Annotated in this window: 73 protein-coding genes, 1 tRNA gene and 1 CRISPR repeat array; of the genes, 42 read left to right on the top strand and 32 right to left on the bottom strand. The window is 40.5% G+C overall.

The window, feature by feature from the left end:
• Window positions 1–917: 917 nt before the first annotated feature.
• From Q8M41_RS04275 to Q8M41_RS04295, 5 genes are all read left to right on the top strand, one after another.
• On the top strand, window positions 918–1,487 hold the full coding sequence (locus tag Q8M41_RS04275; protein ID WP_305364009.1) for an RNA polymerase sigma factor: 570 nt from the start codon (window positions 918–920) through the stop codon (window positions 1,485–1,487).
• Window positions 1,468–2,253: a hypothetical protein gene (locus Q8M41_RS04280; protein WP_305364010.1), complete on the top strand. Its 786-nt coding sequence runs from the start codon at window positions 1,468–1,470 to the stop codon at window positions 2,251–2,253. The genes Q8M41_RS04275 and Q8M41_RS04280 overlap by 20 nt, the downstream gene beginning before the upstream one ends.
• Window positions 2,254–2,277: 24 nt before the next feature.
• The gene (locus tag Q8M41_RS04285; RefSeq protein ID WP_305364011.1) at window positions 2,278–3,084 is read left to right on the top strand and encodes an outer membrane beta-barrel protein; all 807 of its coding nucleotides are present in this window, start codon (window positions 2,278–2,280) and stop codon (window positions 3,082–3,084) included.
• 72 nt (window positions 3,085–3,156) lie between these two features.
• Complete coding sequence (locus tag Q8M41_RS04290; protein ID WP_305364012.1) at window positions 3,157–4,152, top strand: ABC transporter ATP-binding protein; 996 nt, start codon at window positions 3,157–3,159, stop codon at window positions 4,150–4,152.
• Between the two features lie 124 nt (window positions 4,153–4,276).
• Window positions 4,277–4,675, top strand: a complete 399-nt coding sequence (locus Q8M41_RS04295) for a GxxExxY protein (RefSeq protein ID WP_305364013.1) — start codon at window positions 4,277–4,279, stop codon at window positions 4,673–4,675.
• A 140-nt stretch (window positions 4,676–4,815) separates the two neighbouring features.
• On the opposite strand, the gene leuB is transcribed toward Q8M41_RS04295, so the two are convergent.
• The 12 genes from leuB to atpD form a co-directional block, all read right to left on the bottom strand.
• A complete protein-coding gene (leuB, locus tag Q8M41_RS04300) occupies window positions 4,816–5,874 on the bottom strand; it encodes a 3-isopropylmalate dehydrogenase (protein WP_305364014.1) in 1,059 nt (352 codons plus the stop codon).
• A gap of 123 nt (window positions 5,875–5,997) precedes the next feature.
• A complete protein-coding gene (locus tag Q8M41_RS04305; RefSeq protein WP_305364015.1) occupies window positions 5,998–7,515 on the bottom strand; it encodes an alpha-isopropylmalate synthase regulatory domain-containing protein in 1,518 nt (505 codons plus the stop codon).
• A 14-nt stretch (window positions 7,516–7,529) separates the two neighbouring features.
• Window positions 7,530–8,126 (bottom strand): 3-isopropylmalate dehydratase small subunit, encoded by a 597-nt coding sequence (leuD, locus tag Q8M41_RS04310; RefSeq protein ID WP_305364016.1) that lies wholly within the window; start codon window positions 8,124–8,126, stop codon window positions 7,530–7,532.
• A 29-nt stretch (window positions 8,127–8,155) separates the two neighbouring features.
• Window positions 8,156–9,553, bottom strand: a complete 1,398-nt coding sequence (gene leuC / locus Q8M41_RS04315; RefSeq protein WP_305364017.1) for a 3-isopropylmalate dehydratase large subunit — start codon at window positions 9,551–9,553, stop codon at window positions 8,156–8,158.
• 135 nt (window positions 9,554–9,688) lie between these two features.
• Window positions 9,689–11,230, bottom strand: coding sequence for a 2-isopropylmalate synthase (locus tag Q8M41_RS04320; protein ID WP_305364018.1), 1,542 nt, complete (start codon window positions 11,228–11,230; stop codon window positions 9,689–9,691).
• Window positions 11,231–11,271: 41 nt separating this feature from the next.
• Window positions 11,272–12,285: an aconitase family protein gene (locus Q8M41_RS04325; RefSeq protein ID WP_305364019.1), complete on the bottom strand. Its 1,014-nt coding sequence runs from the start codon at window positions 12,283–12,285 to the stop codon at window positions 11,272–11,274.
• An 84-nt stretch (window positions 12,286–12,369) separates the two neighbouring features.
• On the bottom strand, window positions 12,370–13,425 hold the full coding sequence (ilvC, locus tag Q8M41_RS04330) for a ketol-acid reductoisomerase (protein WP_305364020.1): 1,056 nt from the start codon (window positions 13,423–13,425) through the stop codon (window positions 12,370–12,372).
• Between the two features lie 67 nt (window positions 13,426–13,492).
• The gene (ilvN, locus tag Q8M41_RS04335) at window positions 13,493–14,167 is read right to left on the bottom strand and encodes an acetolactate synthase small subunit (RefSeq protein WP_305364021.1); all 675 of its coding nucleotides are present in this window, start codon (window positions 14,165–14,167) and stop codon (window positions 13,493–13,495) included.
• A gap of 44 nt (window positions 14,168–14,211) precedes the next feature.
• The gene (gene ilvB, locus Q8M41_RS04340; protein WP_305364022.1) at window positions 14,212–15,948 is read right to left on the bottom strand and encodes a biosynthetic-type acetolactate synthase large subunit; all 1,737 of its coding nucleotides are present in this window, start codon (window positions 15,946–15,948) and stop codon (window positions 14,212–14,214) included.
• 60 nt (window positions 15,949–16,008) lie between these two features.
• Entirely contained in the window at window positions 16,009–17,688 is a 1,680-nt protein-coding gene (gene ilvD / locus Q8M41_RS04345) for a dihydroxy-acid dehydratase (protein WP_305364023.1), read from the bottom strand.
• Between the two features lie 542 nt (window positions 17,689–18,230).
• On the bottom strand, window positions 18,231–18,479 hold the full coding sequence (gene atpC, locus Q8M41_RS04350; RefSeq protein ID WP_305364024.1) for an ATP synthase F1 subunit epsilon: 249 nt from the start codon (window positions 18,477–18,479) through the stop codon (window positions 18,231–18,233).
• 76 nt (window positions 18,480–18,555) lie between these two features.
• Complete coding sequence (atpD, locus tag Q8M41_RS04355) at window positions 18,556–20,061, bottom strand: F0F1 ATP synthase subunit beta (RefSeq protein WP_305364025.1); 1,506 nt, start codon at window positions 20,059–20,061, stop codon at window positions 18,556–18,558.
• A 302-nt stretch (window positions 20,062–20,363) separates the two neighbouring features.
• Here atpD and Q8M41_RS04360 point away from each other — a divergent pair, with 302 nt between their 5' ends.
• From Q8M41_RS04360 to pgk, 8 genes are all read left to right on the top strand, one after another.
• Window positions 20,364–21,281 (top strand): SDR family oxidoreductase, encoded by a 918-nt coding sequence (locus Q8M41_RS04360; RefSeq protein ID WP_305364026.1) that lies wholly within the window; start codon window positions 20,364–20,366, stop codon window positions 21,279–21,281.
• Between the two features lie 75 nt (window positions 21,282–21,356).
• Window positions 21,357–21,818, top strand: a complete 462-nt coding sequence (locus Q8M41_RS04365; RefSeq protein ID WP_305364027.1) for a redoxin domain-containing protein — start codon at window positions 21,357–21,359, stop codon at window positions 21,816–21,818.
• Between the two features lie 116 nt (window positions 21,819–21,934).
• Window positions 21,935–22,008, top strand: a tRNA-Arg gene (locus Q8M41_RS04370).
• A gap of 114 nt (window positions 22,009–22,122) precedes the next feature.
• On the top strand, window positions 22,123–22,695 hold the full coding sequence (locus tag Q8M41_RS04375) for an adenylate kinase (RefSeq protein ID WP_305364028.1): 573 nt from the start codon (window positions 22,123–22,125) through the stop codon (window positions 22,693–22,695).
• Between the two features lie 78 nt (window positions 22,696–22,773).
• Window positions 22,774–23,790 (top strand): GTPase ObgE, encoded by a 1,017-nt coding sequence (obgE, locus tag Q8M41_RS04380; RefSeq protein WP_305364029.1) that lies wholly within the window; start codon window positions 22,774–22,776, stop codon window positions 23,788–23,790.
• Window positions 23,791–24,240: 450 nt separating this feature from the next.
• The gene (gene gap, locus Q8M41_RS04385; RefSeq protein WP_305364030.1) at window positions 24,241–25,239 is read left to right on the top strand and encodes a type I glyceraldehyde-3-phosphate dehydrogenase; all 999 of its coding nucleotides are present in this window, start codon (window positions 24,241–24,243) and stop codon (window positions 25,237–25,239) included.
• Window positions 25,240–25,249: 10 nt separating this feature from the next.
• Window positions 25,250–25,681 carry a GNAT family N-acetyltransferase gene (locus Q8M41_RS04390; protein ID WP_305364031.1) on the top strand — a complete coding sequence of 144 codons (432 nt, stop codon included), beginning with the start codon at window positions 25,250–25,252 and terminating at the stop codon, window positions 25,679–25,681.
• 24 nt (window positions 25,682–25,705) lie between these two features.
• The gene (gene pgk, locus Q8M41_RS04395; RefSeq protein WP_305364032.1) at window positions 25,706–26,911 is read left to right on the top strand and encodes a phosphoglycerate kinase; all 1,206 of its coding nucleotides are present in this window, start codon (window positions 25,706–25,708) and stop codon (window positions 26,909–26,911) included.
• Window positions 26,912–27,056: 145 nt separating this feature from the next.
• Here the strand turns inward: pgk and Q8M41_RS04400 are convergent, their stop codons facing one another.
• The 5 genes from Q8M41_RS04400 to Q8M41_RS04420 form a co-directional block, all read right to left on the bottom strand.
• Window positions 27,057–27,533: a nuclear transport factor 2 family protein gene (locus Q8M41_RS04400; RefSeq protein ID WP_305364033.1), complete on the bottom strand. Its 477-nt coding sequence runs from the start codon at window positions 27,531–27,533 to the stop codon at window positions 27,057–27,059.
• A 9-nt stretch (window positions 27,534–27,542) separates the two neighbouring features.
• Window positions 27,543–28,262 carry a hypothetical protein gene (locus tag Q8M41_RS04405; RefSeq protein WP_305364034.1) on the bottom strand — a complete coding sequence of 240 codons (720 nt, stop codon included), beginning with the start codon at window positions 28,260–28,262 and terminating at the stop codon, window positions 27,543–27,545.
• A gap of 64 nt (window positions 28,263–28,326) precedes the next feature.
• Window positions 28,327–29,925 carry an aminopeptidase P family protein gene (locus Q8M41_RS04410; RefSeq protein ID WP_305364035.1) on the bottom strand — a complete coding sequence of 533 codons (1,599 nt, stop codon included), beginning with the start codon at window positions 29,923–29,925 and terminating at the stop codon, window positions 28,327–28,329.
• A 120-nt stretch (window positions 29,926–30,045) separates the two neighbouring features.
• Entirely contained in the window at window positions 30,046–30,906 is an 861-nt protein-coding gene (locus tag Q8M41_RS04415; RefSeq protein WP_305364036.1) for an alpha/beta hydrolase, read from the bottom strand.
• 112 nt (window positions 30,907–31,018) lie between these two features.
• A complete protein-coding gene (locus tag Q8M41_RS04420) occupies window positions 31,019–31,426 on the bottom strand; it encodes a GNAT family N-acetyltransferase (protein ID WP_305364037.1) in 408 nt (135 codons plus the stop codon).
• A 348-nt stretch (window positions 31,427–31,774) separates the two neighbouring features.
• On the opposite strand from Q8M41_RS04420, the gene Q8M41_RS04425 reads away from it, so the two are divergent.
• Together Q8M41_RS04425 and Q8M41_RS04430 are read left to right on the top strand one after the other, a co-directional pair.
• Window positions 31,775–32,590, top strand: coding sequence for an alpha/beta fold hydrolase (locus Q8M41_RS04425; RefSeq protein ID WP_305364038.1), 816 nt, complete (start codon window positions 31,775–31,777; stop codon window positions 32,588–32,590).
• A 176-nt stretch (window positions 32,591–32,766) separates the two neighbouring features.
• Window positions 32,767–35,319 carry a phosphoenolpyruvate carboxylase gene (locus tag Q8M41_RS04430; RefSeq protein ID WP_305364039.1) on the top strand — a complete coding sequence of 851 codons (2,553 nt, stop codon included), beginning with the start codon at window positions 32,767–32,769 and terminating at the stop codon, window positions 35,317–35,319.
• A 3-nt stretch (window positions 35,320–35,322) separates the two neighbouring features.
• On the opposite strand, the gene Q8M41_RS04435 is transcribed toward Q8M41_RS04430, so the two are convergent.
• The 5 genes from Q8M41_RS04435 to Q8M41_RS04455 form a co-directional block, all read right to left on the bottom strand.
• On the bottom strand, window positions 35,323–35,949 hold the full coding sequence (locus tag Q8M41_RS04435; protein WP_305364040.1) for a DUF3267 domain-containing protein: 627 nt from the start codon (window positions 35,947–35,949) through the stop codon (window positions 35,323–35,325).
• Window positions 35,950–35,996: 47 nt separating this feature from the next.
• The gene (locus Q8M41_RS04440) at window positions 35,997–36,566 is read right to left on the bottom strand and encodes a DUF4256 domain-containing protein (protein ID WP_305364041.1); all 570 of its coding nucleotides are present in this window, start codon (window positions 36,564–36,566) and stop codon (window positions 35,997–35,999) included.
• A 151-nt stretch (window positions 36,567–36,717) separates the two neighbouring features.
• Window positions 36,718–37,401, bottom strand: a complete 684-nt coding sequence (locus tag Q8M41_RS04445) for a hypothetical protein (protein ID WP_305364042.1) — start codon at window positions 37,399–37,401, stop codon at window positions 36,718–36,720.
• A 50-nt stretch (window positions 37,402–37,451) separates the two neighbouring features.
• On the bottom strand, window positions 37,452–37,940 hold the full coding sequence (locus tag Q8M41_RS04450) for a YdeI/OmpD-associated family protein (RefSeq protein ID WP_305364043.1): 489 nt from the start codon (window positions 37,938–37,940) through the stop codon (window positions 37,452–37,454).
• Between the two features lie 18 nt (window positions 37,941–37,958).
• Complete coding sequence (locus Q8M41_RS04455) at window positions 37,959–38,921, bottom strand: NAD(P)-dependent alcohol dehydrogenase (RefSeq protein WP_305364044.1); 963 nt, start codon at window positions 38,919–38,921, stop codon at window positions 37,959–37,961.
• A gap of 362 nt (window positions 38,922–39,283) precedes the next feature.
• On the opposite strand from Q8M41_RS04455, the gene mraZ reads away from it, so the two are divergent.
• The 15 genes from mraZ to Q8M41_RS04530 all read left to right on the top strand — a co-directional run bounded on the left by mraZ (window position 39,284) and on the right by Q8M41_RS04530 (window position 57,181).
• Window positions 39,284–39,748, top strand: a complete 465-nt coding sequence (gene mraZ, locus Q8M41_RS04460; protein ID WP_305364045.1) for a division/cell wall cluster transcriptional repressor MraZ — start codon at window positions 39,284–39,286, stop codon at window positions 39,746–39,748.
• Window positions 39,741–40,643, top strand: coding sequence for a 16S rRNA (cytosine(1402)-N(4))-methyltransferase RsmH (rsmH, locus tag Q8M41_RS04465; RefSeq protein WP_305364046.1), 903 nt, complete (start codon window positions 39,741–39,743; stop codon window positions 40,641–40,643). The genes mraZ and rsmH overlap by 8 nt, the downstream gene beginning before the upstream one ends.
• Before the next feature lie 19 nt (window positions 40,644–40,662).
• On the top strand, window positions 40,663–41,076 hold the full coding sequence (locus Q8M41_RS04470) for an FtsL-like putative cell division protein (protein ID WP_305364047.1): 414 nt from the start codon (window positions 40,663–40,665) through the stop codon (window positions 41,074–41,076).
• Between the two features lie 125 nt (window positions 41,077–41,201).
• Complete coding sequence (locus tag Q8M41_RS04475; RefSeq protein WP_305364048.1) at window positions 41,202–43,304, top strand: penicillin-binding protein; 2,103 nt, start codon at window positions 41,202–41,204, stop codon at window positions 43,302–43,304.
• The gene (locus Q8M41_RS04480; protein WP_305364080.1) at window positions 43,304–44,764 is read left to right on the top strand and encodes a UDP-N-acetylmuramoyl-L-alanyl-D-glutamate--2,6-diaminopimelate ligase; all 1,461 of its coding nucleotides are present in this window, start codon (window positions 43,304–43,306) and stop codon (window positions 44,762–44,764) included. The genes Q8M41_RS04475 and Q8M41_RS04480 overlap by 1 nt, the downstream gene beginning before the upstream one ends.
• Entirely contained in the window at window positions 44,764–46,005 is a 1,242-nt protein-coding gene (gene mraY, locus Q8M41_RS04485; protein WP_305364049.1) for a phospho-N-acetylmuramoyl-pentapeptide-transferase, read from the top strand. Before Q8M41_RS04480 ends, mraY begins: the two co-directional genes overlap by 1 nt.
• Window positions 46,005–47,357, top strand: a complete 1,353-nt coding sequence (gene murD, locus Q8M41_RS04490; protein ID WP_305364050.1) for a UDP-N-acetylmuramoyl-L-alanine--D-glutamate ligase — start codon at window positions 46,005–46,007, stop codon at window positions 47,355–47,357. The genes mraY and murD overlap by 1 nt, the downstream gene beginning before the upstream one ends.
• A 135-nt stretch (window positions 47,358–47,492) precedes the next feature.
• On the top strand, window positions 47,493–48,656 hold the full coding sequence (locus tag Q8M41_RS04495) for an FtsW/RodA/SpoVE family cell cycle protein (RefSeq protein WP_305364051.1): 1,164 nt from the start codon (window positions 47,493–47,495) through the stop codon (window positions 48,654–48,656).
• A 47-nt stretch (window positions 48,657–48,703) separates the two neighbouring features.
• On the top strand, window positions 48,704–49,804 hold the full coding sequence (gene murG / locus Q8M41_RS04500) for an undecaprenyldiphospho-muramoylpentapeptide beta-N-acetylglucosaminyltransferase (protein ID WP_305364052.1): 1,101 nt from the start codon (window positions 48,704–48,706) through the stop codon (window positions 49,802–49,804).
• Between the two features lie 23 nt (window positions 49,805–49,827).
• The gene (murC, locus tag Q8M41_RS04505) at window positions 49,828–51,183 is read left to right on the top strand and encodes a UDP-N-acetylmuramate--L-alanine ligase (RefSeq protein ID WP_305364053.1); all 1,356 of its coding nucleotides are present in this window, start codon (window positions 49,828–49,830) and stop codon (window positions 51,181–51,183) included.
• On the top strand, window positions 51,176–52,024 hold the full coding sequence (locus Q8M41_RS04510; protein ID WP_305364054.1) for a cell division protein FtsQ/DivIB: 849 nt from the start codon (window positions 51,176–51,178) through the stop codon (window positions 52,022–52,024). The genes murC and Q8M41_RS04510 overlap by 8 nt, the downstream gene beginning before the upstream one ends.
• Window positions 52,025–52,045: 21 nt before the next feature.
• Window positions 52,046–53,398 carry a cell division protein FtsA gene (ftsA, locus tag Q8M41_RS04515; protein WP_305364055.1) on the top strand — a complete coding sequence of 451 codons (1,353 nt, stop codon included), beginning with the start codon at window positions 52,046–52,048 and terminating at the stop codon, window positions 53,396–53,398.
• A gap of 125 nt (window positions 53,399–53,523) precedes the next feature.
• Entirely contained in the window at window positions 53,524–55,137 is a 1,614-nt protein-coding gene (gene ftsZ, locus Q8M41_RS04520; protein WP_305364056.1) for a cell division protein FtsZ, read from the top strand.
• Between the two features lie 323 nt (window positions 55,138–55,460).
• Complete coding sequence (locus Q8M41_RS04525; RefSeq protein WP_305364057.1) at window positions 55,461–56,702, top strand: pyridoxal phosphate-dependent aminotransferase family protein; 1,242 nt, start codon at window positions 55,461–55,463, stop codon at window positions 56,700–56,702.
• A gap of 278 nt (window positions 56,703–56,980) precedes the next feature.
• A complete protein-coding gene (locus Q8M41_RS04530; protein WP_305364058.1) occupies window positions 56,981–57,181 on the top strand; it encodes a histone H1 in 201 nt (66 codons plus the stop codon).
• A 68-nt stretch (window positions 57,182–57,249) separates the two neighbouring features.
• Here the strand turns inward: Q8M41_RS04530 and dapA are convergent, their stop codons facing one another.
• Entirely contained in the window at window positions 57,250–58,134 is an 885-nt protein-coding gene (gene dapA, locus Q8M41_RS04535) for a 4-hydroxy-tetrahydrodipicolinate synthase (RefSeq protein WP_305364059.1), read from the bottom strand.
• Window positions 58,135–58,227: 93 nt separating this feature from the next.
• The gene (ligA, locus tag Q8M41_RS04540) at window positions 58,228–60,240 is read right to left on the bottom strand and encodes an NAD-dependent DNA ligase LigA (RefSeq protein ID WP_305364060.1); all 2,013 of its coding nucleotides are present in this window, start codon (window positions 60,238–60,240) and stop codon (window positions 58,228–58,230) included.
• A gap of 200 nt (window positions 60,241–60,440) precedes the next feature.
• On the opposite strand from ligA, the gene dnaK reads away from it, so the two are divergent.
• The 3 genes from dnaK to Q8M41_RS04555 all read left to right on the top strand — a co-directional run bounded on the left by dnaK (window position 60,441) and on the right by Q8M41_RS04555 (window position 64,346).
• Complete coding sequence (gene dnaK, locus Q8M41_RS04545; protein WP_305364061.1) at window positions 60,441–62,354, top strand: molecular chaperone DnaK; 1,914 nt, start codon at window positions 60,441–60,443, stop codon at window positions 62,352–62,354.
• Between the two features lie 175 nt (window positions 62,355–62,529).
• The gene (locus tag Q8M41_RS04550; protein ID WP_305364062.1) at window positions 62,530–63,699 is read left to right on the top strand and encodes a hypothetical protein; all 1,170 of its coding nucleotides are present in this window, start codon (window positions 62,530–62,532) and stop codon (window positions 63,697–63,699) included.
• Window positions 63,700–63,992: 293 nt separating this feature from the next.
• A complete protein-coding gene (locus tag Q8M41_RS04555; protein WP_305364063.1) occupies window positions 63,993–64,346 on the top strand; it encodes a rhodanese-like domain-containing protein in 354 nt (117 codons plus the stop codon).
• A gap of 41 nt (window positions 64,347–64,387) precedes the next feature.
• Here Q8M41_RS04555 and Q8M41_RS04560 read toward each other — a convergent pair whose 3' ends face one another.
• From Q8M41_RS04560 to Q8M41_RS04590, 7 genes are all read right to left on the bottom strand, one after another.
• Window positions 64,388–65,302: a sugar phosphate nucleotidyltransferase gene (locus Q8M41_RS04560; RefSeq protein WP_305364064.1), complete on the bottom strand. Its 915-nt coding sequence runs from the start codon at window positions 65,300–65,302 to the stop codon at window positions 64,388–64,390.
• Window positions 65,303–65,377: 75 nt separating this feature from the next.
• On the bottom strand, window positions 65,378–66,910 hold the full coding sequence (locus Q8M41_RS04565; protein WP_305364065.1) for a helicase HerA-like domain-containing protein: 1,533 nt from the start codon (window positions 66,908–66,910) through the stop codon (window positions 65,378–65,380).
• Window positions 66,911–67,000: 90 nt separating this feature from the next.
• A complete protein-coding gene (locus tag Q8M41_RS04570; RefSeq protein WP_305364066.1) occupies window positions 67,001–69,430 on the bottom strand; it encodes a prolyl oligopeptidase family serine peptidase in 2,430 nt (809 codons plus the stop codon).
• A gap of 430 nt (window positions 69,431–69,860) precedes the next feature.
• Window positions 69,861–70,967: a M42 family metallopeptidase gene (locus Q8M41_RS04575; RefSeq protein ID WP_305364067.1), complete on the bottom strand. Its 1,107-nt coding sequence runs from the start codon at window positions 70,965–70,967 to the stop codon at window positions 69,861–69,863.
• Complete coding sequence (locus Q8M41_RS04580; RefSeq protein WP_305364068.1) at window positions 70,967–71,479, bottom strand: ORF6N domain-containing protein; 513 nt, start codon at window positions 71,477–71,479, stop codon at window positions 70,967–70,969. The genes Q8M41_RS04575 and Q8M41_RS04580 overlap by 1 nt, the downstream gene beginning before the upstream one ends.
• The gene (locus Q8M41_RS04585; RefSeq protein WP_305364069.1) at window positions 71,476–71,901 is read right to left on the bottom strand and encodes a GNAT family N-acetyltransferase; all 426 of its coding nucleotides are present in this window, start codon (window positions 71,899–71,901) and stop codon (window positions 71,476–71,478) included. The genes Q8M41_RS04580 and Q8M41_RS04585 overlap by 4 nt, the downstream gene beginning before the upstream one ends.
• An 11-nt stretch (window positions 71,902–71,912) precedes the next feature.
• Window positions 71,913–73,454 carry an acyl-CoA carboxylase subunit beta gene (locus Q8M41_RS04590; protein ID WP_305364070.1) on the bottom strand — a complete coding sequence of 514 codons (1,542 nt, stop codon included), beginning with the start codon at window positions 73,452–73,454 and terminating at the stop codon, window positions 71,913–71,915.
• 198 nt (window positions 73,455–73,652) lie between these two features.
• Between Q8M41_RS04590 and Q8M41_RS04595 the strand changes: the two genes are divergently transcribed.
• The 5 genes from Q8M41_RS04595 to can all read left to right on the top strand — a co-directional run bounded on the left by Q8M41_RS04595 (window position 73,653) and on the right by can (window position 78,630).
• Window positions 73,653–74,849, top strand: a complete 1,197-nt coding sequence (locus Q8M41_RS04595; protein WP_305364071.1) for a porin — start codon at window positions 73,653–73,655, stop codon at window positions 74,847–74,849.
• Between the two features lie 128 nt (window positions 74,850–74,977).
• Window positions 74,978–75,313 (top strand): hypothetical protein, encoded by a 336-nt coding sequence (locus tag Q8M41_RS04600; protein WP_305364072.1) that lies wholly within the window; start codon window positions 74,978–74,980, stop codon window positions 75,311–75,313.
• A 219-nt stretch (window positions 75,314–75,532) separates the two neighbouring features.
• The gene (locus Q8M41_RS04605; RefSeq protein ID WP_305364073.1) at window positions 75,533–76,207 is read left to right on the top strand and encodes a carbonic anhydrase; all 675 of its coding nucleotides are present in this window, start codon (window positions 75,533–75,535) and stop codon (window positions 76,205–76,207) included.
• A gap of 112 nt (window positions 76,208–76,319) precedes the next feature.
• Complete coding sequence (locus tag Q8M41_RS04610) at window positions 76,320–77,906, top strand: SulP family inorganic anion transporter (protein ID WP_305364074.1); 1,587 nt, start codon at window positions 76,320–76,322, stop codon at window positions 77,904–77,906.
• A 52-nt stretch (window positions 77,907–77,958) separates the two neighbouring features.
• A complete protein-coding gene (gene can / locus Q8M41_RS04615; RefSeq protein WP_305364081.1) occupies window positions 77,959–78,630 on the top strand; it encodes a carbonate dehydratase in 672 nt (223 codons plus the stop codon).
• Between the two features lie 526 nt (window positions 78,631–79,156).
• On the opposite strand, the gene pruA is transcribed toward can, so the two are convergent.
• Window positions 79,157–80,791 carry an L-glutamate gamma-semialdehyde dehydrogenase gene (gene pruA, locus Q8M41_RS04620; RefSeq protein ID WP_305364075.1) on the bottom strand — a complete coding sequence of 545 codons (1,635 nt, stop codon included), beginning with the start codon at window positions 80,789–80,791 and terminating at the stop codon, window positions 79,157–79,159.
• 329 nt (window positions 80,792–81,120) lie between these two features.
• On the opposite strand from pruA, the gene Q8M41_RS04625 reads away from it, so the two are divergent.
• The 4 genes from Q8M41_RS04625 (at window position 81,121) to Q8M41_RS04640 (ending at window position 82,775) form a co-directional block, all read left to right on the top strand.
• Window positions 81,121–81,660: an alcohol dehydrogenase catalytic domain-containing protein gene (locus Q8M41_RS04625; protein WP_305364076.1), complete on the top strand. Its 540-nt coding sequence runs from the start codon at window positions 81,121–81,123 to the stop codon at window positions 81,658–81,660.
• A gap of 142 nt (window positions 81,661–81,802) precedes the next feature.
• Window positions 81,803–81,955, top strand: a complete 153-nt coding sequence (locus Q8M41_RS04630; RefSeq protein WP_305364077.1) for a hypothetical protein — start codon at window positions 81,803–81,805, stop codon at window positions 81,953–81,955.
• Window positions 81,956–82,172: 217 nt separating this feature from the next.
• Window positions 82,173–82,352 (top strand): type II toxin-antitoxin system HicA family toxin, encoded by a 180-nt coding sequence (locus Q8M41_RS04635; protein WP_305364078.1) that lies wholly within the window; start codon window positions 82,173–82,175, stop codon window positions 82,350–82,352.
• A gap of 33 nt (window positions 82,353–82,385) precedes the next feature.
• The gene (locus tag Q8M41_RS04640) at window positions 82,386–82,775 is read left to right on the top strand and encodes a type II toxin-antitoxin system HicB family antitoxin (RefSeq protein WP_305364079.1); all 390 of its coding nucleotides are present in this window, start codon (window positions 82,386–82,388) and stop codon (window positions 82,773–82,775) included.
• 81 nt (window positions 82,776–82,856) lie between these two features.
• Window positions 82,857–83,204: a CRISPR direct-repeat array (repeat unit 46 nt; unit sequence GTTGTGATTTGCTTTCATTCTTTGATTTACTGATATTTACCACAAC).
• The last annotated feature ends 214 nt before the right edge of the window (window positions 83,205–83,418 follow it).

Consider the following 83,418-nt stretch of genomic DNA (forward strand, 5'->3'; position numbering starts at 1 on the left):
TAGGAATGACAATAGTTCACCCTGCCTTTTATTAAAACGTTATCCACAATGCTTTTAGTTTTTTAACACCCCCCGGACCCCCCATTTCAACAATAACAATAGCTAATAAATATTCTTTCATTGACCAAAGGGAATGACAAATCAAGAGTAGATGAGGGAGATTCCGGCTCGGTGGCCGGAATCGTATTCTCACTACAAGAGGCATATCCGATGAGAAAGGAGTATGGCTTTTCAACAAACAATAATAGTAGCATTACTTTACCCATCTAAACCGGATCGAAGCGATAGCTTTTTGCCAATACCTTGCGCTTTTTTACATTAATTGTCCCGGCAAAAACTAAAGCGAAGAGCCGGACTGAACTAGCCGACGTGTATAGGCCAGGCTTTCCAATAAATCAGTAGAAATTTAACACGACCAAAGAATCTTTTTTAAAAGTTAAATCACTAATCAGTAGTGTCGGGTGAAAATTGAAAATGTAGGAGTAATGACCTTATTTTTAACTCATAATTATTCTCTTTTTCTTTTCCTTCAGCAGAAAAGAAACAAAATGCCGCCGCTGCACCTGATGCTATTGAAGTTAGTGCTATGGCTTGGCCTTTGCGTACCGCACCATCCGCCCCGGGCGGAGGGAAAAAACGTTAACGGAGATTTTGTGCTTAGGCCAAAGCTTATGAACAATCCTGTCATTATAGGTACAAATACTGCAGGTTTGAAGTCAGTGAAAATATAAAAATTTCCCTCTGGTCGGTGTTATCACCGTACCATTTACCCCAATTCCTCTCACATCTTCACATTTTACCTCAAAGACCCATTAGCTCTTCACCCATAGGCACTTTCCTTAAAAGTAAAATTTTTGCATTTTTTTTCTTTCGGATGCAACTAATTGGTACTTCCAATCATCTTACCTTTAAAGCATATGAATTTGGACCGGACATTTACAATAGATAGTTTGCTGGATGGGTGCAAAAAGGGTGATCGAAAAGCACAGGAGAACCTTTACAAAGCACTCGCTTCCAAAATGATGGGCGTATGTATGCGATATGCGAAAGACACTTTTGAGGCTGAGGACATTCTTCAAATGGGTTTTGTTAAAGTATTTCAAAAAGTTACTGAGTTCAGAAGTGATGGCTCATTTGAAGGATGGATCAGAAGAATTATGGTTAATACGGCTATCGAAACGTATCGTAAGAATCTGAGAAGTTTAAATGTGGTAGATATCGATGAAGTGTACGATCAGCCGCAATCAACATTTGATATGGGTAAGCTGGAATTGAATGATTTGATGAAGCTGGTTCAGCAACTTTCAAATGGTTATCGGATTGTCTTCAATATGTATGCAATTGAAGGCTACTCGCATAAAGAAATTGCAAAGGAATTAGGAATATCTGAAGGCGCTTCGAAATCACAATTGTCGAGAGCCAGAGCAATATTAAAAGATAAAATAATTAAAATGGAGGGCTTAAATTATGCATCCCATATCGGATAAAGAACTGGATAAATTATTCCAACAGCGTTTTGGAGATCTTGAGATCGAGCCTTCGGCTGCAGTTTGGGAAAAAATTACCGGTACTATGGATCAGAAAAGGAGGAAAGCAGCTTTTCCTTCATTCTGGATGGCTGCTGCCAGTATTGTAGTATTGATATCTGCCGGCTTGTTGTATTTCCGACCGCAGGAAGTGATCAAACTACAGGGGAGTACTGAAATGGCTCAGAATATTGAGGAGAATTCCTCCCGTCCTGAGTTAAATGAAGCACCCCTTACAATTGAAGCACCGCTTAATGGTCCTCAAACAGAAAAAACGAATCTTCCCGATTTTAACATGGTAAATGCTTCCGAAGTAAAATCGAGCGAGTACTCCCTGGTTCAGAAGGTTCCTGTTGCCGGGCCGGAAGTTAAAGTACCCGCAGCCGAGCCTATTGTAATTGCATCTGAACCGGTTAAAAAGGTCAACCAGGTACAGCCAAAGAAATCAGTTAAGGTTCCGAACAGATATTCCGGAGATCAGTCGGCATTGGATGTAACACAACCGGATATGATGGCTAAAGCTGATTTTTCTGAAGATGAGATCAACCCGGAAGAATCAGAGGTCAGAGGTCAGAGGAAGATCAGAAGTATTGGTAGCCTCGTCAACTTTGTCATCGCAAAGGTTGATAAACGTGAAGATAAACTCATCGAATTCAAGGATAGCGATGAAGGATCTGAGGTTTCAGGTATCAATTTAGGATTAGTAAAAATTAAAGGCAAAAAATAGATTAACCCGTTTACAATTACAAAAATGAAAAGATTATTAGTTTACTCCCTCTTGTCAATGTTTGCGGCAGGTGGATTTGCACAGGATAAAAAGGATACTGTGCTGGTTGTTACTCGTGATACTGTTAAGAGTGAAAAAAGAAGTATTACAATTAAAATCGGTGAAAGTGATTCAAAAGATAGTACTGAAAATGACTCAAAACCGGCTTCAAAAGTCACATTCCAGTTCATTGCAGCTCGTTTTGATATTGGTTTGAGTACCTATACCGATAAGGGAAGCTATACCCTGTCGCCTGCAAACTCTTTCCTGGAACGCGAGACCTGGAAAAGCAGCAATTTTGGTTTCGAATTCTTCCAGATGGGCTATCGTTTCAACAGTCACTTTAAAATCTATACCGGTGCAGGTCTCGACTGGAATCACATGCGCCTGAAACAAAATATTACTTTTCAAAAGGATAAATCCAGCTTAACTTATGTCACAGATGCTGTTGACTATAAGAAGAATCGATTCTCCAGTCAGTACCTGCGTATCCCGTTATCATTTCAGTTACGTACTAATGATGATAAAAAGGGTGATAAGTTAAATTTTGTCTTCGGTCCGGAAATAGGATTCCTTCTGAATGGTAAAATAAAGCAGGTCAGTGATGCAAATGGGAAGGATAAATTTAAGGATGATTATAATTTTAATCCATTCCGTTACGGTGCATTTGCCCGAATAGGTTATGGTGGAATGGGAGTTTATGCAAAATATTATGGTAATGATGTTTTTGCTGATGGGCAGGGACCTAAAGACTTTAAAAATCTTTCCTTCGGACTGATGTTCGGTTTCTAAAATACTATTTTCATGATGCCCCGCCTTTGTTTTTAGAACATCAGGCGGGGCTTTTTTTATATATTTGATTCCATGTCAAATACTCTTATTTCACTTGAAAAAGTAAGTCTGCATTATACTGAAGATGCCAGAGCCGGTGTTAGTGAAATTGATTTCTCAATTAGGAAAGGAGATTTTGTAGCCATAGTAGGTGAAAGCGGAAGCGGTAAAAGTACTTTGCTTAAAATTATCTACGGCCTGCTTGCTCCGGATTCGGGAGAGGTATTTTTCAAGGGGCAACACCTCGAGGGGCCACATGAAAAACTAATCCCCGGCCATGATTCAATGAAAATGCTGAGTCAGGATTTTAATCTGAATATTTATGCCAGGGTTTATGAAAATATTGAGAGCATGCTTTCTAATGAAGATTTGAAGGGTAAGAAACAAAAGGCAGCTGATATGATGAAACTTCTTGGCATTGAACATCTTGCTAATAAGAAGATTGTTGAACTGAGCGGTGGAGAGCAGCAGCGTGTGGCTCTGGCCCGTGCAATTATTACTGAACCCGAAGTACTGCTTCTGGATGAGCCTTTCAGTCAGCTTGACGCCTTGCTGAAAACCCAGTTTCGTACAGATTTGAAGCATTTATGTGATCAGTTAGGTATCACTATCATTATGGTTTCGCATGATCCTGTGGATGGACTTACCCTTGCCAATAAGATGATTATTCTGAAAGATGGCAAACTTATTGAATCGGGGAGTCCGGAAGATATTTATGCTGATCCTGCACATATTTATACAGCAAAACTATTAGGAAACGCCTTTGTACTTCCTGCCGAAGAGGCGAGGGTTTTAGGTATACGGACTAAAATGAATACGGTGATGATCTATCCCGAATGGGTACAACTCAAAAGCGGCTGGAGCAGTAGGAGTTACCAGGTAAAAACAATCTTTTTCAAAGGTTTTTATGAGGATATCTTGCTGGAAAGGAGTGGGATTGAATTGATTGCTATTAATCAGAGACCAGGAATATATAAGAAGGGAGATAAGGTGCAGGTGCAAATAGGGCGCTATCTAGAGTTCGACTAGGATTATAGGATTGAAGGATTGTAGGATTATAGGGTTGAAGGATTAATAGGATTGTAGGATTTCTTTGTTACTGTAATTTTAGTGGAGTGGGATTATGTAAGTTTCTTTATTAAATCATTTTTAGATGAAATATGGAGAACTTACTCATGAAATAATTGCCTGTTCGATGAAAGTCCATGGAGTTCTTGGGAATGGTTTTCAGGAGGTCATTTATCAGCGGGCATTAGCCATTGAGTTGGAAAGATCAGACCTGCGTTTTGAAAGAGAAATGGTCATTGAGATTTATTATGAAGGAATCAAACTTGGGACAAGGAGAGTTGATTTTTTTGTAGAAGAGCTTATTATGCTTGAACTGAAAGCCCTTGTAAGAATGGAAGATGTGCACCTGGCGCAGGCGATGAATTATTGTCAGGCCTATAATTTGCCTATTGGATTATTGATAAATTTTGGTGCAAAAAGCCTTGAATTTAAGCGGGTGTATAATCTTAATCATTTGGATAATAAAAATTACCAGAAGAAGTAGGATTAATTAGGATGATAGGATTTAAGGATTAATAAGAGAGGGCAGGATTTATAAGATTGTAGGATTTAAATAATTGGTTCTTAATCTCCAATCCTTTAATCCTAAAATCCTATAATCCTAATCCTGCCATCCTATTAATCCTATATGTTATTGGCTAACCAATCTCCAACCTCCGTAGTCTTGTACGCTTTATTTTTACCCGCAATATCCTCAGTCACTATTCCTTCTTCGAGTGATTTATTTACGACTTCCCTGATTAGTTCAGCCTCTTTCTTCAAGCCGAATGCATCTTCGAACATCATAGCGGCAGAAAGAACAGTAGCCAAAGGATTGGCAATATCTTTTCCTGCTGCCTGAGGATACGAACCGTGTATAGGCTCAAATAAGGACGTGTGTAAGCCCATCGATGCAGATGGCATCAATCCCATCGATCCTGAAATAACTGATGCCTCATCCGTTAGAATATCTCCGAAAAGGTTTTCAGTAATCATTACATCGTAAGAACTTGGCCACTGAACAAGGCGCATAGCCACAGCATCTACAAATTCATAGCTTACTGTAACTTCCGGATAATCTTTTTCCATGTCCTGAACAGTTTCGCGCCATAAACGTGAACTTTCAAGTACGTTTGCTTTATCCACGCAGCACAATTTTTTTGAACGCTTCATCGCCATCTCAAATCCCAGCTTCGCCAGGCGGATGATCTCATCGCGGGTATAAGTACAGGTATCAAAGGCAGTGTTACCATTGTCTTTTCTGCCACGCTCGCCAAAGTAAATTCCACCTGTTAACTCACGCAGAATGATCAGATCTGTTCCTTCGATACGTTCTCTCTTTAGGGGAGAGTTATCAATTAATGAAGGAAAGGTAAAAGTTGGGCGAACGTTTGCGAACAAACCCAGTTTTTTACGCATCTTCAGCAAGCCCTGCTCCGGACGAACAGGAGCTTTCGGATCATTATCATATTTCGGATCACCGATCGCACCAAACAGAATCGCGTCAGCAGCCATACACACCTCATGCGTTGAATCAGGATAAGGTTCACCCACTGCATCAATAGCACAGGCACCTGTTAATGCAGATGTCCAATTGATTTCATGATCGAATTTCTTTGCAATGGCATTACATACTTTTACAGCCTGATCAATTACTTCAGGTCCTATTCCATCTCCGGCTAAAAGGGCGATATTTAATTTCATCTTTTGAGTTATAAGTATTAAGTTATAGGTTATAAGTAGTAGGTTATAAGTATGGTAAAAACTTTAAATGATGATGATTATCCTTGTTAATATCAATCTACTAACAACCAACCAACTAACCAACTAAATAATGTTTAGCATTTTCTGAGTCGCTTTGATCGCACAAACGGTTTGGTCTGAATCAAGGCCACGGGTAATGAATTTTTTAGTTGGTGTTTCCCAGGTAATGATCGTTTCGCATAAGGCATCTGAGTTACTTCCCGGTGCAATTCTTACTGCATAATCGATCAACTTAGGAAGGCAGGCATTCTTTTTCTCATAGACTTTGCCCAGAGCTTTCATAAAGGCATCAAATTGTCCATCTCCCTGAGCATTTTCTTCAAATAATTCTCCATCAAAGCGCACAGAAATCGTCGCCGATGGTCTTAATCCTTTGGAATGCGTCAAAACATAAGAATCAACAATCACCTTATCGGTAGTTGAAGGACTGTTTAAAACATCAGAAATGATATAAGGGAGGTCTTCCTTTGTTACCGTTTCTTTCATGTCTCCTAATTCGATAACACGTTGTGTTACTTTTTTCAGATCCTGATCGCTCAGTTTCAGACCCAGTTCCTGGAGATTCTTTTCAATATTAGCTTTGCCCGAGGTTTTTCCTAAGGCATAGGTGCGCTTTCTTCCAAAACGTTCCGGAAGCAGGTCATTAAAATAAAGGTTGTTCTTACTGTCTCCGTCGGCATGAATGCCAGCAGTTTGCGTGAACACATTTTCTCCGACTATGGGCTTGTTTGAAGGGATTCTGATTCCTGAAAAAGTTTCTACCAGTTTACTTACCGTGTAAATTGCCTCTTCATTGATATTGATTTCAACTTCAGGCATAAAATCGTTGATGGCAGCAACCGCACTGGCCATGGAGGCATTGCCTGCCCTTTCACCCATACCATTTACAGTTAAATGCAAACCATCGGCTCCTGCTTTGATGGCCTCGAGAATATTGGCATTTGCGAGGTCATAATCGTTATGCGCATGAAAGTCGAAATGAATTTTCGGATATCTGGTTTTGATCTGCGAAATATATTCGAAGGTTTCAGAGGGTGTCAGCACACCAAGCGTATCGGGTAGCAGAACTCTTTTTATCGGCTGGCATGCAAGAAAATCAAGATATTGAAAAACATATTCAGGAGAATTGCGCATGCCATTACTCCAGTCTTCAAGGTAAACATTACTTGAAATACCGTGTTTTGTCGCCAATTTAAAGATGTCAGCAATTTCAGCAAAGTGCTGCTCGGGAGTCTTTTTCAGCTGATGTTTTAAATGGTTTAAAGATCCTTTGGTTAAAAGGTTCTGGACTTTAACACCTGCTTTTGCCATCCATTCAATTGAAACTCCCTGGTCTACGAATGAAAGTACCTCAATCCTGTCAGTATGTCCATGGGTATTTGCCCAATCCATAATGGCCTTCACTGAAGCAAACTCACCCTCCGATACCCTTGCGGATGCCACCTCTACACGGTCAACCCTGAGTTCCTCAAGAAGAAGCTGTGTGATGGTAAGTTTTTCCGAAATAGAAAACGAAACCCCTGAGGTTTGTTCACCATCACGGAGTGTTGTATCCATTATCTCTATTCTCTTCTTTCCCATTAGTATGGTTTTGTTTATATCGGCAGATTGGATGCAAACTGTTGTATTTCCGGCTTGATATTTACCAGATAGTCAATGTCATCAAAGCCATTGATCATATTGCTTTTTTTGTATGAGCTGATGTCAAATGATTCTTTATCTCCTGTTGACAGAATGCAAATCGTCTGTTCCGGCAAATTCACTTCTAGTTCTGTTTTAGGATCTGCTTCAATCGCCTGAAATATTTTATCAGCAAACCCAGGACTAACCTGTACCGGTAAAACCCCAATGTTAAGGCAGTTGCCTTTGAAAATATCTGCAAAGAAGCTGGACACTACACATCTGAATCCATAATCATAAATTGCCCATGCAGCATGTTCCCTGGATGAACCAGAACCAAAGTTTTTTCCTCCAACCAGAATTTTACCACTGTAAAGCGGGTTGTTGAGTACGAATTCTGCTTTAGGACTGTCATCTGAGTTATATCTCCAGTCGCGGAAAAGGTTATCTCCGAATCCTACACGTTCTGTAGCTTTTAAAAAGCGGGCAGGTATGATCTGATCAGTATCCACGTTTTCAATTGACAATGGAACTGCAGAACTTTTTAATATGTTGAATTTATCGTAAGCCATTTTTATGTCTTTATGCGAAATTTCGCCTGTTATTGAATTAATGTTCTCGGATCAGTTACTACTCCGGTTACTGCAGCAGCTGCTGCAACCAGCGGACTTGCCAGCATGGTCCTGGAACCCGGACCCTGACGTCCTTCAAAGTTCCTGTTCGAAGTACTGACGGCATATTTTCCTGCCGGGATTTTATCATCGTTCATAGCCAGACATGCAGAACACCCTGGCTGACGCAAAGTGAAGCCAGCTTCCGTGAAAATATCCAGCAAGCCTTCTTCCTGAATTTGTTTTTCAACAATATGTGATCCGGGAACAAGCCATGCGGTAACATTATCTGCTTTCTTTCTTCCTTTTACAATGGAAGCAAAAGCTCTGAAATCTTCAATTCTGCCATTGGTACAGCTGCCAATGAATACATAATCAACCGGTTTCCCCATCATTGCCTCGCCTTCCTGGAAACCCATGTAGTTTAATGATTTGGCAAATGTTGCAGCCCCGCCTTCAACTTCTCCTGCTTTAGGAATTGCATTCGAAATGCCCATACCCATTCCAGGATTAGTACCATAGGTGATCATTGGTTCAATGGTAGAACCGTCAAATGTATATTCCTTATCAAAAACTGCATCAGCATCTGTTTTCAGGCTCTTATAATAAGCCAGTGCTCTGTCCCATGCTTCGCCTTTCGGACTGAATTCGCGGCCTTTCACGTAGTTGATGGTAGTTTCATCAGGTGCGATCATACCACCTCTTGCACCCATTTCGATGCTCAGGTTACACACCGTCATCCGGCCTTCCATGCTCATGTTTTCGAAGACTTCGCCGGCATACTCTACAAAATATCCCGTGGCACCCGAAGTACTCAATTGTGATATGATAAACAATGCAACGTCTTTTGGTGTTACCCCTTTACCCAACTCACCATTGATGTTGATTCTCATCTTCTTTGGCTTAGGCTGCATGATACACTGAGTAGTTAGGACCATTTCAACTTCAGAAGTGCCTATACCAAAAGCGATTGCACCGAACGCACCATGAGTTGAAGTATGTGAATCACCACAAACAATGGTTGCACCTGGTTGTGTGATACCATACTCAGGCCCCACCACATGAACGATACCATTTTTCTGATGCCCTAAACCCCAGTAACTGATTCCGTGTTCTTTTGAATTGGATTCAAGTGCCTTCAACTGATTCGCTGAAAGAGGATCTGCAACCGGTAAATGCTGATTGATGGTCGGGGTATTGTGATCTGCAGTAGCAAATGTACGTTCTGGATACAATACCTTAAGTCCTCTGCTTTTCAGTCCAAGAAAGGCCACCGGACTAGTAACTTCATGAACCATATGACGGTCAATAAATAACACATCAGGCCCACCTTCAATCTTACGAACCACGTGAGAATCCCACACTTTGTCAAACAATGTATTGCTCATATATTTTAGTATTTAGTACTCAGTACTTAGTATTTAGTACTCAGTATTTAGTATTTAGATATTAACCGATTTATCACTTATCACTTCTTACTTACAACTTACAACCTACTACTTATAACTTATCACTTACAACTTCTATACAAACTTATTCAGTGCATCCAGATAAGCATTTGCAGATGCACGTACTATATCTGTACTGAAACCATAACCTTTGTAGGATTTACCCTCATTGATAACAAGCATATCCACTTTACTCACATCATCACTGCCGCTGTGAATTGCATGGATATTAAACTCTTTGATGTTGAAGCTTCTTCCGATGATTTTTTCAATTGCCTTGATCGTGGCATCTACCGGTCCGTTTCCTCCTGAAGTAGCTTCATGGATACTGCCTTTGTAAAACAATTTAATAGTTGCCTCCGGACTTGCCTGATCACCACAGCTCACCTGCAAGCTCTTTATAGAAAGACCGTCTTTGTAATTTGACTCGGCCTTATCGCCCATTAGCAGAAGAATATCATCATCCCTGATTTCCTTTTTGCCATCAGCCATAGTCAGGAATTTATCATAGACCTGATCAAGATCTATGCGTTCAATAGTATATCCCAAGCGTTCAAGATGATGATTCAGGGCATGCCTTCCGCTGCGCGCGGTAAGGATGATTTCAGACTGGTCAATGCCTACATCTTCAGGATTGATGATCTCATAAGTTTCACGGTGTTTTAATACACCGTCCTGATGAATACCTGAACTATGTGCAAATGCATTCTTACCAACAATGGCTTTGTTTGGCTGAACAGGCATGCGCATCATGCGGCTCACCATCCCACTAAGCTCGTATAAGTGCTTGCTATTTACCTGATGAGTAAAATGAAGACTTTTGTGAGTCTTTAGAATCATCACAATTTCTTCCAGTGCCGTATTCCCGGCACGCTCACCAATTCCATTGATCGTACATTCTACCTGGCGCGCTCCGTTCTGAATACCCGCAATACTGTTGGCAGTAGCTAATCCCAAATCATTATGACAATGAACTGAAATGATAGCATGGTCAATATTTTTTACATTCTCTTTCAGGAAACGGATCTTTTCACCGTATTGTTCCGGCAGGCAATATCCGTTTGTGTCGGGGATATTTACTACTGTGGCTCCTGCTGCAATAACAGCTTCGACCATTTGCGCCAGAAATACGTTATCCGCTCTTCCTGCATCTTCTGCATAGAACTCGATATCTTCAACAAAACTCTTGGCATACTTCACAGCCTCAATGGCACGCTCAAGAATTGCTTCCCTTGTACTATTGAATTTATATTTAATGTGGTTATCCGATGAACCGATACCTGTATGAATCCTTGGTCGCTTAGCAAACTTTAGGGCTTCAGCAGCCGAATCAATATCTCCTTTATTTGCACGGGTTAATGCACAAATTACCGGCTCACGAACAGCTTTCGAGAGTTCAACCACGCTTTGAAAATCACCGGGACTTGAAATCGGAAAGCCGGCTTCAATGATATCTACTCCGAGTTTTTCAAGGGCTTTGCCTATTTCGATCTTTTCAACGGTAGATAACTGACATCCGGGTACCTGCTCTCCATCCCTTAAGGTGGTGTCAAAAATATAGATGCGGTTTGGGTCGTGTAACATACTTTTTTTCTTTAACAAAGCATTTTGCTCCATTTTTTGCCTGAATTCAGCGGCTCTGATCTTAAATATGGGGATTATGCCCCGTCGTAAACTTTATATATCGTTGTGCTTTCGAAATTTTCAATACTATCCAGATGGTTTAACAGATAATCAGTATCGTTATAACCTGCAATTATTGCCGCACCATTAGGAGTAATCATTTCTGACCGTTCATTTGCCGGTTTAGACTGGATTAGCCTGGAAAGACCAATACCATAATTCCCCGGACCAATATCTTCTGCATCGAACTCAAGAACTTCGTCAAAAACCGAAGCCTCATCAGAATACAGACTTTGCCAGAATGAAAGAGTTTCTTCTGCACTTTCACTTTCTTGCATAATTTCATTGCTTCGCAGGTATTCAAAAGTGGTATCATCCGGTGCTATTATACCGCCAATAGCCCCAATTTCCCTGCTCATATTACAGATAGCCATCCGGCCTTCCATATCCAGATCAAGGATGGTATCTCCTGCATATTCAATAAAATAACCATTTGCCTCTGCTGCGGATATTTCTGAAAGCAGGAAATGATTAATATCTTTTGCCCCAAGTCCTTTAGCCAATCTCCCATTCACTTCTACCTTCATTCGCTTAGGCTTGTTTATCAGCAAGCATTGTGTTGCCAATACCTGTTCTACTAATAATTCATTGATATTGATAGATAAAACCCCAAAAGCACCTAAATCATCTGTATGATTTTGATCAAAAACCAGAGTTTGTCCCGGAAATGCAATCAAAATATCGGTCTGATCAACAAGATTCTGTTCAAACTTTTCCAATCCGAAATCAAGACAATTCCTGTTAAAGAGGTCAAGCTGAAATCGCGACAGGTCTGATGCTGGCAGATGCTGGCTATAAGCCGGATCCTTCAGAACCAGGGTTTGAGCAGGTCTGAAAACCGGTATATTTCGTTTCCGTAAACCCTCAAAAGCTCTTACACTCGTTATCTTATTGATGAGATGAACATCAATGTATAAGGTATCCGGAAATCCCGCATTTCTGCTGACAACATGTTTGTTCCAGATCTTATCAAACAGGGTATGTGCCATAGTTTGTAGGTTATAAGTTGTAAATTTTAAGTTTATGCGCAACGGCTGTTAACTTAAAACCCACAACTTAGTACTTATAACTTATTACTTCTCAGGTTGATTTTCAGGGCGTAAACTTCTAACTGCCTGACCTGCCTGCCAGATCTCACTGTCGTGAAGTGTTTTAAGCTCTGCTTCAAGTTTAACGCGGTAATCAGGTTGACTATTCAATTTAATTGTACGCTCAGCTTCTTTACCAGATGCTACACTCTCATATAATTCATCAAATACAGGCTGGGTAGCATCACGGAAACGTCCTTTCCAGTCTAATGCACCACGTTGTGCTGTAGTTGAGCAGTTCGCATACATCCAGTCCATACCGTTTTCTGCTACCAATGGCATCAGACTCTGAGTAAGTTCTTCAACAGTTTCGTTGAACGCTTCAGAAGGAGAGTGTCCGTTTCTGCGAAGGGTATTGTACTGTGCTTCGAAGATACCTGCGATTGCGCCCATCAAAGTTCCGCGCTCACCAGTTAAGTCAGAGTAAACTTCTTTACGGAAATCAGTTTCGAACAGATATCCTGATCCAACACCAATTCCTAATGCAATTGCACGTGTTCTGCCTTTTCCTGTAGCATCCTGGTGGATAGCGAATGAAGAATTCAAACCTTTACCAGCTAAAAACAGACGGCGTAATGATGTACCTGATCCTTTTGGAGCAACCAGGATCACGTCTACATCAGCAGGAGGGATAATACCGGTTTGCTCTTTGTAAGTGATACCAAATCCATGCGAAAAATAAAGTGCTTTTCCAGGAGTAAGGTATTTTTTTATCGTTGGCCAAAGTGCAATCTGTCCGGCATCTGATAACAGATATTGAATGATTGTACCTTTTTCGGCAGCTTCTTCAATTTCGAACAAAGTTTCGCCAGGAACCCATCCGTCAGCAATCGCTTTATCCCAGGTTTTTGAATCTTTACGCTGTCCGATAATCACTCTGATGCCATTGTCGCGTAGGTTTAATGCTTGTCCGGGACCCTGAACACCATAACCGATAATTGCTACAGTTTCATCCTTCAGAACTTCACGAGCCTTGTCTAGGGGGAATTCTTCGCGGGTTACTACCTCTTCTGTAACTCCACCGAAATTGATCTTTGCCATATTGTTTTGTTTTTACTATTTGTTTTTTATTTAATGATTTTGATTATTAATTGTCTCTTTATTGAGCTTACATGGTGAATATCCGCTGACCTTTATTCAGGTATTCATTTTCATTAACATCTTCACCAGGTTCTGCTTTTTCAAATTCACGTAGTTTTCGGTTAAAGCCATCACTGTTCTTGATAATGGCTACACGTGCGCTGCGTACAAACTCAATGAGTCCAAATGGTTGAAGTATCCTGATCAGGGCATCGGTTTCTTCGCGATGGCCTGTAGTTTCAAACACTGTATAATCCTTGCGGATCACAACTGCTCTGGCGCCATTTTCACGAAGTAAGCGCTCCACACTTGCTTTTTCTGCAATAATATCTGTAGGCACTTTATAAAGAGCCATTTCCTGCCAGATAATATCATCGTTGGTATTGAAATACACCTTTAGAACTTCAACCTGCTTTTCAATTTGCCTGGAAAGTTTTCTGACCACATCTTCTGTTTCCTGAACCACAATATTAAAGCGATGAATACTCTCGATCTCAGAAGGCGAGGTATTCAGACTATGAATATTTATTTTGCGACGGGTGAAGATGATCGCAATCCGGTTAAGAAGCCCAATCTGGTTCTCAGTATAGACAGTTATGGTGAATTCCTGTTTAGCCTCATCCCGGCCCCCGTCCGTACCGGCACGGGCGGGCTCTCCTGAGGAGAGGGAGGCTGGTGCGATATTAATTTTATTTGAATCCATATAATTTTCTTTATCCTCCTCTTTGGGGAGGTTGGTGGGGCTTATTATTTCAATCTGATCTCGCTAACACTACATCCCTGTGGTACCATCGGGAATACATTATTCTCTTTGGTAACCATTACTTCAAGCAGGAAAGAACCTTTGTGTTCAAGCATTTCTTTTAAAGAAGAGGAAATCTCCCCACGCTCTGAAATACTCTTTCCCTTAATTCTGTAGGCAGCGGCAAGTGCAACAAAATCAGGACTTTCTATATCAACGAAGGAATAACGGTGCTGATTAAAAAGTTCCTGCCATTGCCTTACCATTCCCAGGAATCTGTTGTTTAGAATCAGGATCTTCACGTCGATGTTACTCTGCATAATTGTTCCCAATTCCTGAAGGGTCATCTGAAAGCCGCCGTCGCCGATAACAGCAACAACTGTACGTTCGGGTGCTCCAAATTTTGCTCCTATGGCTGCGGGTAATGCAAATCCCATGGTTCCAAGTCCGCCGCTGGTTACATTACTTCTGGTTTTGTTAAGTTTTGCATACCTGCAGGCTACCATCTGGTGCTGGCCTACGTCGGTAACGATGATTGCCTCACCATGAGTTAATTCATTTAAGTGACTTATCACTTCACCCATAGTCAGTTCACCAGAAGCCGGATGTAGTTCATCATTGATTACAGCTTCGATTTCTTTCTGATCGAAATCTCTGAATTTCTTTAGCCATTCAGGATAGGTCTTCTGCTGAATAAGCGCTGTTAAGGCCGGTAAGGTCTCCTTACAATCGCCCCACACCGGAACAGTAGTCTGTACGTTTTTATCTATTTCTGAAGGGTCGATATCCAGGTGGATGATCTTTGCCTGTTTGGCATACTTATCAAGGCGGCCGGTTACACGGTCGTCAAATCTCATTCCAATAGCAATCATTACATCGCATTCATTGGTCAGAACGTTAGGTCCGTAATTCCCATGCATACCCAGCATTCCCACATTTAATGGGTGATCTGTTGGGATAGCCCCGGCTCCCAGAATGGTCCATGCTGAAGGGATTCCGCTCTTTTCTACGAAAGCTTTGAATTCTTTCTCTGCCTCTCCAAGAATTACTCCCTGTCCCCACAATACAAAAGGCTTTTTTGCCTGATTGATCAAGGCAGCTGCCTGTTCTATATATTCATTGCGGATGAGCGGCTTAGGACGATAGCTACGGATATGATTGCAGGGGGTATAACCACTATAATCGAATTTCTGTATCTGAGCATTCTTTGTAATATCAATCAAAACAGGTCCGGGTCTTCCACTTCTCGCGATGTAGAAAGCCTTGCTGAGTACTTCCGGAATTTCTGTAGCATCAGTGACCTGATAATTCCATTTTGTGACAGGAGTGGTTATATTGATTACATCTGTCTCCTGAAATGCGTCAGTACCCAAAAGATGTGCAAATACCTGGCCGGTGATACAAACCAGAGGTGTGCTGTCGATCATAGCATCAGCTAATCCGGTAACCAGGTTGGTAGCACCGGGGCCGCTGGTTGCAAATACCACACCGACCTTGCCCGAAGTTCTGGCAAAACCCTGGCCGGCGTGAATACCACCCTGCTCATGTCTTACCAAAATATGGTTTAATTTTTCTTTGTAATCGTACAATGCATCATAGATCGGCATAATTGCCCCGCCAGGGTACCCGAATATTACTTCTGTGCCTTCGGCGATCAATGCTTCGAGAAGGGCTACAGAACCCGAAATTTCAATCGTTTCAACTCCTGTAGGGTTACTCAATGCCTGCTGCTCAATTTCCATAATTATTTATTTATGTGTTTGTATCAATAATCAAATGAATCAATTCACCCGATCATTTCATTATTCTTCGTCAGTTACGCAACCTTCGCTGGCGTTCTTTACCTGTTTAAAATATTTAAATAACACTCCGTTCTTAACAGGAGGTGCCGGCTGCTGCCATAGTTTTCTTCTGTGTTCCATTTCTTCGGCTGTGATCATTACATCGATGGAGTTTTTGTTCGCGTCAATCTGAATGATATCATCATCCTTCACAAGACCAATATTTCCGCCTTCAAAAGCTTCCGGTGTAATATGCCCAACCACAAAACCATGTGTTCCTCCTGAAAAGCGTCCATCTGTAATAAGCGCAACTGAAGCACCTAAGCCGGCTCCGAAGATCGCAGATGTTGGTTTAAGCATTTCGGGCATGCCCGGTGCACCTTTAGGCCCAACATTCCTGATTACAACAACATCGCCTGCTTTCACCTTCCCGCTACTGATACCATGGATCAATTCAAACTCACCGTCAAATACACGCGCCGGACCAGTGAATGATTCGCCTTCCTTTCCACTTATTTTAGCAACAGAACCCTGAGGTGCAAGGTTGCCGTAAAGCATTTGTAAATGCCCGGTTTTCTTTATCGGATTTTCGTAAGGATAGATTACATCCTGATTTTCAAAATTAAGATCAGCAGCTTCGGCCACATTTTCTGCCAGTGTTCTTCCTGTAACGGTCAGGCAATCACCATGCAGCAATCCTTTTTGTAACAGATATTTTAAAACTGAGGGTAATCCGCCAATCGCATGAACGTCTTCCATCATGTATTTTCCGCTAGGTTTAAGATCAGCAATAACTGAAGTCTCATCACTAATCCTCTGGAAATATTCAAGGTCAAGCTTAATTCCAACCGATTTAGCCATGGCAATCAAATGCAGAACTGCATTAGTTGAACCACCAAGAACCATTACCGTTATTATGGCATTATGAAATGCCTTTTCTGTCATGATATCTCTTGGTTTGATATCTTTCTCAAGTAGTATCCTGATGTATTTACCAGCATCAAGACATTCCTGCTTCTTCTCTTCACTCAATGCCAGATAGGTTGAGCTGTAAGGTAAACTCATTCCCATTGCTTCAATTGCTGAAGCCATTGTATTTGCAGTATACATGCCACCACAGGCACCTGCACCCGGACAAGCGTGTTCTATAACTCCCTGAAAATCTTCTTCTGCAAGGTTGCCAGCCATTTTCTGACCTAATGCTTCAAATGCCGAAACAATATTCAGCGATTGCCCTTTATAATTCCCGGAATGGATACTTCCACCATAAACCATGATTGCCGGTCTGTTCAAGCGGCCCATCGCCATGATAGCTCCCGGCATATTCTTATCACAACCCGGTAATGCAATAAGTCCGTCGTAGTAATGTCCGCCGCAGACAGTTTCGATAGAATCGGCGATCAAATCTCTGGAAACCAGAGAATAACGCATTCCTTCTGTACCATTTGTTATACCATCACTGATACCAATGGTATGAAACATTAAACCAACCAAATCATTGTTCCAGACACCTTTCTTGACCACTGCGGCAAGTTCATTCAGGTGCATATTGCAGGTATTACCATCATAGCCCATACTTACAATGCCTACCTGTGCCTTGGCCAGATCTTCTCTGGTTAATCCAATCCCATACAGCATGGCCTGTGAGGCTGGTTGCGTTGGATCCTGGGTGATTGTTTTGCTGTATTTATTAAGTTCCATTGTTCAGATTCTTGTATCTTAATTTCTATTTTTTAACTATATTTTATCTAAAAAAAAAGCCTTTCTATTAAAGGAAGGCGCTGGTCTTTTTATTTGATTTTAAAAGATTTTACACCTTAAGAGCAGGGACGAGCAGAATATAAATGAGGGAAAGGATACCCGGAATAGTCAGTTTATTAAAATTAAGATTCAAAGCGCCATTCATTATACAAACGTTTATAATTTCCTGTTTCATTTAAATCTCAATTTAAGGCCTTCGGATTTAAGTATCAATAGGCAATGCATTTTTTTTAAATTAGAATAAAATATTAAAAATTTTTAAAAATCAATATTAAATTCTGATATGATAAAAAATATCAATATTAAATTTTGCGTAAATATACCAAAACGGTTTTGGGTTTTCGGTTCATGAAATTTTCGTTCAGATCAAACCGTCTGATTTCTGCCTGAAATCCTGAAAGAGTCCGAAAAAAATCAAAATTAAGTGCATAAAAAAAGCCCCTCGATCTGTTGATCAGAGGGGCTTCTTTTTTTAATGTGGCTCAGGAATTCTGTGTTCCTTCAGCAAGTACCATAATATTATTATCAAGTACTTCAATGACACCGCCTTTGATAAAAATAGTTTCTTCATCCTTATCAGTACGGATGATTACTTTGCCATCTTCCAAAGTTGAAATTACAGGTGCGTGATCTTTAAGTACTTCGAAAGATCCCATGGTACCCGGTACGGTCACAGACCTTACTTCGCCTTCAAAGACTTTTTTATCAGGAGTTAATATTTCTAGTTTCATAGTTGAGTATTGAGTATTGAGTATTGAGTATTGAGTATCGGATCACAATACTCAATACTAATATCTCTGTACTAATTTACGCGTTTGCTTCAGCTAATAATTTTTTGCCTTTCTCGATTGCATCTTCGATAGTACCTACAAGGTTGAACGCAGCTTCAGGATACTCATCCACTTCACCGTCCATAATCATATTGAATCCTTTGATGGTATCTTTGATGTCAACCAATACACCTTTTAATCCGGTGAACTGTTCAGCTACGAAGAAAGGCTGGGATAAGAAACGCTGCACGCGGCGAGCACGACCTACTACCAGTTTATCTTCTTCAGATAACTCGTCCATACCAAGAATGGCGATGATATCCTGTAATTCTTTATAACGCTGTAAGATTTCTTTCACACGTTGTGCAGTACCATAATGCTCATCACCAAGTGTTGCGGCATTCAGGATACGTGAAGTTGAATCCAATGGATCCACTGCCGGATAAATTCCAAGCTCAGCGATCTTACGGGATAATACGGTTGTTGCATCAAGGTGAGCAAATGTTGTTGCCGGTGCAGGGTCAGTTAAATCATCCGCAGGCACATAAACAGCCTGTACAGATGTAATTGAACCACGCTTAGTGGATGTGATCCTCTCCTGCATCAATCCCATCTCAGTTGCCAGTGTTGGCTGATATCCTACCGCAGATGGCATACGTCCAAGAAGTGCCGAAACCTCAGAACCTGCCTGAGTGAAACGGAATATATTATCTACGAAGAAAAGAATATCTTTTCCCTGTCCTTCACCTTCACCATCACGGAAATATTCAGCTACAGTAAGACCTGACAAAGCAACACGTGCACGTGCACCAGGAGGCTCATTCATTTGTCCGAATACCAGTGTAGCTTTAGAATCTTTTAATGCTTCTTTATCAACAGATTTTAGATCCCAGCCGCCTTCTTCCATAGAATGTTTGAAGGCATCACCATAATTAATTACACCCGACTCAATAAACTCACGTAAAAGATCATTTCCCTCACGTGTACGCTCACCAACTCCGGCAAAAACTGATAAACCTGCATATGCTTTCGCAATGTTATTTACCAGCTCCATGATCAATACTGTTTTACCAACACCTGCACCACCAAACAAACCGATCTTACCACCTTTTGCATAAGGCTCAAGAAGGTCAATCACTTTGATCCCTGTGAAAAGTACTTCAGTTTCAGTACTTAATTCATCGAATTTTGGTGGAGTATTGTGGATTGGATAACCATCAGAATTGTCCATTGTATCAATTCCGTCGATAGCCTGTCCAACAACGTTGAACAAACGACCTTTGATCTTGTCACCAATAGGCATTTTTATAGCAGATCCGGTATCAATTACTTTCATTCCACGAACAAGTCCGTCTGTTGAGTCCATCGCGATAGCACGAACTCTATCTTCTCCAAGGTGTTGCTGAACTTCAAGAATGATCTTTTGTCCGTTATCTTTTACAATTTCAAGTGCATCGTAAATCTTTGGCAATTGGGCATTCTCAGTGAAGCTGACGTCTACTACAGGTCCGATAATCTGTGCAATTTTTCCGGCGTTTGGCATATTTTTTGTAAATCTTTATTAAATCAACAATTTAAGCCCGTTTAAGGGGCATTTTTTGGTCTGCAAAAATACTCTTTATCCCCGTAAATCAAATACTTAATTGAAGTTTTTTTATAATATTTAGTAAATAGTATTGAGTAGTGAGAGCCAAGAACCAAGAGCCAGGAACCAAGACAGGGTGAAGATTTTCAAGGTACTCAGGAATCTTGTTTCCAACTCTCCATTCTCCACTATCAACTCTCCATTATCAATTGAATCACATTTTTTTCCTTTCTTTGAAAAATTACTGTTTTATTTGGGCGATGAAAAGAATTCTTGTAACCGGCAGTAATGGCCTATTGGGTCAGAAATTAACGGACCTTTGTCTGCACGATCCCGAAATAGTTTTAATTGCAAGCTCAAAGGGTCCTAACCGGCATCCGGTAAAAGATGGATACATCTATGAGGATATGGATATACTCGATCCGCTGCAAATTCAGAGGGTCGTAGAAAAATATAATCCCGATACGATTATTAATACTGCAGCCATGACCAATGTAGATGCCTGCGAAAGTGATAAAGAAAATTGTTATGCACTTAATGTAGGTTCGGTTGAAAGCCTGATCGGACTTTCTGAGCAACACAACATTCAATTAATACAGCTGTCTACCGATTTTATATTCGACGGAGAAAGCGGTCCGTATACCGAAGATGATCAGCCTAATCCACTGAGTTATTATGGGCAAACAAAGCTTGAAGCGGAGCAACTTCTGCAGCAATCATCCTGCAGATGGGTTATTTTGCGAACCATCATTGTTTATGGTATCGTAAATGACATGAGCCGGAGCAACATCATTCTTTGGGCAAAGGGAGCACTCGAAAAGGGTAGTCCGATCAATGTGGTAGATGATCAATGGCGCATGCCAACCCTTGCCGAAGATCTTGCCGAATGCTGCCTGCTTGCCGCAAAGAAAAATGCTGAAGGGATTTTCAATGCTTCAGGGAAGGATATGCTGAGTATACTGGAACTGGTGAAGAAAGTTGCTGAATACTGGAAGCTGGATCAGGCCCTCATCAAACCCATCCCTGCCGAAAGTTTAAATCAGGCTGCAAAGCGCCCTAAACGAACCGGGTTTATTCTGGATAAGGCGAAAAATGTGCTGGGCTACAATCCCAAATCCATTGAAGAGGGAATTGCCTTTGTGGATGCTCAGCTCAAAGCGATTTCTGAGTCGAAATAGCAAAGTATGTGTGCAGAATATCCTGAAATTATTTATAATATTACCTTTGACCGAAATATAAATAAATTAAAAAATATGGCATTATCACAAGGTCAAAAAGCACCTGATTTCAAATTGTACAGTTCAGAACTTAAGGAAATTTCATTAAGTGATTTTAAAGGCAAAAAAGTTGTGATCCATTTCTTTCCAATGGCATTTACAGGAGTTTGTACCACTCAACTATGTACCATGCGCGATACTTTCGGCTATTATGATGGGCTTGGTGCAGCGATTTTGGCAATTTCTGTTGATTCCCCTTTTACACTAGCAAAATTTAAAGAGTTAAACAACTATCAGTTTCCGCTTTTGTCGGATTTTAACAAAGAGGTTTCAAAAGCATACGGAGCATATTATGATGAATTTGTATTCAATCTGAAGGGAGTGGCAAAAAGAGCTGCCTTTGTTCTGGATGAGGATCATCAGATCGTTTACGCACAGGTACTGGAATCTGCGGGTGATTTGCCTGATTTTGATGCGATACGTGAAGTGCTGAACTAAAAACAACATTAGGGTCCGGAAGAATTTTAAGGCCTGATTTTTAACCGATTGGCTTTTTTTCAAAAAAACTATGTTAGTTTGAAAAGAAAGCATATTTTTGCAGTCCGTTAAAAAAGGCACCTGTAGCTTAATTGGATAGAGCACCTGACTACGGATCAGGAGGTTAGGGGTTCGACTCCCTTCAGGTGCACAACGCACATCATTGAAAGCCTTTTCGTAATTAAGTCGAAAAGGCTTTTAATATTTTATTAGGTATTTCTGTTTCAAACGAATTAATTTGAAATAGAAAATAATTTACATTCGAATGCTGAACTTAGTATTGTTTGGCCCTCCGGGAGCTGGTAAAGGAACACAATCCGAAAAATTAATTGAAAAGTATCAATTAGTCCATTTGTCTACAGGTGACATTCTGAGATCCGAAATTTCTAACGGGACTGAATTAGGTCTTGAGGCTAAAAAGCTGATGGATCAGGGTGTTTTAGTTCCGGATGAAGTTGTTATTGGAATGATAAGCAATAAGCTGGATTCAAATAAAGACGCCGGAGGTTTTATTTTTGACGGATTTCCCCGCACAGTAACGCAGGCAGAGGCTCTAGATAAGTTATTAGCGACCAAATCATCAGCTATATCCGGAATGGTAGCGCTGGTGGTAGAACCTGAAGAACTTGAAAAGCGACTTTTATTAAGAGGTAAAGATTCGGGTCGTCCGGATGATGCTAATCCTGAGATCATCCGCAAGCGCATTGTTGAATATAACTCTAAAACTGCTCCGGTAGCAAATTACTATAAAGAGCAGAATAAACTGACCAGTATTAATGGTGTCGGAACTATTGATCAGATCTTTGATTCGATCTGTTCAGTGGTAAATACTTATTAATGCTGATATATTCTTCAATAAATCTTTCTGAGATCAATCAATTTTCTGCCCGGATTTTGTTCTCTGTAAATTAAAATTATGTCTCAGAGCTCAAATTTTGTTGATTACGTAAAAATATGCTGTCGTTCAGGACATGGTGGAGCGGGTTCATCCCATTTACACCGTGATATTCTGACCTCCAAAGGAGGCCCTGATGGGGGAGATGGCGGGCGTGGTGGGCATATCATACTTAAAGGTAGGAGCCAGCTCTGGACATTACTTCACCTGAAATACAGGAAACATATCATTGCCGAGAATGGATTTCCCGGATCCAGCGGACAGAAATCAGGCCGTACAGGTAAGGATGAGATACTGGAAGTTCCTTTGGGAACCATCGCAAGAGATGCCGAAACAGGTGAAATTCTGTTCGAAATCACAAAAGATGGAGAAACAAAGATTTTAACTCCGGGTGGTCGTGGCGGTTTGGGAAACTGGCATTTCAAAACTTCAACAAAACAAACCCCTCGTTTTTCTCAACCGGGTGAAGCTGGTAAGGAAGAGTGGATGGTGCTTGAACTGAAGATCCTTGCAGATGTTGGTTTGGTAGGTTTTCCAAATGCCGGTAAATCAACCTTGCTATCTGTAGTTTCTGCAGCAAAGCCCGAGATTGCAGATTATGCTTTCACTACCCTTGTTCCAAATTTGGGTATAGTTTCTTACCGCGATAACCGCTCGTTTATTATGGCTGATATCCCGGGAATTATCGAGGGAGCTTCTAAAGGAAAGGGACTTGGCATTCGTTTCCTCAGACATATTGAACGTAATTCTGTTTTGTTATTTTTAGTCCCGGCAGATACCGCAAGGACAATAAAACAGGAATATGAAATCCTGCTGAATGAGCTTGAAGATTATAATCCTGAACTGATGCATAAACCCCGCATCCTGGCTATCAGTAAATCTGATCTGCTCGATGAGGAGCTGATGAACGAAATGAAACAGGATTTACCTGCCATTCCTTTTGTCTTTATCTCATCAGTTGCTCAGAAAGGGCTGCTTGAACTGAAAGATATGCTTTGGAAGGTTATCAATACAGGAATTGATAACCAGTCTGTATAAAATTTCAGGACGAGACAATCCACCGACTTACGAAATCACATAGGCGTTTAGAAAGTTGATTTCGTCACCAGATAGCTATCGGGTCGCCAAAAAAATACAGTGACTGACGAATTTATCTTGCATGATGCTCAGGTAAATTCGTAAGTCTTAACGATCCGACTTGCGAAATCACCTGACCGAGCGGAAAGTCGATTTCGCCAGTCGCAAATCAAATGAGTGACTGACGAATTTATCTTGTATGACGCCTAAGTAAATTCGTAAGTCTGAACTTCTCCGACTTGCGAAATCACCTGACCGAGCGGAAAGTCGATTTCGCTAGTCGCAAATCAAATGAGTGACTGACGAATTTATCTTGCATGATGCTTAAGTAAATTCGTAAGTCTTTTCCTGACTGAAATTTTACAAGCTCTTTTTAATTCATTTGAATAACTTTGGACATTATCTGTATATATGAAACTTGCAATTAACGGATTTGGCCGTATCGGAAGGATTACTCTGAGAGCCCTGCTACAAAGACCAGGACTCGAAATTGTTGCGATAAATGATCTTTCTGATACAAAAACCCTTGCTCATCTGTTTAAATACGACTCTGTTCACAGAGGATTTGAGGGGGAAGTATCCGCTGAAAATGGTCATTTAGTAATAAATGGCCAAAAGATCCGGGTTTTTGCTGAAAAGGATCCGTCGAAACTTCCGTGGAAGGAAATGAATGTTGAGCTGGTCATTGAGTCTAGCGGAAAATTTACTGATAAAGCCGGCGCCGGTTTACATTTGCAGGCAGGAGCCAGGCAGGTTATTATTTCTGCTCCCTCATCCGACAGGGAAATTGCTACTGTAGTTTTGGGTGTGAACGACCATCTGGTTGATCTACATGCATCAATTCTTTCAAACGCCTCCTGTACAACCAATAATGTTGCGCCTATGGTTAAAGTATTGGATGACCAGTGGGGTATTGTAGATGGTTACATTACGACAGTGCACTCCATGACCGGTGACCAGAATCTGCATGATGCTCCTCATAAAGATCTTAGGAGAGCCAGAGCAGCTTCAGCATCCATTATTCCAACCACTACTGGTGCAGCAAAAGCGATCACTACGATCTTTCCGCACCTCGAAGGGAAATTGGGAGGTGCGGGTATTCGTGTTCCGGTTTTGAATGGATCACTTACAGACTTTACTTGCACACTTAAAAAGAAGGTGAGTACTAAGGAGATTAATGAGGCTTTTTTAATAGCCTCACAAGGATATTTAAAAGGGATTCTCGAATATACCTCGGATCCAATTGTATCGGTTGATATTTTGGATAATCCCCATTCCTGCATTTTTGACTCTGAACTTAGTTCAGTGGTTGGTGAGTTGGTCAAAGTTGTTGGATGGTATGATAATGAGTCAGGTTATTCGAACCGTCTGGCTGATCTGGTGATTAAAATTGCTGCTCTTAGAAAATAATCTCCCTGTTATGATCAGATTTATCAGCACAAAAGATGCATTGGCTCTGCGAAGCCCTGTCTTAAGAGAGGGATTAGCTCCTGAACTTTGCCGTTTTGATGGAGATGATGACGAAAATACATTTCACCTGGGCTATTTTAAGGACGATGAACTGATCTGCATCGGAAGTTTTCACAAGCAGGGTAAAAATGGTTATGCGGGTGAGGGATATCAATTGAGAGGAATGGCCACAAGGGTAGATTATCAGGGAAAGGGAATTGGCAATCAGTTGCTCAATTTTGCGATAGTTTACCTCCGGGGCCGAAAAGTAAATTATATCTGGTGTAATGCCAGAAAAAATGCCTGCAGATTTTATCTGGGCATAGGATTTGAAATCATTTCTGATGAATTCGAAATTATGGGTGTTGGTCCTCACAGGGTAATGTACCTGAAGATCCAGTAATAAATAAGCCTAACAAATGATTATATGAATACGATAGATTTTTTAAATTTTTCTGGTAAGAAAGCACTTATACGCGTCGATTTTAATGTCCCGCTTGATGATAAGTTCAATATTACAGACGATAACCGCATGGTTGGGGCTGTTCCAACTATTGAGAAGATATTGAATGACGGTGGTTCGGTTATTTTGATGTCACATTTGGGAAGGCCTAAAGACGGGCCTGCAGAGAAGTATTCCTTAAGGCACCTGGTCAGGCATCTCGCCATCTTATTAAACAGGGATGTTCAGTTTGCTGACGATTGCATAGGTGAGAGTGCTGTTTCGAAAGCGAAGGAGTTAAAATCTGGTGAAGTCTTATTACTTGAAAACCTCCGTTTTTATAAAGAAGAAGAAAAAGGTGATGAAGCATTTGCAGAAAAGCTGGCTGCTCTGGGCGATGTATATGTAAATGATGCTTTTGGTACAGCTCACCGTGCGCATGCCTCTACTGCGATCATTGCTAAATTCTTTCCGGCTGCTAAATATTTCGGTTACCTGATGGCCGGTGAACTGGCTAATGCCGAGAAAATATTGAATCATGCCGAAAAGCCGTTTACTGCAATTATGGGTGGTGCAAAAGTGTCTGATAAGATTCTTTTGATAGAACAATTATTGGAAAAGGTTGATAACCTGATTGTTGGGGGTGGAATGGCATATACTTTTGCGAAGGCGCAGGGAGGGCAGATTGGTAATTCATTGGTCGAAGATGATAAACTAGATCTTGCAATTGAATTGTTGAAAAAGGCGAAAGCTAAAAACGTTAATTTGCTTCTTCCAGTTGATTCAGTGGTAGCAGATGCCTTTGCCGCTGATGCCAATACTGCAATTGCTCAAAATGATGCTATACCTACTGGCTGGATGGGACTTGATATTGGCCCGGAGTCAGTTAAAAGTTTCAGTTCTGTTGTTAAGAGTTCCAAAACTATCCTTTGGAATGGCCCGATGGGTGTTTTTGAGATGGAAAAATTTGAAACAGGGACCAAATCAGTTGCTGAAGCAGTAGTAGAGGCTACAAAAAATGGTGCATTCTCATTGATAGGTGGAGGAGACTCTGCCGCTGCGGTGGCTAAATTCGGTTTTGAGGATGAAGTAAGCTATGTATCTACCGGCGGTGGAGCGCTGCTGGAATACATGGAAGGCAAGGAATTGCCAGGGGTGAAGGCGATTTCTTCCGGGTCAAGCCCGGAATGACAGAAGGATAGTAATATCATAGGCGATTTGTCATTTCGGGCTTGACCCCAATTTCATTATTTAAGAGACTGTTTGGTTTCATGGTTTTAAAATGTCTGTGGAACCTCCCGACTCTTAAATAATGACATTGGGCTTGACCTGTTTGTCATTCCGGGTCTGACCCGGAACCGGAACAGCCCTCGGGTTCAATTGTATAGGCAGCAGTAGCTATTTTCCAGCCTTCAATCGTTTTAAGCATAGTAAATAGATCTACTCCGCAATGTGAGAATTTGCCGCTGATATTCAGGGTATAAGGTACCCAGGCCATCGCAATCCGATTGTGAATTTTTACTTCTGAAGAAAGCATTCTTTCCTGAATAACCCTTGCCGGATTTATCAAAGTTTTCATGAAATCACTAAACTGCCGCATAGAATATTTTGCTGCATTTTCTTTTTCAGAGATCGCCCAGACTTGTCCATTTGTTAGTAATATAGATTTAAACAGTACCGTGTCCTGTTTTTCGAGTGCATCAAAAAACTGCTGAACTTTCAACAGAATTTCTTTTTCTTCAGGGTTTTGCTTCTTCTGAGCAAAAGAATTAATGCTGATTAACAGCAGAATCAAAAGGAAAAATCTATTCATGGTTTATTTTTAAATTTTCATCAGGGCAAATGCATCCATTATTTTAATCCAGAATTCCCATTGTGAAACAAAATTCATGAGTAAATGTTGAAGTATGAACAGAACCAAAGCTAACAGGTATGGCAGGTGTATCATTCCTGTCCGTTTATCATCCAGCAACAATAATACAAGTACAGTTTCGATAATGATATAGCTGATATTAAGTGATTTATCAAAATTATTAATAATGGGGAATTGAAAAAGAAGACGTGTCAGAGCTGGTATTAAAGGCCCTAGTACTGTACAAGCAATATAACGTGCGTGAAGCTGAATTTCTTTACGCTTATAAATTGCCAGGATGTAGAATAACAGAAACTGAATTAATGTTACGAAATCTATGAATGCTAACTGATACGGGACAAACGGAGGAAAGGAATCTTTCCTGATCAGCATGATTTGCACCATGTTCAGCGCACTTAGAATGATCAGCGGGACTAATAAAAAAGATAATTTACCAATTCTTCTATGCCATTTAAGGTTGCCGGTTTTATATAGAAATGGCTGTATGATCAGCAGGACTAACCACAAAGTAGCTGTGATGCCATGAAAGTGATGAGCATTATCCGTACTTGTTAAACGATTGAAATAGGATGGGAAGAAAGCGAAAATGGTAAGCACTGCCGCCAGGATAAAATACAGATATGCATTTCCGTAAAAGAGCTTTCTGTTTGGGTTAGAGTCCATCATCATCTTTAAAAATTTAAATTACATTTCAGTAATTTTCATTTTATGAATAAGCAATACAAAATCCTGGCTACTTCAGTTTTGGAAGGGTCAGGTTATTCAATGCGCTCTTTTGTGCCAAAGTAGCTTCAACCTCTTCCAGCTTTCGCGGTGCAGCGACTGATAAGTTTTCATTCCCGGATTTGCCGATTAGCAGATCGTCTTCAATCCGAACGGCAATGTCCCACCATTTAGGATCACAAGGGCTGCCTTTAGGAATGTAAATACCAGGCTCAACCGTAATCACCATATTCTCTTTTAACACTGGTGTGATGTTTTTATCATGAACATCGAGTCCAAGGTGGTGTGAAACACCATGAATATAGTATCGCGAGACATCTTTTTTCTCTTTGATGATACCAAGTTCCAGCAGCCCTTGTGCAAGCACTTCAGTAGTTTTTACATTCAGATCCCGGAATGGTGTTCCTTCTTTTACAATTTTAAAGACCTCTTCCTGAGCTTTGTAAACCAACTGATAGATCGCTTTCTGCTCAGGACTGAATTTTCCGTTTGCAGGAACCGTCCGGGTGATATCGGCCGAATAACCATGATACTCAGATCCTACATCCATCAAAACCAGCTGATTATCAACTTTTGTGGCATTATTCTCAATATAATGAAGTATACAGCCATTGCCACCAGCACCCACAATTGGAGGGTAACCCTCATCCATTGCACCATAGCGTTTATGAACATAATGAAATATTCCTGTTAGCTCTGATTCAGACATGGCAGGTGTGATAGCCTTCATTACTTCTTTATGGGCAATGGCCGAAAGCTGAATAGATTTTCTTAGTAAAACCAGTTCTTCAGGAGTTTTAATCTCCCTTAGAGAAGAAATCAGTTTGTTATATTCCTGGGAAGGGGACGGATTTTCTTTAATCTTTTTCTGTACCATGGCCAGAGTAGCTTCATCAGGATTTTGAATGATCTGGTTTAAAAGCGGATCATTCCGGTAATCAGCATCTTCCGTATTGGCCATGCTTGCTTTGATCCGGCTTACTCTGTTAGCCAGATTTGAAGGAGAAGTAGAATTGGCGAGCAGATTATGTGCCTGAATCACGTATTTATTCTCTCGTTTTTTTATCTGTGCTTTTTCAGAGAATGTGTTGATCATTGATTGCAATGTCCCTGAACCGGCATCATCCGGGAATATATCATATTGTATACTTTTAAAGCCGTTGAAGTCAATTTCAAATGTTTTAAACTGTTCTGTGGTAAATGCATAAGCAAAACCTAAATCTTTTTTTGCACCATCTGCGCCAAGCCGCCGACCTGTCCATTGTTCCAGTAAAGGATTACGACTCCGGACAAAAATCACTTCATTGTATGATCGATCGCCATTTTTTTGCATCTCCTTAAAGATGATCAGCATACCATCAGGTTCTTTATAACCACTCAGGTAATACAGGTCAGGATTAGGGTGGTAGCTGTAGGTAACGTCATTAGAAAATACCCGCTCAGGGAAGGAAAAAATTACAGCGACTGAATTTTCGGGCATCTTCTGGCGATAGGCTTCTCTTCTACCAGCATGAAATTCTTTACTAAGGAAGTCGCCTGGAAGATTATGCTGGGCATTTGCATTAAACGATAGTACAAATAGCCAAAGGCCGATGATGTATTTATTCATGAATTTGTTTCAAACTGGTTAGTTAAAAGAATATTTTTTAGCTATTCAAAGCTAAACTATAATGGAAAGTAGAAATAAAAATTGATTTTTCATAATCAGCTGATTATCTAATCGTTCTGACTATTTGCTACGCTCTTTTAAAGGATACAATAATCTGAAAGCATTAAAAATGGCCTGATGTGTGATCGTTGCATGGTCCTCATCCGGAAGGTAATCGAAATGTACCTGCACTGTTTTACTTTTGCCGGCTTTTAATTTTTCAGCCAGTAAATTGGCATCCATTTCCATTACATGGGGTGTATTTCCGGGACTTAACCCTTCTTTCCCAACCCCGATATAAATGCCGGTGCTTTGAGAGAAACCCTCAGAAAGCAGGCTGGAATTTTGTTTGAGCAAGGAGCCGTTGTCCCACCATAAAGAGGGGCTGATGATGATATATTTATTAAAGAGCTCAGGTTTTTTCATTAAGATTTCGGTAGCCAGTAAGCCTCCTAGAGATTGACCGATAATCATTTTTGAATCATTTACATTGTATTCCTTCTCAATAAAGGGTTGTAGTTCTTTTTCAATAAAAGCGATGAACTTGTCGGAATGCCCTGTGCCTGGGAATTGTTTTTTATCCTCCTCAATACTGCTGGGATAGGTAAAATCCCGTTTGCGATTGATATTAGCTATACCCACTACAATGGATTCAGGAAGGCGGTTAATCCAGGGGAAATTATTGAATTGTACCAATCCGGCAACATGTATAAAATCTTCATCTGCAGAACCATCGAGCAAATAGATTACCGGGTATCGGGAACTGTCAGCCCTGCTGTAACCAGCTGGCAGGTAAATGTTCAGGGTTCTTTTCTCAGCTAATTCTAAAGAGTTTATCTCAAGGATCTCACCTAGTATAAAAGGCTTGCTCTGGCTTCTGGCCTGGCTTAACAATGTGCCTGAGCAGAGACAAAAGCAGAAAAGTAAAATGATTTTTCTCATCGGGTATATGCCTTGGATTAGGGTTAAATTTTCTCAAGATAGTTATCTTCGGATTAGTAACAAACAGATGTGAAGAGCTAATTAATCCCCTTTAACAGATTTCTGAAACATCCTATCTTAAATCATTGATATTGTCGAGTATAAAGCATTGATCCCATTTAGTCATGCCAATTTTAGGATAGTAGTTCACTGCTTTTGGAGCTGAAAGTAAAATTAGTTTCGCCCTGGGTGTAGTTATTTTGGTTTGTCTGACTAATTCTTTGCCAATTCCCATTTTCTGATACTTTTTGTCAACAGCCAAATCTGACAGGTAGGTGCAAAATACAAAGTCAGTCAGAGATCGGGCAATGCCAACGAGTTTGCCATTATCTCTCGCAGTTATTATTAAATTGCCGTGTTTGAGCATTTCAGACAATCTTTCAGGTTCCCCAATTGGTCTTCTTTCTCCTAAAGTTGAATTCAGCAATACGCTTTTGAATTCGTCAACACTCAGGTTTTCTTCTTGTTGATAATTTATCATCTATTCCTTTTTAACTGGTTAAAAATTCTTTTCTGTTTCAGCGTTAATACCCTCTCAGGCAGGAAGCATTTTTAATACTCAGGTCTGTTTAATTGGCCGTCCTTTGCGTTTGAATTAATATTTTTTCAAAAAGCAACAACATAAAATAGTCACTAAAGGCGTTATATAATAATTGGTATTTAAGGTAAAGTGTGAATTTTATAATTCTCTATAGAAATCATGTAAGTTAAAACCCTGGTTCATTATTAGATTTGTGTTGAAAATACTAATTAAGGGATGAAATATAGCAAAGGTCAATTTTTGAATCAAAAATATCATTCACTGTAATAGTCTGTTAAAAAGAAATTCATGGAAAGAGTAGCTAAGGGATATAATTTACTGAGCAGGGTGAATAACTTCGATTTATCTTATGATGATCTTGGAGAAGGGATTGTTCCAATTATTTTTTTGCATGGGTTTCCCTTCAGTAAGCAAATGTGGCAGGCTCAGCTTGATTTTTTAAAGTCTTCAAATCGTGTGATTGCCTGTGACATAAGAGGATTTGGAAATTCCAAAGACGAGGAATCAGTCCTGAGCATTGATTTGTTTGGAGATGATCTAATACAGTTTATGGATAGGTTGAACATTGATAAAGCTGTTGTTTGCGGATTATCGATGGGTGGTTACATTGCGCTTAATGCACATAAACGATACTCTGATCGTTTTGAGGCCTTGATTTTATGTGATACGCAATGTATCGCCGACACTCCTGAAGGAAAGGCAAAGCGCTATAAGCTGATCGATGAAATAGCTTTGAACGGAACTGAAAACTTCACTGAAGGATTTGTAAAAAATGTTTTCCATAAGGATTCATTGACTGAAAAAAAGAAAATTGTTGAGGAACTTCGAAATATTATCCTTTCAAATTCTAAGCATGTAATCATAATGGGTCTAAGAGCATTAGCTGAGCGTTCTGAAACGTGTTCTTCACTAAGTGAGGTGAATATTCCAACATTGATTATTTGCGGTAGAGAAGATCAGGTAACGCCCCTTGCTCAGTCTGAATTTATGAATAAAAGTATCAAAGGGTCAATACTTCGCATTGTTAATCATGCTGGCCATGTTTCTAATCTTGAACAAGCTCATGAATTCAACAAACATCTTCAAGATTTTTTAAAACAATAGATGCTGCTGGCGTTCAGAATTGAGTGAAAATAATCCGCATTCATCAGATTTTGAATACCTCTCTGAAACAGAATAGCATATTTTTATTACCCTGTTTTTGATTTCGCTCCATTTTGATGTAATTTCAGCCCTGATGCAGTTTTTGCGCTGTACCTTTGCATTTAGATTGAATTATTATGAGTAATACCCTGGCTGAATTTAAGAATCTTGTTGGAACAAAGTTTGAGATGTATAACAGTTTGTTTACTTCTCTGCCATTTCATAAGGTTGAAAAAACAGGAATTTTACTTTCTTTATTTTTGCTGCATTGTGAAGAAGGCTTTCGAAATAATCAGAGCCCGGCGGAAATTATAGATTCATTTTTTCGCCAGTACACCAACTATGTCAGTAGTAAAGAGCAGATAGATCTTTTATTCAGATTTATTCAATATTCTGAAAGACAGGTCGTATTATTTGATGCATTGGAAGATGCAGCATTTAGTGCCACTCATGATATGGATGGCTCAGGTACTCTAAAGCAGCTTCAAACCGAAGTTGTTCAGACAAATTCCCAGCAGCAACTGGCAGAGAAGCTCAAAGATTTTTCTGTTCGCCTGGTACTAACCGCTCATCCCAATCAGTTTTACCCGAGTGCAGTTCTGGGTATTATCCATGATCTTGGGAAAGCGCTTCAAAAGGATGATACGGTTTTGGTGAATACCTACCTGCAGCAATTAGGAAAAACACCATTCTTTAAAAAGGAAAAACCAACACCATACGATGAAGCAGTTAACCTGATATGGTTTTTAGAGAATGTTTTTTATCATTCAGCAGGACATATTTTATCTTTTCTGAACAGTGAATTTCCTGATGCGGTAACAGAAGAAAATCAATTGATCAGGATGGGATTCTGGCCGGGAGGCGATCGTGACGGAAATCCTTTTGTAAAAGCAGATACTACCTTAAAAGTCGCAGAAGCTTTGAGGCAAAGTATCATTAAATGCTACTACATGGAGGTGCGCTTACTTAAAGGCAGACTGACATTCCAGGGTGTTGATACCTTGTTGGCTTCTCTGGAAGACCGGCTTTATAAGAATCTGTTTATTCCAGGATATAATGCGTACCTCTCAAAGGATGAAATAAGTGCTACTTTGATAGAAATTAGGGACATACTCATTGAAAAACATAATAGCCTGTTTCTAAACAAGGTAAACAATTTACTCGATAAGGTTAACTTATTTGGTTTGTTCTTTGCCTCATTGGATGTTAGACAGGATAGTTCGGTTCATAAGGAGCTGGTAGAACTTGTTTCAGAAAAAACCAGCGTTCTTCCCAAAAATTATAAAAATCTTTCAGAAGAATCAAAAATTCAGCTTTTGCAGAATATTGATTCATTGGTAGTTGATACAGATCTTGATAAGGATACCTTTGATACCATTCTTTCCACCAGAACCATTCAACGATTTAACGGACCTGAAGGCTGTCACCGATATATTATTAGTCATACTACCAGTGCGCTGAATGTCATGGAGGTTTATGGTTTATGTCTAATGGCCGGATGGAAAAAGGAGGAATTAAAAATTGATTTTGTTCCCTTATTTGAAACCATTGGTGACCTCAGGAGCGCAGCCAAAGTGATGACGATCCTGTACCAGAATGAAATTTATCGGAAGCATTTAAAACGCAGAAAAAATGCCCAGACGATCATGCTCGGATTCTCAGATGGCACCAAGGATGGCGGATATCTGATGGCTAACTGGAGTATATACAAAGCGAAAGAAGAATTAACCCGAATTTCAAAAGAATATGGCATTGAAGTAGTGTTTTTTGATGGAAGGGGAGGCCCGCCGGCAAGGGGCGGTGGTAAAACCCATCAATTTTATGCTTCGATGGGTAAAAATATTGCCAATAAAGAGATACAATTGACCATTCAGGGTCAGACAATCAGTTCTAATTTTGGTACCAGGGCTTCGGCAAGATTCAATATGGAGCAATTAATGCATTCAGGAATCAGTAATGCGCTGTTTTCATTAAGAAGTTCCACAATGAGCAGCTCTGAAGAAGAATTACTTCAGGAATTAGCTGAAGAAAGTTATCAGGCATTTAGCATTCTGAAGAACAATCCTGATTTTCTTGAGTACCTGAATTTTGCAAGTCCACTACGTTATTATGCAGAAGCCAATATTGGCAGCAGACCGTCTAAGCGTAAAGCAGGAAAATTAAATCTGAATGATCTCAGAGCTGTACCTTATGTTGGTGCCTGGAGCCAGCTAAAGCAAAATATTCCGGGTTATTATGGTGTAGGACTTGCTTTTGAGAAACTGGAAGCGGAAGGTAAATGGGGAGATATTAAAAATCTTTATAAGCACTCCCTTTATTTCAGAACGCTTATGGGTAATTGTGAAATGGCAATGAGTAAATGCTTTTTCCCATTGACTTCCTATTTATCGAAACATCCAAAATATGGGGTTCTGTGGAATTTATTTTATGAAGAATTTGAGCGAACAAAAAAATACATTTTCCTGTTGACGGGTAAATCTGAGTTAATGGCTGACAGGGAAACCGATCAGCTTTCAATCCGGATGAGGCAGCGCATTGAATTGCCACTAATTACCATTCAGCAATACGCCCTAACCATGATCAGAGAAAAGGGTACTAAATCTTCAGATTCACACGAGGTTAAAGTATTTGAGAAACTTGTTATGCGCTGTTCTTTTGGGATTATCAATGCAGAACGGAATTCTGCCTGATTATTAACGTTTTAGCCGACCATAGAAGCAGGAAATATTGTTCCCGACTTCATCGTAGGTTACAACATCTTTATCCTGGTGATAGTCAAAATAGCTCAGCAGTCCGAAATCACCGGAACACATTGCAGTATGTGCTAATAAGGTAGCTACACAGGTTAAGGTCCAGTTTTGATCTGCAATGAAGATAAAGCCAATCAGAATGCTGCTGATTATCAGGAAAGGGGCAAGTGCAACGATCTGGAATTCCCTTTTGTTCGCAACAAATTTATCGGCAAGTGCCATAAAATAAAACTTCCTGAGATTAGCATCATATGACGTATTTGCAGCACCATTCATTTTATAAGCAAGTACGTGGATATATTCATGCAAAGGTAACAAGAGTAGAGCTAGAGCCAATCCATAGCTGAAACTGGTAAATTTTGCCGCGAAACTGTAAGTCTCAGAATTAAAATCTGAGACTAATAAATAGCCCGTCAGTCCGAAGATTAGAAAGTTGCAGATATAATAAATAACAGAGAATTTGGTTCGTTTCTTCATGTAAGTCTGGATAAAGGGAACCAATTCTTTATGACCTAACTGGTCAAGCAAAATGTATCCGTTTTCTGGTAATTCTTCTGGTCTTAGTTTCATATTCTAAAACAAATTTATAAGCTTAAATAACTCTGGAAGCTATAGGATTAAATCTTTAGGGAACCACGGAATCCTCTGGCAGCATAATAAGATTCAGCCCCATTATGATAAACAAACACATTACCATAGCGAAAATCAGCGAAGATACCGCCTCCCATTTCCCTGATCTTTTCTGGTGTTTTGATCCAGCTTGAGGTTTTTGTATCAAAATGCCCAAGTTTTTGCAAGTCACGGTATTCCTCTTCCGATAAAATCTGAATGCCCATATCTTTAGCCATGCCAACCGCACTATTTTTAGGTTTATGCTCTTTTCTTGATTCCAGTGCATCCTCATCGTAACAAATGCTTCTGCGGTCTTTCGGACTCTCAGCAGAGCAATCATAAAAAATGTATTCACCAGTTTTTTGATCCTGTGCAACAACATCCGGTTCACCACCTGTTTTTTCCATTTCATTGAGTGACCATAATTTTTCGGCATTGCTCCCGGAACTTAGTTTTGCTTCTACATCAGTCCAGTCGATGCCAATATGCCTGTTCATGTTTTTTTCGAACCGGGATTTTAATATGATGAACAGTTCTTCGGCTTCTTCCGGGGATAAGTACCTGTTATTTTCCATTAGAATATATTTTGAATGGTATTTAGTACCACATGAAACTGCCACTTAGTCTCTTCAGGAAGCTCATTTATTTGTTCCTAAATCAAAACCTTGATAATCATTCTGTTCTATTTTCTAAAATACCTTGTTTTTAAATTGATAGTAAAATTAATTATGCCTTCTTGTCATAATTTGACAATTGTCTGATTGCTGCCAGGTGAGAAAGTAAAACTAAAGGTACCACACAGCAGGGTAGCCAGATAAAAGGGAAATATAAAATTGCAATATTGGGCTGTTCAAAGGCAAATTGCTGAAAAGGAAATGGGGCAGAAAGAATAGCATTGCTTACAATATTTATAAGAAGTCCAAGGCAGATCACATTCCAAATTAAAAGAACTTTCCGGTCGAATTGTTTTCTTATAAATGCAAAGTAGAAAATTACAGGAGCGGTAATTCCCGATAAAATATCGAAGTTTCTTCCTTCAAGGGTCATCAGTTCAGGAACGGCTTTATAAATGAACAGGAAGAAGAGCACAATTTCAACCGGAATTCGAATAGTATGTAATATCGTAAGCCTCTTTAAGTCCAAACTATCGATAAATTTTCTGCCTTTTGGACTCATAAAAAGTCCGGTGATGCCAAGAAATGGTGGCAAAACCAATAATAAAAATCTTGGTGGCAAAGTATCTGTCACAGTATAAAAACCTGAGCTTGCAATGAAAGCCTGAACTGCCAGCCAGATCAGTATAATCAAGAGGACTGGTTTTGAATTGCCGGCAGCTTTATAAAATAGGTAGGCTGTCAGAATTGTTGTTAGTCCGAATAGTACGCTGATATAGGCCGGTAAATTTTCCATTGTTTAAAAGCTTTCTCAGATATTTATAAGGTCCTATGGGTTCAAAAGGTTTATTTAATATTCTTCAGTTTCTCTCGTTTTACCAGTTTGTTTAATGTTTCTGCAATTCGTTCAACTTTTGTGCTCTCGGTTTTTGCAGAATAAATCCAGTCAATAAATTCTTTTTTTTGCCCATCAGTATAAGATGAAAATATTTCAAAGGCAACGGGGTCAGTTTTAAGGCAATCTAAGAATTCCTCGGGTATTTCAATTGGATTTGTATCAGCATACAATGTTATAATAACCCAATCGCCTTCCTTCTTAGCTATCTTTTTTCTGATTTCCGCTTTAACAGGTAAAAAAAGCTTGCCATTACCCATTGGCATCAGTTTGTAATTCTTAATCTCAAAATCATCAATCCAACCTCTGACTTTTACCCAGCCGAAAGGAAATGTTTTCTCCTGCAAAACTTCGGGGATGGCAGCATAGGTCCAGCCGCCTTTCCCGGGATATTTTTCCAGCAGATATTTCCTGTTGACTAAAGGTTTTTCTGTTTCCAATTTTCTTTTTTAGATATTTTAATCTTCTTCCAGACCCTCCCAAACCATTGCTACTTTTCCTTTGGTACGCATGGCTTCAATATAGCCAATAGCTTCCGGTATATTTTTATAGGGAAAGGTCTTTTCTATATGAACTTTAATTTTCTCATTTTGTATTAAAGAGGCCAGAATCTCAAGATCTTTAATATTTGCTTCTGCCGTAAATTGTGCGAGAGGAAATTTACTAAATACACTTTTTAAAAGTACCGACATCATATGTCCCATGTTTGTGAAACCTACCAATACCCCCCGTCTCCCCATGCGTACAAAGTCTTCATGATTAAGATTACCATTGGTATCAATAATAAGGTCGTATTTTTCTTTGTGCTGATGTATATTTTCTTTATCGTATGGAATCACCTCGTCAGCACCTAAATTTTTTACAAAGTCAAGATTTTTGTCTGAACATACAGCACTTACCCTGGCGCCCCAAGCCTTTGCAATTTGAACAGCGAAATGACCCACACCTCCCGAAGAGCCATTGATTAAAACTGTTTCACCTGCTTTGAGTTTGCCATGGGTAATCAGGGCCTGCAATGCCGTTACCCCGGCGATAGGTATACTTGCCATTACTTTGGAATCTATTCCGTCTGGTATGATGGCACAAACGTTTGCCGGCGCACAGATATATTCTGCAAAAGCACCCCCTTTAAGAGTTTCTCCAAATACCCTATCTCCAGGCTTGAATTGCTTTACATTGTTTCCCACTTCCTCAACGATGCCAGCAAAGTCAGCTCCCGGAATTTTATCCTTTGGTTTGAATAATCCAAACGTAAATCGTGCGAAAAAGGGTTTGCCTCTCAGAATATGCCAGTCGGCGGGATTCGCGGAGTTCGCTTCAACTTTAACCAGGATATGATCATCTTGTATCTTTGGCTTCTCAACTTCTTCTAATTGAAGTACTTCAGGACCACCATATTTATTTTTTGTAAAAGCTTTCATTTTTGATGAGTTCTTTAAAGATCCGGATTGATTGCTAATCTGAGCGTCTGGGATTTGTTATTTATTTGATGATCATTATTGTTTTTAGTTACACTAGCAGCAAATGCAGCTTTCCTGAATATCAATTGGGTTTCAAGATTTTCTTTTTATCGTCATATTGGTTTGAATGAATCTTGCCCACATTCAATGATCACTTCTTACGCCTAGTCTGATCAGATTTCCCAAAAGCCAAGTGCCTGATTCTCCGCTGTGTGAGAGATTTTTATCTCCAAAAACTGTGGAAAACTTTTTTTGTGGGAGATAGTGGTAAAAAGTGGTAAGTTATTTACTTTTACAATTGAATAAATATGTAAATACCCATAATGTCCCATTTCTTAGGAGAATTTGATTGTAAACTTGATGCTAAAGGCCGGATGATGATACCATCCAGCCTGAAGAAACAGCTTCCCGAAGCTGAGCGTGAAGGACTTGTGATCAACCGTGGCTTTGAAAAACATCTGGTTATTTACACTAAAAAGGAGTGGGATAGCATCACCGAAGAACTGAGTAAGCTCAATGCTTACGAAAAGAAAAGCCGTGATTTTATCCGTTATTTCACCCGGGGGGCTACCGAGCTTGCTTTGGATTCTGCAAACCGTATCCTTTTTCCTAAAGCTTTAATGGAATATGCCGGTATCAGCGGGGAGGTTGTCCTTTCATGCGTACTGAATAAAATAGAGGTATGGGCAAAAGATGCTTACGACTCTCAGATGGATAATGAGCCTGAAAACTTCGCCAATCTGGCCGAAGAGGTAATGGGCAGTATGGGAAGGAGGGCGCATGACTGATTATCATAATCCGGTGATGCTGCAGGAATGTATGGAAGGACTGAACATTAAGCCGGATGGGATTTATGTTGACGTAACATTCGGGGGTGGTGGCCATTCCCGCGAAATATTAAAGCACCTGGGTCCTAAAGGTCGTTTGCTTGCATTTGACCAGGATGCCGATGCCCAGAAGAATTTACCAAAAGATGATCGATTAACCTTTATTGATCAGAACTTCCGCTACCTCAAAAATAATTGCCGTTTGCAGGGCGCCATTCCTGCGGATGGTATTCTGGCTGATCTGGGTGTCTCTTCTCACCAATTTGATCAGCCAGAACGGGGGTTCTCCATTCGCTTTGATGCCGATCTGGATATGCGTATGGATCAGGGGAGTTCACTTACGGCTAAACAGATAGTCAATGCCTATAGTGAGGAACAACTGCACCGCATTTTCGGAATCTATGGAGAGATCAAAAATGCTAAAACGCTGGCTCAGACACTGGTAACACAGCGACTGAACAAGCCTATTGATACCGTTGATGAGCTAAAAACAGCCATTTCAAAACTAATTCCGAAAGGGAAAGAAAATAAATATCTGGCTCAGGTTTTTCAAGCTCTCCGTATTGAGGTGAACCAGGAACTGGAGGCTTTGAAAGAGTTCCTGGAACAAACTGTTGATGTGCTTAAAACGCAGGGTCGCCTCGTAGTGATGTCTTATCATTCACTTGAAGACAGGCTGGTCAAGAATTTTATTGCCAAGGGTAAGTTTCAGGGTGAAGTGGAGAAGGATTTTTTCGGAAACCAGATCAAGCCCCTGGAAAGCATCACGCGGAAAGCGATTGTTGCTTCTGAAGAGGAAATTAAACTGAATAACAGGGCACGGAGTGCCAAACTGAGAATAGCAGTAAAAAGTTAAGCTGATAAAGGCTTGAAGAATGAATAACCAATTTAAACAGGACAAAACGGAAGAGGAATTGGATCAGGAAGCTGAACCTATGACTGAGCAATCAGAAAAGGCTGAGCTTCCAAAGAATTTCTTTACCCTGATGTTTACTGAGGGAGTAATCTCTAAGGAGTCGGCTACTCATTTGCTGCCATTTATTGTGTTTGTCGCTTTTTTGGCAATGATCTATATCGGTAACCGGCATTTTGCCGAGAATAATATCCGGGATATCGACAAGCTAAGCAAAGAAGTGAAAGAACTGAGCTGGGATTTTAAAACATTAAAAGCTGATCTGATGCTGAAAAGCACCCAGACAGAAGTAGCTAAAGAGGTGGATACACTTGGTTTGATTGAACCGAATGAACCACCAAAGAAGATTGTGATACGTGAGAATGAATTTGATTGAATATTGATATTAATTGGATGAGGTCCCTCCTGCGTCGGGATGACAGTTAATTGAGAGTAGAAAATGATAGTTGACAATGAAGTAGAATTTACTAACCAACTAACAACTAACAACCAACAACAAACATGAATATAAGAACCGACATATTGCTCCGTGTGTACATCGCCTTTGGGATGATCGTATTACTGGCTTTTGCGGTGCTTTATAAGCTTGTGGATGTTCAGATTGTGGAAGGAAAGAAATGGAGATCCATGGCGGATAGTCTTTCTACCCGTTTTGCAAATGTAGAAGCGGCAAGGGGGAATATCTATTCGATGGATGGCAGTTTATTGGCTACTTCGGTACCCGAATATGAGGTCCGAATGGATATGCTGGCCGGTGGCATCGAAAGGGATGAGGTTTTTTATGAAAAGGTAGATTCACTAGCTGCTAAAATGTCTTCATTTTTTGGCGATAAGTCAAAAAAACAATATTCACGTATGCTTCGTGAAGCCCGGACTGATCGTGCACGTTATCTGCTTCTGAAGCGAAACGTAACTCATACTGAGTTAAAGGAGATCCGAAAGTTCCCGATTTTTAATATGGGTCGTTATAAAGGCGGACTCATCTCCGTTCATCAGAATAAGCGAATTCTGCCATTTCAGACTCTTGCAGCCAGAACTATTGGTTATAAGAACAAAAACGTACAGCCGGTTGGCCTTGAGGGTGCATACAGTGCCTATATAGACGGAGAAAGCGGTAAGCGTCTTATGCAGCGTATTGCAGGTGGCGTTTGGATGCCTGTTAACCAGGATATTGAAATTGCACCAAAAGAAGGTGCTGATATCATTTCGACTATTGATATCAATATGCAGGATGTGGCGCAAAGGGCATTGAAAAAGCAATTGATTACCAGTGATGCGGATCATGGTTGCGTTATTCTGATGGAAGTGGCCACAGGTGAAATCAGGGCAGTTGCCAATTTCAGTAAGGTAAGTGAAGGTGAATATAAAGAGCAGTTCAATTATGCAATTGCTGCAAGTCAGGATCCAGGTTCTACCTTTAAGCTGGCTTCCTACATGGCCCTGCTTGAGGATAAAAAGGTTGATACCAGTACTTTAGTAGCTACCGAAGACGGAACTTACCGTATTCCAGGACATACTATCCGCGACTCGCATGGAGGTATAGGAACCGTTTCTGTTAAACGTGCTTTTGAAGAATCATCAAACGTAGCCATCGCAAAATTGATCAATGCCGCTTATCAGAATGATCAGGAAAAATTCCCTGCTCATTTATATGATTGGGGGTTGAATAAGAAATTAGAACTCCAGATTCCGGGTGAAGGCCAGCCGGTTATTAAAAATCCAAAGAACAGAAGTTGGAATAAAAAACAAACCCTTCCTCAGATGGCCTATGGCTATGAGATGCAGATCACTCCATTGCAGATGCTGGCTTTTTATAATGCGGTAGCGAATGATGGAAGATATATTGCTCCGATTTTTGTCCGCGAGATCAGACGTCTGGGAAATACCGTGGAGCAGTTCAAGGCAAGGGTAATCAATGAGAAAATTGTTTCGGATGAGACCATCAAAAAAGCACAGGAACTTTTGGAAGCTGTTGTTTTAAATGGGACAGCAAAGTCACTGGCCTCTCCGCTCTATAAAATTGCCGGAAAAACCGGAACTGCTCAGGTTGCCGATGCCAATAAGGGTTATCGTGTGGATAAGAAGTATCAGGCTTCATTCTGTGGCTACTTCCCGGCAGATAATCCAAAATATTCGCTGATTGTGGTGGTCAACAACCCGCGTAAAGGCACCTATTATGCAGCATCTGTGGCCGGTCCGGTTTTCAGAGAGATTGCCGACAGGGTTTTCGCAAGCGATATCAATATGTTTGATCCACTTAAGGAGCAAAAATTTACAGGAAGCCTTAAGCTGCCTGAGGCAAAGGCCGGAGAACGTAAAGCAACTCAGGCTGTCTATAAAGCATTCGGTATCAAGGCATTGTTTGCCTCCAATTCCGATTATATAAGTCTGGATACCAATAAGGGTGTTGTTTCTCAGGAAGTAAAGATCACTGAAGGTTTGGTGCCTGATGTGAGCGGAATGGGATTGAAGGATGCTCTCTATGTTGCAGGAAATTCGGGATTGAAAGTACTGGTTCGCGGAAGCGGAAAGGTGGTTAGGCAATCGCTTGCAGCCGGTACAAGTGTTCAAAAGGGTCTTCCAATTGTTTTAGAACTCGAATGATGAAGAAGCTCAAGGATATATTATACGGAGTATCACTCAGGCAGGTCTCGGGTTCAACCAACGGGAAAGTGTCGGGTATATGCTTCGACTCGCGAAAAGCGGCTCCCGGAGTTTTATTTGTGGCAGTACGTGGAACTGAATCTGATGGACATGCTTTTATGGAACGTGCTATTGATCAGGGCGCCATAGCTGTGCTTTGTGAAGAATTTCCCGCTGAATTTAGGGAAAAGGTAAGCTATTTTCTGGTTGAGAACTCAGCTAAGGCACTCGGAATAACTGCATCCAATTTTTATGATAATCCCTCTTCAAAACTAAAGCTGGTTGGTGTTACAGGTACGAATGGCAAAACAACGATTGCTACCTTACTCTTTCAATTATTTCAGGATCTGGGATATAAAACAGGTTTGCTTTCTACCGTTCAAAATCAGATCAATGACCTTGTAGTTCCGGCTACTCATACAACGCCTGATCCGGTAGTATTGAACAGTCTGCTGAATGATATGGTCGAAAGCGGCTGTGATTATTGCTTTATGGAGGTTAGTTCGCATGCAATGACTCAGTACAGAACCGAAGGGCTGAGTTTTTCGGGTGGGATATTTACTAACCTAACCCATGATCACCTCGATTTTCATAAGACATTTGATGCCTACCTGAGAGCTAAGAAGAGCTTTTTTGACGGTTTGACCAGCCAGGCTTTTGCGCTCACCAATATTGATGATAAGAACGGGATTGTGATGCTTCAGAATACCGGAGCCCACAGAAAGACTTACGGACTTAAGAATATAGCTGATTTTAAAGCCAGAATTATTGAAAATCATTTCAGTGGCTTATTGCTGAATATCGACGGGCAAGAAGTTTGGTTTAAGATGGTAGGAAGCTTCAATGCCTACAATCTGCTTGCAGTTTATGCTACAGCATTATTGCTTGAGCAGGATCGTACCAGGGTATTGACTTCCCTCAGCCGGTTAAGCGGTGCCGAAGGCCGTTTTGATTATATTATTTCGCCCTCAGGTATTATTGGCATTGTAGATTATGCCCATACTCCCGATGCGGTGCAGAATGTACTGAGCACCATTCAGGATATTCGCAAAGGAACCGAACAGGTAATCACTGTTATCGGATGCGGAGGTGACAGGGATAAAGCCAAGCGTCCGGTGATGGCCAAAGTAGCATGCGACTGGAGTACAAAGGTTGTCCTGACCTCTGATAATCCACGTTCTGAAGTTCCGGAGCAGATTATTAAGGAGATGGAAGAAGGGGTGATGCCAAGCAATAAGAAGAAGACACTTTCAATTACTGATAGAAAAGAAGCAATCCGTACAGCCTGTCATTTGGCAAAGCCCGGTGATATTATCCTGGTTGCCGGAAAAGGTCATGAAAAATATCAGGATATCGCTGGGGTGAAACTCCCTTTTGATGATAAGGAGATTTTAACTGAATTTTTAAATCTGATGAGCTAATGCTATACTATCTGTTCACATGGCTGGATAAGCAATATGATATTCCCGGAGCAGGATTGTTCCAGTTTATCTCGTTTCGTACTGCAATGGCTGTCATCTTATCCCTGATTCTGACCACGGTTTATGGCAGCCGTCTCATTAGATTACTTAGAGCAAAACAGGTTGGTGAATCGGTCAGGAATCTGGGCCTTGAAGGCCAGATGCAAAAGCAGGGTACTCCAACCATGGGAGGATTGATCATTCTTCTTGGAATTCTGTTGCCGACCATACTTTTTGCCAAAATTGATAACATCTATATTATTCTCATGCTGGTAACCACGGTCTGGATGGGTTTGATTGGTTTTGTTGATGATTATATCAAGGTGTTTAAAAAGGATAAAGAAGGTCTGGCAGGTCGTTTTAAGATTATGGGTCAGGTGGGTCTTGCATTGATTATTGGCTGGACCATGTATTTCCACCCCGATATTGTGGTCAGGGAACAGGTCACGCTGCCCGCAAAGGTTAGTGCACCATTGGATGTACATAAACGTGGTGATCAGTTTTACTATACTCAGGACCTGAAATCGACCATCACCAATGTCCCTTTTTACAAGGATAATGAATTTGATTATGCCAAGGTGCTAACCGTCTTTGGAGATGGATATGAAAAGTATTCACTGGTTGTCTTTTTATTGTTTGTGATTGTAATCGTAACAGCGGTTTCGAACGGAGCCAATCTTACTGATGGTATTGACGGATTGGCCACAGGGACATCAGCCATTATCGGCATCACGCTTGCTATTCTAGCTTATGTTTCGGGTAACACCATTTTTGCCGATTACCTGAATATCATGTATATCCCAAATTCAGGAGAACTTGTAATTTTTGCCGGTGCATTTGTTGGGGCATGCGTTGGTTTTTTATGGTATAATTCATATCCTGCCCAGGTTTTTATGGGAGACACAGGCAGCCTGGCTATAGGTGGAATTATTGCCGCTTTCGCGATCATGATCCGTAAAGAATTATTGATTCCTGCACTATGCGGAGTATTCCTTGTCGAAAATCTTTCCGTGATTATGCAGGTCTCCTATTTTAAGTATACGAAGCGGAAGTTTGGCGAAGGAAGACGAATCTTTTTAATGTCGCCATTGCATCATCACTATCAGAAGAAGGGATATCATGAGGCCAAAATCGTTACACGATTCTGGATTGTTGGAATTTTACTGGCAATTATAACTATTGTGACTTTAAAACTGCGTTAATGGGGGCTGAGAAATATATCGTTGTTTTAGGTGCCGGTGAAAGCGGGACAGGTGCAGCATTATTGGCTCAGAAGGAGGGATTTGCCGTATTTGTTTCAGATTTCGGGCCTATTGCTGATCAGTATAAGAAAGAACTGGAGCAGGCAGGAATCCCTTTTGAAGAGAATCAGCATACCGAAGATCGTATTCTTACTGCTACCGAGGTGATTAAGAGCCCGGGAATTCCAGAAAAAGCTCCAATTATCAAAAAATTGATTGAAAGAAATATTTCAATCATCTCTGAAATTGAATTTGCGGCGAGATACACCAATGCAAAGCTGATATGCATCACCGGCTCAAACGGCAAGACTACCACAACCATGCTTACCTATTATATCCTGCAAAATGCAGGTCTTAATGTGGGTCTCGCAGGTAATATTGGTAAGAGCTTTGCGAAGCAGGTCGCCTTCGATGATTTTGAATGTTATGTTTTGGAGATCAGCAGCTTTATGCTCGATAATATGTACAGCTTTAAAGCCGATATCGCTGTCTTACTAAACATCACACCTGATCATCTTGACAGGTATGATTACAAAATGGAAAACTATTCGGATTCCAAGTTCAGAATCACTCAGAATCAACAACAGGACGATGTGTTCATCTATTGTGCTGATGATGAGGAAATTAAAAAGGGTCTGGCAAAGCGCCGGATAAACTCAAAAGCCTACCCTTTCTCCATTGAGAAAACCCTTGAAACAGGTGCTTTTCTTCAGGGAGAGCAAATCATAATTAACCTACACCACACAAACCAAGAATCACTGACTATGTCACTTAACGATTTAGCTCTGCAGGGCAAGCACAACATTTATAATTCTATGGCTTCGGGCATAGTTGCAAAGGTGCTTGAATTAAGAAACGAGACCATTCGCGAAAGCATGGGAAGTTTTACCAATATTGAACATCGCCTTGAGCATGTGGCCAAAATTTCGGGAATCGATTTTATCAATGATTCTAAAGCAACGAATGTGAATTCAACCTGGTATGCCCTCGAAAGTATGCCGGGAGATGTTGTACTTATCCTTGGTGGGGTGGATAAGGGCAATGATTATGGCATGCTTAAAGATCTGGTTAAGTCTAAAGTAAAATCAATCGTTTGTTTGGGTAAGGATAATAAAAGGATACATGAGGCTTTTGAGAATGATGTGGAGGTAATAGTAAATACGTTTTCGGCAAATGAGGCGGTTCAGATTGCATATTACCTCGCAAAAAAGGGGGATACCGTACTCTTATCACCTGCATGCGCAAGCTTTGACCTGTTTAAGAATTATGAGGATAGAGGGAATCAGTTTAAGAAGGCGGTTAAAGAATTATAACAATTGACAATTGATAGTTGACAATTGAGAGTGGAGAGTGGAGAGTGGGAAGATGGCAATTAAGATATTGAAATCTTGTTTACAATGAACCAATAAACTACTGACAACAGACTACTGATAACAGATAACTAACAAATGGAAAGACTAATAAGCAAAACAAAAGGTGACCGCTGGATCTGGCTGATCGTGATCTTACTTTCAGTATGGTCGCTGCTGGCTGTTTACAGTGCAACCGGAACGCTTGCTTACAAGAAGGGTGTTGGTTCTGAGCAGTTTTTGATCAAGCACCTGGTCATGATCGTTGGTGGTATTGCCTTAATGTATTTTTCACATTTACTTGATTACCGGTATTATGCCGGGATTTCCAAAGTATTGATGGTTATTACGATTCCATTGCTGGCATATACGCTGCTCTTTGGAGCCAGTGTGAATGAAGCCAGTCGCTGGGTAACTATTCCGATTATCAATCAGACATTCCAGACTTCCGATTTGGCAAAACTGGCTCTGATTACATTTCTGGCACGTACTCTGAGTAAGAAACAGGAAAATATCAAGGATGTTAAGAAGGCATTTTTGCCAATTATGGCTGCAGTATGTGCTGTTTTTGTACTGATTGCACTTGCAAATCTTTCAACTGCCTTGATGTTATTTGGTGTTAGTATTCTCTTGTTGATCATGGGTAGAATCAGCATCAAGCAGATTTCTATTGTATGTCTTGCAGGTGTGGTACTACTGGGTGCAGTAATGATGCTGGGTCCAAGAAGGAAGACCTATATTTCGCGGATAGATACTTTTATTCATCCCGAAAAGGCTGATCCTGATAAGGCATTTCAAGCTAACCAGGCTAAAATTGCGATTGCAACAGGTGGAATCTTTGGCAAAGGACCAGGTAACAGTACCCAGCGTAATTTCCTGCCACACCCTTATTCAGATTTTGTATTTGCCTTGATCATTGAGGAGTACGGTATGGTTGGGGGAGTCGGATTGGTACTGCTATACCTGCTTTTTCTGTATCGCTGTGTGTTGATTGTGACCGACAGCCCCAAGGCATTTGGGGCACTGCTGGCGGCTGGTTTAAGTTTCAGCCTGACCATTCAGGCATTTGCAAACATGGCCGTCGCAGTTGGGCTGGGTCCGGTGACCGGAGTTCCGTTGCCGCTGGTTAGTATGGGCGGAACATCCATTCTGTTTACGAGTGTAGCTTTCGGAATTATACTGAGTGTGAGCAGGGATATTGAGGAAAAGAAAAATAAGAGTAAGGAAAAAGTAATTATTGGTGAAATACCGGCAATGGGATAATTGATGAATCTTTTAAGATTTTAAAGCTGATTCAAAGAAAATAAGAAATGGGGAAAAGGGTGATCATAAGCGGTGGCGGAACAGGCGGACATATATTTCCGGCTGTAGCAATAGCGAATGCGCTCAAAAAAATTGATCCCGGCACGGAGATTCTCTTTGTTGGGGCCAACGGACGTATGGAGATGGAGAAAGTCCCTGCTGCCGGATACAAAATTATCGGATTGGATATTCAGGGATTTCAGCGAAGCTCTATCCTTAAAAATATTTTACTGCCTTATAAGCTATTGAAAAGTGTGATGAAGGCAAGATCAATAATTAAAAATTTTAAACCTGATGCTGCTGTAGGGGTAGGAGGTTATGCCTCGGGACCATTGTTGTATGCAGCCTCACAGCTGAAAATACCTTATCTGATTCAGGAGCAGAATTCCTTTGCGGGAATAACCAATAAGATTTTGGGAAAAGACGCAGAACTTATTTGCGTCGCCTTTAAGGGAATGGAAAAATTCTTTCCTGCAGAGAAAATCAGAATCACCGGAAATCCAATCAGGAAGGAAGCAGTTGATATTGAGAATAAGCGCTTTGCAGCATCAGAATTATTGAGTCTTTCACCACATAAAAAGACCATTCTCCTTACAGGAGGTAGTTTGGGTTCGGGTACTTTGAATAAAAGTATGATTTCGGGACTTAATAAGATTTTAGCAGCAGATGTGCAATTGATCTGGCAGACCGGTAAATATTATTACCAATCGGTAATGGAGCAAATGAAAGGAAAAGAGCATCCAAATATTAAGGTGCTTGAATTTCTTCACCGGATGGATCTGGCCTATGCTGCCGCCGACCTGGTAATATCCAGGGCAGGAGCGGGCACCATAGCCGAATTGTGCGCTGTAAAAAAACCGGTGATCCTGGTTCCTTCGCCTAATGTGGCTGAAGATCATCAGACAAAGAATGCAATCGCTTTGGTAGAAAATGATGCAGCAATAATGGTTGGGGATGCGATGGCTGAACTCGAACTGATTGATATTGCCTTATTGCTAATCAACAATAAGGATAAATGTAAAGCGCTTGCTGATAACATTGGTAAAATGGCTTTGCCTGATGCGGATGAAGTGATTGCAAGAGAGGTATTAAGAATTGCAAAAGATTAGCGGAGTATTTTTTATACAACAATATGGAATTAGAAAATATTAAACGGGTTTATTTAATTGGTATCGGAGGCATCGGTATGAGCGGCCTTGCCCGTTATTTTAAAAAGCGTGGATGTGTGGTCTGTGGTTATGATAAAACCATAACTCCACTTACCTCTGCAATGAGAAATGAGGGTATTTCGGTTGTTTATCAGGATGAGGAAGATAATCTGAAAGTTAGTTTCCTTGAAAATGATCCCGAAACTTTGATCATTTATACTCCGGCAATTCCAAAGGATTCTAAAATATTGAATTATTTCAGGTCGGGAGGCTTTTCGCTCAAAAAGCGTTCTGAAGTATTGGGTATCATCAGCAAAGGAATGTACACCATTGCTGTGGCCGGTACTCATGGCAAGACTACAACCTCCAGCATCATTGCCCATGTTCTTAAGGATAGTGGATACGATTGTTCTGCATTTCTGGGTGGAATCGCAACTAATTATGATTCAAATGTGCTGTTTGGTGATAATAATACCATGGTGGTAGAAGCTGATGAGTTTGATCGTTCTTTCCTCACCCTTTATCCCGATTTTGCTATCGTCACTTCAATGGATGCCGATCATCTTGATATCTATGGAGACCGTTCACATCTTGTTGAATCATTCAGGCAATTTGTTTCCCAGATCAAAGAAAGTGGCAGACTGATTTTTAAAAAGGGGCTCGACCTTAGCGGAGGTAAAACCTATTCAGCAAATGTGCTGGCAGATATTCAGGCAGTCAACGTGAAAGTGAAGGAAGGAAGCTTCTATTTTGATTTTAAGAATGAGAATATCGTGATTGAAAATGTTCAGCTCGGTTTACCGGGTCTTCATAATATTGAAAATGCTGTTGCTGCGATCGAAGTTGCATTACACCTGGGTATCGATCCTGAAAAAATAAAAAAGGCATTGGCAAGTTTTCTCGGTGTGAAAAGGCGCTTTGAGTATATCCTTAAAGACCAGAGGCATATTTATATCGATGATTATGCACATCATCCGGAAGAATTAAGGGCTTGCATTCAGGCGGTAAAAACACTTTACCCGGATAAAAAACTGACTACAATCTTCCAGCCACATCTTTTTACACGGACCAGGGATTTCGCTGAGGGTTTTTCAGAGGTCTTAAGTATGACGGATGAGCTTATCATGCTGGATATTTATCCGGCCAGAGAATTGCCTATTGAAGGGGTTAGCTCAGACATGATTCTGGATAAAGTAAGTATAGAGACAAAACAGATATTATCAAAAGAGCAAACACTGGATTATATCAGGGCGCAAAAACCTGAATTACTATTAACAGTAGGAGCCGGTGATATCGACACTCTGATTATACCATTGAAAGAAATTTTAACAAATGTTTAAAAAAATTAATTGGCGAGCAATTTTATTTGGTTTCCTCTGGCTAATCAGCCTGAGCGGACTGATTACGCTGATGAGTTTTATAGAGATAAAAAAGAGCGCTTTAAAGTGCAAGGATGTGAAAGTATTACTTCCGGGGCAGTTTAATTTCATTGAAAGGGATGAGGTGGACAAGATCCTGATGGAAAATGGCGGGGCTATGCTTGGAAAGGATCTGAATGATATCAATATTCATAAGCTTGAGAATGCCCTGAAGGCTAATCCTTTCATCGAATTTGCCAAGGTATACGCTGATATGACCGGAGTTATCCATGTTCAGATCAGACAAAGGGAGCCGGTGCTGAGAGTTGTGAATATGGCAAACCTGCATTTTTATATCGATGGCAATGGAAATAAAATACCGCTTTCAGATAATTATACAGCAAAGGTGCTGGTTGCAAGTGGTCTGATAGAGGAGGATTTCAGCGGTCGGGTTGATACGCTCAAAACAAAGATGGCCAGGGATCTTTTCCGTACAGCGCTTTATATCAGAAGTGATACTTTATGGGATAATCAGATCGAACAGTTGTTTGTTGATCTGAAGGGGGATATTGAAATGGTTCCGCGAGTTGGAGGCCATAAGATTATTTTAGGTAGCGCCGATTCACTACAGATCAAATTCAGAAACCTGCTTGTATTTTATAAGAAGGCAATTCCTAAGGTAGGTTGGGATACCTATAAAACAATCAATCTGAAATACGCCAATCAGATTGTTTGCGAAAAGAACATTATTGATAGCAGTAAGACCACGATCGACATCAATAAACAGATTGCCGATAGTACTATAACAGAAACTCAGAACTAATAAATTTTTAATACAAAGAATATGGATCAAATTAACTCAGCTTCAGCCAAAAATTCACCAATAGTTGTTGGTTTGGACATCGGTACAACTAAGATTTGTGTTACCGTTGGTCGCAGGAGCGAACATGGTAAAATCGAAGTTTTGGGTATGGGTAAAGCCGAATCTGCGGGAGTTACCCGTGGAGTAGTTTCCAATATTCAGAAAACCGTACAGGCAATCATACTTGCGGTTGAAGAAGCCAGTGCCCAATCAAATGTGGATGTTAAGATCGTCAATGTTGGGATTGCCGGGCAGCATATTAAGAGTCTTCAGCACCGCGGTATCCTGACCCGTAAAGAATTGAATACCGAAATCCAGCGTAAGGATATCGACAAGCTGATTGAGGACATGTACAAACTGGTGATGCCTCCGGGAGAGGAGATTATTCATGTATTGCCTCAGGAATTCACAGTAGATAATGAACCGGGGATAAAAGACCCTATCGGCATGGCAGGCGTTCGTCTGGAAGCTAATTTTCACATCATTTCAGGTCATGTTAGCGCGGTTAAGAATATTTTGAAATGTGTTGGGAATGCCGGGCTTGAAACGCAGGAACTGATACTTGAACCACTAGCATCATCTGAGTCGGTGCTGAGCGATGAGGAAAAAGAAGCGGGAGTGGTTCTGGTAGATATCGGTGGTGGTACTACCGACCTGGCTATATTCCATGAAGGAATTATCCGTCATACAGCGGTAATTCCATTCGGGGGCAATAGTGTTACAGAAGATATCCGCGAGGGCTGTTCGGTAATGCGTAATCAGGCTGAGTTATTGAAAACCCGTTTTGGCTCAGCTCTTGCTGAGGAAAACAAGGAGAATGAAATTATCTGTGTTCCGGGCCTTCGCGGCAGGGAGCCTAAAGAGATATCTGTAAAAAATCTTGCTTATGTGATTCAGGCGAGAATGGAAGAGATTATTGAACATGTTTATTATGAGATCAAATCCTCAGGATATGAGAAGAAGCTGATTGCCGGAATCGTGATTACAGGTGGTGGGGCTCAATTGAAGCATTTACCTCAACTGGTTGAATTTGTAACCGGTCTTGATAGCCGCATCGGATATCCTAACGAACATTTGGCGAAGAATGATGTGCTTCCTAAAAATGTTTATGATGAACTAAAAAGTCCAATGTATGCAACAGGTATTGGTCTGCTGATCAAGGGGATACAGAAGGCTGAACTGGTCGAAGAATCAGTAGTGTCGGTTGATGCTCCTGTTGAAAAAGCCAAGGCAATTCAGAAACCGAAAAAAGGACAGGGAATGTTTGAATGGATATTGCAGTCGAGCACCAAATTCATCAAGGATGATATCAAGGATGAGGATTATACAAATTAATTTTCCACAATAGCGGAGTTTCCCACAATCGCATGATTAAGGAAAAGCACCGTTGAAATTTGGCTAGTTTTACAGTGTAAACTGTCTAAGAATGAACAAGATTTACCCAACTGATAATTAAGAATATGCAGTTTGAAATGTTAAAAGAAAAGTCATCGATCATCAAAGTAATTGGTGTTGGTGGCGGCGGCGGTAATGCTGTAAACCATATGTACCGCCAGGGAATCACAGGTGTTGATTTCATAATTTGTAATACTGATGCGCAGGCTCTTGAACTCAGTCCTATACCCAATAAAGTTCAGTTAGGCGCAAGCTTAACAGAAGGAATGGGTGCAGGATCAATCCCTGAGGTTGGAAAGAACTCTGCCATTGAAAATATTGATGATATTAAGCGGATGCTTGGTACCAATACCAAAATGCTCTTCATTACTGCCGGAATGGGCGGTGGTACTGGAACCGGGGCAAGCCCGATCATTGCCAAGGCAGCCAAAGAAATGGACATTCTAACCGTAGGTATCATTACTACCCCATTCTCATTTGAAGGAAAGCGCAGAAAGAATCAGGCAGAGGAAGGTTTAGAAGAGTTTAAAAAGTATGTAGATTCTTATCTGGTTATTTCAAACGATCGTTTGCGTGAAATCTTTGGGAATCTTACTCTGGGCTCTGCATTTGCACAGGCTGATAATATTTTAACAACTGCTGCCAAGGGTATAGCCGAGATCATCACTATTCCCGGATATATAAACGTTGACTTTAAAGATGTGCGCACCGTAATGAAAGAGAGCGGTGTGGCCATCATGGGAAGTTATGCTGCTGAAGGTGAGAACCGCGCATTGAGAGCAGTGGAAGGTGCTTTGGCATCTCCATTACTTAAGGACAATGAAATTGAAGGTGCCCGTTATATCCTTTTGAATATCAGCTCAGGAGATAAGGAGGTGACTATGGATGAAGTGAGTATCATTACTGATTTCATACAGCAGGAAGCCGGACTTGCAGCAGATCTGATCTGGGGTAACTGTACAGATGAAGGTCTTGGTGAAAAAATTTCGGTGACTATTATTGCCACAGGATTTCAAACAAGGGAAGAGCGTGAGGTTGAAAAGAGCCAGGTGCGTAAAGTATCCCTTCTGACTCCCGAGCAGGCACCATTGGTGAAGCCTGTACAGGAAAACACCTTCCTGGAAGTTAAAAATGAAGAATTAAATGTTCCTGTACTTAAAACCAGGGAAGAAAGTCAGGTTGATCTTTTTGCTGGCTACTTTCAAAGTGCTCCAAAAGTAGAGGAGGAGCGGGTAGAGGATACTGATCTTATTCGCCATACTTTGAGTGATGAAGTTCCAGTTACTCAGGAAACAGCTCCGGTTGAACCATCCTATGAATTTGAGATCAGAACCGAGGAGATCAGGGTAGAAGTTGAACCGATTGCTGAAATTGAGGAAGAAGAAATCCCTGAGTTGATGTTCAATCCTGATGAAAATAAGACAGATGAATCGATAGAAGAACAATTGCGTAAGTCGAAAGAAAGAATTCTTCGCTTGAAAGACCTGAGTATGAAATTGCGTACAACCAATGGATTGCAGGAGCTTGAGAACGAACCGGCTTATAAGCGTAAGCAAATGTCCCTTCCTGATGTTCCTCATTCTTCAGAGTCTCAGGTATCCCGTTTTACGCTGAGCGTGGAGGAGGGAATTACGGAGATCAGGCCTAATAATTCATTTTTACACGATAACGTTGATTGAGTATTGAGTATTGAGTATTGAGTATTGAGTATTGAGTATTGAGTATTCAGACGTGAGGGTAATACTTCATTTCATATTTAGTACTATTTACAGAGAACTGATAACAGTTAACAGATAACCAACACAAAAGACAGGCCAATTCCTGTCTTTTTCTATTAAATCCGGGACCAGGTTGAACCTGAATCAGGAAGTAGAATCCTGTTCTATTATCTCAGATCTCAGATCTCAGATCTCAGATTTCATATCTCTCATCTAATATTGTGAATCAGCTTGCTAAATATTAACTTTGCCCCAAATAGACGCTAACAATAAAATTATACCAATTGGATTTATTTGATAAAATTTCGAAAAATATGGGACCTCTGGGCCAGCACCAGAAAATGGCCCATGGTTATTTCTCCTTCCCTAAACTAGAAGGTGAGATAGGTTCGCATATGATGTTTAGAGGTAAAGAGCACCTGATTTGGAGTTTGAATAATTACCTTGGACTTGCCAATCATCCGGAAGTTCGTAAAGCCGACACAGACGCAACTGCAGAGTACGGACTTGCTTACCCGATGGGTGCGCGTATGATGTCAGGTAATTCTAATCATCATGAAGCACTTGAAAGAGAACTTGCAGAATTTGTAGGAAAGCAGGATTCATTCTTATTGAATTATGGCTACCAGGGAATCATGTCGGCAATTGATGCTTTGATCGACAGACATGATGTTATCGTTTATGATGCCGAATCGCATGCATGTATTATTGATGGGGTTCGTCTTCATCAGGGGAAACGTTTTGTTTATACCCATAATGATATGGAAAGCCTTGAAAAGCAGCTTGAAAGAGCAACCAGATGGGTTGCAAATACAGGTGGTGCTATCCTGGTGATTACAGAAGGAGTTTTCGGTATGTCGGGTGCACAGGGAAAACTGAAAGATATAGTAGATCTGAAATCGAAATTCAATTTCCGTCTTTTAATTGATGATGCACATGGTTTTGGAACAATGGGTCCAACCGGTGCCGGAACTCATGAAGAGCAGGGTTGTATTGAAGGGGTGGATATATATTTCGGAACCTTTGCGAAGTCGATGGCGGGAATAGGTGCATTCATCGCATCAACAGAAGAGATCACTAATTTCCTTCGTTACAACATGCGTTCGCAGACTTTTGCGAAGTCATTACCAATGCCAATGGTAATCGGTTTAAGGAAAAGACTTGAATTGTTGAAGAGCAAACCCGAGTTGAGAGAGAAATTATGGTTCATTGCTACCAGCCTGCAAAATGGTCTCAAGCAAAGAGGATTTAATATTGGAGTCACTAATACCATGGTAACTCCTGTTTTCCTTCAGGGCGAGCTTCAGGAAGCTACAGCCATCACTATGGACCTGAGAGAGAACTATGGTATCTTCTGTTCAATTGTTATGTATCCGGTTATACCAAAGGGTTTGATTATGTTGCGTCTTATTCCAACAGCATTGCATACTATTGAAGATGTGAACCGTACACTTGATGCTTATAGTGAACTTGCTGAAAAATTGAAAAAGGGACATTATAAAGAGAAGAGCACTGTCGGAGCATAATCTCTACCCCGGCTTTGAGCTACCTTGGTTTCCAATAATAAAAAATGCCCTTAGATAGCTTCTAAGGGCATTTTTATTTCAAATTGATTTGTAAACGATTGAATAATAAGGAATTAATATTTCAAAATGTGTAAATATTGTGCATAACTGCTTAAAATGTGGAAAAAAACGCTGGAAACGCATGGTTTTATTTATTTTAACTGTTCTTTATATGAAAAAAACATTTTACATTAGCTTATAGTAAACAACACTAACCTCAAAACTAAAGGAGTAAAAACATGAAAAAATTCACTGAAGCAAAAAATTTATTCGAATCCCTGGAAGCGGATGCTGAGAAGTTCTACAGTAAGGCTAACAGCGCTGCTGGTACTCGCGTAAGAAAAGGAATGCAAGATTTAAAGAACCTGGCTCAGGCTATTCGTCTTGAGGTTCAGACTATGAAGAACAAGGAAGCGGCAAAATCTGCTAAGAAAAAATAATTTTGCAATTCAAACAAAAAAGGCCATGCTATTAAAAGCAGGGCTTTTTTTGTTAAATATGATTTGACCTAAAGCAGGTTTAATAACTCCAGTTGGGCTTTGATTTGGTTCTCAGTTGCTTCACTTATTTTAACCAAAGGCAGTCTCATGTGATCCTCGCAAATTCCCATCATATTCATTGCTGATTTTACACCTCCAGGGTTACCTTCGGTAAAGCATAAGGATGTAAATTCAGTCAGACTGTGATGCAAGGGTTGTGCTTCAATAAATTTTCCATCCAGGCACATCCGAACCATGGTAGAAAATATGCCCGGCAAAGCATTCCCAATCACAGAAATAACACCGACTGCTCCCATAGAGATCAATGGTAAAGCAATGGCATCATCTCCCGATATGAAAAGGAAGTCCTCAGGCTTATCCTTGATGATTTTATTAAACTGATCAAAACTGCCGGAGGCCTCTTTCATTGCGATGATATTTTTGCAATCATGAGCAAGCCTGAGGGTGGTTTCTGCACTCATATTCACCCCGGTTCTTCCCGGAACATTATAGAGAATAATTGGCAGCAGGCTTTCTTCAGCAATTGCTTTATAATGCTGATAGATCCCTTCCTGCGTAGGTTTATTATAATATGGACAAACAGAAAGAATCGCGTCAAATCCCTTTGCGTCAAATTTCTTAAGATCATTCAATACTTCAGAGGTATTATTACCTCCAATCCCGGCTACCAGTGGTACCCTTCCGTTCACATGTGAGATCGTGGTATCCCAAACCGCCCGTTTCTCTTCACTGTTAAGTGTTGCTGATTCACCGGTTGTTCCCAATGAAACAATGTACTCGACACCACCATTTATCATATGGTCGATCACAGTTTTGAGAGCGGCATGGTCAACAGACCGATCTGCCTTAAATGGAGTAATAATGGCTACTCCTGTTCCATGAAATTTGTTCATTATACTATATTTATCCGATAGAAACTCCGCTAATTTAAGCGGAATGGCTCAATATTAAAACGATTTTGCGAATATTAGGCTATTATCGCAAAATTATTGCAGCATTTCGACTAATTCCTGGTCTGAAATAATGGGGATCTGAAGCTTTATAGCTTTCTCAAGTTTAGATGGCCCCATATTATCACCCGCGACAAGATAATTTAATTTAGCAGAGATACTGCTTAAAGTTTTACCGCCATTTGCTTCAATAAGGTCTTTCAATTCATCCCGGCTGTATTTCTCAAACACGCCGGAAATGATGAATGATTTGCCTTCCAGCTTATTACTGGCAAGTTCAATTGTATTCTGAACAGACTCGAACTGAAGTCCATGCATTCGCAGGGCATTGATCTGTTCCTTATGACGGGCTTCTTTAAAATATTCGATGATGCTTTCGGCGATTCGTTCTCCAATCTCATCAACAGAAATAAGTTCATCATAACTGGCATTCATCAGACTGTCAATGTCTTTGAAATGTGCTGCGATTTTTTTTGCTACGGTTTCGCCAACATAGCGTATCCCAAGTCCGAAAAGTACTTTTTCGAAGGGCATCTGCTTGGATTTTTCAATCCCATCGAGCATATTCCTGATTGACCGCTCCCCAAAACGATCAATCTCTTTAAGCTGATCTTCTTTCTCATGAAGCAGGTAGAGATCGGAGATGTGTTCAATAAATCCCTTTCTGTAAAAGGCTTCAATTGTCTCATGCCCTAAACCTTCTATATTCATGGCCTTGCGACTAATAAAATGCTGCATTTTACCAACTATCTGTGGTGGACAGCCCTCATCATTCGGACAATAGTGAACGGCTTCCCCTTCTTTTCTAAGGAGATTACTTCCGCATTCCGGACAAATATCCGGATAGCTGATTTTCAAGGCATTCTGGCTTCGTTTTGAGGTGTTTACAGCAATGATCTTTGGAATGATTTCCCCTCCCTTTTCGACAAGAACTGTATCACCTTCATGAAGATCAAGGCGTTTAATTTCATTAGCATTATGCAATGTAGCCCGTTTTACGGTGGTGCCAGCAAGAAGAACCGGTTTCAGGTTCGCAACAGGCGTTACTGCACCGGTACGACCAACCTGATAAGTAACTTTTTCAAGTATGGTTTCTACTTCCTGTGCTTTGTATTTATAAGAGATTGCCCATCGGGGAGATTTTGCGGTAAAGCCTAATTCCTGCTGCTGACTGTAATTATTTACTTTAATCACAATCCCGTCGATGTCATAACTTAAACCGAACCTTTTCTCATCCCAGTAATGGATAAATTCGAGCACATCTTCAATGTTACTGCACAACTTGCTATGTTCACACACATGAAAGCCTAATTTTTTAACGGCTTCCAGACTTTCCCAATGGGTATTGTAAATAAGTTTATCGGCGTAAAGGAAGTATAAAAAGCAATCTAAGGGGCGTTTGGCCACCTCGCTTGAATCCTGCATTTTCAATGTTCCGGAGGCAAAATTTCTTGGGTTAGCATAAGGGACTTCATTGTTTTCAATGCGTTCATTATTTAGCCTGTCGAATGCTGCACGGTGCATGAAAACTTCTCCCCGGATATCGAAAGCCTGAGGAAACCCGCTTCCTTTGATCGATTTTGGAATGCTTTGGATGGTTCTGGCATTATTGGTCACATCATCCCCCTGTGTCCCATCGCCGCGGGTAACTGCTCTGATCAGCTTGCCATTTTCATAGCTGAGGCTGATTGAAAGTCCGTCGAACTTCAGCTCACAAACGTATTCAAAATTGCTGCCAATAGCTTTTCGAACCCGCTCGTCAAAATCTTTCAGATCCTGCTCATTATAAGTGTTACCAAGCGATAGCATGGGCCATTTATGTTTTACAGTCTGAAACTCTTTGGTTATGTCGCCACCAACCTTTCTGGTCGGTGATTCTGGATCCAGGTATTCCGGGTATTCTTTCTCAAGCGCTGTCAGTTCCTCCAGCTTTTTGTCGAATTCAAAATCAGAAATTACAGGCTGAGCCAGTACATAATACTTGTAATTATGCTCATTAAGCTCTTTGACAAGGCTTTCAATGCGTTCTTTAATTTCGAAAAGTGACATGAAGCGAAGATAATTTATTCAATTGACAATTGACAACTATCAATTCTCAACTCTCAACTAAATCTGCCATCCTGTCATTTCCAAAAACCCTGTTTTTGCAGCCTTGGAGAATATAATACTGTCAATTCGGGTTATAGATCATTTGGCACAAGGCTTGATAATTAGACATTAATAAACTGTAACAAATTAAGATTTAATATATGGCAAAGATAATTGGTATAGACTTAGGAACTACAAATTCATGCGTATCAGTAATGGAGGGTAATGAGCCTGTAGTTATTCCAAACAGTGAAGGTAAGCGTACTACCCCTTCAATTGTAGCATTCATAGATAATGGAGAGCGTAAGGTAGGGGATCCGGCAAAACGCCAGGCGATAACAAACCCAACAAAAACCATTTCTTCGATCAAACGATTTATGGGTAATAGCTTTGGTGAGGTAACAAATGAAATTACAAGAGTACCATATCAGGTAGTAAAGGGTGATAATAATACACCACGTGTAAAAATTGACGATCGTTTATACACTCCACAGGAGATATCAGCGATGATTCTTCAAAAAATGAAGAAAACTGCTGAAGACTTTTTGGGTCATGAGGTAAATGAAGCGGTAATTACTGTTCCTGCATATTTTAATGATGCTCAGCGTCAGGCAACCAAGGAAGCCGGAGAGATTGCGGGATTAAAAGTATCCCGTATCATTAACGAGCCTACTGCAGCAGCACTGGCTTATGGTCTGGATAAGGCTCATAAGGATATGAAGATTGCTGTATTCGATTGCGGTGGTGGTACACATGACGTTTCTATCCTTGAATTGGGTGATGGTGTATTCGAAGTAAAATCTACCGATGGTGATACTCACCTGGGTGGTGATGACTTTGATGCAGTGATTATCGACTGGATGGCGGATGAATTTAAGAGTGATGAAGGTATAGATCTGCGTAAAGATCCTATGGCTTTACAACGTTTGAAAGAAGCTGCAGAGAAAGCTAAAATTGAATTATCAAGTGCTACGCAGACAGAGATAAATCTGCCGTACATTTCGGCTGGTGATGGTATGCCTAAGCACCTTGTTAAGTCATTAACCCGTGCAAAATTCGAACAACTGGCTGACAGCCTGATCAAGCGTACGATAGATCCTTGTAAAAAAGCACTTAAGAACGCTGGTTTAAGCACATCAGATATTGATGAAATCATATTGGTTGGTGGTTCCACCCGTATTCCTGCGATTCAGGAAGCAGTAAAAGCCTTCTTTGGAAAAGAGCCTTCAAAAGGTGTCAATCCGGATGAGGTCGTTGCAATCGGTGCTGCAATACAAGGTGGTGTTTTGACCGGAGAGGTTAAAGATGTATTGCTGCTTGACGTAACCCCGCTTTCATTAGGTATCGAAACTATGGGTGGTGTAATGACCAAACTGATCGAAGCAAATACAACTATCCCTTCGAAAAAATCTGAAGTGTTCTCTACAGCTTCTGATAATCAGCCTTCTGTTGAGATTCATATCCTGCAGGGTGAACGCCCAATGGCTAATCAGAACAGAACGATCGGACGTTTCCACCTGGATGGTATTCCACCTTCACCACGTGGTATTCCACAGATCGAGGTAACTTTTGATATTGATGCTAACGGTATCTTACACGTAGCCGCAAAAGATAAAGCAACCAATAAAGAGCAGAAAATCCGTATTGAGGCTTCTTCAGGTTTGACCGATGAAGAGATCAAGAAAATGAAAGATGAGGCAGAAGCTAATGCTGAGTCAGATAAGAAAGCACGCGAAGAAGTCGATAAACTGAATGCTGCTGATGCATTGATCTTCTCTACAGAGAAACAACTCAAAGAGTATGGGGATAAATTAGCGGATGATAAAAAAGCCCCCATTGAAGAAGGTTTGAAAAAATTGAAGGATGCACATGCTGCTAAAGATTTCGCATCGATTGATACTGCTCAGGCAGAACTTCAAACAGCATGGAATGCTGCATCAGAAGAGATGTACAAAGCTTCTCAGGAAGCCGGTGCAGGTCAGGATGCTCCTCAGGGTGATGCTTCAGCTCAGGATGCAGGTGATCATGTCACTGATGTAGACTTTGAAGAAGTAAAAGAAGACGATAAGAAGTAAGATAATTTCTTCTGAAATACAAAGGCTGTTTCCGTATGGAGGCAGCCTTTTTTAGTATAGGGTATGAGTATAGAGTATAGAGTATAGAGTATAGAGTATTGAGTATAGAGTATTGAGAATCAAGAACCAGAAATCAAGACAAGACGGAAAATTATTCGCTACTCAACAATTTTAATTGTCAACTATCAATTATCAACTATCAATTGAACAAACAACATTTTCAATCCCAATTCGTTCATTTAAAGTGAAAAACCACCCGGCATTTTTAGTCATCCTGCTGCTTGTAAGTATGTTGTTTACTTCCTTAGCCGGTTTTGCCCAGCCCGGACAGATACAGCTTAAGACTGAGAAAGTTTTAAATGGGAATTGGGATTATTATATCGCTAATGTAATAGATGCCCGTCCCCCGGGACAGGTATTTGCCACTTTATGGTATAAAGATGGAAGCGGGAAGATGAAAAGCTATCCTTCAGATATTATTGGGGGTAATAAGAATGCCCTTTCTAATTTTCTGATCAATGGATTGCCCCGGAATACCGAAGGAGTGCCGATTAATATCCGCATTCTTGATTGCTTAGTCAGGGAAAACAATGATGGTACTCATGTTTCAGGCCAGGTGACATTAAAAGTTCAGTTTGAACTGGAAAAAGACTGGGGAACCCAGCCACTGACCACCTACAGTATGAACTTGAAATATACCCGTTCAATTCATAATTTGGAATATATTGAACCGGCATTACGAAAGGTTCTTGGAAATAATTTGAAGTATATCCATAACTGGATGAAGAAGGAGTCGGCGACAAATATTTTACTTGCCAAAGGACTGAAACTTTCATTTCGAAATTATAGTGAGCAGGATGCGGATACTGTTTATTATCAAAAAGCCAAATCATTGAGCTTTAATGACTTTCAGGCAAAGCCTCCTCAGAATACCAGATTTCAGGCGGCTATTTTTCCATCTTTCGGCTATGATATGCAGCGTGAACTTAAAGGTGGACTCATTCAGGTTCAGATAGTTCTTAAAGTTTATATGATTAGAAGTGCTTCATGGGCATTTCCTATGATAAAGAGTACTTATAGTCTTAATCATGAACAGCGACATTTCGATCTGGTTAAAATAATTTCGGAGCGGTTTAAGGCGAAGCTGCTTTCAGAAAAGCTAAATCCTGATAATTATGAGGGAATCATCAACTTTGAATATCTTGAATCCTACCGCGAGATGAACCGCTTACAGCAGAAGTATGATCAGGAAACCAATCACGGAATTAACAAGGCTAAGCAGGATGAATGGAGCCGCTGGATTGATGCACAGCTTAATGCAAGGCTTATTGCCGGGACGGATTGATTAGGAAATCCCTGAATGATATGGACATTTTGTAAATTCAATCCGGGAGTTTAAGCTGAATTTTAAATGCTTATCTTTAGTATACAATTGGTTCTATGAATAATTCAAGCCTCTTTTTTCGAGATTTAAGCGTTTTGCTGACCCTTATTATTGCTATTGGATGCCTCAGTTTTACTTCGTCCACCACATCATTCTCTATTAAGGACGAATATTCCTGCACCCCCTGCGGCCAGTCTTGTGATAAGGAAGTTTACTCTGCACATGGCATCTGTTCACATTGCAAAATGCCCCTGGTGAAAAAGTCTACAATAAATTTTAAAACTATTGAACCATCGGAAATTTGCAATTACATCAGTAGAAATCCTAAAGTGATTTTGCTGGATGTTCGTACGAAAGATGAATTTGAAGGTAGGGCAGAGCCCAGGTTGGGGAGATTAAAGAATGCAATAAATCTGCCAATACAGGAGCTCGAGGCAAAGATTGCTTTACTGGCCGCTTATAAAGAAAAAGAGATCATTGTTTATTGCTCACGCAGCCATAGAAGCCCGAGGGCAAGTTATATTCTTATGCAGAATGGGTTTAAAAAGGTGACCAATATGGCTGGGGGTATGAGTGTGATGAGGGATAATTCCTGTAAAGTTCAATAAAAAATTGTCCCCCTCCGTTTATCAGAAGGGGACGAAAGCTTTTAAGCCCACAAATTACCCGGATATTCACCTTCAGCAACCAGCCTGTCAATACATTCCTGTACAATTGGCTTATCTTCTGCGTATGTTACACCAAACCATTGGTTTTGTGTCGGGATAACTTTAAAACTTGCCTGGTGGTTTCTGATTAGCTTTTCAGCGGCAAGCGGAATGAAAAATTCAGCTTTGGGATTATCAGTATTTGCAAGAGCAAACTCTTTGAAAATACCGGAAGATAATTCGAATATTTTTGGTGTAAAGCCCCAGAAATTCATAGAAACCCTTGAATTTGATCTTATCGGATACTCACGGCCTTCTTCTTCAAAAACGATGTTTTTGTTACCGGCCTCATCGGGTTTAAAATATACTTTGATACGTTCATGAATTTCAGCCAGGTTACCATCTGCATCCACTTCGCATACTCCCCTAGAGACATATCCATGTTCTGAAAGTGTCTTGTCGATTTGGAATCCGATCATAGAAAACTGAGTATCAGAAACACCATCATTTAGGAAATCACACATTTTCTGATAAGACTCACTGCCATAAAAATCATCAGCATTAATCACGCAAAAGGGCTCCTTAACAGCATCTCTTGCCGCTAAAACAGCATGGGCCGTACCCCATGGTTTTGATCTTTCAATTTCAATATCGACGCCGAAAGGTTTCAGGTCAAAAGTCTGGAAAACATAATCTGTTTCTATCTTTCCATTTAATTTTGGTTCAAAAATACTTTTGAAATTCTCTGCAAACTCCTCCTTTATGACAAAAACTACTTTACCAAAGCCTGCTTTTATCGCATCGTAAATAGAGTATTCAATTATGGTCTCTCCATTTGGTCCGAATCCATCGGTTTGCTTCATACTGCCATATCGGCTTGCCATTCCTGCTGCCAGGATCACTAAAGTAGGTTTCATGCTTGTATTTGAGTGTAAATTTGATCTTGTTTGGTTTAACCTTGATTTCTACAAAGATAAACGATTTATCTGTCCTTAATATCTTATGCGGGGTTTTTTGCCGGTCAGCATTCCGAACAAGCCTCTTACAATGGCTGTTCCGATTTGCCGGGTAATCGGAGCATTGATCACCTTCTCGAAGGTACTTTTCTCTGCTCTCGAACTCGGTCTGTTTTCTATTTCCTGCTCTTTTACTTCTTCATCCGCCGCCATTTTTTCGTTGATACGTTGGGTCAGAATGTCATGAGCACTGATTGGGTCGATCACTTCCTGATACTTTTGATAAAGTGAGCTCGATTGCATCAGGGTATCACAATCTGCTTCAGACATCGGTCCCATGATTGCTCTTGGAGGAATTAAATGTGTCGCAACCACCTCTGTTGGGATCCCCTTTTCATTCAACACAGTAATTAATGCCTGACCTGTACCTAGAGAGGTAAGAACCCGGTCTATTTCATAAAATTCGGATCGGGGATAGGTGTTTACTGTTTTTTTCAAAGCCTCAACATCATTCGGAGTAAATGCTCTTAGGGCATGCTGAACTCTGTTTCCAAGCTGTCCAAGTATAGTATCTGGAACATCCATCGGACTTTGGGTACAAAAAAACACGCCAATACCTTTTGAACGAATCAGTCGGATGATCGTTTCTATCTGCTCAAGGAACGCCTTTTGCGAATCTTTGAACAGCAGGTGTGCTTCATCAAAAAAGAAAACCAGTTTGGGTTTCTCAATATCACCGGCTTCGGGCATTGTATAAAAGATTTCGGCCAGCAGACTTAACAGAAAGGTTGAAAATAGAACCGGCTGATTCTGTACGTCTGAAATGTTTAGGAGACTGATTACTCCTTTACCATCTACGCGACTGAACATATCCTGTATATCAAATGATTTTTCCCCGAATATCTGTGCCAGTCCCTGCTGTTCTATAGTAACTATTTTCCGGAGTATTGTCCCTGAAGTAGATCCCGAAATACTGCCATAGCTCTCTTTAATTTCGGCCGCTCCGGGTCCGCTGGAAAGGTAAGAGATTACCTTTTTCAGGTCGTCGAGATCAACCAACTGAAGCTTATTATCATCGGCATATTTGAAGATGACTGCCATCACTCCCGACTGGGTTTCATTCAGCCCCAGAATTTTCGATAGGAGCACCGGGCCAAATTCAAGCACACTTGCACGCATCTGGGCACCCTTCTTTCCGGATAATGAATATAGCTCGACAGGGAATCCTGATGGACTGTAGGTAATATTCAGTGCTGTTGCTCTTTCTTCAATTTTTGGATTTGTAAATCCCGCTTGATTCAAACCCGAGAGGTCTCCTTTTACATCCAGCATGAAAACCGGAACCCCGGCATCAGAAAGCTGTTCTGCAATCAGTTGAAGCGTCCGGGTTTTTCCTGTACCGGTAGCACCTGCTATCAGGCCGTGGCGATTCATCATTTTTAAGGAAAGATTCACCTCTGCGCCAGCAATAATTTCGCCGTCAAGTATACCGGCCCCTAAATAAATACTCTCTCCTTTAGCGGTATAAGATGTCTTTATTTTCTCTGTAAAATTGGAAACTCTATCCATACAATTGAATTAAACCGGTTTGAATAACGAATTGAGTTAAACCCTGACCAAATACTAAATTAAATTAAAATGTACAATTGAGGATGAGAATTATTTATTCTTTACATATTTCTCAAGCCATCTGTCCATTTCCCAGAGCATGTGCATTAATGATTCTTTGGCCTGGTAAGCATGCGACTCGGATGGTAAAAGTACCAGACGGGCAGTGGCACCGTGCCCTTTTAATGCGGTATAAAATCGCTCACTTTGCATAGGGTAAGTCCCTGTATTATTGTCTGCCTGCCCATGGATAAGCAGAATAGGGGTTTTAATCTTATCGGCATAGGCAAATGGCGACATTCGCGTATAAACTGCCGGTGCCTGCCAGAAAGTACGCTCTTCGGTTTGAAATCCAAATGGAGTCAGACTGCGGTTGTAGGCCCCGCTTCGCGCAATGCCGGCTGCAAAAAGGTCGGTATGGGCTAAAAGATTGGCTGTCATGAATGCACCATAGGAGTGGCCACCGATTGCAATCCGTTTCCGGTCGGCAACCCCCATATCCACCAGATGGTTAATCGCAGCTTCTGCGTTGTACCTGATCTGTTCTACAAATGTATCGTTGGGTTCTGTATTACTTTCACCGACTACAGGCATATCAGCATTGTCGAGAACGGCATATCCCCTGGTTACCCAGTAAACAGGCGAAGCTTTACTAATGATACTGAATTTATGAGGCGAACCTTTGGTCTGGCCGGCTGCTGCTGCAGTCTTGAATTCTCTTGGGTAGGCCCAAATGAGTACCGGAAGAGCCGGATCACCTGTTTTGAATCCTGCAGGCAGGTACAGTGTTCCCCCTAAAGTAATTCCATCCAGTCTTTTATAGCTTATCTGCTGCTTTTTAACACCATTAAGTTCAGGGTATGGATCTGTGAAATTAGTTAAGCGGGTATAGCTTTTATCCTCAAGATTGATCCTGTAATAATTCTGAACCGAGTCGCCGGATTCCCGGCTATTGATCATAAATTTTCCATTGCTGAAAAATACCGGCCGCTCATAATAAGGAGAAGCTGATCGGAATAAGGTGTCCATCAGCTTAGTCTTGATATTGAACTTTTGAAGGAATGGACGATCACCTTCGGGTGAAGCGCCATCACTGATGGTGAAAATATTGACATTGTCGGGATCACTGATTCGTTTCAGTGCATTGAACTCAGTCAGAAGTACATTTCTATTAAACTCATTTTTTTGAGTTAAGATCACTCCGGGGTCAGTATATCCATCCTCAAAATAGCGGTCATAAAGATTAACCCTGAAGTTTACATTGGAAGGTTTAATGAATGATCTTCTTTCAAAACGGGTTTTCCACCAGCGCTCGGTCAGTATCGCTACTTTATCATCACCCCATACAATCGAATTGAAACGAAAATAGCATTCCGCAAGTTTAAGCGGGTATTGGTTGAATGGAGCGGGCTGTGTGTAAACAATATCACGAATTGTTGCCTGCTGCGCCGGATTACCATTGTCAAGGGCCTCAACCCAGTAAAGGACTGATCCCTTATCTGCCCGCCAGCCGAAAGCTCTTGGTCCTTTGGGAACTCCGTCAAATCCGGCGGGAATATTCTCTGCCAGAGGTGCTTCATGAAGTTTTTTGATCAGCTTTCCTTCTTCGTCATATATTGAAGTTGTAAAAGGGAAAGCACTTATCGGAACCTGATAGGAGTAGGGACGGGTTATGTTCGCCATTAATAAAAATTCCCCATCAGGTGAATATTCCATCGAGCGAATGATGGCGGGCTGTAGAAAATTGGCTGACTGCCCTTGCAGATTAACCTGTTTTAACTGCGATGTGAAGTAATGATCAAAAAGTTTTTCATCATAGGGATTTTTCAAAAGATCCTGATAGGTTGGAACAGGGGCTGATTTGCCGGTATTTTCCTGAATTAAAGGTTCTTCAGGACTTATATTTTGTGCAGATACAGCAGATCTTCCATCGGGAATGAATTTGGCAAGAATGCTTTTCCCGTCAGGGTTCCAGATAAAGCTATTACCGTAAGTATTATTTATATAAAAGATACTTAATCGATTTGCCTGAAGGGATTTCAGATCAGCCACCCATAATTCGATACCCTTTGCCCCATTGTGTAAAAAGGCAATCTTACTTTCATCAGGAGACCAGGTAATTCCCGAAAGTCGGGGTTCATTTGGGAGTCCGTTAAGGGTGTATTCGGTTCCTGAACTTACGGCAATGATTTTTATGCCCTTGTAAGCAGCGCTGCGGCTTTGTCCGTTGTTGGTGGGATTTATTCGCTGTCCTGCAAGGCGTAGCTCGGCCTGAGATAATTCTGCAATAGAAGGAAGATCCTCCATTTCAAGTAAAAGCATCCATTCTCCATCTGAGCTGACCCTAACAACCGGGCTCACAGCCGACTCAAATAAACTGAGAATTGGCGGAGGAGGCTTTTGATAACCCTGAATATCCTGCGCTGAAGCAAAACTGCAAATTAGCGTTAATGCTGTCAGAAGGATGGTGGTTCTTTTCATATACTTTAGTTGTCAGTTGGTTAGTTGTTGGTTGGTTAGCAATTTATTGGTTCATTTAAAAATCACATTTCAATACTATAATAGTTGTTAGTTGGTTAGTAATTTATTGGTTTATTTAAAAATTACATTTCAATATGATATTTGTCATCCCGACGCAGGAGGGACCTCAACTATCAACCCGATAGCCATTGGGTATCAATCCTCTCTTTTCAGCACAATCCCTGGGCACCTTGCTTATCCCCCTCCTCCGAAGGAGTCCTTTGGACAGAGGGGGCAGGGGGAGGTATTGGATAAATCCTCCCCCTCCAACCGCTTATGCCTTACGCACCCCCCTCGTGAGGGGGATAATATCCTTCTCCATTGTCTATAATTCTTCCAAAACCACAGTTTTCAATCCGATAGTTACCGGGTCTCAATTCTCCATTGTCAACTATTTTATCGATCTAAAATCATGTCCAACTTCAATGCTCAATAAAGATTCATAAATCAATCGTATAACGTTGTCTACATCTTCTTTATGGATCATTTCAACTGTGGTGTGCATATAACGCAAAGGAAGTGAGATCAATGCAGAAACTACCCCATCATTTGAATAGGCAAAGGCATCGGTATCAGTTCCGGTAGAGCGTGAAGACGCCTGGCGTTGGAAAGGAATATTATTTGCTTCGGCTGCTTTGATCAGTAATTTATTCAAATTGGTTTGAACTGCAGGGGCATAAGATACCACAGGTCCTTTTCCACACGCAAGATCGCCCTGGGTGATCTTGTTAATCATCGGTGTTTGGGTGTCATGCGTCACATCGGTGATGATTGCGATATTCGGTTTGATCCGGTGAGCAATCATTTCTGCCCCTCGTAATCCGATCTCTTCCTGCACAGAGTTGACGATATAAAGTCCGAAAGGCAATTTCTTTTTGTTTTCTTTTAGCAAACGGGCAACCTCGGCAATCATAAAACCGCCGGCGCGGTTATCAAGTGCCCTGCCCACATAATAACGGTCATTCAACACCATGAATTCGTCTTCGTAGGTAACTACACAACCAACATGTATTCCTAATTCTTCAACCTCTTCTTTGGTGGTGCAGCCACAATCCAGGAAAATGTTTTTTAAGGTTGGAGCTTCTTCTTTTTCACCACTACGGGTATGGATAGCAGGCCAGCCAAATAATGCTTTGACAATTCCTTTATCGGTGTGAATATTAACCCGCTTTGATGGTGCGATCTGATGGTCAGATCCTCCGTTTTTAATCACATAAATTAATCCATCTTTGGTGATATAATTAACGAACCAGGAGATCTCATCAGCATGAGCTTCTATTACTACCTTGAATTCGGCTTTTGGGTTAATTACTGCAACCGCAGTACCATAATTATCTACCATATACTCATCAGTATAGGGTTTTATATAATCAAGCCACATTCTTTGACCTTCCCACTCAAAGCCGGTAGGTGAGGGATTATTGATGTATTTTTCAAAAAATTCCAGTGATTTCTTAGTAACTACCGGGATATGTTTCTGCTCTTTTTTCTTTGTCATTATTTCTGTTCTTTCTTGGATTTTAATTTATAGCCAACCGGCTCTATGCTGCTTTTACTGATTTCAATCTTATTTAATAAAAAGCGGTAAACGTGATTGATCTTATCATCCAGCTCTTTAACCTTTTTGTATAAATCCTGATTTTGCAAGAGGATCTGCCTGTAATATACAAAAGCACGCATAATTTCGATATTAATTTTAACCGCTTTGGGCGATCGCAATACAGAGGATAACATTGCTACCCCTTGCTTAGTAAATGCCATTGGGCTGATGCTGGAATGTTTGAGGTTATTTAACCGGTCACAATTTGTGACCAGTTGCTCTTTTTCTTCATTTGTAAGCACAAACATAAAATCAGAAGGAAACCTATCTTCATTTCTTTTTACCTGCTGCTTGAGCTTTTTTGTTTCTGTTTCATACAGTGAGGCTAAATCCGTATCAATCATTACCTTAAAACCCCTTAATTCAAAAATTAAGCTTTCAAATTGGCGGGTTTGAAGAATGTCGTTCATTGTTTCTGATTCTTAAAACAAATTTTTTCCATGATCACGAAATCATGTCCATCCCTATGATAGGCTTTATCGGTTTCTGTAAAACCAAATTTAGCATAAAAACCTGAAGCATTTTTGCGTGCATTACACCAGATCCGTTCACAATTTTCTGTTTCTGCTATATCGATCAGATACCTTAATAGTTCCGTTCCAAAACCTCTGCTCTGGTATTCTTCAATCGTCGCAAATTTGCGTAACTGCATCTCATTCTCCTTCCTGAATAATGAAACCACACTGATCAGCTTATTTTCATAAAATAAGCCCAGGTGCATACCATCATCATCAGTATCAAGAATAGCCTTTTCGAATTCCTGATCCGGATACAAAACCTGCCGGCGAATACGCCAGGTAAGTTCCGGGGGAATTTGTTCTATATGAGACATTTTAAGGCTGTTTACAAAGGCATATTCCCATGTTTCTTCCTAGGGTTATTAACCACCTTGTTCTCCAGCATTTTAAAAGCTTTGATCAGCTTTTTCCGGGTTTGGGATGGCTCAATTACCTCATCTATAAAACCTCTTTCTGCTGCTCTATATGGGTTTGCGAAGATGTCCGAATACTCTTTTTCCTTCTCTATCCAGCGCGCATTTGGATCCTCTGCAGAGCTGATCTCTTTTTTGAAAATGATTTCGGCTGCTCCTTTAGCTCCCATCACTGCAATTTCAGCTCCCGGCCAGGCATAGTTCATGTCTGCGCCTATATGCTTGGAGTTCATCACATCGTATGCACCACCATAAGCTTTACGGGTAATCACGGTTATTCTTGGGACTGTAGCTTCGCAGAATGCATATAATAATTTCGCACCGTTTGTAATGATCGCATTCCATTCCTGGTCAGTACCCGGAAGGAATCCCGGAACATCCTCCAGAACCAGCAGGGGGATGTTAAAACTGTCGCAGAAACGAACAAAACGTGCGCCCTTTACAGAAGATTTAATGTCTAAAACCCCCGCTAAAAAAGCAGGCTGATTTGCAACAATACCTATACTTCTGCCCGCAAGTCTTGCAAAGCCAACCACAATATTTTCGGCAAAGTCTTTATGAACCTCCAGAAAAGTACCCTCATCACATACTTCTGAAATTACCTCACGGATATCATAGGGCTGAGAATTATTTTCAGGGATAATATCATCCAGTTTTGGCCTTGATTCATCTGTACTTTCATACGCAATTGATGGAGCGGTTTCCTCACAGTTCTGTGGCATGAATGAGAGCAGTTTTTTTACATGATTGATGGCATCGAGCTCATCGCTGCATGCGAAATGTGTGACACCCGATTTGGTGGCATGTGCAGCGGCACCACCCAGCTCCTCTGAACTAACAATTTCATGGGTGACTGTTTTCACTACGTTTGGTCCGGTGACGAACATATAGGATGTGTTTTCAACCATCAATACAAAGTCAGTGATGGCAGGGGAGTATACAGCACCTCCTGCACAGGGCCCCATGATTGCCGAGATCTGTGGAACAACTCCTGATGCCATGGTATTTCTGTAGAAAATATCCGCATAGCCTCCCAATGAAACAACTCCCTCCTGAATACGGGCGCCTCCCGAATCATTCAGCCCGATTAAGGGTGCACCATTTTTTATCGAAAGATCCATGATCTTGCAGATCTTTTCTGCATGAGTTTCTGAAAGTGAACCGCCGAAAACAGTAAAATCCTGTGAAAAGACATAAACAAGCCTTCCATTGATGGTGCCATAGCCTGTAACAACCCCATCTCCCGGATAATGCTCTTTCTCCATGCCAAAGTCCTTTGAGCGGTGCATCACCAGCATCCCTATCTCTTCAAAAGAACCTTCATCCAGCAAAAAATGCAGGCGTTCCCTGGCAGTTAGTTTGCCTTTTTTATGCTGACTTTCAATTCTCGCCTTACCACCACCCAGCAGGGCTGCTTCTTGCTTCTTCCTTAATATTTGAGTTCTTTTATCCACAATTTGCAGGATTATGATTGGTTATTCGGAACCGTGAAAATACTAAAAAATGCATAAAGCAATTGAAAATTGCTTGTTTTTTCTGTTCCCGGAAAATTAAAAATGCATGTAATTGAGAATTTTCCGTTTAAACTTTAGGGACGTTCTTTCAGAATTAAAATAGTGTTAAATAATCATTAATTTCGCAAAAAATATCGGATGTCCTTTCTTAGACTTGTATCATTAATTTTTTTATCGCTGGTTTGTACTAACGTTTTTGCTCAGAATGAGAGGGATGAAGGTGCAATGATCCATAATTTCACAGGATTGCAATTTAAATCTCCGGATTCTTCTTTCTATATTAATTTTCGTTTCCGGATGCAGAACAGGATCGGAGCCTTTACTACTTCTGGATCTGATCTCAGTTTTAATGAATATGATGCACGTGTTCGCAGATTAAGAATGCGTGTTGATGGATTTATCATGAATCCTAAATTAACTTATAGTGTACAATTGGCATTTACCCGCGGTGATCAGGACGTTGACAACACAGGTATTGCCAATATTGTAAGGGATGCTATCATCTTCTACCATTTTACTCCAAAGTTTTACATAGGATTTGGGCAGAATAAACTACCGGGAAACAGACAAAGGGTTAACTCATCGGGTCAGTTGCAGTTTGCAGATCGTTCAATAGTGAATGGCACCATGACTATTGATCGTGATTTCGGACTTAAAGCTTATTATCATAATAAGATCGGTGAAATGGATTATCATTTAAAAGGTGCAATCACAACAGGAGAAGGACGAAGTGTAAATTCAACTGATAATGGTTTGGCTTATACTGGCCGTATAGAGTTTTTGCCTTTGGGATCTTTTACCGGTGGTGGCGATTATTCGGAGGGTGACCTGGAGCGTGAACCTAAACCGAAAATTTCTATTGCGGCAGGTTATAGCATGAATAAGAAGACCAACAGGACTGGTGGGCAGCTTGGCAAGGAACTTTACAATCCGGTAGAAATGGCAACCTGGATGATTGATGCAATCGGGAAATACAGAGGCTGGGCATATTCAGTAGAATATATTAAAAGGCATGTTGATAATCCGCTAACCTATAACACATCCGGAAGCCTGAGGTATGCTTTTACCGGAAATGGAATAAACCACCAGGCTTCCTATATCTTTCCATCTAATATTGAATTTGCTTTCAGATATTCCCGACTGACACCTTCAGCCAAAATTCTGGCTCATGAAGACAGGAAAAATATACTCGAATTGGGCGCGACAAAGTATTTTAATAAGCATAGGGTTAAGATGCAGCTGAACCTGAATTACATAGCAACGGATGGTAACTATGCACTCAGGCATCCCGGAAATAAATGGGGGATTTTAACCCAATTTGAACTTGGCATCTGATTTGTTTTTTCGGTTGTTGATTTTATGTAACGATTTCATAAATTTTCTGATTTTTAGTACATTGGTAACAGTTTGTGTTAGCTTTGTGGGGTGGTATCGAAAGCTTATAACACTGAAGGTGTACTTAGATGAAAAAGGAATTCGCTAAAAAACTATTCAGCTTCGTCTTTTTATTCATCTTTTTCGCAAAGATGGTCATATCCATCGCACCTTTAATCGCCGATCATATTGATAACAGAATTGTCAATGCTGTAATTATGCAGCTTGAGATTGAAACAAATGCATCAAAGGGCATTGATCAGGCTAAAGAATCATTAAATAAAGGGGAATGGTTAAGTGGTATATTCAAATTTAATCTATCCAGCCCTCAAACTTCTGTTGCATTGAAAAAATACAGTGCAAGGAGCCAGTTTTTAATAGAATCATTTTTCCCATCTGTTCCCACACCTCCTCCAAACTGTTAAATCTGATTTAACGCTTCATCACCCTTTTCATTTTTTTTTGTAGACCATTAATTTCCTGTTTAATCATTTATTGGTTCTGGTAATTTTCTATTTATTCAAAAAAATGAAATAATTCTCTTGAATTTATTCGATCGTCTTTTAAAGCGTTAAAATCCGCAATTCTGCTATTTTTTGGCGAGAATTTAATTATCAATTAATTCATATACAGCAATTTAACGAATGAGACATCATAAAGAACAATCAAGGGAATTACTCACACCGCGTTTAGCACTGGAGTTTTTAAAGGATGGGAATAGCCGCTTTTGTAAAAACCTTAGCTATAACCGCGATAATCAACAAATCATCATGGAAACAGCTACAGGACAGTGGCCTTTCGCTGCAGTTTTAAATTGCAGTGATTCACGCTTAGCTACAGAACTGATATTTGATCAGGGCCTTGGTGATATTTTTAGTATTCGGCTGGCAGGTAATGTGGCAAGTCCGGAAGCCATTGCAAGTCTGGAATATACCTGTAAGGTATTAGGGAGTAAACTGATAGTGGTACTTGGACACACCAATTGCGGTGCAGTCACTGCAGCCTGTAATAATGTTCAAATGGGTAACCTTGAGGTATTACTGAAACATATTAATCCCGCAATTGAAGCTGAAACAGAAACCCTCAGCGATCGTAATGGTTCGAATAAAGTGTTTTTGAATAATGTATTACATAATAATGTGCATAAACAAATTGAAACCATAATTAATGGAAGTGATATCATCCGGGAACTTCTTCAAAATCAGCAAATCCGAATTATCGGAGGCATGTATGATATAAGTACAGGTGAGGTTGAATTTTTCGAGGAGACGTTTGATTTGGCACACTTTAATGCTGAAACTGAACATCAGCCTCTTTAGTAAGTACTGTCAAATTAAAAACAGGGTTTTAATCAAAATGGCGACTGTCCTTAAATACCGGGCAGGCGATAAAAAAAGAATAATAAAATTCAATACCTCTAAATAAGCTTTAATGGAAAAGAAAAATTCAATATTTAATTTTAGTCAGTACTTCGCTGCGAGCACGGTTAAAAAAGATCTGCCTGCCAGTATTGTTGTATTCCTGGTTGCCTTGCCTTTGTGTCTGGGAATTGCACTTGCTTCAGGTGCACCACTGTTTGCCGGGATATTAACAGGAGTAATCGGCGGTATCGTAGTAGCGTCTATCAGCGGATCCCAGCTAAGTGTTAGTGGCCCTGCTGCAGGTTTAACAGTGATTGTCTTCGGGGCAATTGCTTCCCTTGGCAGCTATGAAACATTTTTGCTTGCAGTTGTACTTGCCGGGATACTTCAGATTTTTCTTGGAATATTAAAGGCAGGAATTATAGCAAACTATTTTCCTTCATCTGTGATAGAAGGTATGCTGGCTGCTATAGGTGTCATACTCATTTTGAAACAGATTCCACATGCTGTGGGCTTTGATTCAGATTTTGAAGGTGATGAAAGCTTCATGCAGCTTAACCATGAAAATACTTTTTCGGCACTGCTTTCTTCACTTGATATGATAAGTTATGGCGCTGTAATCATCAGTGTTTTATCCTTACTGATCATGATCTATTGGCCTGGAATCAAAAAATTGAGTGCGATTCCTGCAGCTATTTTGGTTGTGATTCTTGGAATTGTACTCAGTATGGTTTTCCAGAATACCGGTCTTGCCTTAAGTCCTGAGCAATTGGTTACAATTCCGGTTGTTAATTCTTACAATGAGTTTATGGGATTGTTTGTATTTCCTGATTTTGAGCAAATCGGCAACAAGGAAGTATGGACAGTGGCGTTTACAATTGCAATTGTTGCGAGTATTGAGACCCTGTTAAGTATTGAAGCAGTTGATAAAATGGATCCTTACAAAAGGGTCTCACCAACAAACAGGGAACTGGTTGCTCAGGGCGTAGGTAATATTGCTAGTGGTATGTTGGGTGGTTTGCCAATGACTTCGGTGATTGTGCGTTCCTCAGTTAATGTGAATTCAGGAGGCAAGACAAAGATGGGGGCTATCTATCATGGTTTCTGGCTATTGCTTTCATTGCTCTTTATTCCTTTTTTACTCAATAAAATTCCATTGGCCAGTCTGGCTGCTATTCTTCTGATTACCGGGTATAAACTGGCTAAACTCAGCTTATTTAAGAAAATGTGGCGAAATGGCAGAGACCAGTTTATCCCATTTGTTGTAACTGTACTTGCTGTGGTGTTTACTGATTTGTTGAAAGGTGTGGCAATTGGAATGATGATTGGGATTTTTTACATTCTCAGAACTAATCTCAGAAATTCTTATTTTTATAAAATTGAGAAGAACGGTGAGAAGAATGTAATCAGGATAAAACTGGCACAGGAGGTTTCATTTTTAAATAAGGCCGCTATTCAGCAAACCTTGTTGAAATTACCAAAAGAGTCGCATGTAATTATTGATGGGTCTGATTCAATGTTTATTGATAAAGATGTGCTTGAGATTATACATAATTTCAAACATAATGCCTTTTCTAAGGGCACGATAGTTGAAATTCTTAATATCCGTGAGCATTATGATGTTCCCAGAGTGAAAGAATTTGTACATAACACATAATAAATTAATTAAAATGCCTAATATCAGGGGTACACTAGAACAGTCAGAGAAGATGTCAGAAAACAAGGTCGAAAGACAAAAGCGTGGTTACGAAGAATTACTGCAGGGTAACCGTGATTGGGTGAAGATCGAGAGTGAGAAAGATCCTGATTATTTCAAAAAGTTGGCTGCAGGACAGGAACCTGACGTGTTATGGATTGGATGCTCGGATAGCCGGGTTCCTGCAAATGAGGTTACCAATACAAAGCCGGGTCAGGTTTTTGTGCACCGTAACATAGCAAATGTATGTGTCCACTCAGATATGAATATGCTGAGTGTACTCGATTATGCGGTCAATGTGTTAAAAGTAAAGCATGTTATTGTTGCGGGCCACTATGGTTGCGGGGGGATAGCCGCTGCGTTAAGTAATAAGCAATTCGGACTCATCGATAACTGGCTCAGGCATATCAAAGATGTTTACCGTTTGCACAGTAATGAACTGGACAGGATTACAGATGAGAATGTCAAGCTGAATCGTCTGGTTGAATTAAATGTAATTGAGCAGGTTTACAACCTCTGTAAGACAACAATCGTTCAGAATGCCTGGCGTGAACGAGAGGATCTGGAGATACATGGCTGGGTGATTGACCTGAATTCCGGACTAGTGAAGGATCTTCAGGTTACCGCTAAATCGAGCGAAAACCTTGGTAAGGTATTCAAACTGGATGAGTCGAAAGTAAAGTAATATATCATTTATATTATCGTGAATTCGACATAAGGAAGGTTAAAACAATAAGACTATAATTGGTCAGATAAGGCTCTTAATCCAAAATATTTGATTTTGGAAAGCAATGCCGGTGTGCTATTGGCCAGTTCAGCCCTTTCCTCCGGGGTAGTTCCGGCATGAAATTGCGTTCTATTTCAAATTACGAATAGCCGGAAGCTACCTCCTCCGGCAAGGTTTATTTTACCCGGGACTGTTTTTCATCGGAACGGATAGCCCGTCAACAGAACCATTTGCCATTTGAAATAAACCTAAAGGGGGTGGCAGCTCTAGCTTTTTGTAATACTGATTTTCATGATATCCATTAAATCTGCTGCAAAAAAAACCAGGGCAGAACACGGGAAACCGGAACCGAAGCGAAACAGACCCTGCTTTCCAAAACAAAGAAAATGTTCAATCTAAACTTACCACAACAAGATTTTATGTCGACTTTATATTAAATTAATAAGGTTGCGAAATTTATATAATCGGGGTTGTTGCCCTTCTTTTATTCCTTTTCCAAAAATGGGTAACGGTAATCTTTAGGAGGGTCAAAAGTTTCTTTGATTGTTCTCGGAGATACCCAGCGCAATAAATTGATCATAGAACCTGCTTTATCATTTGTTCCTGATCCTCTGGCACCACCAAATGGCTGTTGCCCAACCACAGCACCGGTACATTTATCATTTAAATAAAAATTACCTGCGGCATTTCTCAAAGCATAGGTAGCTTTTGTCAAAGCATAACGGTCTTGTGCCAATACAGCACCTGTAAGTGCATAAATTGAAGTTTTGTCTATAATTTCAAGCGTTTTTTCAAAGTCTTTATCTTCAAAAACATAGATCGTTAGAACCGGACCAAATAATTCTTCGCACATAGTCACATAGTACGGGTCTTTGGTTAACAAAATAGTCGGCTCAATGAAATAGCCTTTGGATTTGTCATAATTGCCTCCGGCAATAATCTCCAAGTCCTTGTCACTTTTTGCCCTGTCAATATACCCGGCAAGTTTATCAAATGATTTTTCATCGATCACAGCATTAATAAAATTACCGAAATCTTCTGTTGGCCCCATTTTAAGGCTTGACAGATCGTGTATTAGTAATTCTTTAATTTTTGGCCAGACAGAGGCTGCAATATATACCCTCGATGCGGCCGAACATTTTTGGCCCTGGTATTCAAAAGCACCACGTAAAATAGCAGTACTTGAAGCCGCCACATCAGCAGAACCATGTACCAAAATGAAGTCTTTGCCACCTGTTTCTCCGACGATGCGCGGGTAGGTTTTGTATTTATGAATATTGTTTCCAATCGTTTTCCAGATATCCTGAAATACAGCTGTAGACCCTGTGAAATGAATTCCAGCAAAATCCGGGTGATTAAAGATCACTTCTCCGGCATCCGGTCCTGAAACGTATACCAGGTTAATTACCCCATCAGGTAATCCCGCCTCATGGAAGATTTGCATCAAAATATTGGCCGAATAGATCTGGGTGTTGGAGGGCTTCCAGACAACCACATTTCCCATCATGGCTGCCGAACTTGGGAGATTACCTGCTATAGCGGTAAAATTAAATGGTGTCAGTGCAAAAACAAAGCCTTCAAGTGGTCTTTGTTCGAGGCGGTTCCAACTGCCCCGGGGTGATACAGGGGGCTGCTGCTCGTAGATCTCGCACATGTATTTAACATTGAACCTTAAGAAATCTATGAGTTCGCAAGCCGCATCAATCTCAGCCTGAAATGCATTTTTTGATTGCCCCAGCATAGTGGCTGCGTTCAGTTTATAACGATAAGGACCCGCAATCAGGTCGGCTGCTTTCAAAAATATTGCTGCACGCTGTTCCCATGGAAGATTCTCCCATTCAGATTTTGCGGCAAGTGCCGCATTGATCGCATCGCTAACATGTTGTTTTGTACCCTGATTATAAGTGCCCAGCAAATGCTGATGATCATGAGGTGGATGGATTTGTATTTTTTTATCAGATCTGATTTCTTTGCCGGCAATATACATTGGTATATCAATTTGCTCAGTTCTGGCTTCAGCAAGTGCTTCTTTTAATAATTGACGTTCCCTGCTTCCCGGTGCATAATTTAATATTGGTTCATTTACCGGTGGAGGTACCTTGAAAAATCCTTTTAACATAATTGGTCTAATTGGTTGGGGCAAAGATAAGGGTTTGAGGGAAATCTGCGGATTAAATTGTCTCCCGCTAAGTCAGCAGGCTGAATAGAAACATCAGTTCCACATACTTCATCCTGGTCCAGGGTTTTCAGAACTGATAAGAGTCAGACAAATGCATGATCTCTCTCATTATTTCTCCGGATGGAATGGACGAACTTTATTTGATACAGTTTTATTTAACATAAAAACATAAAGAGATGAGCAAGGATTTAATGGGTTCCACAAAGGCAACTGAAAGTATAAAAACAATGAAGGGACTTGTATATGAAGGTCCTGGTAAAAAGAAATGAATGGATGTTCCAAAACCCGGGATCATTGTGCCAACTGATGCCGTGGTAAAAGTGTTAAAAACTACCATATGTGGTACGGATTTGCACATCTTAAAAGGAGATGTACCTGCTGTTACCAAAGGCAGTATATTGGGGCACGAAGGTGTTGGTATTATTGAAGAAGTTGGTAATGCAGTTAATAATTTAAAAAAGGGAGATCATGTTCTAATATCCTGTATAACCTCATGTGGTAAATGTGAATATTGTAAAAAGCAGATGTATTCCCACTGTGAAGATGGTGGTTGGATCCTCGGACACCTGATTGATGGCACACAGGCTGGGTATGTCCGAATCCCGCATGCGGATAATAGTCTGTACCTGATTCCTGAGGGAGCGAATGAAGAAGCTCTGGTCATGTTAAGTGATATTTTGCTTACCGGGCATGAAATAGGCGTATTGTATGGTGCTGTAAAGCCCGGTGATACAATCGCCATTGTTGGTGCTGGTCCGATAGGGATGTCTGTATTACTTACGGCACAGTTTTATTCCCCAAACCTTTGATATTTGCCAGAACATTATACGCCCGGGAGGTCATATCGCTAATGTAGGGGTACATGGAAAGAGTGTGAATCTGCAACTGCAAAAATTGTGGATACAGAATATTACAATTACGACCGGTTTGGTGAATACAAACACCACACCTATGCTGTTAGAAACAGTGCAGAGTAACAGGATTCAGCCGGAAAAGCTGATTACACACCGCTTTTCATTCGACAAAATATTGGACGCCTATGAAGTATTTGGTAATGCTGCAAGGGAGAAAGCGATAAAAGAATTATTGGTGATTAATCGTTAAGCTGGCATAAAGAAATTAGCCATAATTTAATTGTCTGACTATTGTGATGTTTATCAAACAATGGTCAGACATTATTGTTTGCGATCAAACAAATGTTTAAAAGGTAATTGCACTTGTAGATGACCCATAGAAGTCTAAAATTTATCTTGAAATAAATATTGCCAAATAGTAGTATTTTTACTACCTTTAAGCTTTTAGTCAAAAACAGATAGTAAAGTTGAAATCATCGGAGTTTCATAGAAAGATTAAAAAGAATGGATGGTTGCATATCCGGACAAGTGGAAGTCATTACATTTACGAAAAAGAGGGTAGAACCTATCCAGTTCCTTTTCATGCTTCAGACGAAGTACCGAAGGGAACAGAGATGAAAATTAAAAAAGAGATGGGGTTAAAATGATCCCGTATGCTTAAAAATTAAAATATACAAAAAATGAAAGCAACACAAACAGTGCAAATCATTATTGAAAAAAGCAAAGATGCTTTTTGGGCTTATGCATCTGGTCTGGAGGGAGTGACAGGTGTTGGAGAAACCGTGCAGTTGGCAAAGGAATCTGTTATTGAGAGTGTAGATATACAGAAGGAACTTGGAAACATACCGAATGTTGACTATAATTTTACATTTAACTTTGATGTTGAAAGCTTGTTAAATTATTATAAAGGCATATTTACAAACTCAGCACTTGAGAAGATAACGGGCATTAATCAAAAGCAATTGCAACACTATGCTTCTGGTTTGAAGAAGCCACGCGAGGCGCAAATCTATAAAATTGAAATAGGCTTGCACCGGTTGGCTGAAGAACTTTTAGCGGTAAAACTCTGAGCTTTCTGATTGTAATCTAATTCTTTTTGATTTACTGATATTTACCACAACTTTAATAACTTTTTTTCTATTAATAGGAACGTTGTGATTTGCTTTCATTCTTTGATTTACTGATATTTACCACAACCATGCCGCTCCTAGGATCTACCCTATTTAGTTGTGATTTGCTTTCATTCTTTGATTTACTGATATTTACCACAACATATAAACAAAATACTTGTCGTCTTTTTTGTTGTGATTTGCTTTCATTCTTTGATTTACTGATATTTACCACAACGGCGTGGAGGTCGTAAATGAACGGATCTCCGTTGTGATTTGCTTTCATTCTTTGATTTACTGATATTTACCACAACTTGTGCAGGTTTTGCAATCGGCTCTTCTGCGTTGTGATTTGCTTTCATTCTTTGATTTACTGATATTTACCACAACAATAAGTAAAATGATTGATGATTTGCAATCGTTGTGATTTGCTTTCATTCTTTGATTTACTGATATTTACCACAACTAGTGTTAAGTTAAATATATTATGACGTAATAAAAATATATTGTATATTCGTAAAACAATCAGTTATGATACGATATACAATTAAACTCAGTAAAGGAGAAGTTGAGGAATTGATGGAGATCGTAAATAAAGGTTCCC

This window comes from Daejeonella sp., assembly GCF_030684675.1.
GTDB lineage: Bacteria > Bacteroidota > Bacteroidia > Sphingobacteriales > Sphingobacteriaceae > Daejeonella.

What these genes read in the sequence shown, in the direction of transcription:
- Q8M41_RS04275 (WP_305364009.1), top strand. Translation starts at nt 918, where the DNA reads ATGAATTTGGACCGGACATTTACAATAGATAGTTTGCTGGATGGGTGC.
- Q8M41_RS04280 (WP_305364010.1), top strand. Translation starts at nt 1,468, where the DNA reads ATGCATCCCATATCGGATAAAGAACTGGATAAATTATTCCAACAGCGT.
- Q8M41_RS04285 (WP_305364011.1), top strand. Translation starts at nt 2,278, where the DNA reads ATGAAAAGATTATTAGTTTACTCCCTCTTGTCAATGTTTGCGGCAGGT.
- Q8M41_RS04290 (WP_305364012.1), top strand. Translation starts at nt 3,157, where the DNA reads ATGTCAAATACTCTTATTTCACTTGAAAAAGTAAGTCTGCATTATACT.
- Q8M41_RS04295 (WP_305364013.1), top strand. Translation starts at nt 4,277, where the DNA reads ATGAAATATGGAGAACTTACTCATGAAATAATTGCCTGTTCGATGAAA.
- leuB (WP_305364014.1), bottom strand. Translation starts at nt 5,874, where the DNA reads ATGAAATTAAATATCGCCCTTTTAGCCGGAGATGGAATAGGACCTGAA.
- Q8M41_RS04305 (WP_305364015.1), bottom strand. Translation starts at nt 7,515, where the DNA reads ATGGGAAAGAAGAGAATAGAGATAATGGATACAACACTCCGTGATGGT.
- leuD (WP_305364016.1), bottom strand. Translation starts at nt 8,126, where the DNA reads ATGGCTTACGATAAATTCAACATATTAAAAAGTTCTGCAGTTCCATTG.
- leuC (WP_305364017.1), bottom strand. Translation starts at nt 9,553, where the DNA reads ATGAGCAATACATTGTTTGACAAAGTGTGGGATTCTCACGTGGTTCGT.
- Q8M41_RS04320 (WP_305364018.1), bottom strand. Translation starts at nt 11,230, where the DNA reads ATGGAGCAAAATGCTTTGTTAAAGAAAAAAAGTATGTTACACGACCCA.
- Q8M41_RS04325 (WP_305364019.1), bottom strand. Translation starts at nt 12,285, where the DNA reads ATGGCACATACCCTGTTTGATAAGATCTGGAACAAACATGTTGTCAGC.
- ilvC (WP_305364020.1), bottom strand. Translation starts at nt 13,425, where the DNA reads ATGGCAAAGATCAATTTCGGTGGAGTTACAGAAGAGGTAGTAACCCGC.
- ilvN (WP_305364021.1), bottom strand. Translation starts at nt 14,167, where the DNA reads ATGGATTCAAATAAAATTAATATCGCACCAGCCTCCCTCTCCTCAGGA.
- ilvB (WP_305364022.1), bottom strand. Translation starts at nt 15,948, where the DNA reads ATGGAAATTGAGCAGCAGGCATTGAGTAACCCTACAGGAGTTGAAACG.
- ilvD (WP_305364023.1), bottom strand. Translation starts at nt 17,688, where the DNA reads ATGGAACTTAATAAATACAGCAAAACAATCACCCAGGATCCAACGCAA.
- atpC (WP_305364024.1), bottom strand. Translation starts at nt 18,479, where the DNA reads ATGAAACTAGAAATATTAACTCCTGATAAAAAAGTCTTTGAAGGCGAA.
- atpD (WP_305364025.1), bottom strand. Translation starts at nt 20,061, where the DNA reads ATGCCAAACGCCGGAAAAATTGCACAGATTATCGGACCTGTAGTAGAC.
- Q8M41_RS04360 (WP_305364026.1), top strand. Translation starts at nt 20,364, where the DNA reads ATGAAAAGAATTCTTGTAACCGGCAGTAATGGCCTATTGGGTCAGAAA.
- Q8M41_RS04365 (WP_305364027.1), top strand. Translation starts at nt 21,357, where the DNA reads ATGGCATTATCACAAGGTCAAAAAGCACCTGATTTCAAATTGTACAGT.
- Q8M41_RS04375 (WP_305364028.1), top strand. Translation starts at nt 22,123, where the DNA reads ATGCTGAACTTAGTATTGTTTGGCCCTCCGGGAGCTGGTAAAGGAACA.
- obgE (WP_305364029.1), top strand. Translation starts at nt 22,774, where the DNA reads ATGTCTCAGAGCTCAAATTTTGTTGATTACGTAAAAATATGCTGTCGT.
- gap (WP_305364030.1), top strand. Translation starts at nt 24,241, where the DNA reads ATGAAACTTGCAATTAACGGATTTGGCCGTATCGGAAGGATTACTCTG.
- Q8M41_RS04390 (WP_305364031.1), top strand. Translation starts at nt 25,250, where the DNA reads ATGATCAGATTTATCAGCACAAAAGATGCATTGGCTCTGCGAAGCCCT.
- pgk (WP_305364032.1), top strand. Translation starts at nt 25,706, where the DNA reads ATGAATACGATAGATTTTTTAAATTTTTCTGGTAAGAAAGCACTTATA.
- Q8M41_RS04400 (WP_305364033.1), bottom strand. Translation starts at nt 27,533, where the DNA reads ATGAATAGATTTTTCCTTTTGATTCTGCTGTTAATCAGCATTAATTCT.
- Q8M41_RS04405 (WP_305364034.1), bottom strand. Translation starts at nt 28,262, where the DNA reads ATGATGATGGACTCTAACCCAAACAGAAAGCTCTTTTACGGAAATGCA.
- Q8M41_RS04410 (WP_305364035.1), bottom strand. Translation starts at nt 29,925, where the DNA reads ATGAATAAATACATCATCGGCCTTTGGCTATTTGTACTATCGTTTAAT.
- Q8M41_RS04415 (WP_305364036.1), bottom strand. Translation starts at nt 30,906, where the DNA reads ATGAGAAAAATCATTTTACTTTTCTGCTTTTGTCTCTGCTCAGGCACA.
- Q8M41_RS04420 (WP_305364037.1), bottom strand. Translation starts at nt 31,426, where the DNA reads ATGATAAATTATCAACAAGAAGAAAACCTGAGTGTTGACGAATTCAAA.
- Q8M41_RS04425 (WP_305364038.1), top strand. Translation starts at nt 31,775, where the DNA reads ATGGAAAGAGTAGCTAAGGGATATAATTTACTGAGCAGGGTGAATAAC.
- Q8M41_RS04430 (WP_305364039.1), top strand. Translation starts at nt 32,767, where the DNA reads ATGAGTAATACCCTGGCTGAATTTAAGAATCTTGTTGGAACAAAGTTT.
- Q8M41_RS04435 (WP_305364040.1), bottom strand. Translation starts at nt 35,949, where the DNA reads ATGAAACTAAGACCAGAAGAATTACCAGAAAACGGATACATTTTGCTT.
- Q8M41_RS04440 (WP_305364041.1), bottom strand. Translation starts at nt 36,566, where the DNA reads ATGGAAAATAACAGGTACTTATCCCCGGAAGAAGCCGAAGAACTGTTC.
- Q8M41_RS04445 (WP_305364042.1), bottom strand. Translation starts at nt 37,401, where the DNA reads ATGGAAAATTTACCGGCCTATATCAGCGTACTATTCGGACTAACAACA.
- Q8M41_RS04455 (WP_305364044.1), bottom strand. Translation starts at nt 38,921, where the DNA reads ATGAAAGCTTTTACAAAAAATAAATATGGTGGTCCTGAAGTACTTCAA.
- mraZ (WP_305364045.1), top strand. Translation starts at nt 39,284, where the DNA reads ATGTCCCATTTCTTAGGAGAATTTGATTGTAAACTTGATGCTAAAGGC.
- rsmH (WP_305364046.1), top strand. Translation starts at nt 39,741, where the DNA reads ATGACTGATTATCATAATCCGGTGATGCTGCAGGAATGTATGGAAGGA.
- Q8M41_RS04470 (WP_305364047.1), top strand. Translation starts at nt 40,663, where the DNA reads ATGAATAACCAATTTAAACAGGACAAAACGGAAGAGGAATTGGATCAG.
- Q8M41_RS04475 (WP_305364048.1), top strand. Translation starts at nt 41,202, where the DNA reads ATGAATATAAGAACCGACATATTGCTCCGTGTGTACATCGCCTTTGGG.
- Q8M41_RS04480 (WP_305364080.1), top strand. Translation starts at nt 43,304, where the DNA reads ATGAAGAAGCTCAAGGATATATTATACGGAGTATCACTCAGGCAGGTC.
- mraY (WP_305364049.1), top strand. Translation starts at nt 44,764, where the DNA reads ATGCTATACTATCTGTTCACATGGCTGGATAAGCAATATGATATTCCC.
- murD (WP_305364050.1), top strand. Translation starts at nt 46,005, where the DNA reads ATGGGGGCTGAGAAATATATCGTTGTTTTAGGTGCCGGTGAAAGCGGG.
- Q8M41_RS04495 (WP_305364051.1), top strand. Translation starts at nt 47,493, where the DNA reads ATGGAAAGACTAATAAGCAAAACAAAAGGTGACCGCTGGATCTGGCTG.
- murG (WP_305364052.1), top strand. Translation starts at nt 48,704, where the DNA reads ATGGGGAAAAGGGTGATCATAAGCGGTGGCGGAACAGGCGGACATATA.
- murC (WP_305364053.1), top strand. Translation starts at nt 49,828, where the DNA reads ATGGAATTAGAAAATATTAAACGGGTTTATTTAATTGGTATCGGAGGC.
- Q8M41_RS04510 (WP_305364054.1), top strand. Translation starts at nt 51,176, where the DNA reads ATGTTTAAAAAAATTAATTGGCGAGCAATTTTATTTGGTTTCCTCTGG.
- ftsA (WP_305364055.1), top strand. Translation starts at nt 52,046, where the DNA reads ATGGATCAAATTAACTCAGCTTCAGCCAAAAATTCACCAATAGTTGTT.
- ftsZ (WP_305364056.1), top strand. Translation starts at nt 53,524, where the DNA reads ATGCAGTTTGAAATGTTAAAAGAAAAGTCATCGATCATCAAAGTAATT.
- Q8M41_RS04530 (WP_305364058.1), top strand. Translation starts at nt 56,981, where the DNA reads ATGAAAAAATTCACTGAAGCAAAAAATTTATTCGAATCCCTGGAAGCG.
- dapA (WP_305364059.1), bottom strand. Translation starts at nt 58,134, where the DNA reads ATGAACAAATTTCATGGAACAGGAGTAGCCATTATTACTCCATTTAAG.
- ligA (WP_305364060.1), bottom strand. Translation starts at nt 60,240, where the DNA reads ATGTCACTTTTCGAAATTAAAGAACGCATTGAAAGCCTTGTCAAAGAG.
- dnaK (WP_305364061.1), top strand. Translation starts at nt 60,441, where the DNA reads ATGGCAAAGATAATTGGTATAGACTTAGGAACTACAAATTCATGCGTA.
- Q8M41_RS04560 (WP_305364064.1), bottom strand. Translation starts at nt 65,302, where the DNA reads ATGAAACCTACTTTAGTGATCCTGGCAGCAGGAATGGCAAGCCGATAT.
- Q8M41_RS04565 (WP_305364065.1), bottom strand. Translation starts at nt 66,910, where the DNA reads ATGGATAGAGTTTCCAATTTTACAGAGAAAATAAAGACATCTTATACC.
- Q8M41_RS04570 (WP_305364066.1), bottom strand. Translation starts at nt 69,430, where the DNA reads ATGAAAAGAACCACCATCCTTCTGACAGCATTAACGCTAATTTGCAGT.
- Q8M41_RS04575 (WP_305364067.1), bottom strand. Translation starts at nt 70,967, where the DNA reads ATGACAAAGAAAAAAGAGCAGAAACATATCCCGGTAGTTACTAAGAAA.
- Q8M41_RS04580 (WP_305364068.1), bottom strand. Translation starts at nt 71,479, where the DNA reads ATGAACGACATTCTTCAAACCCGCCAATTTGAAAGCTTAATTTTTGAA.
- Q8M41_RS04585 (WP_305364069.1), bottom strand. Translation starts at nt 71,901, where the DNA reads ATGTCTCATATAGAACAAATTCCCCCGGAACTTACCTGGCGTATTCGC.
- Q8M41_RS04595 (WP_305364071.1), top strand. Translation starts at nt 73,653, where the DNA reads ATGTCCTTTCTTAGACTTGTATCATTAATTTTTTTATCGCTGGTTTGT.
- Q8M41_RS04600 (WP_305364072.1), top strand. Translation starts at nt 74,978, where the DNA reads ATGAAAAAGGAATTCGCTAAAAAACTATTCAGCTTCGTCTTTTTATTC.
- Q8M41_RS04605 (WP_305364073.1), top strand. Translation starts at nt 75,533, where the DNA reads ATGAGACATCATAAAGAACAATCAAGGGAATTACTCACACCGCGTTTA.
- Q8M41_RS04610 (WP_305364074.1), top strand. Translation starts at nt 76,320, where the DNA reads ATGGAAAAGAAAAATTCAATATTTAATTTTAGTCAGTACTTCGCTGCG.
- can (WP_305364081.1), top strand. Translation starts at nt 77,959, where the DNA reads ATGTCAGAAAACAAGGTCGAAAGACAAAAGCGTGGTTACGAAGAATTA.
- pruA (WP_305364075.1), bottom strand. Translation starts at nt 80,791, where the DNA reads ATGTTAAAAGGATTTTTCAAGGTACCTCCACCGGTAAATGAACCAATA.
- Q8M41_RS04625 (WP_305364076.1), top strand. Translation starts at nt 81,121, where the DNA reads ATGGATGTTCCAAAACCCGGGATCATTGTGCCAACTGATGCCGTGGTA.
- Q8M41_RS04630 (WP_305364077.1), top strand. Translation starts at nt 81,803, where the DNA reads ATGCTGTTAGAAACAGTGCAGAGTAACAGGATTCAGCCGGAAAAGCTG.
- Q8M41_RS04640 (WP_305364079.1), top strand. Translation starts at nt 82,386, where the DNA reads ATGAAAGCAACACAAACAGTGCAAATCATTATTGAAAAAAGCAAAGAT.